The sequence below is a fragment of the Streptomyces sp. NPDC087906 genome, from assembly GCF_055584925.1.
The window spans coordinates 113637-227617 of sequence record NZ_JBVJLC010000011.1 but is presented as its reverse complement, the minus strand read 5'-3'; the positions used below and the strand labels follow the sequence as shown (position 1 = coordinate 227617).

102 protein-coding genes (2 of these 102 cut by a window edge) are annotated in these 113981 nt (G+C 71.2%); 57 read left to right on the top strand and 45 right to left on the bottom strand.

All coding sequences use genetic code 11. From position 1 onward, the window contains the following. Positions 1 to 595, top strand: the 3' portion of a protein-coding gene (locus ACZ63I_RS28040) for a class F sortase (protein WP_469341916.1). 89 nt of this gene lie to the left of the window's left edge; only the last 595 of its 684 coding nucleotides appear in the window; its start codon lies off the left edge, out of view; its stop codon occupies positions 593 to 595. 32 nt (positions 596 to 627) lie between these two features. Here ACZ63I_RS28040 and ACZ63I_RS28035 read toward each other — a convergent pair whose 3' ends face one another. The 3 genes from ACZ63I_RS28035 to ACZ63I_RS28025 all read right to left on the bottom strand — a co-directional run bounded on the left by ACZ63I_RS28035 (position 628) and on the right by ACZ63I_RS28025 (position 3044). Next, positions 628 to 1512: an alpha/beta fold hydrolase gene (locus tag ACZ63I_RS28035; RefSeq protein ID WP_469341915.1), complete on the bottom strand. Its 885-nt coding sequence runs from the start codon at positions 1510 to 1512 to the stop codon at positions 628 to 630. 264 nt (positions 1513 to 1776) lie between these two features. Next, positions 1777 to 2277 carry a CGNR zinc finger domain-containing protein gene (locus ACZ63I_RS28030; protein WP_469341967.1) on the bottom strand — a complete coding sequence of 167 codons (501 nt, stop codon included), beginning with the start codon at positions 2275 to 2277 and terminating at the stop codon, positions 1777 to 1779. A gap of 101 nt (positions 2278 to 2378) precedes the next feature. Beyond that, positions 2379 to 3044: a CGNR zinc finger domain-containing protein gene (locus ACZ63I_RS28025; protein WP_469341914.1), complete on the bottom strand. Its 666-nt coding sequence runs from the start codon at positions 3042 to 3044 to the stop codon at positions 2379 to 2381. Positions 3045 to 3212: 168 nt separating this feature from the next. Here ACZ63I_RS28025 and ACZ63I_RS28020 point away from each other — a divergent pair, with 168 nt between their 5' ends. The 12 genes from ACZ63I_RS28020 to ACZ63I_RS27965 all read left to right on the top strand — a co-directional run bounded on the left by ACZ63I_RS28020 (position 3213) and on the right by ACZ63I_RS27965 (position 20206). After that, positions 3213 to 7298: a discoidin domain-containing protein gene (locus ACZ63I_RS28020; protein WP_469341913.1), complete on the top strand. Its 4086-nt coding sequence runs from the start codon at positions 3213 to 3215 to the stop codon at positions 7296 to 7298. Positions 7299 to 7444: 146 nt separating this feature from the next. Then, a complete protein-coding gene (locus ACZ63I_RS28015; protein ID WP_469341912.1) occupies positions 7445 to 9604 on the top strand; it encodes a DUF8189 domain-containing protein in 2160 nt (719 codons plus the stop codon). 108 nt (positions 9605 to 9712) lie between these two features. Then, positions 9713 to 11005 (top strand): ABC transporter substrate-binding protein, encoded by a 1293-nt coding sequence (locus tag ACZ63I_RS28010; RefSeq protein WP_469341911.1) that lies wholly within the window; start codon positions 9713 to 9715, stop codon positions 11003 to 11005. A 1-nt stretch (position 11006) separates the two neighbouring features. Next, the gene (locus tag ACZ63I_RS28005) at positions 11007 to 11915 is read left to right on the top strand and encodes a carbohydrate ABC transporter permease (RefSeq protein WP_469341910.1); all 909 of its coding nucleotides are present in this window, start codon (positions 11007 to 11009) and stop codon (positions 11913 to 11915) included. Then, positions 11915 to 12829 (top strand): carbohydrate ABC transporter permease, encoded by a 915-nt coding sequence (locus ACZ63I_RS28000; RefSeq protein WP_469341908.1) that lies wholly within the window; start codon positions 11915 to 11917, stop codon positions 12827 to 12829. Before ACZ63I_RS28005 ends, ACZ63I_RS28000 begins: the two co-directional genes overlap by 1 nt. Further along, positions 12826 to 14928, top strand: coding sequence for an alpha-galactosidase (locus tag ACZ63I_RS27995; RefSeq protein WP_469341907.1), 2103 nt, complete (start codon positions 12826 to 12828; stop codon positions 14926 to 14928). Before ACZ63I_RS28000 ends, ACZ63I_RS27995 begins: the two co-directional genes overlap by 4 nt. A gap of 91 nt (positions 14929 to 15019) precedes the next feature. Beyond that, positions 15020 to 15778 (top strand): SDR family NAD(P)-dependent oxidoreductase, encoded by a 759-nt coding sequence (locus ACZ63I_RS27990; protein WP_469341906.1) that lies wholly within the window; start codon positions 15020 to 15022, stop codon positions 15776 to 15778. 44 nt (positions 15779 to 15822) lie between these two features. Beyond that, positions 15823 to 16566 carry a FadR/GntR family transcriptional regulator gene (locus ACZ63I_RS27985; protein ID WP_469341904.1) on the top strand — a complete coding sequence of 248 codons (744 nt, stop codon included), beginning with the start codon at positions 15823 to 15825 and terminating at the stop codon, positions 16564 to 16566. Continuing rightward, positions 16563 to 17708, top strand: a complete 1146-nt coding sequence (dgoD, locus tag ACZ63I_RS27980) for a galactonate dehydratase (protein WP_469341903.1) — start codon at positions 16563 to 16565, stop codon at positions 17706 to 17708. The genes ACZ63I_RS27985 and dgoD overlap by 4 nt, the downstream gene beginning before the upstream one ends. Continuing rightward, entirely contained in the window at positions 17702 to 18547 is an 846-nt protein-coding gene (locus ACZ63I_RS27975) for an aldose epimerase family protein (protein WP_469341902.1), read from the top strand. Before dgoD ends, ACZ63I_RS27975 begins: the two co-directional genes overlap by 7 nt. 13 nt (positions 18548 to 18560) lie before the next feature. Then, complete coding sequence (locus ACZ63I_RS27970; protein WP_469341901.1) at positions 18561 to 19211, top strand: bifunctional 4-hydroxy-2-oxoglutarate aldolase/2-dehydro-3-deoxy-phosphogluconate aldolase; 651 nt, start codon at positions 18561 to 18563, stop codon at positions 19209 to 19211. After that, complete coding sequence (locus ACZ63I_RS27965) at positions 19208 to 20206, top strand: sugar kinase (RefSeq protein WP_469341900.1); 999 nt, start codon at positions 19208 to 19210, stop codon at positions 20204 to 20206. Before ACZ63I_RS27970 ends, ACZ63I_RS27965 begins: the two co-directional genes overlap by 4 nt. On the opposite strand, the gene ACZ63I_RS27960 is transcribed toward ACZ63I_RS27965, so the two are convergent. The 3 genes from ACZ63I_RS27960 to ACZ63I_RS27950 form a co-directional block, all read right to left on the bottom strand. Beyond that, positions 20203 to 21000, bottom strand: a complete 798-nt coding sequence (locus tag ACZ63I_RS27960; protein ID WP_469341898.1) for a family 1 encapsulin nanocompartment shell protein — start codon at positions 20998 to 21000, stop codon at positions 20203 to 20205. The genes ACZ63I_RS27965 and ACZ63I_RS27960 overlap by 4 nt on opposite strands. Then, positions 20997 to 22034 (bottom strand): Dyp-type peroxidase, encoded by a 1038-nt coding sequence (locus ACZ63I_RS27955; RefSeq protein ID WP_469341897.1) that lies wholly within the window; start codon positions 22032 to 22034, stop codon positions 20997 to 20999. Before ACZ63I_RS27955 ends, ACZ63I_RS27960 begins: the two co-directional genes overlap by 4 nt. A 135-nt stretch (positions 22035 to 22169) precedes the next feature. Then, on the bottom strand, positions 22170 to 23867 hold the full coding sequence (locus ACZ63I_RS27950; RefSeq protein WP_469341896.1) for an alpha-keto acid decarboxylase family protein: 1698 nt from the start codon (positions 23865 to 23867) through the stop codon (positions 22170 to 22172). Positions 23868 to 24232: 365 nt separating this feature from the next. Here ACZ63I_RS27950 and ACZ63I_RS27945 point away from each other — a divergent pair, with 365 nt between their 5' ends. Both ACZ63I_RS27945 and ACZ63I_RS27940 read left to right on the top strand, forming a co-directional pair. After that, the gene (locus ACZ63I_RS27945; RefSeq protein WP_469341895.1) at positions 24233 to 24922 is read left to right on the top strand and encodes a DUF1275 family protein; all 690 of its coding nucleotides are present in this window, start codon (positions 24233 to 24235) and stop codon (positions 24920 to 24922) included. 261 nt (positions 24923 to 25183) lie between these two features. Beyond that, the gene (locus tag ACZ63I_RS27940; protein WP_469341893.1) at positions 25184 to 25963 is read left to right on the top strand and encodes an SDR family oxidoreductase; all 780 of its coding nucleotides are present in this window, start codon (positions 25184 to 25186) and stop codon (positions 25961 to 25963) included. Positions 25964 to 26074: 111 nt separating this feature from the next. On the opposite strand, the gene ACZ63I_RS27935 is transcribed toward ACZ63I_RS27940, so the two are convergent. Then, the gene (locus ACZ63I_RS27935; protein WP_469341891.1) at positions 26075 to 27010 is read right to left on the bottom strand and encodes an alpha/beta hydrolase family protein; all 936 of its coding nucleotides are present in this window, start codon (positions 27008 to 27010) and stop codon (positions 26075 to 26077) included. A 338-nt stretch (positions 27011 to 27348) separates the two neighbouring features. Here ACZ63I_RS27935 and ACZ63I_RS27930 point away from each other — a divergent pair, with 338 nt between their 5' ends. The 5 genes from ACZ63I_RS27930 to ACZ63I_RS27910 all read left to right on the top strand — a co-directional run bounded on the left by ACZ63I_RS27930 (position 27349) and on the right by ACZ63I_RS27910 (position 32844). Beyond that, entirely contained in the window at positions 27349 to 29010 is a 1662-nt protein-coding gene (locus ACZ63I_RS27930; RefSeq protein ID WP_469341889.1) for a DUF4331 domain-containing protein, read from the top strand. Next, positions 29007 to 29699 carry a class F sortase gene (locus ACZ63I_RS27925; RefSeq protein ID WP_469341887.1) on the top strand — a complete coding sequence of 231 codons (693 nt, stop codon included), beginning with the start codon at positions 29007 to 29009 and terminating at the stop codon, positions 29697 to 29699. The genes ACZ63I_RS27930 and ACZ63I_RS27925 overlap by 4 nt, the downstream gene beginning before the upstream one ends. Before the next feature lie 103 nt (positions 29700 to 29802). Beyond that, positions 29803 to 31119 (top strand): tetratricopeptide repeat protein, encoded by a 1317-nt coding sequence (locus tag ACZ63I_RS27920; protein WP_469341886.1) that lies wholly within the window; start codon positions 29803 to 29805, stop codon positions 31117 to 31119. 89 nt (positions 31120 to 31208) lie between these two features. Next, complete coding sequence (locus ACZ63I_RS27915; protein WP_469341885.1) at positions 31209 to 31520, top strand: chaplin family protein; 312 nt, start codon at positions 31209 to 31211, stop codon at positions 31518 to 31520. Next, positions 31513 to 32844 (top strand): tetratricopeptide repeat protein, encoded by a 1332-nt coding sequence (locus ACZ63I_RS27910; protein WP_469341884.1) that lies wholly within the window; start codon positions 31513 to 31515, stop codon positions 32842 to 32844. Before ACZ63I_RS27915 ends, ACZ63I_RS27910 begins: the two co-directional genes overlap by 8 nt. 54 nt (positions 32845 to 32898) lie before the next feature. Here ACZ63I_RS27910 and ACZ63I_RS27905 read toward each other — a convergent pair whose 3' ends face one another. Next, positions 32899 to 33606, bottom strand: a complete 708-nt coding sequence (locus ACZ63I_RS27905) for a hypothetical protein (protein WP_469341882.1) — start codon at positions 33604 to 33606, stop codon at positions 32899 to 32901. Between the two features lie 118 nt (positions 33607 to 33724). Here ACZ63I_RS27905 and ACZ63I_RS27900 point away from each other — a divergent pair, with 118 nt between their 5' ends. Next, positions 33725 to 34375 (top strand): TetR/AcrR family transcriptional regulator, encoded by a 651-nt coding sequence (locus tag ACZ63I_RS27900; RefSeq protein WP_469341881.1) that lies wholly within the window; start codon positions 33725 to 33727, stop codon positions 34373 to 34375. 8 nt (positions 34376 to 34383) lie between these two features. Here ACZ63I_RS27900 and ACZ63I_RS27895 read toward each other — a convergent pair whose 3' ends face one another. After that, the gene (locus tag ACZ63I_RS27895) at positions 34384 to 35397 is read right to left on the bottom strand and encodes an NAD(P)-dependent oxidoreductase (protein ID WP_469341880.1); all 1014 of its coding nucleotides are present in this window, start codon (positions 35395 to 35397) and stop codon (positions 34384 to 34386) included. An 80-nt stretch (positions 35398 to 35477) separates the two neighbouring features. Here ACZ63I_RS27895 and ACZ63I_RS27890 point away from each other — a divergent pair, with 80 nt between their 5' ends. Next, a complete protein-coding gene (locus ACZ63I_RS27890; RefSeq protein ID WP_469341879.1) occupies positions 35478 to 38090 on the top strand; it encodes a PA14 domain-containing protein in 2613 nt (870 codons plus the stop codon). Between the two features lie 99 nt (positions 38091 to 38189). Here ACZ63I_RS27890 and ACZ63I_RS27885 read toward each other — a convergent pair whose 3' ends face one another. Genes ACZ63I_RS27885 through ACZ63I_RS27875 form a run of 3 tightly spaced genes read right to left on the bottom strand, consistent with a single transcriptional unit; the run spans position 38190 to position 39956 of the window. Then, a complete protein-coding gene (locus tag ACZ63I_RS27885) occupies positions 38190 to 38486 on the bottom strand; it encodes a hypothetical protein (protein WP_469341877.1) in 297 nt (98 codons plus the stop codon). A gap of 23 nt (positions 38487 to 38509) precedes the next feature. After that, a complete protein-coding gene (locus ACZ63I_RS27880; protein ID WP_469341876.1) occupies positions 38510 to 39334 on the bottom strand; it encodes a M15 family metallopeptidase in 825 nt (274 codons plus the stop codon). A gap of 49 nt (positions 39335 to 39383) precedes the next feature. Then, a complete protein-coding gene (locus ACZ63I_RS27875) occupies positions 39384 to 39956 on the bottom strand; it encodes an SMI1/KNR4 family protein (protein WP_469341874.1) in 573 nt (190 codons plus the stop codon). A gap of 139 nt (positions 39957 to 40095) precedes the next feature. Here ACZ63I_RS27875 and ACZ63I_RS27870 point away from each other — a divergent pair, with 139 nt between their 5' ends. The 6 genes from ACZ63I_RS27870 to ACZ63I_RS27845 all read left to right on the top strand — a co-directional run bounded on the left by ACZ63I_RS27870 (position 40096) and on the right by ACZ63I_RS27845 (position 49016). Next, a complete protein-coding gene (locus tag ACZ63I_RS27870) occupies positions 40096 to 41934 on the top strand; it encodes a glycoside hydrolase family 97 protein (RefSeq protein ID WP_469341872.1) in 1839 nt (612 codons plus the stop codon). Between the two features lie 273 nt (positions 41935 to 42207). Further along, a complete protein-coding gene (locus ACZ63I_RS27865) occupies positions 42208 to 43797 on the top strand; it encodes an MDR family MFS transporter (RefSeq protein WP_469341871.1) in 1590 nt (529 codons plus the stop codon). A gap of 77 nt (positions 43798 to 43874) precedes the next feature. Next, positions 43875 to 44480: a response regulator transcription factor gene (locus ACZ63I_RS27860; RefSeq protein WP_469341870.1), complete on the top strand. Its 606-nt coding sequence runs from the start codon at positions 43875 to 43877 to the stop codon at positions 44478 to 44480. 138 nt (positions 44481 to 44618) lie between these two features. Beyond that, positions 44619 to 45845, top strand: coding sequence for a sensor histidine kinase (locus ACZ63I_RS27855; protein WP_469341869.1), 1227 nt, complete (start codon positions 44619 to 44621; stop codon positions 45843 to 45845). A 391-nt stretch (positions 45846 to 46236) separates the two neighbouring features. After that, a complete protein-coding gene (locus ACZ63I_RS27850; RefSeq protein WP_469341867.1) occupies positions 46237 to 47283 on the top strand; it encodes a sodium:calcium antiporter in 1047 nt (348 codons plus the stop codon). A 185-nt stretch (positions 47284 to 47468) separates the two neighbouring features. Further along, the gene (locus ACZ63I_RS27845; protein WP_469341866.1) at positions 47469 to 49016 is read left to right on the top strand and encodes an LCP family protein; all 1548 of its coding nucleotides are present in this window, start codon (positions 47469 to 47471) and stop codon (positions 49014 to 49016) included. Between the two features lie 11 nt (positions 49017 to 49027). On the opposite strand, the gene ACZ63I_RS27840 is transcribed toward ACZ63I_RS27845, so the two are convergent. Then, the gene (locus ACZ63I_RS27840; protein ID WP_469341865.1) at positions 49028 to 49504 is read right to left on the bottom strand and encodes a MarR family winged helix-turn-helix transcriptional regulator; all 477 of its coding nucleotides are present in this window, start codon (positions 49502 to 49504) and stop codon (positions 49028 to 49030) included. A 151-nt stretch (positions 49505 to 49655) separates the two neighbouring features. On the opposite strand from ACZ63I_RS27840, the gene ACZ63I_RS27835 reads away from it, so the two are divergent. The 4 genes from ACZ63I_RS27835 to ACZ63I_RS27820 all read left to right on the top strand — a co-directional run bounded on the left by ACZ63I_RS27835 (position 49656) and on the right by ACZ63I_RS27820 (position 53577). Then, on the top strand, positions 49656 to 49850 hold the full coding sequence (locus ACZ63I_RS27835; RefSeq protein WP_469341864.1) for a ferredoxin: 195 nt from the start codon (positions 49656 to 49658) through the stop codon (positions 49848 to 49850). Positions 49851 to 49916: 66 nt separating this feature from the next. Then, positions 49917 to 51149 carry a cytochrome P450 gene (locus ACZ63I_RS27830; protein ID WP_469341863.1) on the top strand — a complete coding sequence of 411 codons (1233 nt, stop codon included), beginning with the start codon at positions 49917 to 49919 and terminating at the stop codon, positions 51147 to 51149. Positions 51150 to 51214: 65 nt separating this feature from the next. Then, on the top strand, positions 51215 to 52417 hold the full coding sequence (locus tag ACZ63I_RS27825; RefSeq protein WP_469341861.1) for an NAD(P)/FAD-dependent oxidoreductase: 1203 nt from the start codon (positions 51215 to 51217) through the stop codon (positions 52415 to 52417). An 821-nt stretch (positions 52418 to 53238) separates the two neighbouring features. Beyond that, positions 53239 to 53577, top strand: coding sequence for a helix-turn-helix domain-containing protein (locus ACZ63I_RS27820; protein WP_469341859.1), 339 nt, complete (start codon positions 53239 to 53241; stop codon positions 53575 to 53577). A gap of 101 nt (positions 53578 to 53678) precedes the next feature. Here ACZ63I_RS27820 and ACZ63I_RS27815 read toward each other — a convergent pair whose 3' ends face one another. The 3 genes from ACZ63I_RS27815 to ACZ63I_RS27805 form a co-directional block, all read right to left on the bottom strand. Continuing rightward, positions 53679 to 53990: an SCO5918 family protein gene (locus tag ACZ63I_RS27815; RefSeq protein ID WP_469341857.1), complete on the bottom strand. Its 312-nt coding sequence runs from the start codon at positions 53988 to 53990 to the stop codon at positions 53679 to 53681. A gap of 53 nt (positions 53991 to 54043) precedes the next feature. Beyond that, positions 54044 to 54286, bottom strand: a complete 243-nt coding sequence (locus ACZ63I_RS27810; protein WP_469341856.1) for a hypothetical protein — start codon at positions 54284 to 54286, stop codon at positions 54044 to 54046. Positions 54287 to 54591: 305 nt separating this feature from the next. Next, positions 54592 to 54795, bottom strand: a complete 204-nt coding sequence (locus tag ACZ63I_RS27805; protein ID WP_469341855.1) for a cold-shock protein — start codon at positions 54793 to 54795, stop codon at positions 54592 to 54594. A 498-nt stretch (positions 54796 to 55293) separates the two neighbouring features. Here ACZ63I_RS27805 and ACZ63I_RS27800 point away from each other — a divergent pair, with 498 nt between their 5' ends. The 6 genes from ACZ63I_RS27800 to ACZ63I_RS27775 all read left to right on the top strand — a co-directional run bounded on the left by ACZ63I_RS27800 (position 55294) and on the right by ACZ63I_RS27775 (position 59634). Continuing rightward, entirely contained in the window at positions 55294 to 56109 is an 816-nt protein-coding gene (locus tag ACZ63I_RS27800) for a HipA family kinase (protein ID WP_469341966.1), read from the top strand. Next, positions 56106 to 56489 (top strand): DUF3037 domain-containing protein, encoded by a 384-nt coding sequence (locus tag ACZ63I_RS27795; RefSeq protein ID WP_469341854.1) that lies wholly within the window; start codon positions 56106 to 56108, stop codon positions 56487 to 56489. Before ACZ63I_RS27800 ends, ACZ63I_RS27795 begins: the two co-directional genes overlap by 4 nt. Positions 56490 to 56677: 188 nt before the next feature. Beyond that, the gene (gene fabG / locus ACZ63I_RS27790) at positions 56678 to 57439 is read left to right on the top strand and encodes a 3-oxoacyl-ACP reductase FabG (protein WP_041997789.1); all 762 of its coding nucleotides are present in this window, start codon (positions 56678 to 56680) and stop codon (positions 57437 to 57439) included. Between the two features lie 17 nt (positions 57440 to 57456). Further along, the gene (locus ACZ63I_RS27785) at positions 57457 to 58230 is read left to right on the top strand and encodes an SDR family oxidoreductase (protein ID WP_469341853.1); all 774 of its coding nucleotides are present in this window, start codon (positions 57457 to 57459) and stop codon (positions 58228 to 58230) included. Positions 58231 to 58382: 152 nt separating this feature from the next. Further along, complete coding sequence (locus tag ACZ63I_RS27780; protein WP_469341852.1) at positions 58383 to 59066, top strand: uracil-DNA glycosylase; 684 nt, start codon at positions 58383 to 58385, stop codon at positions 59064 to 59066. A gap of 109 nt (positions 59067 to 59175) precedes the next feature. Beyond that, positions 59176 to 59634 (top strand): hypothetical protein, encoded by a 459-nt coding sequence (locus ACZ63I_RS27775; RefSeq protein WP_469341851.1) that lies wholly within the window; start codon positions 59176 to 59178, stop codon positions 59632 to 59634. A 20-nt stretch (positions 59635 to 59654) separates the two neighbouring features. Here the strand turns inward: ACZ63I_RS27775 and ACZ63I_RS27770 are convergent, their stop codons facing one another. Together ACZ63I_RS27770 and ACZ63I_RS27765 are read right to left on the bottom strand one after the other, a co-directional pair. Then, the gene (locus tag ACZ63I_RS27770) at positions 59655 to 60155 is read right to left on the bottom strand and encodes a hypothetical protein (protein WP_469341849.1); all 501 of its coding nucleotides are present in this window, start codon (positions 60153 to 60155) and stop codon (positions 59655 to 59657) included. Positions 60156 to 60261: 106 nt separating this feature from the next. After that, complete coding sequence (locus ACZ63I_RS27765) at positions 60262 to 60783, bottom strand: DinB family protein (protein WP_469341848.1); 522 nt, start codon at positions 60781 to 60783, stop codon at positions 60262 to 60264. Positions 60784 to 60989: 206 nt separating this feature from the next. Between ACZ63I_RS27765 and ACZ63I_RS27760 the strand changes: the two genes are divergently transcribed. Then, positions 60990 to 61895 carry a Gfo/Idh/MocA family protein gene (locus tag ACZ63I_RS27760; RefSeq protein ID WP_469341847.1) on the top strand — a complete coding sequence of 302 codons (906 nt, stop codon included), beginning with the start codon at positions 60990 to 60992 and terminating at the stop codon, positions 61893 to 61895. Here ACZ63I_RS27760 and lnt read toward each other — a convergent pair. Together lnt and ACZ63I_RS27750 are read right to left on the bottom strand one after the other, a co-directional pair. Continuing rightward, positions 61819 to 63450, bottom strand: coding sequence for an apolipoprotein N-acyltransferase (gene lnt, locus ACZ63I_RS27755; RefSeq protein WP_469341845.1), 1632 nt, complete (start codon positions 63448 to 63450; stop codon positions 61819 to 61821). The two genes, ACZ63I_RS27760 and lnt, sit on opposite strands and share 77 nt — an antisense overlap. Positions 63451 to 63566: 116 nt before the next feature. After that, on the bottom strand, positions 63567 to 64007 hold the full coding sequence (locus tag ACZ63I_RS27750; RefSeq protein WP_469341844.1) for a nuclear transport factor 2 family protein: 441 nt from the start codon (positions 64005 to 64007) through the stop codon (positions 63567 to 63569). Positions 64008 to 64317: 310 nt separating this feature from the next. Between ACZ63I_RS27750 and ACZ63I_RS27745 the strand changes: the two genes are divergently transcribed. The 3 genes from ACZ63I_RS27745 to ACZ63I_RS27735 all read left to right on the top strand — a co-directional run bounded on the left by ACZ63I_RS27745 (position 64318) and on the right by ACZ63I_RS27735 (position 67367). Next, complete coding sequence (locus ACZ63I_RS27745) at positions 64318 to 65235, top strand: ATP-grasp domain-containing protein (protein ID WP_469341843.1); 918 nt, start codon at positions 64318 to 64320, stop codon at positions 65233 to 65235. Further along, positions 65232 to 66080, top strand: coding sequence for an ATP-grasp domain-containing protein (locus tag ACZ63I_RS27740; protein WP_469341841.1), 849 nt, complete (start codon positions 65232 to 65234; stop codon positions 66078 to 66080). The genes ACZ63I_RS27745 and ACZ63I_RS27740 overlap by 4 nt, the downstream gene beginning before the upstream one ends. Positions 66081 to 66170: 90 nt before the next feature. Then, positions 66171 to 67367: a GDSL-type esterase/lipase family protein gene (locus ACZ63I_RS27735; RefSeq protein ID WP_469341840.1), complete on the top strand. Its 1197-nt coding sequence runs from the start codon at positions 66171 to 66173 to the stop codon at positions 67365 to 67367. Positions 67368 to 67385: 18 nt separating this feature from the next. Here the strand turns inward: ACZ63I_RS27735 and ACZ63I_RS27730 are convergent, their stop codons facing one another. After that, positions 67386 to 68003 carry a histidine phosphatase family protein gene (locus ACZ63I_RS27730; protein ID WP_469341839.1) on the bottom strand — a complete coding sequence of 206 codons (618 nt, stop codon included), beginning with the start codon at positions 68001 to 68003 and terminating at the stop codon, positions 67386 to 67388. Then, positions 68000 to 69523 carry an FGGY-family carbohydrate kinase gene (locus ACZ63I_RS27725; RefSeq protein ID WP_469341837.1) on the bottom strand — a complete coding sequence of 508 codons (1524 nt, stop codon included), beginning with the start codon at positions 69521 to 69523 and terminating at the stop codon, positions 68000 to 68002. Before ACZ63I_RS27725 ends, ACZ63I_RS27730 begins: the two co-directional genes overlap by 4 nt. Before the next feature lie 290 nt (positions 69524 to 69813). Between ACZ63I_RS27725 and ACZ63I_RS27720 the strand changes: the two genes are divergently transcribed. Genes ACZ63I_RS27720 through ACZ63I_RS27710 form a run of 3 tightly spaced genes read left to right on the top strand, consistent with a single transcriptional unit; the run spans position 69814 to position 73164 of the window. Continuing rightward, complete coding sequence (locus ACZ63I_RS27720; protein ID WP_469341836.1) at positions 69814 to 70599, top strand: DeoR/GlpR family DNA-binding transcription regulator; 786 nt, start codon at positions 69814 to 69816, stop codon at positions 70597 to 70599. A gap of 51 nt (positions 70600 to 70650) precedes the next feature. Then, a complete protein-coding gene (locus tag ACZ63I_RS27715; RefSeq protein WP_469341834.1) occupies positions 70651 to 71667 on the top strand; it encodes a 2-hydroxyacid dehydrogenase in 1017 nt (338 codons plus the stop codon). 30 nt (positions 71668 to 71697) lie between these two features. Beyond that, the gene (locus tag ACZ63I_RS27710; RefSeq protein ID WP_469341833.1) at positions 71698 to 73164 is read left to right on the top strand and encodes an FGGY family carbohydrate kinase; all 1467 of its coding nucleotides are present in this window, start codon (positions 71698 to 71700) and stop codon (positions 73162 to 73164) included. 7 nt (positions 73165 to 73171) lie between these two features. On the opposite strand, the gene ACZ63I_RS27705 is transcribed toward ACZ63I_RS27710, so the two are convergent. From ACZ63I_RS27705 to ACZ63I_RS27680, 6 genes are all read right to left on the bottom strand, one after another. Then, complete coding sequence (locus tag ACZ63I_RS27705) at positions 73172 to 77311, bottom strand: hypothetical protein (protein WP_469341832.1); 4140 nt, start codon at positions 77309 to 77311, stop codon at positions 73172 to 73174. Continuing rightward, positions 77295 to 78182, bottom strand: a complete 888-nt coding sequence (locus ACZ63I_RS27700; protein WP_469341831.1) for a carbohydrate ABC transporter permease — start codon at positions 78180 to 78182, stop codon at positions 77295 to 77297. Before ACZ63I_RS27700 ends, ACZ63I_RS27705 begins: the two co-directional genes overlap by 17 nt. Continuing rightward, positions 78179 to 79153 (bottom strand): carbohydrate ABC transporter permease, encoded by a 975-nt coding sequence (locus ACZ63I_RS27695; protein ID WP_469341830.1) that lies wholly within the window; start codon positions 79151 to 79153, stop codon positions 78179 to 78181. The genes ACZ63I_RS27700 and ACZ63I_RS27695 overlap by 4 nt, the downstream gene beginning before the upstream one ends. Then, positions 79150 to 80457, bottom strand: coding sequence for an extracellular solute-binding protein (locus tag ACZ63I_RS27690; protein WP_469341829.1), 1308 nt, complete (start codon positions 80455 to 80457; stop codon positions 79150 to 79152). The genes ACZ63I_RS27695 and ACZ63I_RS27690 overlap by 4 nt, the downstream gene beginning before the upstream one ends. Beyond that, a complete protein-coding gene (locus ACZ63I_RS27685; RefSeq protein WP_469341828.1) occupies positions 80454 to 83264 on the bottom strand; it encodes an alpha-L-rhamnosidase in 2811 nt (936 codons plus the stop codon). Before ACZ63I_RS27685 ends, ACZ63I_RS27690 begins: the two co-directional genes overlap by 4 nt. 367 nt (positions 83265 to 83631) lie before the next feature. After that, positions 83632 to 84159: a hypothetical protein gene (locus ACZ63I_RS27680; protein WP_469341827.1), complete on the bottom strand. Its 528-nt coding sequence runs from the start codon at positions 84157 to 84159 to the stop codon at positions 83632 to 83634. Positions 84160 to 84316: 157 nt separating this feature from the next. Here ACZ63I_RS27680 and ACZ63I_RS27675 point away from each other — a divergent pair, with 157 nt between their 5' ends. Then, positions 84317 to 84757 carry an Asp23/Gls24 family envelope stress response protein gene (locus ACZ63I_RS27675; protein WP_469341826.1) on the top strand — a complete coding sequence of 147 codons (441 nt, stop codon included), beginning with the start codon at positions 84317 to 84319 and terminating at the stop codon, positions 84755 to 84757. A gap of 127 nt (positions 84758 to 84884) precedes the next feature. Here ACZ63I_RS27675 and pntB read toward each other — a convergent pair whose 3' ends face one another. From pntB to ACZ63I_RS27655, 4 genes are all read right to left on the bottom strand, one after another. Next, positions 84885 to 86291, bottom strand: coding sequence for a Re/Si-specific NAD(P)(+) transhydrogenase subunit beta (gene pntB / locus ACZ63I_RS27670; RefSeq protein ID WP_469341824.1), 1407 nt, complete (start codon positions 86289 to 86291; stop codon positions 84885 to 84887). Positions 86292 to 86297: 6 nt separating this feature from the next. Then, positions 86298 to 87839, bottom strand: a complete 1542-nt coding sequence (locus ACZ63I_RS27665) for a Re/Si-specific NAD(P)(+) transhydrogenase subunit alpha (RefSeq protein WP_469341823.1) — start codon at positions 87837 to 87839, stop codon at positions 86298 to 86300. Positions 87840 to 88059: 220 nt separating this feature from the next. Continuing rightward, positions 88060 to 88230: a hypothetical protein gene (locus ACZ63I_RS27660; RefSeq protein ID WP_469341822.1), complete on the bottom strand. Its 171-nt coding sequence runs from the start codon at positions 88228 to 88230 to the stop codon at positions 88060 to 88062. A gap of 95 nt (positions 88231 to 88325) precedes the next feature. Then, positions 88326 to 89198 (bottom strand): undecaprenyl-diphosphate phosphatase, encoded by an 873-nt coding sequence (locus ACZ63I_RS27655; protein ID WP_469341820.1) that lies wholly within the window; start codon positions 89196 to 89198, stop codon positions 88326 to 88328. 196 nt (positions 89199 to 89394) lie between these two features. Between ACZ63I_RS27655 and ACZ63I_RS27650 the strand changes: the two genes are divergently transcribed. Genes ACZ63I_RS27650 through ACZ63I_RS27635 form a run of 4 tightly spaced genes read left to right on the top strand, consistent with a single transcriptional unit; the run spans position 89395 to position 95614 of the window. After that, positions 89395 to 91272: a methylmalonyl-CoA mutase family protein gene (locus ACZ63I_RS27650; protein ID WP_469341819.1), complete on the top strand. Its 1878-nt coding sequence runs from the start codon at positions 89395 to 89397 to the stop codon at positions 91270 to 91272. Further along, positions 91272 to 93473 (top strand): methylmalonyl-CoA mutase, encoded by a 2202-nt coding sequence (gene scpA, locus ACZ63I_RS27645; protein WP_469341818.1) that lies wholly within the window; start codon positions 91272 to 91274, stop codon positions 93471 to 93473. Before ACZ63I_RS27650 ends, scpA begins: the two co-directional genes overlap by 1 nt. A 4-nt stretch (positions 93474 to 93477) precedes the next feature. Then, a complete protein-coding gene (gene meaB, locus ACZ63I_RS27640) occupies positions 93478 to 94491 on the top strand; it encodes a methylmalonyl Co-A mutase-associated GTPase MeaB (protein WP_469341817.1) in 1014 nt (337 codons plus the stop codon). Positions 94492 to 94546: 55 nt separating this feature from the next. Further along, positions 94547 to 95614, top strand: coding sequence for an enoyl-CoA hydratase/isomerase family protein (locus tag ACZ63I_RS27635; protein ID WP_469341816.1), 1068 nt, complete (start codon positions 94547 to 94549; stop codon positions 95612 to 95614). A 40-nt stretch (positions 95615 to 95654) separates the two neighbouring features. Here ACZ63I_RS27635 and ACZ63I_RS27630 read toward each other — a convergent pair whose 3' ends face one another. Further along, positions 95655 to 96359, bottom strand: coding sequence for a TVP38/TMEM64 family protein (locus ACZ63I_RS27630; protein WP_469341815.1), 705 nt, complete (start codon positions 96357 to 96359; stop codon positions 95655 to 95657). 349 nt (positions 96360 to 96708) lie between these two features. Here ACZ63I_RS27630 and tuf point away from each other — a divergent pair, with 349 nt between their 5' ends. Next, positions 96709 to 97893: an elongation factor Tu gene (gene tuf, locus ACZ63I_RS27625; protein ID WP_469341814.1), complete on the top strand. Its 1185-nt coding sequence runs from the start codon at positions 96709 to 96711 to the stop codon at positions 97891 to 97893. A gap of 74 nt (positions 97894 to 97967) precedes the next feature. Further along, positions 97968 to 98813: a spermidine synthase gene (locus ACZ63I_RS27620; protein ID WP_469341813.1), complete on the top strand. Its 846-nt coding sequence runs from the start codon at positions 97968 to 97970 to the stop codon at positions 98811 to 98813. Here ACZ63I_RS27620 and ACZ63I_RS27615 read toward each other — a convergent pair. Further along, entirely contained in the window at positions 98775 to 100118 is a 1344-nt protein-coding gene (locus tag ACZ63I_RS27615; RefSeq protein WP_469341812.1) for an MFS transporter, read from the bottom strand. The genes ACZ63I_RS27620 and ACZ63I_RS27615 overlap by 39 nt on opposite strands. Before the next feature lie 97 nt (positions 100119 to 100215). After that, entirely contained in the window at positions 100216 to 101292 is a 1077-nt protein-coding gene (locus ACZ63I_RS27610; protein ID WP_469341811.1) for a DUF8017 domain-containing protein, read from the bottom strand. 253 nt (positions 101293 to 101545) lie between these two features. Here ACZ63I_RS27610 and ACZ63I_RS27605 point away from each other — a divergent pair, with 253 nt between their 5' ends. Then, complete coding sequence (locus tag ACZ63I_RS27605) at positions 101546 to 102214, top strand: DedA family protein (RefSeq protein WP_469341810.1); 669 nt, start codon at positions 101546 to 101548, stop codon at positions 102212 to 102214. Positions 102215 to 102243: 29 nt separating this feature from the next. On the opposite strand, the gene ACZ63I_RS27600 is transcribed toward ACZ63I_RS27605, so the two are convergent. Then, a complete protein-coding gene (locus ACZ63I_RS27600; RefSeq protein ID WP_469341808.1) occupies positions 102244 to 102774 on the bottom strand; it encodes a gamma carbonic anhydrase family protein in 531 nt (176 codons plus the stop codon). 164 nt (positions 102775 to 102938) lie between these two features. On the opposite strand from ACZ63I_RS27600, the gene ACZ63I_RS27595 reads away from it, so the two are divergent. Further along, positions 102939 to 104174 carry a cytochrome P450 gene (locus tag ACZ63I_RS27595; protein WP_469341807.1) on the top strand — a complete coding sequence of 412 codons (1236 nt, stop codon included), beginning with the start codon at positions 102939 to 102941 and terminating at the stop codon, positions 104172 to 104174. On the opposite strand, the gene ACZ63I_RS27590 is transcribed toward ACZ63I_RS27595, so the two are convergent. Genes ACZ63I_RS27590 through ACZ63I_RS27570 form a run of 5 tightly spaced genes read right to left on the bottom strand, consistent with a single transcriptional unit; the run spans position 104155 to position 108473 of the window. Continuing rightward, on the bottom strand, positions 104155 to 105402 hold the full coding sequence (locus ACZ63I_RS27590) for a cytochrome P450 (RefSeq protein WP_469341806.1): 1248 nt from the start codon (positions 105400 to 105402) through the stop codon (positions 104155 to 104157). The two genes, ACZ63I_RS27595 and ACZ63I_RS27590, sit on opposite strands and share 20 nt — an antisense overlap. Next, on the bottom strand, positions 105399 to 106013 hold the full coding sequence (locus tag ACZ63I_RS27585) for a GTP-binding protein (protein WP_469341805.1): 615 nt from the start codon (positions 106011 to 106013) through the stop codon (positions 105399 to 105401). Before ACZ63I_RS27585 ends, ACZ63I_RS27590 begins: the two co-directional genes overlap by 4 nt. Then, positions 105994 to 106353: a DUF742 domain-containing protein gene (locus ACZ63I_RS27580; RefSeq protein ID WP_469341804.1), complete on the bottom strand. Its 360-nt coding sequence runs from the start codon at positions 106351 to 106353 to the stop codon at positions 105994 to 105996. Before ACZ63I_RS27580 ends, ACZ63I_RS27585 begins: the two co-directional genes overlap by 20 nt. Then, a complete protein-coding gene (locus ACZ63I_RS27575) occupies positions 106350 to 106769 on the bottom strand; it encodes a roadblock/LC7 domain-containing protein (protein ID WP_469341803.1) in 420 nt (139 codons plus the stop codon). Before ACZ63I_RS27575 ends, ACZ63I_RS27580 begins: the two co-directional genes overlap by 4 nt. Positions 106770 to 106805: 36 nt before the next feature. Continuing rightward, entirely contained in the window at positions 106806 to 108473 is a 1668-nt protein-coding gene (locus tag ACZ63I_RS27570; protein WP_469341801.1) for a sensor histidine kinase, read from the bottom strand. A 285-nt stretch (positions 108474 to 108758) separates the two neighbouring features. Between ACZ63I_RS27570 and ACZ63I_RS27565 the strand changes: the two genes are divergently transcribed. Next, positions 108759 to 109481 (top strand): acyltransferase, encoded by a 723-nt coding sequence (locus tag ACZ63I_RS27565; protein WP_469341965.1) that lies wholly within the window; start codon positions 108759 to 108761, stop codon positions 109479 to 109481. A gap of 78 nt (positions 109482 to 109559) precedes the next feature. On the opposite strand, the gene ACZ63I_RS27560 is transcribed toward ACZ63I_RS27565, so the two are convergent. Then, entirely contained in the window at positions 109560 to 110432 is an 873-nt protein-coding gene (locus ACZ63I_RS27560) for a DMT family transporter (protein WP_469341800.1), read from the bottom strand. A gap of 91 nt (positions 110433 to 110523) precedes the next feature. Between ACZ63I_RS27560 and ACZ63I_RS27555 the strand changes: the two genes are divergently transcribed. Then, entirely contained in the window at positions 110524 to 111096 is a 573-nt protein-coding gene (locus ACZ63I_RS27555; RefSeq protein WP_469341798.1) for a helix-turn-helix domain-containing protein, read from the top strand. Between the two features lie 46 nt (positions 111097 to 111142). Continuing rightward, positions 111143 to 111697, top strand: coding sequence for a YbaK/EbsC family protein (locus ACZ63I_RS27550; RefSeq protein WP_469341797.1), 555 nt, complete (start codon positions 111143 to 111145; stop codon positions 111695 to 111697). Between the two features lie 16 nt (positions 111698 to 111713). Here ACZ63I_RS27550 and ACZ63I_RS27545 read toward each other — a convergent pair whose 3' ends face one another. The 3 genes from ACZ63I_RS27545 to ACZ63I_RS27535 all read right to left on the bottom strand — a co-directional run. After that, entirely contained in the window at positions 111714 to 112481 is a 768-nt protein-coding gene (locus ACZ63I_RS27545; RefSeq protein WP_469341796.1) for an HpcH/HpaI aldolase family protein, read from the bottom strand. A gap of 77 nt (positions 112482 to 112558) precedes the next feature. Continuing rightward, complete coding sequence (locus ACZ63I_RS27540; RefSeq protein ID WP_469341795.1) at positions 112559 to 113560, bottom strand: aldo/keto reductase; 1002 nt, start codon at positions 113558 to 113560, stop codon at positions 112559 to 112561. After that, positions 113557 to 113981, bottom strand: the 3' portion of a protein-coding gene (locus ACZ63I_RS27535; RefSeq protein WP_469341794.1) for an ATP-binding cassette domain-containing protein. It continues 406 nt past the right edge of the window; only the last 425 of its 831 coding nucleotides appear in the window; its start codon lies beyond the right edge, outside the window; it ends in the stop codon at positions 113557 to 113559. The genes ACZ63I_RS27540 and ACZ63I_RS27535 overlap by 4 nt, the downstream gene beginning before the upstream one ends.

The following is a 113981-nucleotide window of genomic DNA, read 5'->3' as shown; positions in this document are numbered from 1 at the left end:
ACTCACCCGGCAGCAGCCCGCGCCGCCCCGGGCGGTCGACAGCGGGGGACCGCCGGTCTCCGTGCCGGCCGCTCCGCGGGCGGGCTCGCCGACCCCGTCCACCGGGGCGGGAGCGCACGCACAGCACGTCGCAGCGCTGCCCGCCTCCCGTCCCGTGCGGGTGAACATCCCCTCGATCAAGGTGTCTTCGACACTGGAGGAGTTGGGACTCGCGAAGGACAAGACCATGGAGACCCCGCGTGACCCGGCGAAGGCGGGCTGGTTCACCCCCGGTCCCACCCCCGGTGCGCAGGGCCCTTCGGTCATCGCGGGCCATGTCACGTGGAACGGTGTGCCGTCCGTCTTCTTCAAGCTGGGTGACCTCGCGCCCGGTGACCGGATCGACGTCCAGCGGCAGGACGGGCGCACCGCGCGGTTCACGGTGGACCGGATCGCGACGTACGCGAAGGACGACTTCCCGACGGTCGAGGTGTACCGCAACACCGACCAGGCCGCGCTCCGGCTCATCACGTGCGGCGGTACGTACTCCAAGGCGGACCACTACTACCCGGACAATGTCGTGGTCTACGCGACGCTGACGGGCAGCCACACCTAGGTCGTGTCCGCGAAGTCCCGTCAGGCCCGTGGTCAGCGGCTGACGTCGCCGTCGAGACCGGCCTCGTCGAGGAAGGAGCCGATGAGCCGGCTCGTCTCGTGGAGGGCGCTTTCGAGGAGGAAGTGGCCGCCGTCGAGCAGATGGACCTGGGCGTCGGGCAGGTCGTCGCGGAACGCCTGCGCCCCGGCAGGGGCGAAGATGGGGTCGTTCTTGCCCCAGACGGCCAGCAGCGGCGGCCGGTGCTCGCGGAAGTACGTGTGCACGGCGGGGTAGAGGGGCGAGTTGGTCGCGTAGTCGCGGAACAGCGCGAGCTGGATCTCGTCGTTGCCCGGACGCGCGACCAACTGGTGGTCGTGGTGCCAGGTGTCCGGGCTGACCACGGTCTCGTCGGGGACGCCTGTGACGTACTGCCACTTGATGGCGTCGAGGGTGAGCGCGGTGCGGATGGCGGCCTCGGTCTCGGGGGTCTGCTCGCGCTGGTAGTCCCACACGGTCGTCCAGAAGCTCTCGACGAATCCGCTGTCGTACGCGTTGCCGTTCTGGCTGACGACCGCGGTGACCGACGCGGGACTGCCGAGGGCCAGCCGCCAGCCGATGGGCGCACCGTAGTCCTGTACGTAGATGGCGTAGCGGCTGACACCGAGCTGGTCGAGCAGCCCCTTGGTGAGGTCGGTCAGCGCGTCGAAGGTGTAGTCGAACCGGTCGGCGGCCGGCGCGTCCGACAGGCCGAAGCCCAGGTGGTCGGGGGCGATGACGTGGTAGCGCTCGGCCAGTTGGGGGATCAGCTCGCGGAACATGAACGAGCTGGTCGGGAAGCCGTGCAGCAGAACGACCGCGGGGGCTTCGGCGGGTCCGGCCTCCCGGTAGAAGAGCCGCTGCCCGCGCACAGTCGCGTAGCGGTGGTGTACGACGCTCATGACTAACCCCTTTGGTTGCCTTTGATGGTTATAGCCAAGCAGCCGACACCTAACCCGTCAAACGGGCTGGCCGGGTTAGGCGATAAATGGACTCCCTGCGGTCGTGCACTGTTGCCGTGCTCGGCTAATGCCTTTAAAGTGAAGTGAGGCATTAGTCAGGGAAGCGGTCATGAGGACTACGTCGCAGGGCAGGACGGCCGGTCGGCGGCGGCGAACCGCTCGTGTGAAAGGGGCGCGGCGAACCGCTCGTCTGACGGGACCAGCTCAGCCCGCGCTCGTCGCGCCGCCGCCGTCCCGTACGCGCGTGTAGTGCCGACGCGCCTTCATCCGGTTTCCGCAGACCGTCATCGAGCACCAACGGGCCCTGTTCGCCTTGCTCCGGTCCAGCAGGAACAGCCGGCAGTCGGGGTTGTCACAGGGCCGCAGCCGGCCCGGTTTCTCCTGGTGGATACGGTTCCACGCCAGCACGGCCAGAGCCGCCGTTCTGCGGTCGGCGGGCGCGTCGAGCTGCCAGGTGATGCCCTCGCCGCCGACCACCGGCCGGTAGCTGACACCGGAGACGAACGCCGCCAGGGCGTCCGGCTCCGTCTCGCCGCGTACCAGTCTCTGGAGCGCGTCCCGCGCTTCGCGTACGGCCCGCTGCTCCTTGGCCGATCCACTGCCGCCGTGGTCCAGCAGCCATTGCCGGGCCGCTGCGGAGCCGGCGAGCTGGTCCTGCCGGCTGCCGTCCACCACCGGTGTGGTGTTGAGCAGTGACAGGAGCATGTCCTCGTGTGCCGTTCCGATGTCCGTCAGCACCTTCGCGCCCTCCCGTCCCGCCCGCCCGCAGCCCACCCGTACCCAACCGGTAAAATGAACTGTACAGGTTAGCCCTCGCCCGGCGCGCGGGCCGCGTGGCCTCGGGCGTAATGCCGCGCGACCCGGACCCGGTTTCCGCACATGTTGCTCGCGCACCACTTGCGGCGCTTGTTCTCCGCCAGGAAGAGCATCGAGCAGTCGGGGTTGGCGCAGCGCCGCAGCAAGGCCAACCGCGCCGGATCCGTGAGGAGTTCGATCGCGTCCGCAGCGACGGCCGCCAGCGCCGCGTTGCCGCCGTACTCGGTGTGCCAGCGCGCCTCGCCCCTCGGGCCCTCGCGGGTCACGACGAGCCTGCGGCTCACCGGCGCTGCCGCCGCTGCCGCGTTGATGTCCTCCACCGACACCGGCTCCGGACGCCGCTGCTCCAGCCGGGCGTCGAAGACGTCTCTGAGCGCCGCCCGGAGCCGGCGCGTGGCCGTGGGCTCCGGTGCAGGGCCAGGCGGGAGTCTGGGCTGCTCCAACTCCCACCAGGCGGCGTGCGCGTCGGCTGACTCGATCAGGTCGACCGGTGGTGCGGCCACGGTCATGAGGGTGTCGACGAGGTCCAGCGCGACCGCGGGTTCCCCGCCCATGGGGAACCCCGCCGCCTGCATCTCGTCGATGCTCGGATCCCTGCTCGGATCCCTGCTCGGCCCCGGGCCCCTGTGCGCATCCTTACCCGAGTCAATGGTCATCTACCGAGTTTACCCATTAGGTGTGACGCGGGCCAGCCGCCGTCTCGCGGTGTCATCGCGCCGACTCTTGACAGAATCTCCGGCGGAATACAGCCTATGGCAACGTTGTCAGGCGGCTTGTGCGGGCCGTCTGTTCTTGAGGGCCGCCTGGAATGGATCACGTTGCACATGCCGAACCAGTCATCTCACCCTTCCCGCAGATCCGTTGTCACAACGGGTTCCACCCTGCTCGCGAGCTTCGGGCTCGCGACCGCGTTCCCCGCCGCGAGCCATGCCGCAGGTGCTGCGCCGGCCTCCGGCGCGGGCGCTTCCCGAGCTGAACTCGCCGCCTACCGGCCGGTCCAGGTCTCGTCCGTCGACTACGCGCCCGCGCCTGCCGAGTTCGCCGTCGACAAGCTCACCTCCACCGGTGTCCGGGGCAGTGGGTGGCGGGCCGTCGCCGGCGATCCGCAGTGGATATCCGTCGACCTCCAGGCGCAGTGCCAGGTCGAGTCCGTACGGCTGACCTTCGAGGCCACCAAGGACGACCCGGTCTTCGTACCGTCCCCCAGCGGCAGTCCGCGCGACGGCACGACCGGTCAGGAGATCCTGTCGAGCTGCGCGGTGGCCTTCACCGTCGAGACGTCCCTGGACCAGCACAAGTGGACCACCGTGTACGAGACCACGTCAGGTGCGGGCGGGGTCGCCGAGATCAAGCTGGCCAAGCCCGCCGCGGCGCGCTGGGTGCGGATGACGGTCACGAAGCGGTCGAACGCCAACCCGCTGGGCCTCAACGGCTTCGAGGTGTTCGGTACGGCGAAGGGCCACCGGCCCGCCGCCACCGGCTGGACCGACTGGGGCACGCACCACCACGACGCGCCCGCGCTGAAGGTCGCCGACGACGGCACCGTACCGCTGGAGTCCGGCTGGACCCTGACGATGGACGACTGGGCCGGCGGCGGGGGAGCGGAGCTGTCCGCGGCCGACGTGGACACCAGCGGCTGGCTGCCCGCGACCGTGCCCGGCACGGTCCTCGGCTCGCTGGTCGACCAGGGCAAGCTGCCCGATCCCGTCGCCGGCATGAACAACCTCCATGTCCCCGAGGCCCTTTCCCGGCACGCGTGGTGGTACCGCCGCGGCTTCCGGCTGCCGCGCGGTCTGCGCACCGGCTCGGGACGGCATGTCTGGCTGGAGTTCGACGGCGTCAACCACAAGGCCGACATCTGGCTCAACGGCAAGCAGGTGGGCGGGCTGACGTATCCCTTCGCCCGCTCGGCCCACGACGTGACGTCCCTGCTGGCCTCCGGCGACCGCGAACAGGCCCTCGCCGTACGCATCACGCCGATGCCCTTCCCGGGCAGCCCCACGGACAAGAGCGTGGAGGGGCTGTCGTTCGTGGACGCCGGCGCCAACATGATGAACCGCAACTCGCCCACGTACCTCGCTGCTTCCGGCTGGGACTGGATGCCGGCCGTGCGCGACCGGGTCGCCGGCATCTGGAACCACGTACGGCTGCGCTCCACCGGCCACGCGGTCATCGGCGACCCGCGCGTGGACACCGCGCTGCCTTCGCTGCCCGACACCGGCACGGCCGAAGTGACGATCGTGGTGCCGGTCCGCAACGCCGACTCCGCCGAGCGCCGCGTGACCGTCACCGCGTCCTTCGACGACGTACGCGTCTCGCAGACCGTCACGCTGCCGGGCGGTGGCAGCGCCGATGTGACCTTCGCACCCGCCGACTTCGCCCGGCTCACGGTGCGCAACCCCAAGCTGTGGTGGCCCAACGGCTACGGCGAGCCCGCCCTGCACGACCTCACGCTCGTCGCCGCGATCGGCGGCGCGGAGAGCGACCGGCGCACCACCCGCTTCGGCATCCGGCAGTTCGGTTACGAGTACGACATCCCGCTGCCGTTCGGCAACGGCACCGACGCGTACACGCAGTCGGTGGACCTGGGCGCCAGGAAGGCGCGGTACATACGGGTCAAGTGCCTGACGCGCGCGACCGGTTGGGGTTCGTCGCTGTGGAGCCTCTCGGTCTTCGACAGCGCCTCGCCGGGCACCGACCTGGCCCTGCACAAGACCGCGACCGCCTCGTCCGAGGACGAGACGGACCACGGCGCCGCGAACGTCACCGACGGTGACGCGGACACGCGGTGGGCGTCCGCCTTCGAGGACGACCAGTGGATCCAGGTCGACCTCGGCGCTTCCGTCGACTTCGACCGGGTCGACCTGCTGTGGGAGCAGGCGTACGCGAAGACGTACGTGGTGCAGGTCTCCGCCGACGGCGACACCTGGACGGACGCCGCGTCCGTCGACAACTCGGCGGTGCCGCTGCCCTTCCAGAGCGCCGACGCGAGCCTGCAGAACCTCGACATCGGCGCCCGCAAGGCCCGTTACGTCCGGATCGAGGGCGGGGCGCGCGCGACGAGCTGGGGCAATTCCCTGTGGAGCCTGTCGGTGGTCGACAGCGCCAATGCCGGTACGGACCTCGCGCTGCACAAGACCGCCACCGCTTCCACCGAGGACGGCGACAACAAGGCGGCCAACGCCACCGACGGCAGCTCCAGCACCCGTTGGTCCTCCGCGTACCAGGACGACCAGTGGATCCAGGTCGACCTCGGCGCTTCCGTCGACTTCGACCGCGTGGTCGTCGTGTGGGAGGCCGCCTACCCGAAGACCTTCGTCGTGCGGATCTCGGACGACGGCCGGACGTGGACGGATGTGAAGTCCGTCGACAACACCCCGCAGCCGCTGAAGATCAGCGTCAACGGTGTGCGGGTGTTCTGCCGGGGCGGCAACTGGGGCTGGGACGAGCTGCTGCGCCGGATGCCCGCCGAGCGGATGGACACGGCGGTGCGGATGCACCGGGACATGAACTTCACCATGATCCGCAACTGGCTGGGCAGCAGCGACCGGGAGGAGTTCTTCGCCAGTTGCGACCGGTACGGCATCCTGGTGTGGAACGACTTCCCCAACGCCTGGGGCATGGACCCGCCGGACCACGACGCGTTCAACAGCCTGGCCAGGGACACCGTGCTGCGCTACCGCATCCACCCCAGTGTGGTGCTGTGGTGCGGTGCCAACGAGGGCAGCCCGCCCGCCGCGATCGACAGCGGCATGCGCGAGGCGGTCCAGTCAGGGGCGCCGGGGATCTTCTACCAGAACAACTCGGCGGGCGGCATCATCACCGGCGGCGGCCCGTACGGCTGGGTCGACCCGGACAGCTACTTCGCCCCGTCCACCTACGGCTCGGGCTCGTTCGGCTTCCACACCGAGATCGGTATGCCCGTGGTGTCCACGGCGGAGAGCATGCGCAGCCTCGTCGGCGACGAACCGGAGTGGCCGATCGGCGACGCCTGGTACTACCACGACTGGAGCACCCGGGGTAACCAGGCCCCGCAGAACTACCGCGCCGCCATCGAGGCCCGGCTGGACACGGCGAAGGACCTCGACGACTTCACCACCAAGGCCCAGTTCGTCAACTACGAGAACACCAGGGCCATGTTCGAGGCGTGGAACGCCAACCTGTGGGAGGACGCCAGCGGTTTGATGCTCTGGATGTCCCATCCGGCGTGGCACAGCACCGTCTGGCAGACCTACGACTACGACTTCGACGTCAACGGCACCTACTACGGGGCCCGCAAGGCGTGCGAGGCCGTGCATGTGCAGGCCGACCCGGTGAAGTGGGCGGTGGAGGCGGTCAACCACACGGCCCAGGCGCTGAAGGGGGCGACGGTCACCGCCCGGCTCTACGACCTGTCGGGCCGTCAGCTCGGCTCGACGCGCCGGACGAAGCTCGACATCGCCGCTTCCGCGAAGGGCGCCGCCTTCACCGTCGCCTTCGGGGCCGACCTGCCCGGACTGCACTTGCTGCGGCTGGGACTTGAGGACAGCAGGGGCAGGACGCTGTCGCAGAACACCTACTGGCGCTACCGCGACGCTGCCGACATGAAGGCGCTCAACAAGGCCAAGACGGTCAAGATCACCGCCGACCTCGGCCATGTCTCGCGTACGGAGTCGGGAGCGCGCCGCACGATGACGGTGACCTTGCGCAACCGAGGATCCGCCGTGGCCTCCATGGTGCGGCTGTCGCTGCTCGACGCCGGCAACGGCAAGCGCGTACTGCCGACGCTGTACGGCGACAACTACCTCTGGCTGCTGCCCGGTGAGTCGCGGACCGTCACGGTGTCCTGGCCGGCCGACGCGCTGCGCTCCGGGCGCCCGGCGCTGCGTACGGAGGGATACAACAGCCGGGCCACGGTGACCAAGGCGTAGGGAGCGACAGTGCACCCCGTGTTTAAGTTAATTAGTAATTATCATTGACATGATGTGGAGCTGAGGTCACAGTCTTCGTCGTGGCGCCGCCGCCCCCGCTTCCGGGGCCCGGTGGCGCCCGCGACCCCAACTCTCGGGAGACATCAGTGACTTCGCATCGTGCAGGGATGGTGCGTGCCCGGCGCGCCGCCGCGGCCGTGGTGGCGGCGGCGCTCGCAGGCGTGGCGGCGCCCGCGGCGCACGCCACCGACCGCCCGGCGGGACCCGGTCAGGACCAGGGGACACCGGCGTACTACGACAGCGGCCTCGCGCCCACGCCCTACATGGGCTGGAACACCTACTACGGCCTGGGCGCGCCCACCGAGGTCCAGGTCAAGAGCGTCGCCGACAAGCTGGTCAGCAGCGGGCTCAAGGACAGCGGCTACAGCATCGTCTGGCTGGACGGCGGTTGGCAGGCCGACACCCCGCGTGACGCAAAGGGGCGGCTCGCGGCGAACGAGGAGCGGTTCCCCTCCGGCATTCCCGCCCTGGTCAGCTATCTGCACAAGAGGGGCCTGAAGGCCGGGATCTACACCGACGCCGGCACCTACGACGGCGGCAAGAGCTGCGGACTCGGCAGCCGGGGCCACTACGCCGAGGACGCACGGCAGTTCGCGGACTGGAAGATCGACGCCGTGAAGGTCGACTTCCTCTGCGGGATCTCGGAGAAGCTCGACCCGGGGCCGGCCTACAAGGAGTTCAGCGACGCCGTCGCCAAGGCGGGCCGGCCGATGCTGCTCAACTTCTGCAACCCGCTCACCGACGACTGGGGTCTGCCGCACACCCCCGCCCAGGACGCGCACAACGCCTACACCTACGGTCCCACGACGGCCGACTCCTGGCGTACCGGCACCGACATCGCGTACGGCACGCCGACGGCGGGCGAATGGCCCAACGTCCTGCGCAACATGGACGCCAACGCCTGGCACCCGGAGGCCCAGAGCCCCGGGCATTACAACGACCCCGACTACCTCATCCCGATGCGGACGATGCCGGACGGCTCGTACGAACTCTCGCAGGAGGAGTCGACGACCCAGCTCGTGATGTGGGCGGAGATGGCCTCTCCGCTGATCATCGGCTCCGATCCGCGCACCCTGCCGCAGGCGATGATCGACACACTGACCAACCCGGAGATCGTCGCCGTCGACCAGGACCCGCTGGCCGTCCAGGGCGTACGGGTCGCCACCGACGCGACGGGTGACGTGTACAGCAAGGTCCTCCAGGGATCGGGCAAGCGCGCTGTCGTCCTGCTCAACCGGTCCGACACCGCGAGCGCCCGTACCGTGCGGTTCGCGGACGCCGGACTCACCGGCCGGGTGTCGGTACGTGACCTGCGGGCCAGGAAGAACGCGGGCGCGCACACCGGCTCGTACACCGTCACCGTGCCCGCGCACGGTACGGCCTTCCTCGGCCTGTCCGGTACCGACGACGCCCCCGGCGTCGCGCTCGGTACGCGCTCCACGGCGACCCCGGCGCTGGTGCGCGACGGTGACCGGCTGAGCGTGTACTCCCGTTCCTCCGACGGATCCCTGCGGCAGCAGACCGGTCGCAGCGGCCACTGGTCGTCCGACAGCACGGACCTCGGCGGCCCGACCCGCGGCCGGATCCTCGGCTCGCCCACCGCGTACAGCCCGGCCCCCGGCCGTACGGACGTCTTCGTGCGCGGCACGGACGACGCCGCGTACCGGCTCGTCGTCACCGGCGGACGTCCCGGCCGCTGGCAGAAGCTCGGCGGCACACTCGGCGACGCGCCGAGTGTCACCTTCGGGAACCAGAGCCAGGGCGAGGACCACTGGACGCTGTTCGCCCAAGGCGCCGACGGCAGTGTCATCTCCCGTACCGCACAAGGCGGTTGGACCTCGGTCGGAGCGCCGTCCGGTCTGACGGTGTACGGCGCGCCCTCGGCCGCCACCGACTCGGCCGGGCGTATCCATGTCGCCGTACGCACCAACGACGACGCGGTGTGGGAGCGGGTGCGGGACACGTCCGGCACCTGGTCCGACTGGACCTCGCTGGGCGGCACGGTGAGCGGCAGCCCGACGCTCGTCGCCTCGGGGGACACCGTCCACCTCTACGCCCGCGCCGGTGACTACACCCTCTGGCAGCGGGCGTTCTCGGCCGGCGACTGGAGCGGCTGGTCGCAGCAGGCGGGCTTCGCGAGCGCCGTCTTCGACGGTTCGCTCGGCGCGGCGGCGGGGGCGGACGGAAGTGTGCTGGCCGCGTTCCGCGGTGTCGCCGACCGGCTGCACCAAGCGGAAATAAATTAGTAATTAATCTTGACGCTGGCCCGATCCCGGGTCAGTCTGTATCCGCCGAACGAGAGCCCACCGTCAGGGGGTCGGGCTCCGTTCGGCGGGCGGATAGGGAGTTCTTCCATGATCAGCACACCAACCGGCCGTCGTGGCTTTCTCGCCGGGGCGGGCGCCGTCGGCGCCGCCGCACTGATGAGCGGCTGCGTCACCGCCAGCTCCTCCGGCGGCGGCAAGCAGTCCGGCGGCGGCCCGGTCACCCTGCAGTCCAACCTGTCCTCGCCGCTGGCCAAGTCCGCCATGCAGGACCTCGTCGCGGCGTTCAACAAGCGCGGGGGCACGAAGACCACCCTCAACACCGTCGCCTCGGAGACGTTCCGCACCCAGCTTCCGACGTACCTCACCTCGGCCAACCCGCCGGACCTGCTGACCTGGTACCCCGGCTCGGTGGCCGACTCGTACGCCAAGAAGGACCTGCTGCTCGACGTCAGCGACATCTGGACCAAGCCGGAGTTCGCCGGCTACAGCCAGGCGCAGCAGAAGCTCTGCACCTCGTCGGCGGGCAAGAAGGTCTTCGTGCCGGCCACGTACTACTGGTGGGGCGTCTTCTACCGGAAGTCGAACTTCGCCAAGTGGGGCGTCCAGGAGCCCACGACCTGGGACGAGTTCCTCGACCTGTGCGACAAGCTCAAGTCCAAGGGCGTCGCACCGATCGGGCTCGGCGCCGGCGGCAACACCGCCTGGGTGGCGTCCTCCTGGTTCGACTACCTCAACATCCGGATCAACGGCGCGCAGTACCACCGCGATCTGCTCGCCGGCAAGCACCGCTTCGACGACCCCGAGGTCCACAAGGTCTTCGACCGGTGGGGCGAGGCACTGCCCTACTTCGACAAGAACGGCACGGCGCTCGCCTTCCAGGACGCCACCACCGCGCTCCTCCAGGGCCGCACCGGCATGATGCTCATCGGTACGTTCTTCGCCGACTCGGCGCCCAAGGCCGAGCTGGACGACATCGACTTCTTCCGCTTCCCCGTCATCGACCCGAAGGTCCCGCTGGCCGAAGAGGGGCCCACCGACGGCTACTTCGCCAGTGCCCGCACCGGCCGCAAGGACGAGGTCAAGGAGCTGATGCGCTACCTGGCCACGGCCGAGGCGCAGGAGATCTACCTCAAGGGCTCGTCCGGCACCTCGCTGCCGACCAACCCCAAGGCCAAGGACACCGGCACCCCGCTGGTCAAGAAGGGCCGCGCGCTGATCGAAGGGGCCGCCGACGTCACGCAGTTCTTCAACCGCGACTCCAGCGACGCGCTCCAGCCGTCCGCCGACACCGCGCTCACCCGCTTCCTCGCCAAGCCCAAGGAGATCAACTCGATCCTCACCACCTGGCAGCGGGACGCGCAGAAGATCTGGGGCCAGTGAGATGGCGGTGCTCACTGCCGTACGAAAGCCGCGGCGGAAGCGGGGCGCCACCAGGGTCCCGCCCGTGGTGCTCGCCTTCGTGCTCGTCCCGCTGCTGGCCGAGGGCTTCTGGGTGTTCTGGCCGGCCATCCAGGGCTTCTATCTCTCGCTGACCAACTGGGACGGTGTCTCGACACCGCAGTTCGTCGGGCTCGGCAACTACCGGGAGATGTTCGGCGACAGTGTGTTCCGCACCGCCGTGCTCGACACGGTGCTGTGGCTGGTGCTGTTCGGCGGCCTCTCGGCGATCCTCGGACTCGGCGCTGCGCTGCTGCTCCAGCAGGAGCGCCGGGGGGTCGGCTTCTACCGGGCCGCGCTGTTCCTGCCCGTGGTGTTCTCGCTGACCGCCACGGCGCTGGTGTGGCAGGCGATGTACCAGCCGGACGGGCTGATCAACAAAACACTCGAAGCGGTCGGCCTCGGCAGCCTCACCCACGCCTGGCTCGCCGACCAGAACACCGCCCTGTACGCCGTGATCGTGCCCGCCCTGTGGCGGCAGATCGGGTATGTGATGGTGCTCTACCTGGCCGGCCTCAAGGGCATCGACCCGGTGCTCTACGAAGCGGCGAAGGTCGACGGAGCCTCCCGCCGGCAGCAGTTCCGGCACATCACCATCCCGCAGCTCAGCAGTGTCAACGCGGTGGTGCTGTCCGTCATCGTCATCGACTCGCTGCGCTCCTTCGACGTCGTCTGGGCGCTCACCCGAGGCGGCCCGTACCACTCGTCGGAACTGCTCAGCACCTACATGTACTCCACCGCGTTCCAGTCGCTGCGGCTGGGATACGGATCCGCCCTCGCCGTCGTGATCTTCGTGCTGGCCTTCGGGGTCATCGTGTCGTATCTCGTCCGCGCCTTCCGGGAGGCCGACTGATGGCCGTCACCCAAGCCTCCGCCACCGCGCCCGCGGGCCAGGAGCCGGACACCGCCGTGCGCGAGCGCCCGCCGGGCAACCGCCGCAGCCGGGGCCGCGCCTGGCGGACCGTCAGCTTTCATGTCAGCGCGAGCGCGCTGTCGCTGCTCTGGCTCGTGCCGATCGCGCTCGTGCTCGTCACCAGCACCCGCTCCTTCGACGACATCGCCGCCCACGGCCTCGGCAGCCTCCCGCACTCCTTCACCCTCAGCGGTTTCAGCCAGGCGTGGGTGGACGGCGGCCAGGGCCGCGCCCTGATCAACAGCCTGATCGTCACGATCCCCACCGTGCTGCTCTCGCTGGCGCTCGCCTCCACGGCCGCGTTCGCACTCAGCCGCTACGACCTGCCGCTGCGCCGCACCCTGCTGCTGCTGATGCTCGGCGGCAATCTGCTGCCGCCGCAGATCCTGCTCATCCCGGTCTCCAAGATCAGCGAGTCGCTGGGGCTCTACGACAGCCTCTACGCGCTGATCGGGGTGCAGGTCGGCTTCGGTGTCGGCTTCTACGTCTTCGTCCTGCACGGCTTCATGCGGTCCATACCGTCGGAGATCCAGCAGGCGGCGGTCATCGACGGTGCGGGGCCCTGGCAGATCTACCGGCGCATCATCATGCCGCTGACCACGCCCGCGCTCGCCGCGCTCAGCGCGCTGTCCTTCACCTGGATCTTCAACGACCTGCTCTGGGCCATCACCGTGCTGCGGACCGACACGAAGATGCCCATCACCGCGTCCCTGATCGGACTCCAGGGCCAGTACGTGTCGATGTGGAACGTCATCGCCGCCGGGTCAGTCATCGCCGCGGCGCCGACCGTGATCGTATTTCTCCGTTTCCAGCGCCACTTCGTCGCAGGACTCAATCTGGGAGCAGTCAAGTGACCGCGCGGGAAAGCTGGTTGTTGCGCACCGAGCACACCGTCTACGAGGTCGCCCTCGCGGACACCGGGCAGTGGGCCGAGCTGGTGGCCTGGGGCCCGCACGGCGTGGAGAGCGGCCCGTCGCCGCTCGACTGGTCGCGCCGTACGCACTTCATCACCCCCGCCGACCTGGCGCCCGCCGAGTACATCCCGTACGGGCTGCGGCCGTTCAACGGCGCCGACCTGGTCGCCCAGCGTCCCGGCGGGGAACGCGGCGTCTACTGGCGGTTCACCGAAGCGAGCGCCGACGCCGACCGTGCGCTGCGGCTCGTCTTCACCGACGACACACTCGGCCTGCGGGCCGCGCTCTGCTACGAGAGCGTCGCCGGCACCGACGTCCTCCTCCGCTGGACCGAGCTGACCTGCGTCGGGGACGACGAACTGCGGCTGGAACGCTTCGACTCGGCGGCCGTCAACATCCCGGCGGCCGACGGCGCCCGGCTCACCTACCTCAGCGGGCAGTGGTCGCGGGAGTTCCAGCGCACCCAGCTCGAACTGACCCGTGGCCGCTTCGAGATGGGCTCCACCCAGGCGGTCCCAGGACACGCGTACGCGCCGTGGCTCGCGGTACAGGACGCCGCCGCACCGGCCGAAGGCGCGACGCCCACCTACGGCATCGCGCTGGAGTGGTCGGGCAACTGGCACATCACCGCCGACGCCGAGCCCGGCGGCGCGCTCCGCGTCCGCGCCGGGCGGGTGCCGCACGAAGGGGCCGTCCGACTCGCCCCCGGCGCCACCCTCACCACCCCGCGCCTGGCCTGCGCTTTCAGCCCGGAGGGGCTCGAAGGGCTCGCCCGCGTCTGGCACCGCTACGAGCGCGGACTCACCGGCGAGCGGATGAACCGCCCCCGCAAGGTGCTCTACAACTCCTGGGAGGCCACCGGCTTCGGGGTGGAGGCGGCGAGCCAGCTCGAACTCGCCTCGCTCGCCGCCGACATGGGCGCCGAACTGTTCGTCGTCGACGACGGCTGGTTCCCCGGCCGTGCCGACGACACCGGCGGCCTCGGCGACTGGACCCCCGACCCGAAGGCGTTCCCCGAGGGATTCGACCACTTCATCGGCCAAGTGCGGGCCCTGGGCCTGGACTTCGGTCTCTGGGTCGAACCCGAGGCGATCAGCCCCGCGTCCGAGCTGTACGCGCGCCACCCCGAATGGGTCTACCGTGTCGAGGGCCGCCCCGCCACACTCGTCCGCAACCAGCTCCTCCTCGACCTCGGCCGCACCGACGTGCAGGACTTCGTCCTCGCCACCCTCGACCGGCTCCTCGGCGACCACCCGATCAGCTACCTCAAGTGGGACATGAACCGGCCGCCCACCGAGCGCGGCAGACCGGGCGGCGGCCCCGCCGAGCAGCAGGACCTCGACGCCGCCCATGTCGCCGGCTACCTGCGGGTCCTGGACCATCTGCGCGCCCACCACCCCGACGTCACCGTCGAAGGCTGCGCGGGTGGCGGCGCCCGGATCGAACACGCCACCATCGCCCGTACGGACGTCGTCTGGCCGAGCGACAACACCGCCCCGCTGGACCGGCTCTCGATCCAGTACGGCTACCTGCACGCGCACGCCCCGCACACCATGAGCTCGTGGGTCACCGACTCGCCCGGCGTCTTCGACCCGCGCCCGCGCACCCTCGGCTTCCGCTTCGTCAACGCGATGGCGGGCGTGCTCGGCATCGGCGCCGACATCCGCACCTGGACGCCCGAGCAACGCACCGAGGCCGCCGGGTGGGTGGCCCGCTACAAGGACATCAGGGACGTCATCCACCACGGCGAGATCCGGCTGCTCAACACACCGGCCGACGCCACCTGCGGTGTGCAGTACGACGAGCCCGGCGGCGCCCGCGTCGTCGTCACCGCGTGGAACACCGGCCGCCTCGACGGCGCGCCGCTCGTTCCGGGACGCGCGGCGCGGCTGCGGCTGCGCGGCCTCGACCCGCGGGCGCGGTACGCCGACACGGCGACCGGCACCGTCCTCAGCGGCGCCCATCTGCTGCACTCCGGGCTGCCGTTCGACTGGAGCGCGCACCACGACGCGGAACTGGTGGTCCTGACCAGGCAGTGACCCTGCGCTGTCCGTACCGCATCCCCGCAGTCACTAAAGTCGCCCAGGACGCCACGAAGCGTCCGCCAACACCGAGGAGTGGACCCGCCTCATGAACTCTGCCGCCCGCTTCACCGACCGCGTCGCCGTGGTCACCGGAGCCGCCTCGGGCATCGGCGCCGCGGCGGCGCGGCGCCTCGCGGCCGAAGGCGCAGCCGTCGTCCTCGCCGACCTCGCGGCCGAGCGCGGCGAGAGCACCGCCGCACGCATACGCGACGACGGCGGACGCGCCGTCTTCGTCCGGGCGGACGTCGCCGAACAGGACGGCTGGGACCGGATCGTGGCCGCCGCACACACGTACGGACCCGTCGGTGTGCTGGTCAGCAACGCCTACACCGTGGACGTCACCCCCGCCCACGAGATGTCCCTCGCCTCCTGGGAGCGGCAGCTCGCCGTCAACCTCACCGGCGGCTTCCTCGGCTTCAAAGCGTGCCTGCCCGATCTGCGCGAGAACGCGGGAGCCGTCGTCCTCGTCTCGTCCGTCCACGCCCACAAGGGCATCCCAGGCCACCCCGCGTACGCGGCGACCAAGGGCGCCCTGCTCTCCCTCTGCTCCCAACTCGCCGTCGAGTACGGGCCCGACGTGCGGGTCAACGCCGTACTGCCGGGCCCGATCCTCACCGCGGCCTGGGACCGGGTCGGGGAGGCCGACCGGGAGCGCAGCGTCGCCGAGACCGCGGCGCGCCGGTTCGGGACACCCGAGGAGGCGGCAGCCGCCATCACCTTCCTCGCCGCCGCCGAAGCCTCCTACATCACCGGAACGAGCCTGGTCGTCGACGGCGGCTGGAGCGTGCTCAAGGCATCCGCCTGACCGCCCGCCGTACCCCCTACCGACCAGCAGAAAGGCAGAACGACATGACGCCATACGCGCGCCGCGGAGTGCACGGCCAGACCGTGGAGACTCTCGCGCGCCGGGTGCTCAGCGGTGCGATCCCCGAGGGAGCGACACTCGATCTCCCGGCACTGCAGAGCGAGTTGGACGTCAGTCTGACCGCCCTGCGGGAATCGCTGAAGGTGCTGGCGGCCAAGGGCATGGTCGACGCGCGGCAGAAGCGCGGCACCTTCGTCAGGGCGCGCGCCGACTGGAACCTGCTCGACGCCGACGTGCTGCGCTGGCAGTTCGCCGAAGGCACCAGCTCCGGCGCCGACCTCGGACTGCTGCGCCACCTCGGCGAAGTGCGCGGCATCATCGAGCCGGCCGCCGTCAGGCTCGCCGCCGAACGCCGCACCGACGACGACCTCCAGGCACTGGAAGCGGCACTGACCGCCATGGCGACCGTCGAAGGAACCGGCGGTCCCGGGCACGCCGTCGAGGCCGACCTCGCCTTCCACCGTGCGCTGCTCGCCGCGACCCACAACGAACTCCTGGAGCGGATGGAGATGGTCATCGAGTCGGGCCTCGCCCACCGCGACGAGATCGTGCACAGCTCACCGCACGGCGAGGATCCCGTACCGAGCCACCGGGCCGTGCTCGACGCGGTACGCGCGCAGGACCAGGACGCCGCCGAACGCGCCATGCGCGCCCTGCTCGACCAGGCGGTACGCGACCTCGACAAGGTCCACGGCACCCCCCGTACGAAAGGCACCGAGCCGAAGTGAAGATCGTTCGCGTCGAGACGTTCCTGGTGGCGCCCCGCTGGCTGTTCTGCCGGATCGAGACCGACGACGGGGTGGTCGGCTGGGGCGAGCCGGTGGTCGAGGGCCGGGCCGAAGTGGTGCGCGCCGCCGTCGACGTACTCGCCGAACACCTCGTGGGCCAGGACCCGTTGCGGATCCAGGACCACTGGCAGGTGATGACCAAGGGCGGCTTCTACCGGGGCGGCCCTGTGCTCTCCAGCGCCGTCGCCGGCCTCGACCAGGCGCTGTGGGACATCGCGGGCAAGACGTACGGCGCGCCGGTGCACGCGCTGCTCGGCGGGCCGGTCAGGGATTCCGTACGGGTCTACGCCTGGGTCGGCGGCGACGAACCCGGCCAGCTCACCGAGGACGTCAACGAGCAGGTGGAGGCGGGCTTCACCGCCGTCAAGATGAACGCGGCGGGCCGTACGTCACCGCTGTCCACACCGGCCGAGACGGCGGCCGTGGTCGCGCGGGTGGCGGCCGTCAGGGAGGCGCTGGGCCCTGAGCGGGACGTGGCGGTGGACTTCCACGGCCGGTTCAGCCCGGCCGGCGCGCGCCGGGTGCTGCACGAAATCGCCCCGCTGCAACCGCTGTTCGCGGAGGAACCGCTGCTGCCCGAGCACGGCCATCTGCTGGCGGGGCTGGTGGCGGCGGTGAACGTGCCGATCGCGACCGGTGAACGGCTCTACGGGCGCTCCGAGTTCCTGCCCGCCCTGACCGCCGGGATAGCGGTGGCCCAGCCGGACCTCTCGCACGCCGGCGGGATATCCGAGGTGCACCGGATCGCGTCGCTGGCCGAGACGTACGGGGCGCTGCTGGCCCCGCACTGCCCGCTCGGCCCGATCGCCCTCGCGGCCAGTCTGCAAATCGCCTTCTGCACACCCAACTTCCTCATCCAGGAGCAGAGCCGCGGCATCCACTACAACAAGGAGGCCGATCTGCTGTCGTACCTCGTGGACACCGAGCCCTTCCGGTTCGTGGCGGGGCAGGCGCAGCGCACCGAGCTGCCGGGGCTCGGCATCACCGTGGACGAGGCGGCGGTCCGGGCCGCCGACCGGTCAGGACACGCCTGGCGCAACCCGGTCTGGCGGCACGAGGACGGATCGTTCGCCGAATGGTGAGCGACGCGGTCCATGCAGGGGCAAGCGACACGGTGACCGGACCGCGCGTCGTCACGGACCCGGAGCACGGCGGGCGTTGGACCTCCCTGCGTGCCGACGGCGGCCGGGAGTGGCTGTGGCACCGGGACGAGCCGCGCCGGGGCGGCGTACGTCCGGGTGACGCCTTCGCCGACGCCGGCGGCCTTGAGGAGTGTGTTCCGACGGTACGCGGCACCCCGGACCACGGCGCGGCCTGGAGCAGGCCCTGGACCCGCGTCGGCGCGGGCGAAGAGGCCGTGCACTGCCCGGATTTCCGGCTCGTCCGCCGTATCCGTACGCACCCGGGGCGCACGGTCGTCGACTACCGGCTGACCGCCGAGCCGGGCTACCGCTTCCTCTGGGCCGCCCACGCGCTGCTGGCTGTCTCCGAGGCTGCCACGGCCGAACTGCGCCACGGGGCCGGGCTCTTGCTGTACCCGGACGGCGGCTCGGACACCGTACGCGGGCAGTGGCCGCAGGCTGGCGGCGTACGGCTGGACCGGCTGGGACCCGACGACGGTACGGCGCTGGGAGCCGTGGTCGACACACCGGAGGCGGCCGTCCATGACGGGCCCGACACACTGACACTGGCCCTGGAGGCCCCGGGACAGCCCGTCTCGACCGCCCTCTGGCGCAACCTCGGCGGCTTCCCCGACGACGCGCCGTACCGGTCCGTCGGTGTGGAGCCCATGCTCGGCCGCGTCTTCGACCTGGCGGCGGCGGGGGAGGAGGACGCGGCCCGCGTCCCGGCGGCCGGCGAGGTGCGCTGGCGCCTGACCGTGACGACGGCCGTAACACCGACAACGACACACCGCAGGTGAAAGGAACCACCCCATGGATCTGCTCGGCGCGTTGCACGCGCACCGTCTGGTCGCCATCGTGCGCGGCGACGACCCGGACGCCGCGCTGAAGACCGTACTGACCCTGGTCGAGGAGGGCGTCACGCTGGTCGAGGTCTCGCTGAGCGGCCGGGACGCGCTCGCGGTCATCGAACGGGCCAGGGCCGCACTCGGACCCGACGCGCCCCTCGGCGCGGGTACGGTGCTGAGCGCCGACGACGCACGCGCCGCGCACGAGGCGGGCGCCGATTTCGTGGTGACGCCCGCCGTCGGCGACGGAGTCGCGGCGGCCAGGGAACTCGGACTGCCCGTGCTCGCCGGGGTGATGACGCCCACGGACATCCTGTCGGCGGTGCGGCTCGGCGCCGAGGCGCTCAAGATATTTCCGGCGGCGCAGGCGGGCGGCCCCGGCTATCTGCGCGCGCTGCGCGGCCCGTTCCCCGCGCTGCCGTTCGTACCGGTCGGGGGAGTGGACGCGACGGCCGCCGCCGCGTATCTGGCGGCCGGCGCGACGGCGGTGGGCGTCGGGTCCCCACTGATCGGCGACGCGGCGGACGGCGGAGACCTGGACGCGCTGCGCGCGCGTACGAGGACGTTCCTCGATGTCGTACGCACCGGCGCACCGGACGCCGAAGGCCCGGCATGAGCGCCACCGTGCCGGACCTGGGCAGCGGCCCTGTCGTCTGCGTCGGCGAGACGATGGCGGCCCTCGCGCCCGACCCGGTCACCCCGCTCGACGACGCCGACCTGCTGCGGATCGACATCGCGGGCGCCGAGTCGAATGTGGCGATGTATCTCGCCGACCACGGGGTGCCCGCCCGCTGGGTGTCGGCGCTGGGCGCGGATCCGTTCGGGCGCCGGATACGGGAGCGCGTCGCCGCGTCCGGCGTCGACGTCTCCGGCGTACGCACCGATCCGGAACGGCCCACCGGGCTGCTGATCAAGGACCCGGGGCGGGACGCCACCCGCGTCCACTACTACCGGCGTGGTTCGGCGGCGTCCGCGCTCGGGCCCGAACTCCTGGGCGAAGGCGTGCTGTTGAACGCCGGACTCGTCCATCTCACGGGCATCACCCCCGCGCTGTCGGCCAGTTGCCACGCACTGGTGGAGGCGGTCCTCGCCCCCGACCGGCCGTACCCGGTCAGCTTCGACGTCAACCACCGCCCCGCACTGTGGTCCGGCACCCCGGCAGGGACGGCCGCCACAACGCTCCGGGCCCTGGCCGACCGCGCGGATATCGTCTTCGTCGGTCTTGACGAGGCCCAGGCGCTGTGGGGCGCCCACCTCGAAGGCCCTGACGCGGTACGCGCGTTGCTGCCAGGACCGGGGACCCTGGTCGTCAAGGACGGCTCGCGCTCCGCCACCGCCTTCGTCGGCCCGGCGGCGTACACGGTGCCGGCGCTCACCACGGCGGTGGCCGAACCGGTGGGTGCGGGTGACGCGTTCGCGGCCGGCTTCCTGGCGGGCACGCGCCAGGGCGGCGACCCGGTCGCCGCCCTGCGGCTCGGCCATCTCACAGCGGTGTCGGCGCTCCGGGTGACCGCCGACCACGGCCCGCTGCTGCCGGCGGCGCGTACGGCCGAACTCCTCGCCGCCACCGGCGAGGAGTGGGCCACCACGACCCTCGGCCTGGACCGTTAGGACGTGAGCGCGACGACCGCCTCGCTGGTGTGCACGAGGAACGTCAGCGTCTCCTGGAAGTACAACCGCACACTCGTCGCGTCATGGCTGAGATAGCCGATGGACACGTCCTGCCCCAGGCGCAGTTCGAAGTCCCCGCCCCTGGCCGACAGCAGGAAGGCGCCGTCGATGGCCGGGGCCCAGATGATGTCGCCGTCGAGAAGGCGCGCGATGTGCTCGTGGATGGGATAGCCGTGGTCCGAGGTCTCGTTCACCGCGGTGTACGCGTCGGCGCTCAGCGCCAGGGTGTACGGGCCCTCGACACCGGCCAGCCGCAGCGCGGTGATGGCACGGCTGACGGCGTTGGGGTATTCGCGCACATCGGCGGGGAGCGGCACCGCCGGGTTGGACGAGCCGGCGCGGATGCCTTCGATACCCGCCTCCGGATACCCCTCGAAGACGGCCCGGTCCTCGGCGAAGGCCAGCCGCCGCGCTGCGTCCTTCACCGGCTGCCAGTCGGCGTCCTGGGCGCCCCGCTCCACGTCGTCCACCTGCTGCCGGTCCACGGTGAACGGCACCCGCAGCTCCACGACGGGCTGCGAGTGGCGGGTGTGCGCCAGGACGCCGGCGGCGGGCGACGCCACCGGGTCGAGATGCCCGGTCGCCACCGCGGCCAGCTCGGGACCCCCGGGCTCGGGCACGTCGACGATCCGGCGGGCCGCCACATTGCGCTTGAACGTACGCTGCGCCTCGGCCTCCAGATCGGCCCAGGCGGCCGCGGAGACGGGGGCGAGATCGCGGTGCAGATTGTTCACCTGGCGGTGCTCCTGTTCAGATCGCCGATCCCCAGGCTGCCGTCCGCGGGCGTCACCGCGGGGCTGTCAGCGGGCCGGGGTACGGAAGTGGTGGCCGAGGCCGAGTCGGGAAGGCCGTCGAGGAAGTCCACGGACGGCGCGAAGAAGAGAGTGCCGGTCACGGCGGTGGAGAAGTCCAGGATGCGGTCGTGGCTCGCGTTCGGCGCGCCGAGGAACATGTTGCGCAGCATCTGTTCCGTGACGTCGGGCGTGCGCGAGTAGCCGATGAAGTACGTACCGAACTCGCCGCGCCCCGGGCTGCCGAAGGGCATGTTGTCCCGCAGGATCTGCTGCTCCTCGCCGTCGGGACCCACGATGGTCGTCAGCGCGACGTGCGAGGCGTCCTCGTCCAGCTCGACGTTGTTGAGCTTCCTGCGGCCGATGATCTTCTCCTGCGCCTCGACGGGCAGGCTGTTCCAGGCGTCCAGGTCGTGCAGATACTTCTGCACGATGACATAGCTGCCACCCGTGTGCGCGGGGTCCTCGTCGCCGACCAGGACGGCCGTACGGGCCGCGCCGCCGACCGGATTCTCGGTGCCGTCGACGAAACCCATCAGGTCACGTGTGTCCAGGTACTTGAACCCCTGGACCTCGTCCCGCACGGTCACCGCGCCCCGCAGCCGGTCCATGATCTCGGTCGCCAGCGCGAAGCACAGGTCCGGGCGGCCGGCCCGGATGTGGAAGAGCAGGTCGCCCGGGGTGGCGACCGCGCGGTGCCGGGCACCGACCAGCTCCTTGAAGGGGTGCAGCCCGACAGGCCTGGGCAGCTCGAAGAGCCGGTCCCACAGGCCGGCGCCGATCCCGGCGACACAGCTCAGCGCGCCGTCGGGCGCCCCGAATCCGAAGGCGCGTTCGAGGCCGGACAGATCGGCCAGCAGGTCCCGTACCGTCTCCTCGCCCCCGGCGTCGACCGTGACCACCAGGAAGATCGCACCGGTGGTCAGCGGGCTGAGCACCGACTGCGGCTCGGGCCCCGGAAAAGATTCGACCGTCAACCGGCTCTCCAGTCTCGTGCGTACCGGCAGTCTCGTGCGTACCGGCAGTCTCGTACGTACCGGCGCCGGATGATCTCCGGCCCGTAGCCAGCCTACGACGTCGGCCGAACGCCGCCACGGAGAGATCCGGCGCGCTCAGATCTGGCTGTTGTCCCGGCGCTGCGGTCCCCGCGGGCCGAAGTCGATGTCGGCCGACGCGTGACCGCCCCTGATCAGATTCGGCGGGGCGTCCGTGGGATCCATCATCGACTCGATGAAGACCAGATGGTCGTGGGGCGAGTCGAGGACCTTGCTCAGCTCCTCGACGGTCTTGACCACGAACGACTCGGCGGTGGTGTCCGGCCGGAACACCTTCGGCAGTTCCGCGTACGACCAGTCCGCCACGTCGTTGTAGTGGGCGGTCTTGCCCAGAATGGTCCGCTCGATCGTGTAGCCGTGGTTGTTGACCAGGAAGATGTACGGCTTCAGGTCGTGCCGGAGGATCGTCGACAGTTCCTGGGCCGTGAGCTGGAACGAGCCGTCGCCGATGAAGAGGAGGTGCCGGCGCTCCGGCGCCGCGACGAGCGTGCCGAGCAGCGATCCCAGGCTGTACCCGATGGATCCCCAGACGGCCTGGGTGATGAAGGTGCAGTCGGGGGGCAGGGTGAGCGCGCCGGCGCCGGCACTCGACGTGCCGTCCTCGGCGATCAGTACGTCGCCCGGCCTGACGAAGCCCTGGACGGCGTCCCAGTACGCGGCCTGCGTCAGCTTCCCGGCAGTCGGCGGACGGATCCCGGTGGTGGCGGCCTGCCGTTTCGCCTTCCCGCCGACGGCGGGTACCTCCTCGATCACCCTGCGGAGTACGTCCTTGAGCGTGACGCCTTGGTAGTTCTCGGTGCCGATGTCCACGGAATAGGGGCGCGCGTGGATCGTGCCGGGCGGGAGGGAATCGGTGAAGAAGCCCGACGTGCTGTCGGTCCTCCGCACCCCTATCGCCAGCAGGCAGTCACTCTGCTCGACGGCCTCACGCACCGCCGGATCGCTGCCCGCGCCCGCGTAAGTGCCGCAGAAGCAGGGCGAGTTCTCGTTGATCACTGCCTTGGCCGTGTTCATCGCAGCGATGGGCATCTGGAGCTTCTCGGCGAGTCGCAGGATGTCGTCCGCCAGGCCGAACCGGTCGGCGTCGAGATCGAGGAGCGCCGCCGGCGCCTTCGCGTGCGAAAGGCGCTCGGCCATGGCTATGGCGCACGCCGTCAGGCGCTCCTCGTCGCTCGGCGGTGCCACGTACCTGAACGGTTCCTGCGGCGCGTCGACGGTGAGGTAGGCGATGTCGGAGGGCAGCTCCAGGTAGACGGGGAGTTTCTCCCGCAGGGCGGTCTGGATGAGCCGGTCGATCTCGGCTGCGGCGTTCTGCGGTGTGAGCCGGGCCTGGGCGGTGGTGACTTGGCTGAAGGCCCGGTAGAACCGGTCGTGGCTCTGGTCGGCGAAGGTGTGGTGCATCATGTGCTGCCGCTCGATCGACTTGTTCGGCAGCGAGCCGCAGACGCAGATCACAGGGACGTGTTCGCTGTAGGCACCGGCTATCCCGTTCATCGCGCTCAGCGCGCCCACCCCGTTGGTGACGACAAGCGCACCGAGGCCGGTCAACCGCGCGTATCCGTCGGCTGCGTACGACGCGTTGAGTTCGTTGCAGGCACCGATCCAGGTGGGCGATCCGGCGTCTTCCAGTTGCTGCATGAATTCCAGGTTGAAATCTCCCGGAACGCCGAAGATCTGCCCAACTCCGGCCTCGGAAAGCCGTTTCAGGAGAAATTCACCGATGGTCGTGGTGCTGCGGTCGGTGATCGTAGTCATGGGTCAGGACTCCCGTCTGACACTGGTCCGTCCGGCCCCCTGTCCAGCGTAGGACGTTCCTGTACGAGTGGCATCGCCTCAGCCCGGTACGCGGCGTAGCGTGGCACTCCTCGCCGCTGCCGCGGACACTCCACGCGGCGCGGGTGAGCGCGACGCGGGTGAGCGCGGTCCACGGACGGTCACTCGAACGCTCCGGTGGGTGTGAGACCGCCCGAGGTGCGGGGCATATAGGACGAACCGATCTCCGGAAGGGTTCCGCCATGTCCGCACCGTCGCCGCACCGGGTCTCGTTGACGCGCAGCACGGCCTGAGTCACGCCTGTGCCCTCCCTGTCCGCGCTCTCCGGGAGAGGGCGCCTGGCCACCGTGTCGGCCCTCATGTCGTACGCGGCGGGCGCCGGTGACGCCTTCGCCTTCGCGCAGCTCGGCGGGGTGTTCACGGCGAACATGACCGGCAGCCTCGTCCTGGCCGGGCTCACCGCCCAGCCGGCGTACGGGGACCTCGTGTCCGGTGCGGCCACCGCACTGGCCGCGTTTCTGCTCGCGGTGTACGCGGCCTCCCGGGCCACACCGGTACGGCCCGACGGGCAGTGGCGCGCGATCCGCCGGGTGCTGTGGGCGGTGGTGCTGCTCAATGCCGGTCTGCTCGCGGCGATCGCCGCCGACTCGGGCTCCGGCTCCGGTTCAGGACCCGGCCCCGGATCGGCGCTCCGGCTGGGGCTGCTCGCGGTGTCGGCGGCCGCCATGGGGGCGCAGACAGCGGCCGCCAAGCGGTACGAGCGCTCGTCCGGAGTGACCACGACGTTCGTCACCGGCACCCTGACCAGCCTCGCGCAGGACGCCGCCGACGGCAGCGGCAGGCACGCGCCCATCCGCGTCGTCGTGGTCGTCATGCTCGTCCTGGGCTCGCTGACGGCCTCCGGCGCCATGACCCTCGACCTGCGCCTCGGCCCCGCGGTGGCGGCAGTCGCGACAGCGGTCGCGGCCCTGGCCTTCCCTTCGGACCACGCCGTGGGCGCCCCACCGGACTCACCGGACGGAGACCAGCTCCCGTGACGCACGGGCCCGTACGGTCCCGGTCATGACCGGACTGGCCGTGCCGATCACAGCGGTCGTGCCACTCGATGTCGCCCTGCTCGCCGACCAGTTGAGCCGCTGAGAGTCCCTTGCGCATTGCTGGGCATGCGGGCCGCCCGAGCGCGGTATAGCGTCGATTTCCCCGCCGCTGTGGGTATGGCGCTCGGCGTTACGGCGTACCGGCGAGGCAGGTCGAGCGGATGTGCGCAGCCGCCGCACCACCCGAAGGAGGACACCGACATGACGTCCGTGCTCATCACCGGCGCCTCCAGAGGCATCGGCCGCGCCACCGCGATCGAACTCGCCGCCCGCGGCCACCGGGTCGTCGCCACCGCCCGCAGGACCGACGACCTCGACGACCTCCCTGTCGACCAGCGGCTACGGCTCGACGTCACCGACCAGAACAGTGTGGACGAGGCCGTCCGCGCCGCCGGAGAGGTCGACGTACTCGTCAGCAACGCCGGCGCGACGGTCCGCGCACCTCTGGAGAACGTCCCCGTGTCCGAGGTCGAAGCCCTCTTCCAGCTCAACACCTTCGGCCCGCTGCGGGTGGTGCAGGGCCTGCTGCCCGCGATGCGCGCACGCGGCGCGGGGCGGCTGCTCTTCGTCTCCAGCATCCAGGGCCGGCTGGTCGTGCCGATCATCGGCCCGTACGCCGCCACCAAGTGGGCCCTGGAGGCGTTCGCCGAGACACTGGCGGTCGAGGCGGGCCACTTCGGCGTCAAGGTGACCATCCTCCAGCCGGGCACGGTCTCCTCCGGCGGGGCCGAGCGCGCCAAGTCCTTCTTCAAGGAGAACGACCCGTACACGCCCCTGTTCGAACAATTCGGCCCATTGCGCGGCACGTCCATCTTCGAGGCGATCACCCCGGAGGCCGTGGCCACAGCGGTGGCAGACACGATCGAACACCCGGACCCCCCGCTGCGCGTCGCGGTGGGCGAGCCGGCGGAAACAGCTCTGAAGGCCCGCAAAACAGCCCCGGAGGACGCGCCGTTCGTACCGGTCGCACTGGACTGGTAGAGCGACGAGTGGGCCCCGGCGCGTCGCGGACGCGCCGGGGTGGTGACGGAACCCCCCCCGCACCGGATCCGACCCGGCCGCCCCGGGACCCCTCCCGGAGCGGAAGCCGAGCTACTTGGACTCGACCCGGCCGAGCGCTTCGGGCCCCGTGGTCAGCGCGGCGCGTGCGGCCTGCCAGGCGGGGTCTCCGGGGTACAGCTCGCTGCGGAGATACGCCCAGGTGAGACGGGCGACCGCAGCCACCCGCGCCGGGTTCTCGTCCGTGGTCTCGGCGACGTCGTAACCCGAGACACCGCCGAAGCCGTGTTCCGCTTCGAACACGGTGAGCAGGGACTTGGGGCCCGGGGCGAGGACGTACGGGTCGGCATGCCAGTCCGGGCCGTTGACCGTCAGGTGCGTCGAGGTGTCCTTGTCGCCGGCGACCACCAGGGTCGGCGTCGTCATCCGGGAGAAGTCCGTGGTCAGGAAGACGGGGTAGTGCGTCGCCGCGAACTCGCTGAGGGCGTCGCCGCCCCTGCCGGGCGCGCCGAGCAGGACCCCCGCCTTGATCCGTGGGTCGGCCATGTCCACCTCCGCGCCGTCGTCCGGATCGGTGAGCCGCGCGCCCAGCAGCAGGCTCGCGGTGTGGCCGCCCATGGAGTGCCCCGCCACGGCGACCCTGCTCCGGTCCAGGCGGCCGGCGAGCTGCGGTACGGCGGCCTCGACCGCGTCGAGCTGGTCGAGCACGCGCCGCATGTCCTCCGCGCGCGAGCGCCAGAACAGCGGCGCCCCTGGGGTGCCGGGATCCAGGCTCAGGGTCCTGGAACTCAGATGGGTGGGCTGGACGACGACGAAGCCGTGCGCCGCCCAGAAGGTGGCGAGAGGGGCGTAGCCGTTCAGCGAGGAGAGGTTGTTCGACATGCCCTGGCCGTGCGACAGCAGGATCACCGGCAGGTCGCCGCCGGTCACGGGTGCGGAGACCCGTAGCTCCAGATCCACGGCCCGGCCGGGAGCCGGCAGCACCACGGGGCTGACCGACAGGACGGGCGTGGCGGAAGGTCCACTCATGAGGGGGATCCATTCAGCGGTCAGTGGCGGCAGCTTCGGACGCCACTGGAATCGGAACATCGTTCCGTTTAATTTACGGAACCGTGTTCCGTTTTGTCAACGGCGGCACGGGAGGCGGCGGCGCCTGCCCGTTCGGCTCAGCCGCGTTGCGGGCACTCCGCACGCATGGTGACTTGGTCGTAGCTTTAAGTCACATTGCTGGCCTTTTACCGCATGGCTCACGCCGCGAAGGGCGAGGCCGTACAGGTCCGTGTGGGGCTTCGAGCATCCACCGCTCCCAGCCGCACCCCCGCCCGGTCCACGCGAGGCGCGGCGACCACACCGGAAATGGATGGCCCATGCAGTCCTCCCGCCCGTCACGCCGCAGAATTCCGGGACGCCCGGCAGAACGCGCGCTCGCCTCCCTCGGCACCCTCGCGCTGGTGGCCGCCGCCGCTGTTACCGGCCTCGCGCCGGGTACGAGCGCCGCCTCCAGCCACCGCGAGGCCCCGCTGACGGCAGGTGACCCGAAGGCCGACAACACGGACGTCTACGCGTTCACCAGCCCGGACAAGCCGGACACGGTCACCCTGGTGGCGAACTGGATCCCGTTCGAGGAGCCCAACGGCGGCCCGAACTTCTACCCGTTCGCCGACGACGCGCACTACAACATCAAGATCGACGCGAACGGCGACGGCAAGCCGGACACCACGTACACCTGGTCGTTCACCAGCCACGTCAGGGACGACGCCAACCAGTTCCTCTACAACACCGGCGTGGTGAAGTCCCTGGACGACGACACACTGAACTTCCGCCAGACGTACTCCCTGACGGCCACCGACGGCAGTGGCAACACCAAGACACTGCTCAAGGACGCCCCGGCAGCGCCGTCGAACGTCGGCAAGGCGTCGATGCCGGACTACGCGGCGCTGCGCGAGCAGGCCACTGTGTCCCTGCCGAACGGCGGTCAGACGTACGCGGGGCAGGCGTCCGACCCGTTCTTCCTGGATCTGCGGATCTTCGACCTGCTCTACGGGGGCAACCTCAAGGAGACCGGCCACAACACACTCGCCGGGTACAACGTCAACACCATCGCCATCCAGGTGCCCAAGAAGGACCTGGCACTGAACGGCGACGTCACCCGCAACCCCGTGGTCGGCGTGTGGTCCACCACCGACCGGCAGGGCGCGGTCGTCACCGGCAAGGGCAGCGAGAACGCGGAGCCGGCGGCTGACGGCAAGGGCGGTCCGGCTACGCCAGACAAGGGCGGCGAAGGCGGCTGGCGCCAGGTCTCGCGCCTCGGCAACCCGCTGGTCAACGAGGTGGTCGTGCCCCTCAAGTACAAGGACGCCTTCAACGCGCTGCCGCCGGTCGACGACCACACGGTCACCCCGGTCGTGAACGCGGTCAAGGACCCGATCGTGCCCAAGCTCATCCAGAACATCTACAAGGTCCCGGCGCCCGCCACACCCCGCAACGACCTGGTCGAGATCTTCCTGACCGGCATCTGCAAGGCGTGCGGCCCGGTCAAGGCGGACCTCAACTCGCAGTTGCTCAACGCGGACGTCGACAAGAAGGCGTTCCTGCCCGCCGAGGAACTGCGGCTCAACATGTCCGTGCCGGTCTCGGCCAACCCGAACCGGCTCGGTGTCATCGGCGGCGACCTGGGCGGCTTCCCCAACGGCCGCAGGCTCAACGACGACGTCGTCGACATCGAACTCCAGGCGCTCGAAGGCGCCGCGCAGACCGGCAAGATCGTGCCCGCGCTGGCCGCCGGAGACGCGGTCGACACCCCGTACCGCCAGCCCGGCGACACGTTCCCGTACGTGGCGCTGCCCAACACCGCAGCGGTCAACCAGGCCGACTCCCTGCACCCGGACGGCGGTGTCGGCGCCGGCTTCGGCGGCAGCGCCTTCGGCGGGGACTTCCCCGTCGCCTCCGCGGCCGCCATCGGCGGCGGCGCGCTCCTGGCCTGCGCCGGAGTCCTCGCTCTGCGCCGCCGGCGCGCAGGGCAGGCGTGAACGGCCCCGCCACTGACGGTCGCCCGCCCTCCGCACCGGAGGGCGGGCGACCGTCGCGCCACCGGAGGACAGCCGCTCTCGCCGCTCTCGCCGCAGGCGTCGGGCTGGCGGTCACCGGCACCGTCGCCCTCGTCACCGACGAGACCCCGGCGCCCGCGCAGGTCGACATAGGCGCGCTCCCGCTGCCGCAGGGCGCCGACGGCCGCACCGCCACGCAGCACCCGCGCGCCGCGCCGCCGATGCGCATACGAATACCGGCGATCGGCCTCGACCACGCGCTCATCGGCCTGCGGGTGCAGCAGGACGGCCACCTCGGCGTACCGGCGCGTCCCGACCAGATCGGCTGGTGGAGCGACGGCCCGCGGCCCGGCGATCCGGGCGCCGCCGTCATCGTCGGCCACGTCGACTCGGCCACCGGACCCGCCGCCTTCTACGGCCTGTCCACACTCCACCCGGGCGACACGATCAGTGTCGAACGCGGTGACCACACCAAGGCCGCCTTCACCGTCCGGGCCCTGCGCCAGTACGAGAAGGACGCCTTCCCCGACGACCAGGTGTACGTCACGGCAGGGCCTCCCGTGCTGCGGCTGATCACCTGCGGCGGCAGCTACGACCGTGAGCGCGGCGGCTACCGGGACAACGTCGTCGTCTACGCGACGCTCAAGGCCCCGGCGCCGAAGCACTCGTAGTCCGCCACTCCGCCCGTCCGCCCGTCCGCCCGTCCAACCACCCTCACCGGAGCGGGAATTGACGCACCACCTCCGCCGGCGCGCAGCGCGCCGGCGCCCCCTGTTGTCCGCCGCCCTGACCACGGCGCTCGGTGTGGGACTCTTCGCCGCCGGGGGCATCGGCCTGGCGCCCTGGCACAGCGACCAGCGGGCCCCCGCAGGTCCGCCCCGCACCCGGGCGGGCGGACCCGCGACCGGAGCCGACTCGCTGACGGCCGGCATCACCGCGCTCCAGATCCACCTGCGGCAGAACCCGAAGGACGCCGTCGCGCTGGGCACGCTCGGCCTCGACTACGTCCAGCAGGCGAAGACCACCGCCGACCCGACGTACTACCCCAAGGCCGAAGCCGCCCTCAAGCGCTCGCTGGCGCTCGACCCGGTGGACAACTTCACCGCGATGGGCGGCATGGGCGCGCTGGAGGCGGGCCGCCACCGCTTCACCCAGGCGCTCGGCTGGGCCCGGCGCGCCGTCGCCGTCAATCCGTACAACGCGTCGCTGTACGGCACGCTCGCCGACGCCTACACCCAGCTCGGCCGCTACGCCGAAGCGGCCGGCGCCGTACAGAAGATGGTCGACCTCAAACCCGGCACCCCGTCCTTGTCCCGCGCCTCCTACGTCGCCGAGTTGCGCGGCGACACGCGGACCGCCCGTACCGACATGCGGCGCGTGCTCCAGGACGCGGCCGGCCCCGCCGACCAGGCGTTCGCCCACTACTACCTCGGCGAACTCGCCTTCAACAACGGCGATCCCGCCACCGCGCTCACGGAGGCCGAGGCGGGGCTGCGGGTTGCTCCCTCCTACACCCCGCTGCTCCAGGCGAAGGCCAGGGCCGAGGCCGCGCTCGGGAAGATGACGGCGGCGGTCGCCGACCTCAGCCGCGCGGTGCAGCGCGTACCGCTTCCCGAATACGTGCTCCAGCTCGGCGAGTTGCACCAGTCGCTGGGCCATCGACGGGAAGCGGCCCAGCAGTTCCAGGTCTTCCGCGCCGAACAGCGACTCTTCACCGACAACGGTGTCGCCCTCGACGCGGACGCCGCGCTCTTCGAAGCCGACCACGGGGACCACGAACGCGCTCTGACCATCGCCCGACAGGGCCTCAAGAGCCGCCCGTTCCTGGACTCCCACGACGCCCTGGCCTGGGCGCTGCATGTCAACGGCCAGGACGACGAGGCGCTCGCCGAGTCCGACCGGGCGCTCGCCCTCGGCACCCGCAACGCCCTGTTCCACTACCACCGCGCGATGATCCAGCGGTCCCTCGGCGACACGGCCGCCGCACGGGACGGACTGAAGCGGGCCCTCGCCGTCAACCCGCACTTCAGCCCGCTCCACGCACCGAAGGCACGCGCGGCCCTGGCCGCCCTGCCATCCGACCGGGGGTGACCTCGGGGTATTCGCGTGTCGTGCGCCGGGTTCTCTCGTTGGGGGAGTGCGGACAGGGCCGGTCCGGTCCAGGACGAAGGAGGAACCTGATGGGTGTGGAGACGACGCGTGGCGCGGGCGGCAGTGCGGGGCGCGTGGGTGCGCGGGCCGCGATGCTGGGCGCGGTGGCCGGGGTGGCGCTGCTTCCGGCCGGGCCCGCTCAGGCGAATGTCGTCGGGGTCGGGAACGCGGCGCTCGGCAACACCTGCGCCGCCCACGACGACGCCAGGGCCGAGGGCGCCACGGTGACGGGCAGCGGACTCGCGAACGGCAACCAGACCGGCTTGCCGCTGAGTCTGCCGCGTAACCACTGCGGCAACAGCGGGATCATCTGCACGGCCGTGTTCATGTCCAGTGTGTGAGCAGGGCGCCGAGCAGCGGGTGACCGGCGGGACAGCGGTGAATGGGACGGCGCTGAGGGGGACGGCGGAAGACGCGCCGCTGGCCGAGCGGCCGTTGGCGGAGCGGGCCGTGGCGGCGCTGCTGGCCCTGAGCGGGCGGACGCTGCCGCTGCTGCGCGAGTGGGTCGGCTCGGAACCGGACTGCGGTGTGGCGCGGGCGCTGCTCGCGCTGGCGGCCGGCGGGCACTGGGACGACGCCGTACTGAAAGAGCAGTTGGTGATCGCGCACCGGGACGCGCGGGCCGCGGGCGAGCGGGAGGCGAGCCTGGTCTACGGGGTGTTCCTCCACACCCACCGGCAATACCGGCTCACGGCCGATCACTTGGCGGGGCACTTCGACCGCTGGCCCACCGACGAGCAGGCCGGCCTCATGCTGGGTGCGTTCTCCGCCTGCGAAGACGCCGACCACCGCGCGCAGGGCGATGCCCTGATGGAGCGTCAGGCCGAGCTGGCAGGGCCGGGAAACTGGCCGTGGGTGAGCTGGCTGGCCTCGACCAGGGCGGAGCAGGGCCGGGCGCGCGAGGCGCACGAACTGGCAGAGCGGGCCCTGGCCCTCAATCCCCGCGCCGGTGTGGCGGCGCACGCCCTCGCCCACGCCGAGCACGAGCTGGGCACCGGCCCGGCCGGCATCCGCTTCCTGGACGACTGGCTTGCCCCGGACCCGCACGCCGTCCAGGCACGGCACTTGAACTGGCACGCCGCACTGCACTCCATCGCCTGCGGTGACTTCGCCGACGCGCGCCGACGGGCCGACACGGCACTGGTGCGTACGGACGTCGGCATGCGGGCCGCCACGAACTGGCGCCTGCTCCTGGCAGGTCAGTCGCCGGCCGGCCGCAGCGACCCGGACCACATCCGGGAACTGCTCGCCGCGCCGGGCGGGACGGCGGAGATCTTCCACACCTTCAACCTCGCCCTGGCGCTGGCCGTGGAGAGCGCGACGGAGGACCTGCACCTGCTGTCCCGCCGGGCGTCGGCCGACGAACGTGCCGACTACCGCGATGTCCTGGCTCCGGTGGTCCAGGCACTGGCGGAGATCACAGCGGGACGCCCGCGCGCGGCGGCGGACCTGCTGAGCGGCCTGGGTGAGAAGGCCGAACGGATCGGGGGAGTTCGGGTGGAGCGCGAGATCATCCAGGACACCCGCGCCCGCGCCCTCGTCGACGCGGGCGAACACGCCCGCGCGGCCGAGCTGTTGCACCACCGCACCGGCACCCGCCGCCACCACACGTACGAAACCCTGCTCCTCACCGCACCGGCTCCGGCCCCCACCGGCTCCCGCTGATACATCGCCAACGTCGGCCTCGTCCGGCACGGTTCGCGAACGCGCCAAGCTCGCTCAAGCCGCCGCGGCGACGATCCAGTTCCTGAACTCGACCGCGTAGTGCCGCAGATGGTGCTCCAGGACCTCCTGCGGGCAGGACGTCGGCACGTAGACCGTCAGACTCGCGGTGAAGCCGTCCGGGGTGTCGCCGAACTGGGTCAGGGCCCGTCCGACGACCGTGCCGTCGGAGAGGAAGAGGTTCGACGACATCTTGTGCGGAAACTCTTCCTCCGGGAGGAGTTCGGGCGCGTCCGCCGCCCATGCCATCGCGTCCGTTCCCCAGCCGCCCATGAAGAACGAGCAGACGTGGGGGCCGATGTTCTCCACCACGTTGAACGAGCCGTCCGCCTCCGGGGCCATCACATAGTGCTCGGGGTGCGCAGCGAGGAGTGCCTTCTCGTCGCCCGCGAAGGCGCCGTCCATCCAGGCCAGGAACGCGCCCGCGGTGAGACCTCGTGTCGTGAGCACTGTCGTGCCCGCCGTGAAACCGCCGTCGGAGGCGCGGGCGCTGTCGCGCAGGAAGGCGTTGCCTTCCTCGATGTCGGCCGCCAGGAGGTCGAGCAGGCCCTGGCGCCCCAGCCGCGTCCTGAACCGGTCCAGGGCGCGGCGGGCGTAGAACAGCTCGAAGTCGTCGATGCTCCCGGCGCCGGTCGGCCCTGACGTGAGCGTCACGGTCACGGGCGCGGCGGGGGCGGGGGCGGGGGCGGTGCGGCTGTCGGTCATGGTCGGTCCCCTCGCTAGAATGCGAACATGAATTCACATTCGCATTTTGAGCGTACCCGGAGGTGTCCGCGACTTGTCTAGAACACCTGCCGATACCGCCGCCGATACGATGCGTGACATGACCGACGAGCCGAACAGCGCGGCGCCCTACCGGCAGCCCCGGCAGGCCCGCAGCGCCGCGACGCTCGCGCGCGTCCTGCGGGCGGCCGAGGACATCGCCTCCTCGTCCGGCCTGGAAGAGATGACGATGACCGGCGTCGCGGAGCGGGCCGGCGTCGCTGTCGGCTCGATCTACCGCCGCTTCGAGGGCAAGGAGCAGTTGATCGCCGCCCTCACGGAGCGGATGCTGGAGCGGCGCGAGGAGTACGTCGCGGAGCGACTGCGCACGGCCGAACCGTCACTCGCCGGCGTCATGGACGCCTATGCCCACGCGCTGCTGCGGTCCTTCGCCGACCACAGCAACCTCTTCCCCGAACTGCTGCGGGCGCGGGGAGCCGGTGCGCTGGACCGCGGAGCCCGCACGATCACCGAGATCCACCGCCTGCTGCTCGAAGCGGCGGCCCCGTACATCCACGAGATCCGCCGCTCCGACCCGGAAGCGGCCCTGGACACCGCCGCCCGCGCCGTCCTCGGCGCCTGCTTCCACAACTCCGTACGCCCCGATCCCGTCACCGGCGAGGCGGCCCTGAGCCAATACGCCGGCGAACTCGGCGACATGGCGCTGGCGTACCTCCGCACCCCCGGCCGCCGCCGCACCGCGCGCACCTGAACCGAAGCTCAACCCGCTCCACCGGCCTGCGGTTTCCTCGCGTGGTCGACGGCCGCGAGGTCGTCCTGGCCGTGCCCGGCCGCAGCGGTCGCGTCCAGACGGTCGCGGACGGCTTGGAGCAGCGGGCTGGGGGCGGCAGCCGCCGAGGCCAAGTCGAGGTCCTTGAGGGCGAGTCGGACCGCGAATCCGGGTGCGTACGACGCGTCGTCCATGGCGTCGATCTTCTGCAGCTCGTACGGCATCGCGAGCGGACCCGCCCCCAGGACCCGGACGAATGTCGCATGGTCGACGCCGAGCGCGTCGCACAACGCGAGGACGTCGCTCATGGCGACCGTGGACGCCGCCATCCACGCGTTGACCGCGAGCTTGACGGCGCTGCCTTCGACCCCCGTCCCCACGTGCTGCACGGACGAGCCGAGCGCGTCGAGGACGGGGCGCGCCCGCGCGAGGACGTCCTGCCGGCCGGCCACGAGCCAGACGAGCTTGCCCTGCCGAGCGGGAGCGGTGCTCCCCGAAACCGGTGCGTCGAGGTAGTCGGCGCCGTGATCGCGGGCTGTCCTGGCGAGGTCGGCGGCGCTCTGCGGCCCCACCGTGCTCGCCTGCACCCAGACGGTGCCGGCGCCCAGCAGAGGGAGCGCGTCCGACATGACCGCGGACACGGCGTCACCGTCACGGAGCACGGTGATGACGACGGCGGCGCCCGACACCGCGTCGCCCACGCCTGCCACCGCCGTGACGCCGACAGCGTGCTCGGCCGCCGCACGGGCCCGTTCCTCCGTACGGTTCCACAGCCGCACCTCATGGCCGCTCTCGCCGAGCCGCCGCGCCATCGCCGCGCCGAGCGCGCCCGCGCCGAGAACAGCGACGGTGCTGGTGTCCGACATGGCCGCTCCCTTGCTCCGCTCTCGCCTTCCCCCGTCCATCGTCCGCCGGGACTCCGAGTTTTTCCTGGCGGGGGAACGCGTGCGCGGCGTTCGCCCGGTCAAGGTCGGCACGACTCTGGACAGCCTGCCCGGTGGCATGTTGTCATGCAACGGCCACTGTTTCCAACGTTGTACTGACTGTTGGTAATCGAGAGCCGCATCTCAGTCAAGGAGAATTCGTGCGCACCAAACGACTCAGAGGCAAACTGGCCATGCTTCTGGCCGCAGGGCTCGGCCTCGCCGTACTGTCCGTGCCGCCGTCGGCCGGGGCCGCAGGAGCCGCCGAAGACCCCGCAGGAGCACACGGTCTCAAGGGCGAGTACTTCACCCAGTCCGCCCCGGGCGCCTTCGACTTCGGTGAGCTGAAGGCCACCGGATTCGACCCGAACATCGACTTCGGCAGCCTCGACTCCCGGCTGCAGACCGCCACCGGCCAGGCCGACAACGCCAGCGTGCGCTGGACGGGCGAGATCGTGCCCGAGGAGACCGGTGCGACGACCTTCTCCGTCATCGGCGACAACGGCTTCCGGCTCTGGGTCGACGGCAAGCTGGCCATCGACCACTGGGTGGACGACTGGGAGGTGGAACAGACCTCCCAGCCGGTCGAGTTGACGGCAGGGAAGGCCTACGACATCAAGGTCGAGTACTTCGAGCACACCGGCGGATCCAACCTCCATCTGCGCTGGACCGAACCCGGCCGGCAGAAGGAAGCGATCCCTTCCTCCGCGTTCCGCATCCCCGCCGACTGGGACTACGACGGAGCCATCTCCACCACCGTCCTCAAGGACGGCCGCAGCCTCAAACTCGACTTCGCACAGCCCCTCGCGGCCCCGCCGAACGGTCTCGTGGATCATCTGCAGGCCGTCATCGGCGGCGCCAAGTGGCCGCTCGGCACGGTCAAGGCCGACCCCGCGGACCCGCGCTCCCTCGTCGTCGGACTCAAGGAACCCGTCGTCGGCAAGAAGGGCGGCGGCGCCACCGGCCAGGCCGACCTCACGTATGACGGCAACGGCGGCCTGACCGGCTCGGACGGCGCCGCCGTCGGGCAGTTCTGGAGCAGCGGCCCGAACGGCTCCGAGTACGAGCTGCGCACCAAGTGGGCCGACGAGGTGGGGCCGAAGAACGCCCACCCCGAGTACCCGCGGCCCCAACTCACCCGCGACGACTGGCAGAACCTCAACGGCCAGTGGCAGTTCGCCGCCGCCCGGCCCGGCGACAAGCCCCCCGTCGGCAAGCAGCTCGCCGAGAAGATCCTCGTGCCGTACCCGGTCGAGTCCCAGCTCTCCGGCATCGAACGCCACGAGGACCGGATGTGGTACCGCCGCACCTTCACCGTGCCCAAGGACTGGAAGGTCGGCAAGGGCAAGCATCTCCAGCTCAACTTCGGAGCTGTCGACTGGCAGGCCGACGTGTACGTCAACGGCAAGGCCGTCGCCCAACACAAGGGCGGTTACGACAAGTTCAGCGCCGACATCACCAAAGCGCTGAAGCCGGGCCGTACCCAGGAGCTGATCGTCGGCGTCTACGACCCGACCGACGCCGCGGACGGCGAGAACCCGCCCGTCGGGAAGCAGCGCCTCGACCCCAGCGGCATCTGGTACACCCCGTCCTCCGGCATCTGGCAGACCGTGTGGCTGGAGCCGGTGGCCGCCACGCACGCCGCCGACCTCAAGATCACCCCGGACGTCCCGGCCGGCCGCGCGAGCGTCGAGGTCAAGGGCGTAGCGGACGGTGTGCCGGTCACGGCAACCGCCTATGACGGCAAGCGGAAGATCGCGACCGTCACCGGACGCACGGGCGCACCGGTCAGTCTGAAGATCAACAAGGCCCATCTCTGGTCCCCGGACGACCCGTTCCTCTACACGCTCAAGGTGCGCGTCGGGCAGGACCAGGTGGGCAGTTACTTCGGGATGCGCTCCATCGCCGTCGAAAACGTGAACGGCACCCCGCGTACCGTACTCAACGGCAAGCCCGTCTTCATGATGGCCACGCTCGACCAGGGCTTCTGGCCGGACGGCCTGCACACCGCGCCGACCGACGAGGCCCTGGCCTACGACCTCAAGGCGCACAAGCAGATGGGCTTCAACTCCGTCCGCAAGCACATCAAGGTGGAACCCGATCGCTGGTTCTACTGGGCGGACAAGCTGGGCCTGCTGGTCTGGCAGGACATGCCGGCCATGAGCGCCGAGCCGGACACGGCCGCGCGCGCCGAGTACGAGCGCGAGCTGAAGACCATGATCGACCAGCACAGCAGCCACCCCTCGGTGGTCATGTGGGTCACCTTCAACGAGGGCTGGGGCCAGTACGACGTGGGCCGCATCGCCGAACAGGCCAAGGCCTGGGACCCGACACGGCTGGTCAACAACATGTCGGGGCTCAACCTGGGCGCTGACGGCGGGACCGGCGACATCATGGACGAGCACGGCTATCCGAGTCCCGCCCTGCCGCCCCACCCCGACGGCAAGCGCGCCCTGGTGAGCGGTGAGTACGGCGGACTCGGACTCGCCGTCCCCGGGCACGCCTGGGCGGTGCAGCAGTCGTACGTGGACGTCGACCCCGCGGCCTACACGGACGACTACCTGGCGCGGCTCGCCGAGGTGCACCAGTTGGCGTGCCAGGGCAGCAACGGCGCTGTGTACACGCAGATCTCGGATGTGGAGGGCGAACTCAACGGCCTGGTGACCTACGACCGGAAGATCGTCAAGCCCGATGTGAAACGGCTGAAGGCGGCGCAGGACGCGCTGATCCACGACGCGTCGCAGGCGACCGTGGCCGGCTGCTCCGGCAGTTGACCAGGTAGGCGAACGGCCCCCTCCCCGGTCAGGACCATGGGGAGGGGGCCGTTGCCGTGCCCGGTCGGACGCCTGTCCCGGCCAGGGGCGCCGGGCCGGTCAGCAGCCGTCGTCCCCCATGACGCGCCGGCGGGCTTCGAGCCGGCCCGCGTAGCGGTCCGCGCGGTTGTGCGCCCTGTTCATCTGCCCCGACTCCCTTTTGGCCGCACGCCCGTTGGGCCCCGAGCAGCAGGTCTCGCCGAACCACGAATAGGCCCAGCGGCAGCGGGTTTCCGACTCCTCCCGCGTGGGGCGCGGCGGCAGATCACACGTGCCGTGGCGGTGGTCGTGGAGCGGACGGGGCTGGTGCTCGGCGCAGCGCACCCACAACGGCTTTGTCTTGTCCGTATGGGACATCTCGTTCCTTCCGGAACCAGGCTCTAGTCGGTCAGCGAATCCCGGGACACCGGGAAGTCGAAGTAGTCGGAGGGGAAAGTTTCCGGCGAATAGGTGAAGTGCCACCATTCCTCGGCGAGATTGACGAATCCGAGGGATTCCAGGGCGTTCTTCAGCCGCAGTCGGTTGGCCCGCTGGGTGCCGACGATGCGGGGATCAAGCGTATGGGCCAGGGTGTCGAAGCAATCGTAACCCGTCCCCATGTCGATGGAGTTGTCCGGGAATCGCTTCTTGGCCGGCGCGTAGCAGGGAACAAGGGGCTCACCCGGCACATAGGGGCGGGTGGTGGCCGCCGGCAGTTTCACCAGGGTGAGATCCACCGTACTTCCCCTGCTGTGCCCGGACTTGGCCGCGATGTATCCGTCGGTGAAGAGGTCGGTCTTCTCCACCCGTGGATAGAACTCGCCCTTCATCAGCTCGTCGTCCAGATCCTCGGCCCAGCTCACGAACCCGTCGACGGCCCGCTGCGGCCGGTAGCAGTCGTACACCTTCAGCGTGTAGCCCTGCGCGAGGAACGTCCGCTGCGCCTTCGCCAGAGCCTGCGCGGCCGGGGCGGTGAGGATGCACAGCGGCTCTTCGTAGCCGTTGATCCTCTTGCCGGTGAAGTTGTGCGGGGTGTTGTACCGGATTTCTTGCGGAATGGTCGGCGCCACGTCCCGCAGGGCAACGAATTCGGGCGGGGCGGTAACGTCCGCCGTGGCCGTGGCCACGGCCTGGGCCGTTACGGGTGCGCTCACCGCCGTGGTGAGCACGGCCGAGAGGATGGCTAACGCGGTCGTGAGGCGCCGGAAGGCGGTGTTGATGATCACGGCTGACCACTGAACCCCATGCCGTGCCGAAAGACAATGCCGGCCCTTGTCATATCTCGTCCTTGCTCTCGTGGAACAGCTCGGCAAAGCTCGGATACTCCTCGACCGTCCCGTACTTGGGCGCGAACTCGTGGGCGGTCCACTCGCCGTCCGCCCCGATCTCGGTGGGATCGAGCAGCCAGAGATCCTCGCCAGTGGCGATCAGCAGGGCGCGTCGGAACAAGTCGGCGAAGCTGACGAGATCCTCGTCCTCCTCGGACTCCTCACTGGCGGCATAGAGATGGATGAAACTGTCGCCCGGCCCGGTGTTCCGCATCCAGTCGATCTCGGCACACGGACTGATCTGGTCGATCCACCCCCCAACTCCCTGCCAGCCGTCGGTGACGGCCAGGAACGCCCGCAGGCTGGGCGGGAATTGGATGCCCAGACGCTGCTCCTGGGCCGCGATGGTCTGCTCGTCCGCCGGATCGGCACCGAGCCACTGGCTCTCGATCTGCTCGTCCGTCAAGCGCGAGTGGTCCTCGTCCTCGTGGGCCTCCACGTACTCCCTGCCGTACTCGGCCAGGTAGCTGCGCCATTCCTCGACGGTTCGCGGCGCGTTTTCCGTCGGCATGTCCGCCATGTCAATGCTCCTCTTCATCGGTGCCGGCGCGTGGACAGGGACCGGAGTTGTCATGCCCCTTGCAAGCGACCCGGAAGTGCGTGTGAAATCGTTTGGAAATGTTCGATGTTGCTGCTGGCTTCTGGAACCAAGGGGACTTATGCGTGCACGAACACCCGTACTGCTTGGTGCTGTGCTGACCGCCGCCATGGCGGGCAGCGTACTTGCTCCACCTGCGCAGGCCGACGACCAGTCCTGGACCGTCGCCCTGGACGGCGCGGATCCGACCGCCACCCTCAGCCTGGACGGCGAGGGGAAGCTCTCCCTCGGCGTGCAGCTCGACGGACGTACCGTGCTGGACCCGGGAGCCGTGGGGATCGTCACCGACGAAGGCGATCTCACCTCCGGACTCAGATTCGTGAGCAAGACGGACACGCCGGTGCACGAGGACTACACCACCACCGTCGGCAAACGCAGGCAACGGACCGTGGACCAGGCGGAGTCCCGGTTCACCTTCGAGAACGCGGACGGCGCCGCACTCGACGTGGTGGTGCGCGCCGCGGCCGACGGCGTCGCCTACCGCTATGTGGTGCCCGACACCGCGGGCGACGGTGTGAAGGTCACGAAGGAGGCGTCCGCCTTCGAGCTGCCCGACAACGCCTCGGCCTGGATCAATACGTGGTCGAACGGCAACTACGAGGCTGCCCACCAGTCGCTCTCGGCCGCCGGCGCCGCCGACGGCGACTACGCCTACCCGGCGCTGTTCCGCACGCAGGGGACGGGAGTTGACGGAGACTACGCGCTGCTGAGCGAGTCGGACGTGACCGGCAGCTACGACGGCAGCCACCTCGCGCACACCGCGGGCACGGGTGAGTACCGTGTCGCGCTCGCCGACGACGAGATCAACTCGCCCGGACCGCTGAGCACTCCGTGGCGGACCGTGACGACCGGCGATCTGGCAACCGTCACGGAATCCACCCTCAACGACGACGTCGCTCCGCCCTCGCGGGTCGACGACGTCTCCTGGATCAAGCCGGGCAAGGTGGCCTGGTCCTGGATGGACGGCGGCCAGGAGGCCCAACGCAGCCTGGCGAAGCAGAAGTCCATGGTGGACTACGCGGCCGAGCACCACTGGGAGTACACGCTCGTCGACGACGGCTGGAACACCACCGACTGGATGCCGGAGCTGACCGCGTACGCCGAGGAGCGCGGGGTCAAGATCCTGCTGTGGATGAACTACGCCGACGTGGACACCGCCGACGAGCAGAAGGCGGTGTTCGACCAACTCGCCGAGTGGGGCGTGGTCGGGGTGAAGATCGACTTCATGGACTCGGACCAGCAGGTCCGCTACCAGTGGTACGACGGCATCCTCCAGGAGACCGCCGCCCGCCACCTGCTCGTCGACTTCCACGGATCGACCATCCCGCACGGCATCCAGCGGACCTGGCCGCAGGTCATGTCGATGGAGGCCGTCCACGGCGCCGAGCAGTTGAACGTGACGGCGGCCAATGTCTCGGTGCTGCCCTACACCCGCAATGTGGTCGGGTCGATGGACTTCACCCCGATGGACTTCCAGACCGGCAAGATCCCGGTGTCCGACGCCGCCGAACTGGCGCTCTCGGTGGTCTACGAGTCCGGCTTCCAGAACTTCGCGGGCTCGCTCGACGAGTACCGCGAGCGCCCGGAGCTGGAGCGGTTCCTCGCGGACGTGCCCACGGCCTGGGACGAGACGCGGCTCGTGTCCGGCGACCCCGGCAAGGAGACCACGATCGCCCGCCGCGACGGCGACCGGTGGTTCCTGGGCAGTGTGACCGCCGGCGACGCCCGCACCGAACAGGTGCCGCTCACGTTCCTGGGCGACGGGACGTACACCCTCGACGTCGTGCGGGACGGCCCGGACGGACTGGTGCGGGAGAGCCACGAGGTGACGGCACAGGACACCCTGACGGTCGACGTCCCGGCCAACGGCGGCTTCGCCGCGGTCGCCGCCAAGGGCTGAGTCCTCCCGGGGCCTGGCCGCCACGGCGGCCAGGCCCCCTCCGGGGGCTTCGTCGCCGCCCCGCAGCCTGCCCGTGACACCCGTCGTGGCACCCGTCGTGGCACCCGTCGTGGCACCCGTCGGGGCACACCGGTGACAAACGTCGTGGGCGCGGCGGGAGCCCGGCGAGCAGGCTGAGAGCAAGCCCGCAGCGGTAGCGCGCCGCGGGTGCGGGAGGGCCGGCATGTCCGGTCGACGGGTCAGCCGGGCAGCACACTTGAAAAGGGACGGACCATGCCGGAGACGGGAACGGTGGAGTTGGGGCAGGGGCCGTCCGGTACGGGCGGCGAGGACGACGTCGTACTCGCGCGCTTCTTCTGGCTCGGCATCGGCGGGCTGATGCTCGGCATGTTCCTCGCCATGCTCGACAGCCTCATCATCGCCACCTCGCTGCCCACGATCGTCGGTGACCTGGGCGGCCTCGACCACCTCTCCTGGGTCGTCACCGCCTACCTGCTGGCGACGGCCGCGACCACGGCCGTCTGGGGAAAGCTCGGCGACCTCTACGGCCGCAAGCGCGTCTTCCTGCTGTCGATCGTCCTCTTCCTCGCAGGCTCGGTCCTGTCCGGGCTGGCCCAGGACATGGGCCGGCTCATCGGCTTCCGCGCGCTGCAAGGACTCGGCGGCGGCGGGCTGATGGTCGGCGCGCAGGCGATCATCGGCGAACTGGTGCCGCCGCGCAAGAGCGGAAAAATCCAGGCGATGACGGCCGTCATGATGCCGACCGCCTTCGTCGGCGGCCCGCTCGTCGGCGGCTTCCTCACCGACACCTTCGGCTGGCGCTGGGTGTTCTACGTCAACATCCCGATCGGCGCCCTGGCGCTGCTGACCACCGGTCTCTTCCTCCACACCGCCGCACCGACCGTCCGGGCGAAGATCGACTACCTGGGCACCGGACTCCTGACAGCCTGCATCGTCGCCCTCACCCTGCTGACGAGCTGGGCCGGTTCGGAGTACGGCTGGGCCTCGGTGCAGATCATCGGTCTCGCGGTCGTCTCCGTCGCCGCGCTGATCGCCTTCGGCTACGTCCAACGGCGGGTGGCGGAACCGCTCATGCCGCCGCGGATGTTCCGCGACCGGAACTTCGTCATCGCCCAGGCGCTCTCGTTCCTCGGCGGCGCCGCGATGTTCACCGCCACCAACTTCCTTCCCCAGTACACCCAGTACGCCCGCGGCGTCTCGTCCACCACCGGCGGTCTGCTGCTCGTCCCGATGATGCTGGGCATGGTCGACATGATGGTCGTCGCCGCCATCCTGGTCACCAGGACCGGCAAGTACCGGATCTACCCGATCATCGGCGGCGCGCTGGTCACCGTCGGCATGCTGCTCCTGCTGCTGCTCGACGCCGGCACCAACACCCTTGTCGGCTCACTGCTCACCGCGGTGATCGGCCTCGGTGTGGGCTGCCTCGTCCAGAACACCGTGGTGATCACCATGAACAGTGTGGAGATCCGCGACATGGGGGCGGGCACCGGCGCGAACACCCTCGCCCGCCTCATCGGCGGCTCGCTCGGCGTGGCGCTGCTGGGTTCCCTGTTCGGCAACTCCCTGGAGGACACCCTCGCCGACCGGCTCGGATCCGGCGGTACGGGTACGGACGGCGGCGCGTCCGGGGACCTGACGCCGGAGCTGCTGCGCAAGCTGCCGCAGACGGTCCAGGACGCCTTCGGCGACGCGGTGACCGACGGGCTGCACGTCGTCGCGATCGGCGGCGCGGTGGTGGGCGTACTGACCTTCGCGGTCGCGTGGTTCATCCGCGAGGTGCCGCTGCGCGACACCAACACGACGTCCGGGACGGCACCAACGTCCCGGGCAGTACGCTGAGTCCGCCCGTACTCCCCATACTCCCCGTAGCCGCGTACCCGTACAGCCCGTACAGCCCGTCGGAGGAGCACACACGCGTGATCAGGGTTCTGCTCGCCGACGATCAGGCGCTGGTGCGCGGTGCACTCGCCTCGATGCTCCGCCTGGAACCCGACATCGAGGTCGTCGCCGAGGTCGGCAGCGGGGACGACGTCGTGCCCGCAGCGCTGCGTACCCGACCCGACGTGGCGCTGATGGACGTCCAGATGCCGGGCAAGGACGGTCTGAGCGCGGCGGCCGACCTCGGCCGGCAGTTTCCGGCCTGCAAGGTCGTCATCTGCACGACGTTCGGCAGGCCCGGATATCTGACCCGGGCCATGGCGGCGGGCGCCGTCGGGTTCGTCGTCAAGGACGCGCCCCCCGAACACCTCGTCGACGCGGTACGGAGGGCTGCGGCCGGGCTGCGGGTCATAGACCCCGGCCTCGCGTCGGAAGCCCTTCACTCGGGCACCAGCCCCCTCACGGTGCGGGAGCGGCAGGTGCTCGCCCAGGCACTCGACGGGGGCACGGTCACCGACATCGCACGGGCGCTGCACCTGGCCGAGGGGACCGTGCGCAACCACGTCTCCTCGGCCATGGCCAAGACCACCGCCAGGACCCGCGCGGAGGCGGCTCGCATCGCGGAGGACCGAGGCTGGCTCTGACGTGCCCCCTCCGAGGCCACCGCCTCCCCGTACGACCGAGCGCCCCTGCACCGTCGGCGCTCAGGCCACGGGCGGGGGCACAATGACGCGTGACAGGCACCATGGGTATGAACTCCCGGAAAGCCGCGGTGGACGCGCGTGAACACTGATGCGACGCGCTTCGGGTCCTGGCAGTGGCCCGTCGAGGGCCAAGGCGAGGGAGGGCGGCCGCAGTCCCGGTTGGTGCGGCTGCGGGGCCACCTGGTGGTGGTGTTCCTCATCGTCGTACTGCCTCTGGCCACCGTGGACATGGACGGCGGGCCCACCGGGGTCCGCTGGGCTCTGCTGGCGCTGGATCTCGCGCTCTACGCGGCGAGTTTCCTCGTCATCACGCGGGTGGGGCAGCGCAGTTCGCGGTGGATCCGGTCCCTGCTGGTGGGCTGGCTCCTGCTGGTGGGCTCGTTCCTGCCGGTCATCACCGGAGACGTCACGACACTGGTGAATCTCGCCTACGCGATCGTGGCGGCTGTCGTACTGCTGCCGGCCCAGGCGAGCCGACTGGTCGGGCTGGGCGTTGCGTTGGCCCAGGTGGTGGCGACCCGGCTGGCCGTCGGCCGGGTGGACTGGAACGGTACGTGGCTGCTCGTGCTGCTGACGTTGTCGTTGTCGTCGCTGTTCCTGCTCACCCGTGTTGTCTCGCAGTTGAGCGCCGCCCGCGCGGTCATCGCCCACCAGTCGGTCATGGACGAGCGGAACCGGCTGGCCAGGGATCTGCACGATGTGCTGGGGCACACGGTCGCCACGATCGCGCTCAAGGGCGGTGTGGCACGCAGGATCCTGGAGGTCGCCGGGGACCGGGGGGCCGGGGAAAGCGACGTCAACGACTCGCTGCGGACCGAGGTCCGGGACATCGAGGAGCTGGCCCGCAAGGCGATGCAGGAGATCCGCAGCACGGTCCTCGACACGCGACTGGTCTCCCTGGACGACGAGTTGGCGAACGCTGCACTGGCACTGCGCGCCGCAGGGATCTCCGCCTCACTCCCCGAGACGGGTGACATCGTCCGTGTCGAGCTGCGTGACGTGTTCGCCCACGTACTCCGTGAAGGCGTGACCAATGTGCTCAAGCACAGCGGGGCGCGGAGTTGCGCCGTACGGTTCGGCGCGGCGTGGCTCGAAATCGAGGACGACGGCCGGGGGAAGCTCTTCGGCATGGAGACCTGGGCGGAAACGGGCGGCGGCTACGGCCTGTTGGGCCTCGCCGAGCGGTTGCGCGCTGTCGGGGGCAGCCTCACGTCGGGCCGGGCGCGCACGGGCGGCTTCCTGCTGCGTGCCGAGGCGCAGGACGAGGAGGCCGTCTCGACGGAAGCCCGCCGGACGGACGCCTGACGCCCCCGATATCTGCCGTCCGCCCCGACCCCGCCGACGTCAGGTGGGGGGCGAGTGTGCCGTGACGGTGCGGGCCGGTGCCGGGGCCGGGGCGCGGTCGAGGTCGTGCGTGGGTTGCCGGGGCTGCCGGGGTTGCCGGGGGTTGCTGGCGCGAGTCCGGACCTGTGTAGAGTGAGCGGCTGCGAAGGGGAGTAGCCCCGCAAACCGGTCGTCGACATGCTGGAACCCTTGCGGTTCCCGGTGGCCGGGCCCGTGCAGATTCTGCCGGGCGGGCGAGACCTTCGGTTCCTTGTCGATGACGTACGCGCATCGCTGGGGCCGAGGTCGAACGCCGGAACCCTCCCCGCGCGTCTTCCCAGCTCCCGCGGTGCGGGAAAGCTGGACAGTCAGCGTGATCCATTTCGTGTTGCTGCTCGTGTGCGCGGTGGCGATCTATCTCTCGTGCGAGTGGTTCGTCAACGCCGTCGAGTGGCTCGGGCAGCGGCTGAACGTCGGGAAGATGGCCGTCGGTACGATCCTGGCGGCTTTCGGTACCGCCCTGCCCGAGTCCGTGGTGACGCTGGTGGCCGTGACCACCGGCGGTACGGAGGAAGCCAAGAACATCGGTGTCGGCGCCGCCATGGGCGGGCCGCTCGCCCTGGCGACCGTCGCCTACGGCGTCACAGGCGCGATGCTGCTGCTCAAGCGCCGCAAGGAAAAGGCCGAAGTCCTCGCTCTCACCGGTATGCCGGAGAGCCGCCCCGCCGGTGAGGCGCTGGGCGACGCGAAGGACATGCGGCGGCTGGCCAAGGACCAGAAGTGGTTTCTGCCGATCTTCGTCGTCAAGGTCGCGCTCGGGCTGGTCGCCTTCGCCTTCAAGCCGGTCCTGGGGCTGCTGTTCTTCGCCGCTTACGGCGTCTACTTCTGGCGCGAGATCCGCGGCGGCGGTGACGGGGACGAGGACGACGAGGAACTGGAGCCGCTGAAGCTCCAACGCACGGCGGCCTCACCGGCGACCTGGGCCGTCGTGGCGCAGACCCTGGCCACCTTGGTGGTGATCTTCTTCGCCTCCCAGCTCTTCGTGAAGCAACTCGACGCGATCGGCCCGATGCTGGGCCTGTCCGCCGCGGTCACGGCCCTGCTGCTGTCGCCCGTCGCGACCGAGCTGCCGGAGATCATGAACGCGATCATCTGGGTGCGCCAGGGCAAGACGAAACTCGCCCTGGCCAACATCTCCGGCGCCATGATGATCCAGGCCACCGTCCCCAGCGGCCTCGGACTGCTCTTCACCACCTGGAAGTTCGACGGCGCCCTCATCTGGGCCGGTCTGATCACCATGGCCGCGATCGTCTACCTGCTGCTGACCATGCGCGCGCACCGGCTCACCCCGGCTCGTCTCACGGTGGCGGCCGGGTTCTACGTCGTCTTCGGCATCGGCCTCGTACCGATCCTCGGCTGACCCGCCCGCGCCCCGGCGGCAGCCTCCCGCACCTCCCGCCGGCCTCCCACCGGCCTCCCGCCGGCCTGCCGCCGGCACCCGGCCGTCCCCGCGCCGTCGTGTCCGGCACGGAGAGCGGCCCCGAGCATCAGCGGGACACGAGCACCGCGCCCGTACACCGGGGCGCCCGGACGATTGCGTGACTCATGACCGATCAGCACCCCACGCCTGACGCACCCCCGCCCGCCCCGACCGCCCCGCCCGCTCCCGGTGGCCGCGCGGCCCAGCGGCAGTCCCGTGACCGGGCCCGACGCCGCGGGCGCAGCCGGAAGAAGCTGTTCCTGGCGGTCGCCGCCTCGGTGATCGTCCTCGCCGTGGCCGCAGGGGGCGCGGTGTACCTGCGGCTGAACGGGAACATCGACACGTTCGACGGCAAGGGCCTCAGCCACCAGAGGCCCCAGGACACTCCTGGGGACGCCCAGAACATCCTGCTCATCGGCTCCGACAGCCGCTCCGGCGACAACGCGAAACTCGGCGGCGGCACCGACGCCGTCGGCCGCTCCGACACCACGATCCTGCTCCATGTCTACGCCGACCACCGCCACGCCGTGGGCGTCTCGATACCGCGCGACTCCCTCGTCGACATCCCGCCCTGCCGACTGCCCGACGGCACATGGACCGACACCCAGCACAACACCATGTTCAACGCCGCGTTCTCGCTGGGCAGCACGGCGGCGGGCAACCCGGCCTGCACCCAGAACGCCGTCGAAGCCCTCACCGGTCTGCGCGTCGACCACACCGTGGTCGTCAACTTCGCCGGTTTCGCCGCCATGACCGACGCGGTCGGCGGCGTACCGGTATGCCTGCCCAAGGACATCTACCAGAAAGACCTCAGCCCCAGCCGCCTCACCCAGGGCAAACTCCTGTACCACGAGGGCGAACAGGAGGTCTCGGGGAAAGCGGCCCTGGACTATGTGCGGCTGCGGCACGGCATCGGGGACGGCTCCGACATCGGCCGCACCAAACGCCAGCAGGCGTTCATCTCCAGCCTCATCACCCAGGTCAAGAAGAAGGGCTTCAGCCCCACCACACTGCTTCCGCTCGCGAACGCCGCCACCGAGTCCCTCACCGTCGACCCCGGCCTCGGCTCGGCGCAGAAGCTCCTGTCGTTCGCCATGTCGCTGAAGAACATCGACCTGGCCAACATCCAGTTCCTCACCGCCCCTTGGCGCTACGACGGGGCCCGCGTCGCCCTTGTCCATCCGGACGTCGACAACCTCTGGGCCACCCTCAAGGACGACCGCACCCTCGACGGCCGCACCACCGGCCAGAAGAAACCGGACTCGCCCGCAGCCACCGCAGGAACGGCCCCCGTGGACGGGGCGGGCATCTCCGTCGCCGTGTACAACGGCACCGCCACCAACGGCCTCGCCGGCCGCGCCACCACCCTGCTGCGCGACCACCACTTCACCGTCACCGGCACCGCCACCGCCCGCACCCAGGACCACGCCACCACCGTCGTCCAGTACGGCACCGGACTCGAAGCCCAGGCCCGGACCCTCGCCCGGCTGTTCCCGGGCGCCCAACTCCAGTCAGTCGCAGGCGTCCAACTCAACCTCGTCACCGGCCTGGACTACGCCGACGCCCCCGCCGCCTCCGCCCCACCCGCGACACCGGCGCCCTTGCCCACCCGCGTCTCCGGCCAGGCGCGCTCCGCCGACCACAACCTCTGCTCCGACCTCTCCTACGGATGACCGTCCGCCCGTCAGCCGTCCGGGTCGCTCCGCTCGCGGTGGCCGGTGATCCGGCGGAGCACGTTGGCCGCCGCGTCGATTTCCTCGGCGGACACATCCACGAAGCTCTCCTCCAGCAGCCGCTGGAAGGCGCTGTCGAAGCGCAGCAGGGTGTCCTCGCCCCGCCGGGTGGGCACCACCCGCTGCACCCTTCGGTCGCCCGTCTCCAGCACCCGTTCCACCAGGCCCTGCTCCGCCAACTCCTTGACCTGCCGGGTCACATGGGGATGGCGTACGTCCAGCCGGTCGGCCAGTTCACCCACCCGCAGCGGCCGCCCCTCCCGCACCAGGACGCGCAGCAGCGCGAGCCCCGGCCGGTCGATCGGCATGCCCGCCATGGCGACCAGCCGATCGTGGGCGCGCGTTCGCGTCAGGCTGTAGGCGAGCGCACTCAACACCGAACGCAACTCGGCGATGCTGCCGGCCCGGGATCCAGGGGTTTTCTCCACGCAGGCATCATGCCGAACCGGCACACGGTTTCAGCCAATCGCGGCCAGGAAACTCAAGGCCCGGTTGCACCGTACTTTCGCAGGATGTATCACGTACTTAAGTTACGTAACCTCTTGGCGATACCCCCACGAGTCGCACATGGAGCTCCGAATGCGTATCGAAATCGACGAAGACAAGTGCTGCGCCGCAGGTCAGTGCGTGCTGGCGGCTGACGATCTGTTCGATCAGCGGGACGAGGACGGCGTCGTCGTACTGCTCGACGCCGCTCCCGACGCCGGCGCGCTGGACCGGGCCCGCGAGGCGGCGGCGCTGTGTCCCGCGGCCGCCATCGAGGTCCGCACCTGATCCCGCTCGGAACGGCTGAACGCACCACTCAACGGCACACCCCCACCTCTGTCTGGAGTACGCGTCATGACCGAGACGGCCACCCCCGGGACCACCGTTCCCGACTTCCCCTTCGCCCGCGCCGCCGGCTGCCCCTTCGACCCGCCGCCGCAGTACGCGGCGCTGCGCGAGGCCGAGCCCGTCACCCCCGTACGGATCTGGAACGGACAGACCGCCTGGCTGGTCACCCGGTACGCGGACCAGCGGGCCATCCTCTCCGACCCCCGCTTCAGCGCCGACTCGACCCGGCCCGGACACCCCTCGCAGAGCGCGGGCATCAAGGTGCGGCGCGAGTCGGCCGAACTGCCCTTCATCGTCAAGGACGATCCCGAACACAACCAGATCCGCCGCATGTTCACCGCGCACTTCTCCGTCAAGCGCGTGGCGGCCATGGTGCCCAGGCTCCAGCAGATCATCGACGGGCTGCTGGACGACATGGCGGCGGCGGGCCCGCCGGCCGACCTGGTCGAGGACTTCGCGCTGCCGATGCCCTCCCTGGTCATCAGCGAACTGCTCGGCGTGCCGTCCGGGGACCGCGGCATCTTCCAGCGCACGGCCCGCCGGCTCATCAGGCTGCACGCCACCGCCGAAGAGGTGCTGGCGGCCAACGACGAACTCAGCGCCTACCTCGGCGATCTCATCGACACCAAGGAGAAGACCCCGGCCGACGACCTGCTCAGTACGCTGATCAAGGAGCGGGTACGCACCGGTGAACTCACCAAGGACCAACTGGTCCAGAACGCGATCCTGTTGCTCATCGCCGGCCACGAGACCACGGCGAACATGACGGCCCTCGGCACCCTGGCCCTGCTGCACAACCCGGAGCAGCTCGCCGCCGTACGCGACTCCGACGACCCCGCCCGTATCGCGGGCGCCGTCGAGGAGTTGCTGCGCTACCTCACCATCGTGCACACCGGACGCCGCCGCGTCGCGATCGAGGACGTGGACGTCGCGGGCACTCTCGTACGGGCGGGCGAGGGCGTCATCCTGGTGAACGACTCGGCCAACCGCGACCCGGAGTTGTTCGCCGATGCGGACCGCCTGGACATCGACCGGCCCGGCGTGCGGCGGCACATGGCCTTCGGCCACGGCACCCACCAGTGCCTGGGGCAGAACCTGGCCCGGATGGAGCTGCAACTCGCCTACCCGGCGCTGCTCAAGCGCTTCCCGAACCTCCACACGACGGTTCCCGATGAGGAGATCAGGTTCAAGGACGACATGCTCGTCTACGGCGTCCACGGACTGCCCGTAGCCTGGTAGCCCGAGGAGCCCGCCTCGCCGGCCCCACGACAACGCCGCTTCCCCCACAAGCCGGACAGGACACCATGAGCAACGTGGAACACCCTGAAAGCGTCGTCGTCGTGGGCGCCTCGGCCGCCGGACTCGGTACGGCCGAAGCGCTGCGCCGCGGGGGTTTCGCCGGCCCCCTCACCCTCGTCGGCGACGAGCTCCACCCGCCGTACGACCGGCCGCCCCTCTCCAAGCAACTCCTCGCAGGGGCCTGGGAGTCCGAGCGGCTGCATCTGCGCAGCGCCGACCATCTCACCGGCCTCGGGCTCGATCTGCGCCTGGGAGTACGGGCGAGCGCCCTGGACGCCGGCCGCCGCGAGGTGAAACTGAGCGACGGCACCGACCTCGGCTACCACGCCCTGGTGATCGCGACCGGCGTACGCGCGCGCCGGCTTCCCGGCACCGACGGTGTGTCCGGAGTCCACACACTGCGCACCATGGACGACGCGCTCGCACTGCGCACCTCGCTGCGCCCCGGCGCGCGCCTCGCCGTCGTCGGCGCCGGATTCATCGGCGCCGAGGCCGCTGCCGTGGCGAGCGAGGCGGGCAGCGACGTCACCTTGATCAGCGACATCCCCCAGCCGCTGTCCGACGTTCTCGGCCCTGAGCTGGGCGCGATGCTCACCCGCACCCACGCCGCCCACGGTGTGCGGGTCGAAACGGGGGTGAGCGTCAAGGCGGTCACCACCCGGGACGGGGCCGCCACCGGTGTCGAACTCTCCGACGGCAGAACCGTGGCCGCCGATGTGGTCCTGGTCGGGATCGGCACCCTGCCCAACACCGAGTGGCTGCGGGACAGCGGACTCCCGCTCGGCAACGGTGTCGAGTGCGACGCCCGCCTCAACGCGGCGGCCGGGATCTGGGCGGCGGGCGACGTGGCCTCCTGGCCGGACCCGGTGACGGGACTGCGGCGCCGTATCGAGCACCGTACCAACGCAGCGGAACAGGGACTGGCCGTGGCCCGCAACATCCTGGCGGGCGAGGCGGCCACCGACTTCAGCACCGTCCCGTACATCTGGTCCGACCAGTACGACCTCAAGATCCAGATGTACGGCATGACCCGCGGCGCCGAGCACGTACGCATAGTGGAGGGCAGCGTGGACGACAGGGCGCTCGTCGCGCTCTACGGCACGGCGGGCAGCGTCCGAGGTGTCGTGGCGATCAACATGGCCCGCGCCGCCCGCACCTACCGACGGCTCGTCGCCGAGGGCGCGCCCTGGCCGCAGACCGTGGCCTGACCGCTCCTGCCCGCCTGTGCGGCGGTCTTCCTCGGGCAGACCCTGTCCCACGGAGAGCGAGGCAGGTTACCTCAGCCTCGGACAACGAAAAATCTATCCCGGCTGGAGTAGACATTGATGGGGGGCGTGGTTATGGTTTCTCTCGTAGCCGAGATCAGCAAGGCCCGGCAGGGACGAACTGCCGGGCAGTAGTGCAGGTAGTTGCAGTACGCAGAGCGGTGCGGTGGTGGAGTTTCGAAGCCAGGTTTTTGCAGGACGGCGACGGGGCTGACGACCGGACCGGGTGGCCCGCAGTCATCAGGGGCCGCCGCGAGCGGTACCGCAACGGCGGTACCCGTAGGTGCAGTTCGCAGTACCCAGCAGTGCGGGTAAGTGAGCAGCACCCCGGTGAAGGCGCCGGCTGCGGGCGCGCGCACCGGGAAGTTCGGCAGTGGGGTTCTAAGCCGGAGCAGACGCAGGAGAGGCGACGGGGCTGGCTGCCGAAGAGTGACGCTTGTGCCAGGTCACCAGCAGTACGCAGTACGAGTAGTGCGAAGTATCAGCAGTACGAAGTGAGTTGATCCAGAGGGAAGAACGGAGGAGCCAGGCGCCATCAGGATCGCCCGGACGGAGTGTTGAGTCCGGGTACCGCAGGACATCGATAGTGAGGTGGTCTCCGGTCAAGCAACCGCGATCCCCGCAAGTCCCATCCTCTCCCGGGTGGGTGTGCGGACACAGAAGGCCGGCGAGGTAGTCGGCCGGCAGATGGTGTAGCAGTTCCTTCGGGGCCTTGGTGCCGTATGGCACCAAGGCCCCTCCAGCGTGTTCCACAGAGAGGCGAGATGACAGCAGACGATTCGTTCGGCCGTCTTGACGACGACGACTACCCCGCCTACACGATGGGCCGGGCCGCCGAGATGCTCAACACCACCCAGGGCTTCCTCCGCGCCATCGGCGAAGCCCGCCTCATCACACCCCTGCGCTCCGAGGGCGGACACCGCCGCTACTCCCGCTACCAACTGCGCATCGCGGCGCGCGCCCGGGAACTCGTCGACCAGGGCACCCCGATCGAAGCCGCGTGCCGCATCGTCATCCTCGAAGACCAGCTCGAAGAAGCGAAACGCATCAACGCCGAACACCACCGCACCGCCGAAGCGTCAAAGCCGGCGGCCGGGGCTTGAGAGAGCTGAGTTCTGCCGGTTCTCCGGGCAGCTTGGTCGCCGCCCCTCAGGCGCACGACCCTGTCCGGGCGACTCGCTGAATCACCGCGTCCGCCTGTCGGTCAGGCGGTCGCAGGGGCTCCGAGCATCGCGGAAGCCTGTTGGAACGGGCTGAGGAGCCGCGTGGGGGCGGCGGTCTGGGCCGGGGCGGGGCAGGTGAAGCCGAGTTGGGCCATGGCCCGGAGGACTTCCTGGGCGCTGAAGTCACGGCGGTCCTGGCGGGTGATGACCTGCCCGACCTGCTTGACGGGGTAGGTGCGGCGGCCGATGATCACGGACCTGCCAATGACCTGCTCGGGCTTGATGCCCTTCATGGATTCCAGGACGCCGCTCCTGGTGAGGTCGAACGGGAAGCGGGCGATGACGAAGCGCATGATGCCTCACAGAAGAAGAACGGAAGGGGGTGGTTGTGCCGGGGTACGGCGGTTCAGCGGGTGGGGACGAGGACGCCCGGCAGGTTGCCTTGCCCGGCGACGACAGGCTGGGCATCGACCGGGCGGTGCGCCGTCGCCTGCTCGGCTGCGGCCAGGGGGTCGGCCGCCGTCCTGTATGCGGGGGCGGCATTCGCCGAACGGGACTGCATCTGAACCAGCGTCAAGACGTGTCTCCTGCAGAGATGGGTCAGCTTCTTGATCATGAAGACCGGGCTGGCCTTGCGTGTGGGGTTCATGCGGAATCTTCCTTGATATGGCACGTATCAAGGAATTCTCGCAGCGGAAGCTCAGCGCGGGGAATCACAAGAACGGACCGAATGAAATCTATAAGTGAAGCTGACCGGCAGTGAATTCGGTGCGGGGCAGGCCAAGAAATAGTTGACGTCATGCACATATGAAATTCAGGGCACCGGCAGGTGTGGATTCGAAGCGGCCCGAATTACGTGAGTCGGGGGCCTGCGAGTGGTGGCCGGCCCCAGAAAACTTTGCGGGAAATGTCGTGGCTGGAGCCCGCGCCCCTGCCGCGAAGTGCGCGTCAGCGTCAGATGGGAACAATGTTCTCGGCTGTCGGGCCCTTCTGGCTCGGTGCGATGTCGAAGGTGACCTTCTGGCCTTCGAGCAGCTCGTTGAAGCCCTGGGCGGCGATGTTCGAGAAGTGGGCGAACACGTCGGCGCCCCCGCCGTCCTGCTCGATGAAGCCGAAACCTTTGGCTGCGTTGAACCACGTCACGGTGCCGGACGCCATGTCATATCTCCTTTGGGGCGGTACGCCGGGACCTGCAATGTGCGGATACCGGGTCGCCGCGATGATGCCCCGCCCGCAGAATGACCGGAAATACAAAAATGCTTCCAGTGGCTGAAAATACTGACGAAGGCGCTTGGAGTTTTGAGCATCAAGATTCCAAGTGAGTACGACAGTAGCATGCGGCAGTGCTCGGTGTGCGTCAAACAATTCCACTCTGCTCGTTGCGGTAGAAACGTTCCTCACAAGGCACGTTAAACTCTCACCTGGCGGTCATAGATACATGCCGTGGGCGCCGCACTGATCCCGGAGACGCGGCCGTACGCAGGTTGGATGTCGGAGGATGGGCCCTCGTCGCCCGCGATCACCCTCGGTTACTATGCTCACTTCATGCCAGAGGCAGGACGCAAGGGGCGCACCCTCTGACCGGAGATTCTGGCCGCGGCGTCCCGTCGATGCTGGGCATGGTTTGCAAGGTCGATGAGATGGGTGGCTTGGGAAGTGCTGAAAGAGGTCGTCGCGACCCGCTATGTGACCCCCTTGCGGGAGGGCGGTTCGCTGCCCGGGATTGTCGAGGGGGACGATCTCGGCACGTACGTCATGAAGTTCACCGGGGCCGGGCAGGGGCGTAAGACGCTGGTCGCCGAGGTCATCTGCGGGGAGCTGGGGCGGCGGCTCGGGTTGCGGGTGCCGGATCTTGTCACGCTGCATCTGGACCCGGTCATCGGGCTCTCCGAGCCCGACCAGGAGGTCCAGGAGCTGCTGAAGGCGAGCGGCGGGCTCAACCTCGGCATGGACTTCCTGCCGGGCTCGATCGGGTTCGACCCGCTCGCCTACGAGGTCGCCGCCGCCGAGGCGGGGCGGATCGTCTGGTTCGACGCGCTGATCAACAACGTCGACCGGTCCTGGCGCAACCCCAACATGCTGGTGTGGCACGGCGATCTGTGGCTCATCGACCATGGCGCGACGATGATCTGGCACCACAACTGGCCCACCGCCGCCGCGTCCGCCGCCAAGCCGTACAACGCCTCCGACCACGCGCTCGCGCCCTTCCGGCCCGACATCGTGTCGGCGGCGGCGGAACTCGCCCCACTGGTCACCGAGGAGCTGCTGACCGACGTCGTCGCGCAAGTGCCGGACGAATGGCTGGTCGACGAACCGGGGTTCGCGGCGACCGACGAGCTGCGCGCCGCCTATGTGGCGCCGCTGCTCGCGCGGGCCGGGACGATCCACGAACGGATCGTCCTCGAAGCGCCCAGCGCGCCACGGCCCTCCAGGGCGCCGGGCTGGCTCACGGGTCAGGGCGGTGCCAAGTGACCGCGCGCGACGTCTACGAGTACGCGCTGCTGCGCGTCGTGCCGCGCGTGGAGCGCGGTGAGTTCTTCAACGCCGGTGTCCTGGTGTACTGCCGCGCCGCCTCCTACGTCGCGGCCAGGACCCATCTCGACGAGGCCAAGCTGCGCTGCCTCGACCCGCATGCCGACGTGGTGGGCATCCGGGCCGCGCTGCGGGCCGTCGAGGGGATCTGCGACGGGGGTGAGGCCGCCGGGCAGGCGGGCGGTGACGATCCGGGGCGGCGGTTCCGGTGGCTGATCGCGCCGCGCTCGACCGTCGTACAGCCGGGCCCTGTGCACACAGGACTCACGGCCGACCCGAAGGCCGAGGCGGACCGGCTGCTCGACCTGCTGGTCCGCTGACCGCTGACCGCTGGCCCGTTGGCCGCCGGTCCGCCGGGTCCGACGGTGTGACTTCGGCTGCTCATCACCCCGCCCGTGCCGTGGGCCGTTGACACCGGGTGCCAGGGCTTCTAGCGTCTGTCTGCTGAACCTACTAAGCGGTTGCTCAGTGTCGAGTGCCGCGGCAGCCTAGGACGAGGAGATCAGGGATGTCCACCACCGAGCAGCGTGTCGCCGTCGTGACCGGGGCGGCGCGCGGCATTGGCGCGGCGACCGCGGTGCGGCTCGCGGCCGAGGGCCGCGCCGTCGCCGTACTCGACCTCGACGAGGCGGCGTGCGCCGAGACCGTCGGGAAGATCACGGCGGACGGCGGCACCGCGCTCGCCGTCGGCTGCGACGTCTCCGACAGCGCCCAGGTGGAGGCCGCCGTCGCACGCGTCGCCGCCGAGCTCGGCGCGCCGACCATCCTCGTCAACAACGCGGGTGTGCTCCGCGACAACCTGCTCTTCAAGATGACCGAGTCCGACTGGGACACCGTGGTGGGCGTGCACCTCAAGGGCGCGTTCCTGATGGCGAAGGCGTGCCAGAAGCACATGGTGGACGCGGGCTTCGGCCGTATCGTCAGCCTCTCCTCCAGCTCGGCGCTGGGCAACAGGGGCCAGGCCAACTACGCCTCGGTCAAGGCCGGTCTGCAGGGCTTCACCAAGACCCTCGCCAAGGAACTCGGCAAGTTCGGCATCACGGCCAACGCCGTCGCCCCCGGCTTCATCGTCACCGACATGACCGCGGCGACCGCCGAGCGCGTCGGCATGGGCTTCGAGGACTTCCAGACCGCCGCCGCCAGCCAGATCCCGGTCCAGCGCGTCGGCAGGCCCGAGGACGTCGCCAACGCCATCGCCTTCTTCGCATCCGACGACGCCGGCTTCGTCTCCGGACAGGTCATGTACGTCGCCGGCGGACCGCTCAACTGACGCAGGGGATGACGGACATGGCAGAGCAGACACAGGGCCGCGCGCCGGAGAGCGGAAAGGCCGCCCTGATCACCGGCGCGAGCCGCGGCATCGGGTACGGGGTCGCCGAGGCGCTCGTCGCCCGGGGCGACCGGGTGTGCATCACCGGGCGCAACGAGGACGCGCTCAAGGAAGCCGTCGAACGGCTCGGCTCCGACCGGGTGATCGGCGTCGCGGGCAAGGCACATGACGAGGCGCATCAGGCGATCGCCGTCGAGCGCACCATGGAGGCCTTCGGACGCGTCGACTTCCTCGTCAACAACGCGGGAACGAACCCGGTCTTCGGACCGATGGCCGAACTCGATCTCAATGTGGCCCGGAAGGTCTTCGAGATCAACGTCGTCTCCGCGCTCGGCTTCGCGCAGCTCACCTGGAAGGCGTGGCAGAAGGAGAACGGCGGCGCGATCGTGAACATCGCGTCCGTCGCCGGGGTTTCCGCCTCCCCGTTCATCGGTGCTTACGGTATGAGCAAGGCCGCCATGGTCAATCTGACGCTCCAGCTCGCGCACGAGTTCGCGCCGGGCGTACGGGTGAACGCCATCGCGCCCGCCGTCGTCAAGACCAAGTTCGCCGAGGCGCTCTACGAGGGCCGGGAGGCCGAGGCCGCCGCCGCGTACCCGCTGGGCAGGCTCGGCGTGCCCGAGGACATCGGCGGCGCCGCCGCCTTCCTCACCTCCGACCAGTCCGACTGGATCACCGGACAGACCCTCGTGGTCGACGGCGGGATCTTCCTGAACGCCGGGGTCGCCTGAGCACTGCCACCCCCGCGCGCCCGCAGAACGCCGATGCCCCGCTCCTTCGCCGCTCGCCGGCGGAGCGGGGCATCCCGCGCACTGCGGGCGTTGTCAGTGGTGCCCGGTAGGTTCAGTGCCGGACAAGTGATCACCCACCGGAGGTTGTTGACGTGACCGACACCGACATGCTGCCCGAGTCCTGGCGCGGCGTCCTCGGCGACGAGCTGCAGAAGCCCTACTTCAAGGAGCTCACCGAATTCGTCGAGAAGGAGCGGGCGAACGGGCCGGTCTACCCGCCGCGCGAAGAGGTGTTCGCCGCGCTCGACGCCACCCCGTACGACCAGGTCAAGGTGCTCGTGCTCGGCCAGGACCCGTACCACGGCGCGGGGCAGGGGCACGGGCTGTGCTTCTCGGTCCGGCCGGGGGTGCGGATTCCGCCGTCGCTGCGCAACATCTACAAGGAGATGAAGGAGGAGCTGGGGCACCCGGTGCCGGACAACGGCTATCTGATGCCGTGGGCCCAGCAGGGGGTGCTGCTGCTCAACGCCGTCCTGACGGTCCGCGAGGGCGAGGCCAACTCGCACAAGGGCAAGGGCTGGGAGAAGGTGACGGACGCGGTGATCAGCGCCGTCGCCGCGCGCCCCGACCCCGCGGTCTTCGTGCTGTGGGGTGCGTACGCGCAGAAGAAGCTGCCGCTCATCGACGAGACGCGCCATGTGGTGGTGAAGGGCGCCCACCCGTCGCCCCTCTCGGCGAAGAAGTTCTTCGGGTCCCGGCCCTTCACGAAGATCAACGAAGCGGTGGCGGCGCAGGGGCACGCGCCGATCGACTGGCGCATCCCGGACCTCGGCTGAGCCGCCGAGCCTGAAGGCGATTGTCGGTCACGGGAGCTAGCGTCAGAAGGACCGTCAGGAGGACGGCGGGGGCGGATGGCGCGGGCAGCGGACAGCGGAGGCGGCAGCGATGGAGCAGCAGCAGGCGTCGGACGACACCGTCATGACCAGGATCGGGCAGGCGGTCATGCTGCTCCACGGCGGCGACCGCGAAGAGGCCCGCAACCGCTTCGGGGCGATCTGGGCGGAGATCGGGGAGGCGGGCGACGCGCTCCACCGCTGCACGCTCGCCCACTACATGGCCGACACCCAGGACGACCCCGGCGACGAGCTGGCCTGGGACCTGCGCGCGCTCACGGCGGCGCGCGGCGACTCGTCGGCCGTGCGCGCCTTCTACCCCTCGCTGCATCTCAATCTCGCGGCCGACTACGTGAAGCTCCAGCGGCCGGAAGCGGCGCGCGTCCATCTGGACCGGGCGCGCTCCGCCGCCGACGCGCTGGGGGAGGGCCCGGTGGGCGACGGGCACGACGAGGGGGTGCGGACCGCCATCGACCGGCTGGAGCGACGGCTGGATCTGGCGGGGGAGTAGGTCCTGTCCGGGACGGCAGACTAGCCGTACGTCTGCGCGCAGATCCGCGCCTGCGGGCTGCCTGCCGGCCAGTGGCCGTACGTCGTGCCGAGCGCGCACAGCTCCGCGCCCGTTGCAGGCGCGGGCGGCCCCGCAGGCACGGCAGGAGAAGGCGCAGGCGTCCGCTGCTTCGGCGGGTGGGCCGGTCGCCGGGGCGGCGCGGGCGCGGCCGGGGTGGGCGCGCCACCACCGGTCTCTGCCGGAGGGGCAGGCGCCGCCCGTCGGACAGGGCCCGTCGGGGTGGGCGGCGGGGCCACCGCCTCCAGGGCCTCACGCGCCGGCGGCTGGACGATCTGTGGCTCCACCCGGGCCGGCGGGTGGTCGCCCGCCTCCGATCGGGGCGCCGGTACGGCAGCGGGCCGCGCGGCCACCGAAACGCAGCCCGAGACCGCCGTCATCGTCATCCCCAGCAGCAGCATCGCTGCGGTGCTTCTCGTCGCCGCCGTGCTTCGCGTCGCGGTCGCCGGTCTCGTACGGTCCATCCGGACAACTCTGCTGGCCGAACGGGCTCTTGACGGACGTACGGCCCGGATTGGGCTCGGACGGGTGATCCCGGCGGGCCCCATGTTGCCGGGGAGGGGCGAGCGGTCAGTCGCCGGTCACTCCGTCGATCGCCTCGCGGATGAGGTCGGCGTGGCCGTTGTGCCGCGCGTACTCCTCGATCATGTGGGTGTAGATCCAGCGCAGGCTGATCCCTGCGCCGGTGCCCGGCTCGCGTCGCCGTCCCGCGCCCAGGTCGTCGAGCGAGCGCGCCGCCGCCAGCTCGCGTGCGCGGGCGATCTCGGCCTGCCAGACGGCGTACGTCTCGGTCCAGGTGTCGTCGTGGCCGACGTGGAAGTCGCCGTCCTCGTCGGCGTCCGTGTAGTAGATCGGGCCCGCGTCCTCGTCCGCCAGCACCCGGCGGAACCAGCTCCGCTCGACCTCCGCCATATGGCGGACGAGGCCGAGCAGCGTCAGCTCGGACGGTGCGACGGCGGCCCGCCTGAGCTGCTTGTCGTCCAGCTCGGCGCACTTCCAGGCCAGGGTGGAGCGGTGGTACTCCAGCCAGCCTTCCAGCATCTCGCGCTCGCCGGCGACGGTGGAGGGTTCCCTGCGCTCGGATGTCGTCATGGCGCCATCCTCACGTACCGGACGGGGCCGCTGCCACGGGTTATCCGCCGGCGCCGTCCCGCGTGCCACGCCGTTTCGCCTGCTTCACCGGGATCGCGGGGATCGCCGACCGGCAGCCGCCGCAGCGCACGTATGCTGCCGGGACGGCATATCAGTAATCGAACGATCGTTCCGGGTGACCGTCCCGGCGCGCACAGGAGGTCCCCGTGAAGGTCGGCTGCATCGGGCTCGGCGACATCGCGCAGAAGGCGTATCTGCCGGTGCTCACCGCGCTGCCCGGGGTCGAGCTGCATCTGCAGACCCGCACCCCGGCGACCCTCACCCGGACGGCGGAGACCCACCGCATCCCCGCAGCGCAGTGCCACACCGACCTCGAAGCGCTGCTCGCCCAGGACCTCGACGCCGCCTTCGTGCACGCGCCGACCGCCGCACACGCCGACATCGCCACCCGGCTGATCGAAGCGGGCGTGCCGACCTACGTCGACAAGCCCATCGCCTACGCGTACGCGGACTCCGAGCGGGTCGTGCTGCTCGCGGAGGAGCGCGGTGTCAGTCTCGCCGTCGGCTTCAACCGCCGTACGGCGCCCGCGTACGTCCAGTGTGCCGACCATCCGCGCGAGCTGATCCTGCTGCAGAAGAACCGGGTGGGGCTGCCCGAGGACCCGCGCGTCTTCGTCCTCGACGACTTCATCCATGTCGCCGACACGCTGCGCTTCCTGGTCCCCGGGCCCGTCGAGCACACCGACATCCGGACGCGGGTCAGGGACGGGCTGCTCGAACACGTCGTCCTGCAACTGTCCGGCGACGGCTTCACCGCCATCGGCATGATGAACCGGATGAACGGCTCGACCGAGGAGATCCTCGAAGTGTCCGGGCAGGACACCAAGCGGGCCGTCCACGACCTCGCCACCGTCATCGACCACAAGGGCCAGCCGTCGCTGCGCCGCCGCGGCGACTGGGTGCCGGTGGCCCGCCAGCGCGGTATCGAACAGGGCGTCCTCGGCTTCCTCGACGCCGTACGGGCGGGGAAGGTGCTCAGCGCGCGGGACGCCCTGCGGACTCATGAGCTGTGCGAGCGGGTGGTACGAGCGGCGCTCGACGGGACCGCCTGAACGAGCGCGCGCTCTCGGCCGCGCAGAACGCCAGCACGACGAGCAGCGCCGCGTACACCGCCCAGTCGCCGAACCTGACGTACGGCGTCGTGCCGCCGGCCAGCGGTACGTCGAACACGGCGGCGGTACGGCGGTCCGTACCGAGCGGTTCGCCGATCCGCTCGCCCCCGGGGCCGAAGACCGCGCTGATGCCGGTCAGTGTGGCGTGCACCATCGGCCGGCCGGTCTCTGCGGCCCGCAACGCGGCCAGTGAGGCGTGCTGTTGGGGCGCCCAACTGTGCTGGAACGACGAGGTCGACGACTGCGCGACGATCAGCTCCGCGCCGTCCCGCACCACCTGCCTGCTCATGTCGGGGAACGCCGTCTCGAAGCAGATCAGCGGGCCGATCCGCAGCCCGCCGCCGCCCGTCCGGCCCGCGCCCTGGTGCCCCGGCAGGGTCATGACCACCTGGCGCGTGCCGCGCACCCGGTCCTCGCTCGCCGCCCTGCCCACCGACGTCGCCCAGCTCAGGGCCGAGCGGAAGGGGATGTACTCACCGAACGGGACGAGCCGCATCTTGTCGTACGTGTCGCCGGTGGGGCCCGTCGGTCCCACCAGGACACTGCGCTTGAAGATGCCGGTGCGGCCCGCCGCGTTCGTGCTGCGCGCGTCCACATTGACCAGCAGGTCCGCGCCGACCGTACGGGACAGCGCGGCCAGCCGTCTCGCATAGCCCGGGTGGGTACGCAGATCGGCGCCGACGCTGCTCTCGCCCCACACGACGAGGTCCAGATCCTGACCGGTCAGCTTGCGGGTCAGCGTCTCGCTGCGGGTGAAGCGGTTCTCGACGGCTGCGGCGCCCGCCGCGATCCCGCCCGTCTGGACGACCCCGATCCGCGCGACCCCCGACCGCTCGGGCGCCGGGGCCCAGGCCCAGGCCGAACCCACCGCCGTGACGCACAGCACGATGCCGACGGCCGCCGTGATCCGCGCGCCCGCCGTCGAGACGAGCATCGCGACGGCCGTGTTCACCGCGACGACCAGCAGGCTCAGCAGCCAGACACCGCCGACCGAGGCGAGCCGCAGGGCGGGGGAGACCTGCCACTGGCTGGCGCCGAGCAGACCCCACGGGCCGCCAAGACCCTCCCACGACCTGGCCAGCTCGATCAGCAGCCAGCCGGAGGGCACCACCGCCAGCGCGGCGGCCGTACGGGCCCGCGAAGGCGCCCCGCCGAGGGTCGCCCGCACCAGCACACCCCACGGCGCCCAGAACAGCCCGAGCAGCCCGGCCACCACCACGATGAACACGTTCAGGCTCGGCATCAGCCAGTGATGGACGGCGATCATGAATCCGGCGCCGCCCAGCCAGCCGTCGAGCGCCGCCCTGCGGGGTGTGGGCGCGCCGCGTACCAGCAGCAGCCAGGGGACCAGGGCCACATAGGCCAGCCACCACAGGGAGGGGGCGGGGAAGGCGAGCGCGGGGAGCGCGCCGGCCGCCACGCCGGCGGCGGCCCGCCGCCACGGCGGGGCGGACCGCTGCTCGACTCCGTCATGCCGTCCGGCCAGGACCTGCATACCGCGCCTCCTCGCCGAACCCGTGGGGGGTGTCTCCTTCCCTCGGGCGAGGGAACGAAGCGGCCGGAGGCACGGACCGCGACCAGGTCCGGGGGGTGCTCAGGTCCGGTGCGTGATCAGTTGACGCGCCGCCAGCTCTCCTGGACTACCACGGAGTGCGGCCGCCAGCCCGCGTCGCCACGCAGCAGACCGAAGTCGAAGCGGCCACCACTCGTACGGTCCTCGCCGCCCTCCTGGCGCAACGTGCTGAGGTAGTCGGCGCGCAGGTCGGCGCGGTCGCCCGGGTAGCCGCCCAGATCCTGGATGCGCAGCCGCCGGTTCACGATCAGATGCTGCCGGACGGCGAACGGCTCCAGCGCGCCGGTCAGCCAGTCGGCCACCTCGGCGACCGTCCCTTCGACGCCGCCCGCCGACGTGTAGTCGGCGCGCCCGTCGGGGGTGAACAGGGCCCGAAAATCGGCCCACTCGGCATCGTCCACCGCCACCGCGTAACCGGTGATCAGTTCATCGATGGCCAGTCGGTCCATCACGGTCGCCAGTTCCACGCGCTGCGTCATTGGCTCAGTCTCCGGTAGTACGGGCCCCAGACCAAGTGCCCTGCTCGGAGGGCGTGCACGGCTCTGCGGGGCGCCCCTCGCCCAAGATCACGCCGATGTCCGCCACGCCCCACAACTCACCATGTGCCAGGCCTTGTTCCCTGACGGGGTATCGTCCGCGCAACGAATGGAAGGCGAGCTGACCACCTCAGACCCAGCGCGTGGCCGGAGGGGCCGGTGGGTCCGGAGCAATGGAGAGGTGGATCATGACCTCCGAGGTGTCATGTCGCCGGGCAGGTCGCTCGGGCGTCCTGGGTTACGGGGAAGACCGATGAGACTCTGCTTTCTGGTGGAGGAGCAGTACCGGCACGACGGCATGCCCGTCGAGGTGATCCGGCAACTGACCTCCTGGGGGCACCGCGTCGACGTACTGCGCCCCGGCAGCTCGCTGCTGCCGGTGTCCGAGGCGGTACGGGCCGGCAGCCACGACGCCTGGGTGCTCAAGACGGTGTCCGGCGGCCCCGGCCTCACGCTGCTGGAGGCCGCTGCGGCGGTCGGGCTCACCACGGTCAACGACGCGCGGGCCGTCCGGTGGGTACGGGACAAGGCGCTGGCGTCGGTGATCGGCCGCGACCGGGGGCTGCCGGTCCCCGTGACCTACGCGGCCGCCCGGTGGGAATCACTGGCGGAGATACGCGCCGCCGAGTTCCCGCTGGTCGTCAAACCGGCCGACGGCAGCTCGGGGCGGGCCGTACGGCTCGTACCCTCGGCGGACCGGCTGGCCGACCTCGGCGCCGAACTGGCCGGTGAGGGACTGCTGATCGCCCAGTCGTACGTGCCGAACTCCGGCGTCGACCTCAAGGTCTACTGCGTCGGCGGCGAGTTCTTCGCGACGGAGCGGTCCTCGCCGCTCCACCCCGACCGGCCGAACCGCGAGCGCCGGGTGCCGCTCTCCCGTGAAGTGGCCGGCATAGCCGCCGACGTCGGCCGGGTCTACGGACTCGACTTGTACGGCGTGGACATCCTGCTGGGGCCCGAAGGACCCGTGGTGGTCGACGTGAACGACTTCCCGAGCTTCCGCCAGGTGCCGGACGCGCCCGCCCGCGTCGGCCGGGCCATCCTCGAACTGGCTCGCGAGGGACGTGCGTTGCCGGACCCGGCGCCGACCGCGCCCACCGCACTGCCGACCCTGCCGGACGTGCTGCGGGTGCCCGCCCAGATGGCCGTACCGGTCGGCGAGGACAGATGAGGGTCTGCCTCCTCACCCCGCGCCCCGACCATCCGCTGTTCGCCGCCACCACCGCGCTGCTGACGCCGGACCACCAGGTCGAGTGGCTCGACCCGGCAGCCCCCGTGCCCGACCCCGATGTGATTCAGGCCGACGTCTGTCTGCTGAAGGCCCGTTCGCCGCGCGCCCTCGCACTCGCCAGATCCTTCGAGAAGCGCGGTGTGCCGGTGCTCAACTCGGCGGCGTCCACCGAACTGTGCCAGGACCGCGTCCTGATGGCGGGTCTCGCCGGGCGTGCGGGGCTGCCGTTCGTCGCCACCAGGGCCGTACCGACGCTGCGCCAACTCGCCGCCGAGCCCGCGCTCCCGTACCCGCTGGTCGTCAAGAGCCGGCACAGCAGGCGCGGCGATCTCGTGGCCCGCGTCGCCGGCGCGGGGCAACTGCGGGACCTCTGCACCGGATGGGCGGAGGAGCCCGTCGTGGTGCAGCCGTTCACGGCCAACGACGGCTGGGACCACAAACTGTGGGTCATCGACGGACACGTCTTCGCCGCGCTGCGCCGCTCGGAACTCGCCGAGGGGGAGCAGGGCCCTACACTGCCGCTCGCACCCGGTGAACTCCCCGACGGCTGGGCCGACCTGGCGCGCCGGGTGGGCCCTCTCTTCGGCCTTGAGGTGTACGGCGTCGATGTCCTCGACACCGGCGGCGGGGTGCCGCAGATCGTGGACATCAACGCCTTCCCCGGCGCACGCGGCCAGGCGGGCGCCCCCGAGGCGCTGGCGGCGCTGACGCTGCGGGTGGCGCGTACCGGATCTGCGCGCACCTGCTCGGAGGGCGGCCCGGCGGGCGACGCTGCCGTCAAGTGACCGTCCGTCAGGGGGAGTTCAATCTGCGACCGACTGGGCAGGCGACCAGTCGGCCGCCCGGCCCGCTGCGCGTCGACGGAGGGAACCACCGTGAAACGAGCCCACCTGACCCTGGCCGCCGGGGTGGCGGTCGCCGCTCTGCTCGCCACCCAGCAGAGCGCCTCGGCGGGTCCGGCCGGTCCCGAGGGCCCGGCGGCTCCCGCGGCCGACACCTGGACCGGTACGTGGTCGGCGGCGCCGCAGAGCAGCGGTGACACCTTCGCCAACCAGACCCTGCGGCAGATCGTGCGCACCAGTATCTCCGGCACCTCCGTCCGGGTCCGGCTGTCGAACGCCTTCGGCAGTCAGCCGCTGACCGTCGACGACGTACATGTGGCGCAGCGGGCCTCGGGGTCGTCCGTCGTCCCGTCGAGCGACCGCGCGCTGACCTTCGGCGGGCAGAGCGGCACGGTCGTCGCGCCCGGCGGCTCCGCCGTCAGCGACCCGCTGTCCTTCACCGTCGGCGCGGGTACCGATCTGGCGGTCAGCCTCCATCTCCCCACCGCCACAGGCCCGGCGACGACGCATCAGACCGGTCTTCAGGACAACTACATCGCCACGGGCGACGTGAGCGGGAATGCGGACCTCACCGGCGCCCGCACGACGGGGAGTTACTACTTCCTTTCGGGTGTGGACGTGGTGAACCCGGCGGCGGAGGGCGCCGTGGTGGCCCTGGGCGCCTCGATCACCGACGGCATCGCCTCCGGCTCCAACAGCAACCGGCGCTGGCCCGACGACCTGGCGTCGAAGCTCACCGCGGCGGGCCGTACGGTCGGTGTGCTCAACCAGGGGATCAGCGGCAACCAACTGCTCAGGGACGGCGCGGGCCAGAGCGCGCTGAACCGCTTCGACCGGGACGTACTCGACCAGCCAGGGGTGCGGTGGGTCATCTTCTCCGACGACCCCATCAACGACCTGACCTCTGCGGCGCCGGGCTCCGACCAGCTCATCGACGGCCTGAAGCAGCTCATCTCTCGCGCGCACGCGCGCGGGATCACGTTCCTCTGCTCCACACTCACCCCGGTGGAGGGCACGAACGGCTGGAACGCCGATCTGGAGACCAAGCGGGCCGCCGTCAACGCCTTCATCCGCGGGGCCGACAGCGGTTGCGACGGTGTTGTCGACCAGGACACCGCGACCCACGATCCGGCACACCCCACGCGCTACCGCACCGACCTCGACAGCGGCGACCATCTGCACCCGAACGAGGCGGGCTTGCAGGCCATCGCCGACGCCGTGGACTTCTGACGGCCCGATTCCCGGCGCCTAGGTAGGCACGTTGTACGCCATCAGGGACACCTGCCCCGCCGCGACCCGCAGTTCGGTGATCGCGCAGTTGCGCAGCCCGGGGAAGATCCTGCGGTACTCGCTCTCCGGCAGGCCCAGCAGCCGGCACAGCACCAGCCGGTACAGGGTGTTGTGCGCGACGGCCAGGACACGTGTGCCCAACCGGCCGTCGGCCAGCCGCAGCAGGGCGGCGGCGCCGCGTGCCGCAGCCGCCATCGGATCCTCGCCGGCCGGCAGCGGGTACGCGGCCGGGTCCTTGAGGAACGCGGCCACCTCCTGCGGGTGGGACGCTTCGAGTTCGCCGAGGGTGCGGCCCTCGGCGATCCCGAAGTCCAGTTCCACCAGCTCCGGTTCGACGACGGGGACGAGTCCCGTCGCGCGTGCCGCGGGCTCGGCCGTACGCCGGGCGCGCGACAGCGGGGACGTCACGATCGCGTCGAGCCGGGCGCCCACCGCCCAAGCGCCGAGCGACTCCGCCTGCGCCAGGCCGAGCGGGGTCAGGCCGATGTCGCTGACCCCGGTGTAGCGGTTCTCCTCGTGCCACACGGTCTCGCCGTGCCGGCTGAGGAACAGCGTCGTGGTGGCGGTGGTCGTCATCCGTGCTCCCGTGCGTAGGCGGCCGTCTCCGCGGGGAGCCAGCCGCGTTGTTCCCAGATGTCCACGAGCGCGGCGAAGGGCTCGTCGAACCGCCGGCTCACCTCGGGCCGCGGCTCAAGTGCCGTACGGACGCGCACCATCGGGCGCAGTGCGGACAGCGGCGGCGCGGAACGCGCCGGGCCCGCTGCCGCGCTCTCCGCAGCGGTGACACCGTGGGCGGCGAGTACGGCCATGCCCAGCGCCGAGTCGGCCTGTTCCGGGACGGTGGCCGGACGGCCCAGCACATCGGCGCGCAACTGGTTCCAGTACGCGCTGCTCGTCGCGCCGCCGGTGAAGGCGACGGGCCCCTCGATCCAGGCGCCGAGGAGCTGTACGTACGCCAGACACAGCCGCTCCACGAAAGCGACCCCCTGCAGCAGCGAAGCGTGCAGGTCCCCTTCGTTTTTCGGGGTGCCCAGGGTGAACGCTTCGGCGTCCGGGGCGAGGAACGGGAAGCGCTCGCCGTGCGACACCAGGGGATACGAGAGCACACTCGCCGGTTCGTAGGGGGCCGCCGCGCGGTCCAGCCGCGCCAGGTCGGCCCCGGGGAACGCCCGGGTCAGCGCGCCCGCGCCGACGCTCGAAGCGCCGCCCGGCAGCCAGTTCCCGTCCGCCGAGCGGTGGTTGTAGAGCACCCCCGCCGGGTCGGCGAGCGGGCTCGCCGTGACGCCCTTGATGACGAGCGTGGTGCCGAGGACGGTGTTCCACTGTCCGACGTCCCAGGCCCCCGAGCCGAGTTGGGCCGCGCAGCCGTCCGTCATACCGGCGATCACCGGGGCCCCCTCGGCGAGACCGGTCACGGCCGCCGCTTCGGCGCAGACCGTGCCGAGCACCGCGCCGGGCGCCACCACCTCCGGGAAGTCCAGCCCGGACAGGCCCAGTTGCTCGTGGACCTCGCGCGGCCAGCGGCGGCCGTGCAGGTCGTAGCCGGTCTTCAGGGCATGGCTGGAGTCGGTGGGCACCGGCCGCCCGACGAGCCTGGTGGTGACGTAGTCCGCCTGATGGCAGACCCGGGCGCCGCGCAGCGCGGCGACATCTCCCGCACCCTGCCGGGTCAGCCACAGAATCTTCGCCAGGGCCCAGCTCGGCTGGATGCGGTAGCCGAGCGAGCGCCACACGTCGGCGCCGGTCTCCTGGGCGTACCGCGCCTCGCCGGCCGCCCTGCTGTCGTCATACATCAGGGCCGGTGTCAGGGGGGCGCCGGCGGAGTCGGTGAGCAGGACGGTGCCGGACGTGGCGCACACCGCGACGCCCCGCACCCGCGCGGAGCCGAGCGGCCGCAGCGTCTCGCGGACCGCCGCGCCGACGCCGTCCCACCAGTCCGAGGGGAGCTGTTCGTGCCGGTCGCCGTCCCTCAGGCCGGTGAGCGGGGAAGAGCCACGGCCGAGCACCCGGCCCGCACCGGTCACGGCGAGGGCACGTACGCTCTGCGTCCCGAGATCGATCCCCAGCCACAGCTCCTGGTCAGGTGTGTCCGGCACAGGGTCCCGTCCTCTCCTCGTCGTTCGGTCGCTCGGCCGTTCTGTCGTTCGGCCGTTCCTGGCCGCTTTTCACACCGCGACCACACGCCTGGGCGGAGGTCCGCCTGCCGGGCCCGGACGGGTCGGCATCGCCGCTCCCATCTGCTGAGAGGCCGCCCGCATCCGTACTCGACGGGTTGACCCGGCCACCGCGCGTGGTGAACACTGCCGAACGCTACCTCAGCCAGGAATGTTATATCCACAGCACAGAATGTTATTGTCGGCCCGACGGATCGGAACAGGACCGAGGAATGTCACAGGACAAGAACCGCCATGGGCCCTCGCAGCGCCGTCGCGAGCTCTCGGACCATGTGCTGGCCGAGGGGTCGGTCTCGGCCGCCGACCTGGCCGAGCGGTTCGGTGTGAGTCTGATGACCATCTACCGGGACATCGACGAGCTGGAGCGCGAGGGCATCCTGCGCAAGTTCCGCGGCGGTGTCACGGTCCAGCCGTCCGGTGTGTTCGAGAGCAATGTCGCCTTCCGCAAGAAGACGATGGTGGCCGAGAAAGAGGCCATCGCCGCCAAGGCGGTGACCCTGATCGAACCCGGCATGTCCGTCATGATCGACGACTCGACGACCGCGCTGGAACTGGCCAGGCTGCTGCCCGGCATCGAGCCGCTGACCGTGGTCACCAACTTCCTCGAAGCCCTCAACCTGCTCGCCGACGAGCGCGGACTGCATCTGATGGCGCTCGGCGGCGACTACGACCGCCACCACGACTCCTTCCTCGGCGTGCCCTGCGTGGAGGCCGTCGAGGCGCTGCGGGTCGATCTGTGCTTCGTCTCCACCTCGTCCGTCCTCGGGGACTTCGCCTTCCACCAGGAGCAGCGGATCGTCGCGGTCAAGCGGGCGATGCTCAAGGCCGCCAACCGCAACATCCTGATGATCGACCACTCCAAGCTGGGCCGCACCGCGCTGCACCGGCTGGCCCCGCTCACCACCTTCGACCTCATATTGGTCGACGACCGCACCCCGCCCGACGTCCTGCGCTCCCTCGACGAGAGCGGCGTCCCGTACGAGACCGCTCCGACCTGATACGAGACAGCTCCCACCTGAGCGTCTGAGCACCTGAAGGAGACCTCGCCCATGAGAATCCTCGCTGCGGGCGACCATTTCGTCGCCCCCGATCTGCTCACCAGGGAGCTGACGGCCGAGATCGGCACCGGTCACTCCGTCGAAGAACTGCGGCTGCCGTGGCCGCTGACCCCCTTCGGCCCTGTGGCCGAGGTCGACGAGGCGTCGGGGGACGAGGACACCATGCTCACCGCGCTGCGCGGGGTGCAGGTGTGTGTCACCCAAATGGCCCCGCTGACCAGGAAGATCCTCGACGGCGCTCCCGATCTGCGGCTGGTCGTCATCGGCAGGGGCGGTCCCGTCAACGTCAACCTCGAAGCGGCGAAGGAACACGGCGTCCAGGTCTGCAACACACCGGGGCGCAACGCGGCGGCCACCGCCGAGTACACGCTCGGACTGATGCTCGCCGCGATGCGCCGCATCCCCGAGACGTCAGCGGCGCTCGCCGCGGGCCGCTGGGCTGGGGAGTTCTACACGTACGAGAACTGCGGCCCGGGACTCGACGGAGCGACCGTCGGGCTGATCGGCTGCGGCGCCGTCGGCAGCCGGGTGGCGCGCGCCCTGACCGCGCTCGGCGCGCGGGTACGCCTCTACGACCCGTACGCCGACCCGGCGACGCTGCGCGAGTCCGGCGAGCCCGTCGCCGACCTGGACGACCTGCTGCGCGGCTCCGATGTCGTGTCGCTGCACGCGCGGCTGACCCCGGAGACCCGCGGGCTGCTCGGCGCCCGCGAACTGGCGCTGCTGCCCGAAGGGGCGGTCGTCGTGAACTGCGCGCGCGGCGCGCTGCTGGACGAGGAAGCCCTGTGCGACGCTCTGGAGTCGGGCCGGCTCGCCGCCGCCGGACTCGACGTCTTCGCGGTGGAGCCCCCGCTGCCCGACTCCCGGCTGCGCAGCGCCCCCCGGCTGGTCATGACGCCCCATCTGGCGGGCGCCAACACGTCCGTCGCGCACAACGCGGCCCGGATCGCCGCCGCTGAGGTGGGCAGGTTCCTGCGCGGCGAAGCCCTGGCCCATCGCGTCATCTGAAGGTCTTTCAGCCGAGGGAAGGAACGAACGGTGTTCGTCGGACTGGACATGGGAACCTCGGTCGCCAAGGCTGCGGCCTTCGCCGATGACGGCACGACCCTGCGGGTCGAATCGACGCCGATCGCGCTCGGCGGGCGCGGCGAGAACGTCGAGCAGGACGTCGAGGAGGTGGTGCGCGCCGCCACCGGCGTCATCGCGGCCGTCACCGAAGGCCAGGCACCCGCGCTGGTCGCCGTCACCGGACAGGGCGACGGCCTGTGGCTGGTCGACGCCGAGGGCCGGGCCGTACGACCCGCCATGTCCTGGATGGACGGCAGGGCCGGCGGCCTGGTCGCCGACTGGATGGCGGACGGTACGGCCGACCGGCTCTACCGGCGGACCGGCAACGTGCTGTTCCCGGGGTCTGCGGGGCCGCTACTCGCCTGGCTCGACCGCAACGAACCCGCGTCCCTCGACGCCGCCACGACCGCCGCCTGCTGCAAGGACGTCATCCATCTGCGGCTCACCGGCGAGCGCGGCACCGACCTCTCCGACGCGTCGGTGCCCTTCCTCGACCCGCGCACCCGCACCTACGCGCCCGAAGCGCTCGCCGCCCTCGGCATCGAACACCGCGCGGGACTGCTGCCGCCCATCGCGGAGACCCTGCCGTACGGGGAGGCGCTCGGGCGCGTCGAGGGCCTCACGCGCGGCACCCCCGTCACCTCGGGCCCCTACGACCTGCCGGCCTGCGCCACGGGCGCGGGGGTCACCGAGCCGGGCGACGGGCTGCTCACCGTCGGTACGACCCTGGCCTGCCAGGTCGTCGTGGAGCGCGTCGCCCTCGACGACGACCCGGTCGGCTTCCATCTCGCCACGGCCAGGGCGGACCGCCATATGCGGGCCCTGCCCGCGATGACCGGCACCGTCGCGCTGGACTGGGTGCTCGGCCTCACCGGCGCGACCCACGACCAGCTCTCCGAACTCCTCGACGCCTCACCGCGCGGCGCGCGCGGCGTGGCGGCGCTGCCCTACCTGTCGCCGTCCGGCGAGCGCTCGCCGTTCGTCGACCCCCTGGCGCGCGCCGAGTTCACCGGGCTGGACCTGCGGGCCACCCGCGCCGACCTGGTCCGCGCCATGTGCGAGGCCATCGCCTTCGCCGCCCGGCACTGCCTCGAAGCGGCAGGTCTGACGGGCCAGTTGGCGGTCTGCGGCGGCGGCGCCCGCAACCCCGCCTGGCTGCGGCTGTTCGCCGACGTACTGGGCCGTCCGCTGCGCGTCGCCCGCGGTCCCGAACCCGGCGCGCGTGGCGCGGTGCTGGCCGCCGTCGCGGCCCACGGCGACAGACTGGCGCGGCAGTTGGACATCGCGGAGTGGACCGCCCCCGAAGCGGTGGTCGATCCCGATCCGGCCGGTGTCACGTTCTACGACGAGGCGTACGTCGACTATCTGTTCCGGGTCGCGAGCGCGCGCGAACGCTGGCACGGACCCGCTGACACCCGGGGGACCGGCCGGTCCTGATGACTGGTCAGTCGCCCGTGCTCCGGTCGCTCTCCGCCCGCACCGGCGGCTCGGGCCGCTGGTGCGGTAGGCGGGCGGCCGGGGACGGTACGGCCGTGCCGGTGAGCAGCCGTACGGGCCCCAGCAGCCCGCTGACCCGCTGACCGGGGAAGACGAAATGCGTGGGGCTCGACGCGTCCAACTGGGGCGCGAGCGTGCCGAACACGGTGATCTCGACGGTGTTCGGCCCCTGCGTCGTCAGCCCGGTCAGGTCGAAGACGTACGGCGAGCACACCCGTACGCCCGCGGCGGCGCCGCCGACCGACACCTCGGCCGTCCCGCGCACCCGGCCGAGGTCGAGGGAGACCCGGCCGTCCGCCGCATCGGCCGGCAGGTGCACGACCTGGCTGTAGCGGACCCCGCCGCTGTACTCGGCGAGTCCGTTGGCCTCCCAGTCACCGGCCCTGATCCGCCCGGGGCCGACCTCGCAGCGCACCGGGCCCGCGAGGGCCGCGCCACCCTCATGGCCGGGGTCCGGCTCCAGCCGCAGCGCGGCCGACCGTACGCCGGTGGGGGCGCCGTCCTCCGTCAGCTCGACGGTCAGTGTGCCGTCCGCGTCTGCCGTCGTGCCGCGCGCCACGCCGTCCACGTACGCCGTGGCCCTGCCGTGCACCCGCACCGTCAACATCCGCGCACCGGGCGGCAGTTCGCACCACAGCCACTCCACCGCTGGCCGGGCGCCCGGTACGGCGAAGCCGACGGCGACCACGGTGCCGTCGTCGGCGTCGGGGTCCAGCCAGGCGGCGCCGGGCAGCGGGTGCGGTCTGCGGCGCAGATACAGCGCCGCCGGATCGCCCACCGGTTCGCGGCGTACCGCCACCGGCACCCGCTCGCCGTCGCGCTCCGCCCACCAGGTGGCATCGCTGTGTACGGTCGCGAGGACCGCCCGCTCGCTGTCGTGGACGACGGCGTCGACCAGCACGGCGGGGTCGCCGCCGGTGCTCTCCACCGACAGCTCGTTGTCACCCGCCCGCAGGGCGCCGGTGATGTCGTGCCGACGCACGCGCGGCACGGCGTGCTCGGCGTACGGGTCGAAGCCGCCCTGCCTGCCCACCACGTTTCCGTTGACCCGCAGCACGCACCGGCCACGGGCGGCCACTTGCACCACCGCGCCGGCCGGCGTCCCGGCCAGCGTCAGGACCGTACCGACACGTACGGCGGCCGATATCCACTCGGGCCGCCGGTAGCGGTCCGGATCGCGTACGAGCGCCACATGCGCGCGCAGTTCGACGTCCTGATCGGGTGTCAGCTCCAGTTCCAGCAACTGGCGGCCGGCACCCAACCGGACCGGTCCCAGGGCGAGATGACCGCCGTCGGCCAGGCCGACCGGCTGTCCGGCGAGCCGGACCGACTTCGCCGCGGCGGCGCCGATCGCGAGATGTCCGTCGAAGGCTTCGGACAGCAGCAGTTCGACCGCGACCCGCACGGTCGTCCCCGCAGGCGTCTGGCCGATGTGGATGAACTCCTCCGGCACATGGCCCTTGGGTCCCAGGACCGGCCGGTGCACCGGATCCTTGTGGACGCCGCGCGAGTTGGACCACTCCAGAACCCGGACCGTCTCCCCGTGTGTTTCGCGCAGCACCGCGTGCGGTCCGAACGTGGCGTGCACGGGGGGCAGTTCCCTGGCCGGACGCGCGGTGCCCCCCGACACCGCCCATCCGTCGCGTACGCCGTCGTCGCCGGGGCCTTCCGCCCGGTGGCGGAACGTACGCAGCTCGGTGTGGACCGGACCACCCTGCGGCGCGGCAGCGGGACGGCCGAAGTCGCCCCAGGTGTTGTCGGCCGTCGGCACAAGACACATGTCCCAGTCCCCTTCGACGGGGATCACGACAGAGGTGTCCGCGCCGACGGACTCGACGGCCTCCGGCTGCGGCGGCTCCTCGGAACCACCCGGGAACACCAGCACAGCGGCGGGGCCCGCGTCGAAGGGCACATCGACCTCGCGGCAGCCCGGCTCGTCCGGAGCCTCCCTGACCGGCAGACGCCGGGGCGCGCCGCCGAACGGGTCTACCAGCACGGCGGGTCCCGCCACGCCCCGTACCCGCACCCGCGCGGTGCGCGCGTAGCGGCCGGGGTCGAAGTCGTAGCGTGCGTCGAGCCAGCCGAGCGCGGCCCCCCGCTCGTCGGGCGCCGCGACGGCCGCCCGGGTCGCGCGAGGGGCGCCCGCCGTCAGAAACACCACGGTGGCGTCCCCCACCCGGCGGGCGAGCACGGGGACCGTCGCCTCGACAGCGCGGCGCTGCCCGGTGGGCACAGCGGACAGCGCATCCGCCAGCTCCTCCGCCGAGGGGACGAACACGGCGCGGCCGTCGGCGAAGCACGCCCGGAGCGCCGCGAGCGTGACGGCGTCAGCGTCGGCGTCGGCGTCCGTGCCCACGATCTGCTCAGGTACGGCGCCGAGCGCCACGAGACGCCCGCCGGCCGCTGCGAACTCCACCAACCGCCGCGCGCCGGCCGCTTCGAGGACCGTGCACGCGGGCAGCAGGACCGTCCCGTACCGCTCCTCCGCGACACAGAGCCGGGTCCCGTCGGCGCCTGCGCCGCGTACCGCCGCCCGCGCGAGCGAGGCGTCGTCGATCACGTCGGCATCCTGGCCGAGCCGGTCGAGCACCCCCGGCCTGGTGCGGAACCAGGCCATGTCACCGACGAGTTCGAGATACACCGCCTGGGCGCGCTCGGCTGCCGCCGACACACCGTCCAGTGCCGTGCCTGCCTGCGCCGTCGTGGTGGGCAGCAGCACCGCGACGTCGCACAGATGGCGGCCGAGGCTCAGGATCGCGCACAGCCGGGTCACGGCGTCGGCGAAGACCCGGTGGTGGCGCCAGTACGGCTGCCGCCAGTCGGTGCCCGGCGGCGCCCACTCCCACCAGCCGCCCTTGGTGGTGGAATACACCGCGTGCGGGTTGTAGAGCGTCGCGCCCGCGCGCAGCCACGGCAGCAGCCAGTCGAACGTCTCCTCCAGCGTGCCGCCCCAGCCGGTGGAGTGGAACGCCTCGATCCAGGTGCGCCGGCCCCCGTACAGATGCGCCAGCGAGGAGTGGATACGGGCGTCGCCGTGGTGGTCCGAGCCAGGCGCCGAGAACCAGCGGTGTGTTCTGGCGTAGTCGGCGTACAACTCGACGCCGCCGACGGGGTGTCCGGCGCGCGCCGGGTCCTGCTGGTCGCAGCCGACGAGCAGCCCATGCCGCTCGTGCCACTCCGCGAGCGGCCGGAAGAACGCCTCCTCGGCCAGCTCCGCCCGGGTGAGCTGGTAGTCGTGCCGTATCCGGCTCACGTCAGGGCGCGGGCCGGCGCCCGCGCCGTCGTCGTACAGCGCGTCGAGACACGGTACGAGGTCGTAGCCGCGCAGCCGCCGGAAGGCGGCGGCGAACCGGTCCGACCAGGTGGGCAGGGACGGCAGTTCGTCCTGGAACGAGCCCACGACGACGGTCCCGAGCCGGTCGCCGAGATGCCGCTCGAAGGCGCCGTGCACCCGGTCGAGCAGCGCGGCGCACGCCTCGGCGCCGAGGTAGTCGAAGCCCAGCGGCACCTGGTGATGGAGCGTCAGCCGCCAGCGCCCGGGGCCCGGCGCCCGTACGGTCCGCCCGTCGACGGCGAGCGCGACGGCGGGACCCGTCACCCGCCCCGCGCCGTCGAGGGGTTCGGCGTGGCCGCCGACCGGCTGCCCCTCGGGCGGGCAGCTCAGCTCGCCGGCGCCGTCCACGACGGCACGCACCCGCTCCAGCCTGCGCCCCGCGTACCGCGGCTGCTCGTCCACGAGACGCGCCTGGAGATCGGCGCCCGAGAAGCCCAACTGGTCGTAGAACCAGAGGAAGACGCCCAGCTCGGCCGCGTCCTCGCACACCCCGTCGAGCAGGGCCCACCAGGCGTCGCTCATGAACGGCGGATCGTCCGCGTCGGAGCCGAACAGCGGCCCTGACGGCGCCAGATTGAGGATGACGAGATGGCACACCCCGCCCGCCGCGAACCGTTCGAGCTGCGCCCGCAGCCGCGCCCGGTCCAGCCGCTCCCCGCTCCACCACCAGATGGCGGTGGGCGAGAAGGCCCTCGGTGGGTCGGCGAGGATCGCGGCTATCTCTCCCGGGAGGCCGTCAGCCCTTGAGCCCACCTGCGAACCCCTTGATCACGAACCGCTGGAGGAACAGGAAGATGACGAGGATCGGCAGCGCCGCGAGCACCAGCCCCGCGAAGACCAGGCCGTAGTCGGAGACGTACTGCCCGACGAACGAGAAGATCCCGACCGGCACGGTCTCCTTGCCGGAGCCGCCCAGGTACAGCAGCGGGGTGAAGAAGTCGTTCCAGACGAAGACCGCGTTCAGGATGATTACGGTGCCGGTGATCGGCCGCAGCAGCGGGAAGACGATCCGGGTGAACGCCTGCCGGTGGTTGCAGCCGTCGATCAGCGCCGCCTGCGCGTAGTCCGCGGGCAGCGCCCGGATGAATCCGGTGTACAGGAAGACGGTGAAGGGCAGTTGGATGCCGGTGTAGAACAGGATCATGCCCTGGTAGGTGCCGAGCCAGCCGAGGTTGTCGACCAGTTTGTACAGCGGGATCATGCCGAGCTGGAACGGCAGCACGATCCCCAGCAGGAACAGGACGTACAGACCGTAGCCGAGGCCCCGGACACACCGCGCCAGGTAGTAGGCGCCGGTCGAGCCGACCACGATGAGCAGCAGCAGACTGACGCCGGTGATGACCGCGCTGTTGACCAGGGCCGATCCGAGGGACGCGGACGACCAGGCGTTGCCGAAGTTGTCGAGGGTGGGCGAGGTCGGCGGCGACAGCGGCGAGTCGGCGATCTGCGACGGGGTCTTGAGCGCCAGCGTGAGCAGGGCGTACACCGGGAACAGGAAGACGACGGCGGCCGCGATCATCACCAGTTCGAGGGCGTAACGCCCGTACCCGGGCCGCCGCTTGCGGCGTGCCGCGGCTGGCCGCTCGGCGCCGGTGTTGACCCCGCCGGCCGTGAAGGTACTCACGCGGTGACCTCCCGGGCACGCAGATAACGGAGTTGGATCAGGGAGACGGCGGCCACGAACAGCGCGAGGACCAGGGCCACGGCCGTGCTGTAGCCGAACTTTCCGTACACGAACGCTTCCTTGTAGAGCACGGTCGACAGCGTCTCGCTCGATGTGCCGGGACCGCCGTTGGTCGCCGCGTACACCTGGTCGAAGAGTTTCAGACCACCGATGGTCGACAGCATCAGGTTGATGGTCAGCGCGGGCGCCAGCAGCGGCCAGGTGACATAGCGGAACCGCTGCCAGGTGCCGGCGCCGTCGATCCGCGCCGCCTCGTGGAGTTCGGCGGGCACGCCCTGCAGCCCGGCCAGGAAGATCACCATCGAGTAGCCGGCGTACTGCCACACGACCATCGCCGCCACCGACCACAGCGCGAGCGACGGGTTGCCCAGCCAGTCCTGGCGCAGACCGCCCAGACCGACGGCGCCGAGGATGCCGTTGAGCCCGGCCCCGTTGTCCGGGTTGTAGACGTACTTCCAGAGGAACGCCACCATCACCGGGCTGACCACGGCGGGCGCGAAGAAGATCACCCGCAGCAGCGCCCTGGACTTGATGTTGGCGTTCACGCCGAGCGCCAGCAGCAGCCCGATGCCGTTCTGCACGACGACAATGGCGACGGTCAGCAGCAGTGTGTTGGTGACGGACTGGATGGCGCGGTCGTCGCCGAGCAGCGTGTGGAAGTTGGCGAGGCCCACGAACGAGAACGAACCGATGCCGGACCAGTCGGTGAACGCGTAGACCACACCCGCGATGCTCGGGTACAGCACCACGATCGCGTACACGACGAGCGCGGGGACGACGAACATCCACGGCGGTACGGTGGGGTCGCGGCGGCCGGGCCGGGGTCCGGCGAAACGGAGCCGGAGCGGGACGGTACGGGGCCGGGGCTGGGTGATCCGGGGCTCGGGCCCGGCGGTGCGAGGTTCTTTCACGACTGCTTCCCGTAGGCCTTGTCCATCTCGCCCAGTGCGCCCTTCACATCGGTCTTGCCGGCGAGCAGGTCCTGTACGGCGGCGAAGTGGGCGGGCTGCACCTCGGCGTTGGGCCAGCGCTGGTCCATGAAGGGGACGGCGCGGTTGTCGTCGATGATGAGCAGGAACTCCGCGAGCGCCGGGTCGAGTCTGGTGGTGGAGTCCCGGGTGAACGGGATGGCGGAGACGGCCGTCGCCCAGGCGTTGAGGTTCTCCTGCTTGCCGAGGAATTCGATGAACTGCCGCCCCTTGGCGGCGTTCTTGGCGCGCGCCGACACGCCCAGACCGACGACGACACCCGCCGGGATCCACAGCTTCGCCGGATCGTCGCCGCCGGGGAAGGGGAACATGCTGATGTCGTCCGGGGTCTTCGCCGCCTGCCGGAAGTTGGTCAGCACGGACGACACCTGCACGGCCATGGCCGCCTTGCCCGTGGCGACCATCGACGTCTGCTGCTCGTACGTGGTGCCGTTGGGGTTGTCGTTGAAGAACCCGCGCTTCTGCAGGTTCTGGTACTTGCCCATGGCGTCGGCCCAGCCCGAGTCGGCGAACGTGGCGTGCCCTGCCGCCATGTCGTCGTCGAACGTGGCGTTCTCGGCGTAGACCGCGTTGGGCACCAGCGCGTACGTGATGAGCTGGGTGACCCACGGGGTCTGCGCCCCGAGCGCGATCGGCACCACGCCCTTGGCCTTCAACTTGCCGCACACGTCGAGGAGTTCGGACCACGTCTTGGGCGGCTCGACACCGGCGTCGGCGAACACCTTCTTGTTGTAGATGGCGCCGATGGTGCTGCTGCCCGCCGAGTACAGATAGGTCTTGCCGTCCCTGCGGTACGCGGCGTCGAAGCCCTTCGGGATCGTCTTGGTCCACGCCTGGTCGTCGAGGTCGGCCAGCAGCCCCGCCTTGGCCAGCTCGACCATGGACATCGCGCTGCCACTGCCCGGGTAGAGCACATGCACATCGGGGGCGTTGCCGCCGGCGAGCTGGGTCCGCACCACCGTCTGCACCTGGTCGGTCGGTGCGAACGACGTGCTGAAAGAGGTGTCCGGGTGGCTCTTGCGGTAGACGGCGAGCAGGTCGGTGATCGGCTTCTGCTCGTCGGCGACACCGACGATGCGTACCTTGCCCGATCCGCCGCTCGACCCCGAACACGCCGTGAGGACCGAGGGGAGCGCGGTGGCGGCCATGACCCCACCGCCGACGCGGAGGAATCCCCGGCGGCTCACCGTGCCCCGGCCGGGCAGACTTCGGGAACCCGTGCTCATGGTGTGTCCTCCTCGTGGAGACCGGCGGGCGGTCGCTCCGCCGGAGAGAATGCCGCGGTGAAGTGGTAGGCCCCCGAGGCCACTTGGTAGTGGGCGTGGCCGGGTCCCGCACCGATCAGGGTGGCGTGGCCGCCGTCGCCTGACGCCGGGTCCGCCTCGCGCACCGAGCCGGGATCGGTGGTGGGTACGAACACATCGGCGGTGGCACCCGGCGGCACCTGCACCCGCAGGCTGAGACGGTCGCCCCTGCGCCGCCAGCCGGCCGCGACGGTGCCGCGCGCCGACTCGTAGCGGGCGCTCGCGTAGGTGAGGGCGCCTGGCTCGGGCCGCACCCGCAGCCGCCGGTAGGCGACGGAGTCCTCGGCCTGGTCGACACCGGCGACACCCCGGTAGAGCCACTCGCCGATGGAGCCGAGCGCGTAGTGGTTGAAGGAGTTCATCGCCGGTGCGCGGAAGCCGCCCTCGGGCGTCCAGCCGTCCCACCGCTCCCAGATGGTGGTGGCGCCGTGCCGCAGCGGGAACAGCCACGACGGCACTTCCGTACGGCGCAGCAGCGCGTGGGCCAGATCGGCGCGCCCGTACGCGTCGAGCACGGGCGCCGCGAGCGCCACACCGACGAAGCCCGTCTGCAGGGCGGGTCCCGCCGCCTCGACCAGTTCGGCCAGGCGCTCGGCTGCGGCTTCGGTGAGGTGGTCGGGCAGCAGGCCGAAGGCGAGCGCGACCAGATAGCCGGTCTGGGTGTCGCCCGCCACCCGCAACCGCAGCGCGGAGCCCTCCGTGCCTTCCGGTTCTTCGACGGTGACGAAGCGCTCGACGAACGCCGACCTGATCGCCGCGGCCAGTTGGTGGTGGGCCTCCGCCACGTCGTGCCGCCCCAGCGCGTCCGCCGCCAGCGCCGTGAGCCGGGTGCTGTGCGCGAAGTAGGCGGTGGCGATGACCTCGCGCGGGGTGGGCGTGCCGGGGGCGAGCCAGTCGGAGAAGTGCGGGCCCACCCGGTAGCGCCAGATCAGATCGGGGTTGTGCCGGTGGATCAGGGCGACCCAGCCGCGCATGCCGTCCAGCGCGCGGGAGAGGAACCGCGGGTCACCGTAGGTCCGGTACAGATGCCACGGCACGATCACCCCCGCGTCGCCCCAGCCGGGCGCCCCTTCGTCGGCGACCCCTGCGAGGCGCGGCGCCACGTTCGGGAAGCCGCCCTCGGGTGTACGGGCGTCGGCCACGTCGCGCAGCCATTTGGTGAAGAAGGCCGCCACATCGGCGTTGAGGGCGGCGGTGGGGAGGAAGACCTGCGCGTCGGCCAGCCAGCCGAGCCGCTCGTCGCGCTGCGGGCAGTCGGTCGGCACACTGACGAAGTTCGAGCGCTGCCCCCACTCCACGCACGAGTGCAGCCGGCGGATGTCGGGATCCGAGCAGTCGAAGGAACCGGCCCAGGGGGTGTCGCTGTGCAGCGCGACGGCGACCACGTCGTCGCTGCTCAGCGCCGGTACGCCGGTGATCTCGGCGTACCGGAAGCCGTGGTACGTGAACCGCGGCTCGAAGTCGACGTGCCGGCGGCCGTCGCCGATCAGGACGTCCGTCGCAGCGGCCGTGCGCAGATTGGCCGTGTACAGGCGCTGGTCCTCGTCCAGCACCTCGGCGTGCCGGACGACCACCCGGGCGCCGGACGCGAGCCCGTCGACACCGAGCCGCACCCGCCCGGCGAGATTCTGGCCGAAGTCGACGACGTGCGTGTCCGGCGAGATCCGGGTGACCGAGACGGGCCGTACCTCGGCCGTCGCACGTACGGGCTCGTCGACGGAGGCCACGAGCAGCCGGTGCTCCGCGTCGGTGATCCGGGCGGGCGACCAGCCACTCGCGTCGAAGCCGGGCAGCTCCCAGCCGTCGACCGCGCGCCGCAGATCGTGGCACTCGCCCATCAGCAGATCGGCGTGCCGGATCGCGCCGGTGTGCGTGACCCAGCTTTCGTCGGTGCCGACCGTGCTGACACTGCCGTCGGCGTGGGTGAGTTGGAGTTCGGCGATGAACTGGGGGAACGTGCCGTAGTGCGCGCCGGCCCTGCGCGGTTCGAAGCCGACGAAGCCGCTCCACCAGCCGTCGGCGATCGTCGCCGCGAGGACGTTCTCCCCCTGGCCGACCAGTTCGGTCACGTCGTAGGTCTGGTACTGCACCCGGCGGGTGTAGTCGGTCCAGCCAGGGGCGAGTTCGGCGTCACCGACCCGGGCGCCGTTGAGCCGTACCTCGTACAGCCCGCGCGCGCTGACATAGAGCCGGGCCAGGACGAGCGGGGAGACGGCCGATCCGGAGAAGACCCGGCGCAGCAGCGGGCACGGGGCGAGCCCGTGGTCGTCCAGGGCGCGCTCGCCCTCGGTCGGCGCGTCCACCACGTCGATCGGGTCGGGGTTGTGGGTGATCCAGGAGGCCCGCCACACGGACGTGCCCGACTGGCCCGCGGCGCCCGACGGCATGGCGAGACCCGTCTCGAACCAGGACACGGCGTCCGCGGGTGCGTCGGCCGAGGCGGACCAGACCTCGACGCGCCAGTGGTAGCGGGTGCGCGCCCGCAGGGCGGGTCCGGCGTATCCGGCGCCGATCGCCGAGGTGTCCTCGACCCGGCCGCTGTCCCAGTGGGGCTGCCCGCCGTCCGCCAGTGCCTCGGGCCGCTCGGCGACCCGCAGCCGGTATGCGACGGGATCGTCGCCGCGCCGGTCGGAGGCGAGCCGCCAGGAGAGGAGCGGAGCGGAGTCGTCGATTCCGAGCGGGGTGGTGCGGTGATCGCACCGCAGGGCATAGGGCCGCAGTGCGGACACAGGCAGGTCCTCCCTTCGCACCGGACCGGCGTGAAGATGATCATCCTTCTATGTGAAAACTAACGTCAATTCTGTGGCGTGGAGACTATGAGCCCCTCGCGAGCAGTGTCAAGGGTCGTGGCGGAGCGCCGATCCGCTGCCCTCATCGTGCCGGAACTCCCGCTGGGCGCGGCCTCGACCGGCCTTGCGGCGCAGCGGTACGACCCTTGTGGCGGATGATTTGTCCGTGATATTCACTGCGTGATTACAACACGATCAAACGTGAAAATGCCCCGCGACCGAGGTGCGACGCGCCGGGCGGGGGACCGGCCGGCCGTCGTCGGAGGCGGGGCTGAAGTGGGTACGGGGACGGGCTGGTTGGCGCTGATCAGCGCCCGGCGCGGCCGGTGTTCCAAGCGGCGACGAGCCATTCGGTCAGCGCGAGCGCGGCTCCCGGGTCGGCGCGGGCGATCAGCCGCACCACCCTCTCGTCGTCGGGACCCACGGAGTCCAGCGCGCCGGTACGGATCAGCGCCGAGCGCAGCGCGTTCTCGGCGTCGACCGTCTCGCTGTCGGCCTTGGCCGGGGCCGCCTTCGCCGGGGCCGCTTCGACCGGGTCCACCGGGGCGCGGTCCGCCGCGTCCCGGGACTCCGCGGCCTGCCTGCCGGCCCGCGCGGTCAGCTCACCCTGGACGAAGGGATCGCTGTCCGGGTCGTACGTCCCGTCGTGATCGGCGAGCATCTCCTCGATCCGCTCCCACTCGGCAATCTCGGCCGAGCCCTGCTCGTCGTCCGCCGGTCCTGCGGTGTCCCTCGCGTCCTTGGCCTCGTCGAGCGCCGCCGCGACCTGATGGTGCGTCATACCCTGTGCGCGCTGCCGGACCGAGGCCCGCCCGGCCTTCTGTGAGCTGCTCATTCGGCACAGCCTACGCGGGCGCCCGGCGCGCCGGCACGGGGATATCGGGGTGACGCAGAGGCACCGGACGATCACGCTCGCTCACCCGAATGGCGGCCCCGGGGCAACGCGCGCATGGTGGGAAGGGGGGAGTCCGCTTCGAGAGGGAGAAATCCTCATGGCATCCGACGGATCCACAATGACCGTCTCCAGCAACAAGAACAGCACGGTCAAGGGCAAGACCACGATCGCCGACTCGGTCGTCTCGACCATCGCCGGCATAGCGACACGTGAGACCTCCGGTGTCTACGCCATGGGCGGCGGCGCTTCCCGCGCGCTGGGCGCCGTACGCGGGCGCATGGGCTCCGACGACCTGACGCGGGGCGTCAAGGTCGAGGTGGGTGAGAAGCAGACGGCGATCGACCTCACCGTGGTGGTCGAGTACGGCACGCCCATCGCGAAGGCGGCGGAGGACATCCAGTCCGGTGTGTCCGACGCCGTGGAGAGCATGACGGGGCTCGAAGTGGCCGAGGTCAACATCAGTGTGCTGGACGTGCACGTACCGGGCGAGGACGACAACGACGACGGCAGCGACAACGACGGCTCGCGTCTGCGCTGAGCGGCCGGCCCGAGCGGACACGGCTGGGCGGCCGGGCTGAGCGGACAGGGCTGAGCGGGCGGGCTGAGCGGACAGGGCTGAGCGGGCGGGGACCGGCGGGGTGACGGCCGCCGGTCCCCGTCCGCTCTCACAGCGTGCGCAGGATGTCCTCCACCCGCTCCTTCGCGTCACCGAACAGCATCTGGCTGTTCTCACGGAAGAACAGCGGGTTCTGGACGCCCGCGTACCCCGGGTTCATGGACCGCTTGAAGACGATCACGTTCTCCGCCTCCCACACCCGCAGCACCGGCATGCCGGCGATCGGACTGCCCGGGTCCTCCATGGCGGCCGGGTTGACCGTGTCGTTCGCGCCGATCACCAGCACCACCGCCGTGCCGGCGAAATCGTCGTTGATCTCGTCCATCTCCAGCACGATGTCGTACGGCACCTTGGCCTCGGCCAGCAGCACGTTCATATGGCCGGGCAGCCGCCCCGCCACCGGATGGATCGCGAACCGCACGTCGACACCCCGCTCCCTGAGCTTGCGGGTCAGCTCGGCGACGGGGAACTGCGCCTGCGCCACCGCCATGCCGTAGCCCGGCGCGATCACCACCGACGTGGCGTTCTTCAGCAGGTCGACGGTGTCGGCGACGCTGATCTCGCGGTGCTCGCCGTAGTCGGTGTCGTCACCGCCCGTCGCCTCGGCGCCGAAACCGCCCGCGATGACCGACAGGAACGACCGGTTCATCGCCTGGCACATGATGTACGACAGATAGGCACCGGACGAGCCGACCAGCGCGCCCGTGACGATCAGCAGATTGTTGTTCAGCAGGAAACCGGAAGCGGCGGCCGCCCAGCCCGAGTAGCTGTTGAGCATCGACACGACCACCGGCATGTCGCCGCCGCCGATCGAGGCGACCAGATGCCAGCCGAGCGCGAGCGCGACCGCCGTGACGGCGATGAGCAGCCCCAGACTCGGGTGGATCACGAACGCGACGGTCAGCCCCACGAAGGCCGCCAGCGCGCCGATGTTGAGCAGGTTCTTGCCGGGCAGCATCAGCGGCCGTGAGTTGACGCGCGCCGACAGCTTGAGGAAGGCGACGACGGACCCGGTGAGGGTGACGGCGCCGATGAACACACCGATGAACACCTCGGCATGGTGGATACGCAGCAGGTCGTGGGCGATCTCGACCTCGCGCGAGCCCTTCGACTCGACGCCGAAGTAGCCGTCCCAGCCGACGAGTACGGCGGCGGCGCCGACGAAACTGTGCAGCAGCGCGATGAGTTCGGGCATGCCGGTCATCTCGACACTGCGCGCCCGCAGGATCCCGATGACCGCGCCGATGACCATGGCGACGACGATCAGCACGACGCCGGTGGCGGCGATGGACCGGGACGCGAGACCGATGGTGGCGGCCAGCGCGATGGCCATGCCGGAGATCCCGAAGACCACACCGGAGCGGGACGTCTCGTGCTTCGACAGCCCGGCGAGGCTCAGGACGAACAGCAGGGCGGCGACGATGTAGGCCGCTTGCGCGGCGGTTGCGGCAGTCATGGCGGCTCAGTCCTTCGAGAACATGCTGAGCATGCGTCGGGTCACGGCGAAACCGCCGAAGATATTGATACTGGCCAGCAGGATCGCGGCGAAGGACAGCACGGTGATGACCGTGTCCGCGCGCCCGATCTGCAGCAGCGCGCCCACCACGATGATCCCGGAGATCGCGTTCGTCACCGACATCAGCGGGGTGTGCAGGGCGTGGTGCACATGGCCGATGACGTAGTAGCCGATCACGATGGCCAGCACGAACACCGTGAAGTTCCCGATGAGCTGCGCGGGCGCGAACGCGGTGAGCAGGAACAGCAGCACCACGGCAACACCGGTGAGGGTGTACTTGCGGCGCGCCGTGAGCGGCTGCTTCTCCTCCCGTACGGCGGGCGGCGCGGCCGGCGCGGCGACGGCGGGCGCCGCCGACACGGGCACCGGCGGTGGCGGCCAGGTCTTCGTACCGTCCCGTACGACGGTCACCGCGCGCTGCACGACGTCGTCGAAGTCGAGGACGGCCTCGCCGTCCTTGCCGGGGGTCAGCAGTTTCAGCAGGTTGACCAGGTTGGTGCCGTAGAGCTGGGAGGCCTGCGCGGGCAGCCGGCCCGCGAGGTCCGTGTAGCCGATGATCGTCACACCGTTGTCGGTGACCACCGCCTCACCCGCCACCGACCCCGCCACGTTGCCGCCCTGCGCAGCCGCCATGTCGACCACGACACTGCCGGGCCGCATGCTCGCGATGTCCCGCTCGGTGAGCAGCCGCGGCGCCGGCCGGCCCGGGATCAGGGCGGTGGTGATGACGATGTCGACATCGGCCGCCTGCTCGGCGTAGATCTCCGCCGCGCGCCGGTCGTAGTCCTCGGAGGTCGCCCTGGCGTACCCGTCGGTGCTCTGCTGCTGCTCGGCGACCTCCACAGCGAGGAACTCGCCGCCCAGGGATCTGACCTGGTCGGCGACCTCGGGCCGGGGGTCCGTCGCGCGGACGATCGCACCGAGGCTGCCTGCGGCGCCGATCGCGGCGAGCCCCGCGACTCCGGCGCCCGCCACCAGCACCTTGGCCGGCGGCACCTTGCCCGCGGCCGTGACCTGACCGGTGAAGAAGCGGCCGAAGACGTGCGCCGCCTCGATCACCGCGCGGTAGCCGGCGATGTTGGCCATCGAGCTGAGCACGTCGAGCGACTGGGCGCGGGAGATACGCGGGACCGCGTCCATGGCCAGGGCGGTGATCGGGCGCAGCGCCAGCGTCTCGACGAGTTCCGGGTCGAGGGCAGGGGCCAGCAGGCCGACCAGTACGGCCCCGTCGCGCAGCCGCCCGATCTCGTCCGGGTTCGGCGCGTTGACCTTCAGGACGAGGTCGCTGCCCCACGCCTCGCCCGTCGGTACGACGGCGGCGCCGGCTTCTTCGTACGCCTCGTCGGTGAAGCTCGACCGCTCCCCGGCGCCTGCCTCGACGGCGACCGCGTAACCGAGCGACAACAACTGCCGAACCGTGGTGGGTGTCGCCGACACCCGGGATTCGCCGGGCGATGATTCCTTCACCACTCCGATGCGCGATGCCATACGGAGGTCTCCTCTACCGGTCTCGTGGTGCCGATGTGATGCGTGTCTCGATCGGAGCCAGCATGCGGTAAAGGATGTTCGCCCGGTCGAACCGGGGTGCCCTGTGCGCGAGCCGCGGCCGCCCCGCACAACGAAGTGCGGGCCGCCTGTCCTCAGGACAGGCGGCCCGCAGGGGCGTTGTGGTGCGCGGAGAAGTGGCGCGCGGGTCGGGCGGCGTGGCTCAGGCGGCTTCGTCGACCCCGTTGTGGAGGGCGGCTGCCCATTCCAGCAACAGGACCTCGTACGCCTCGGCCGGCCACGTCCCGTCGGCTGCGTCCACGAGCGCGCGGATCCGTTCGTTGGCCACGACAGCGTCGGAGACCGAAGGAACGGAAGCGGAAGGAGAGGACATACGACAAACCCTATGGGCAGAGGCCGCCGCCACGTGACCATTTCGTTAGCGGCCTTGCTCACATTCGGGGTTTGAAGGATCGGGAATATGGGTTACTAGGCCGCCGACTCGCCCGCGTGCGGGCTCAGCGTGTCGGTACTGACGAGGAAGAACAGCGCGATGCCGAGCAGGATCCGATAGATCACGAACGGCATGAAGCTCTTGGATGTGATGAACTTCATAAACCATGCAATTACGGCATATCCGACAACGAACGCGATGATCGTGGCGAAGATCGTCGGCCCCCAGGCCACATGCCCCTCGCCCGCGTCCTTCAGCTCGAACACGCCCGAGGCCAGGACCGCGGGGACGGCGAGCAGGAACGAGTAGCGCGCCGCCGACTCGCGGGTGTAGCCCATCAGCAGCCCGCCGCTGATGGTGGCGCCCGACCGGGAGACACCAGGCACCAGGGCCATCGCCTGGCAGAAGCCGAAGATCAGCCCGTCCTTGACGCCCAGGTCCTGCAGTCCCTTGCGCTGCTTGAACGCACGGTGCTTGCCGCCCGTCTCGTCGCGGGCCGCGAGCCGGTCCGCCACGCCGAGGACGATGCCCATCACGATCAGCGTGACGGCGATCAGCCGCAGATCGCGGAACGGACCCTCGATCTGGTCCTTGAAGGTCACCCCCAGCACACCGATCGGGATCGAGCCGACGATGACGAGCCAGCCCATCTGCGCGTCGTGGTCGGAGCGCATCGCCTTGCTGCCGAGCGAGCGGAACCAGGCGGAGACGATCCGGGCGATGTCCTTGCGGAAGTAGATCAGGACCGCCGCCTCCGTACCGATCTGGGTGATCGCGGTGAACGCGGCCCCCGGGTCGTGCCAGCCGGCGAACGCGGCGGTCAGCCGCAGATGCGCGCTGGACGAGATGGGCAGGAACTCGGTCAGCCCCTGGACAAGCCCGAGGATGAAGGATTCGAACCAAGACATGGAGTACAGAGCCGCCCAGGAAGTGATCACGGTCGATGCGCGAAGAGGCCGAGTGGGCAGCCTAGCGTCTGCGATCAACGACCCGGCCGGGAGGTACCGGATCTGCCGTTAAACATGGAAGCGGCATCCGAAGTCGAGGGATGTTTGTGGGGTTGCACACTGCTACGGCCCGACCTCGCTGGCCTAGCATCGACGCATGACGGTCCTGCCTGATGACGGGCTTTCGCTGGCAGCCGAGTTCCCTGACGCGACCCACGAGCAGTGGCAGGACCTGGTAGCAGGGGTCCTGCGCAAATCGGGTCGGGACGTGTCGGGCGCTGCGGCCGAGGCAGCCCTTTCCACCGCCCTGCAGGACGGGATCACCACCCGTCCTCTCTACACCGCTGCCGACACCGCCGCCGACGGCGGGTTCCCCGGCTTCGCCCCCTTCACCAGGGGCGGCCGCCCCGAAGGCGGCGCTGTCTCCGGCTGGGACCTCAGGCAGCGGCACGGCCGGCCCGACCCCGTACAGCTCAACGAGGCCGTGCTGGCCGATCTGGAGAACGGGGTCACCTCGCTCTGGCTCGCCGTCGGAGCGGGCGGCGCGCCCGTCTCCGCCCTGGCGACGGCACTTGACGGTGTCTATCTCGACCTCGCGCCGATCGCCCTCGAAGCGGGCGACGAATTCGGCCCGGCGGCGCGGGAGTTGCTGAAGCTGTACGAGCAGCGCGGCGTACCGCGCACGGCTGCGGCCGGCAACCTCGGCGCCGACCCGGTCGGCCAACTCGCCCGCACCGGACGGGAGACGGCCGGACACACCGAAGAGGCGGCGCGCCTCGCCGAGCTGTGCCACCAGGAGTACCCGGGCCTGCGGGCCGTCGTCGTGGACGCGCTGCCGTACCACGAGGCGGGCGGCTCGGACGCCCAGGAGCTGGGCTGCTCCCTGGCGACCGGGGTCGGCTGGCTGCGCGACCTCACCGAGGCGGGACTCAGCGTCGAAGCGGCCTGCGGGCAGTTGGAGTTCCGCTACGCGGCCGGCGCCGACCAGTTCCTGACGATCGCGAAGTTCCGCGCCGCTCGCCGGCTGTGGGCCCGGGTGGCCGAGGTCAGCGGCGCCGGCCGGGAGGCGGCTGCCCAGCGGCAGCACGCCGTGACCTCGCGGGTGATGATGACCCGCCGGGACCCCTGGGTGAACATGCTGCGCACCACCGTCGCCGCACTGGCGGCGGGACTCGGCGGCGCCGACGCGGTGACCGTACTGCCGTTCGACCAGGAGTTCGGCCTCTCCGACGCCTTCGCGCGCCGGATCGCCCGCAACACCTCCACCATCCTGCTGGAGGAGTCGCACCTCGGCCGGGTCATCGACCCGGCGGGCGGCTCCTGGTACGTCGAGCGGCTGACCGACGACCTGGCGAAGGCGGCCTGGGCGTGGTTCCAGGAGATCGAACGGGCCGGGGGACAGCGGGCCGCGCTGCGCTCCGGGCTCGTCGGCGAACGGATCGCCGACACCTGGCGGGAGCGCTCGCAGCGGCTGGCCAAGCGCCGCGAACCCGTCACCGGAGTCAGTGAGTTCCCCCAGCTCGCCGAGGTCGCCGTGGCCCGCGACCCCGCGCCGGCGCCGCCCGGCGGCGGGCTGCCGACCGTACGGCGCGACGAGGCGTTCGAGGCCCTGCGGGCCCGCTCCGACGCGCACCTCGCCGCCACCGGGGCGCGCCCGCGCGCCTTCCTGGCCGCCCTCGGCCCCGCGGCGGCCCACACGGCGCGCGCCGGGTTCGCCTCGGGCCTCTTCCAGGCCGGCGGCATCGAACCCGTGCACGACCCGGTGACGGTGGACGCTGCCACCGCGGGCGACGCCTTCGCCCGCAGCGGCGCCACCGTCGCCTGCGTCTGCTCCAGCGACGCGCTCTACGCGGAGCAGGCAGTGCCCGTCGCCGAGGCGCTGAAGGCGGCGGGCGCCGACCGGGTGCTGCTCGCCGGGCGGCCCGGCGAACAGCGCGAGACCTATGAACGGGCCGGGATCGACGAGTTCGTCGTCGCGGGCGGCGACGCCGTCGCCGTCCTGACCGCCCTGCTCGACCGGATGGGAGTGGCGTGATGCGGATCCCGGACTTCTCCGAGATCGGACTCGGCGACGGGGAACCCGCCGCCGTCAGCGACGGCCAGTGGCGTGCCGCCGTCAAGGAGGCCACCGGCAGGTCGGACGCCGACCTGTACTGGGAGACCCCCGAAGGCATCGCCGTCAAACCGCTGTACACCGCGGCGGACACGGCGGGGCTCGACTTCCTCGCCACCTACCCGGGGATCGCGCCGTACCTGCGCGGGCCCTACCCGACGATGTACGTCAACCAGCCCTGGACGATCAGGCAGTACGCCGGGTTCTCCACCGCCGAGGAGTCGAACGCCTTCTACCGGCGCAACCTCGCGGCCGGCCAGAAGGGCCTGTCGGTCGCCTTCGACCTGCCGACCCACCGGGGCTACGACAGCGACCACCCGAGGGTCACCGGCGACGTCGGCATGGCGGGCGTCGCGATCGACTCGATCTACGACATGCGCCAGCTCTTCGACGGCATCCCGCTCGACAAGATGAGCGTGTCGATGACGATGAACGGCGCCGTCCTGCCCGTACTGGCCCTGTACATCGTCGCGGCCGAGGAGCAGGGCGTACCGCCGGAGAAGCTGGCGGGGACCATCCAGAACGACATCCTCAAAGAGTTCATGGTCCGCAACACCTACATCTACCCGCCCACGCCCTCGATGCGGATCATCTCCGACATCTTCAGCTACACCTCGCAGAAGATGCCGCGCTACAACTCCATCTCCATCTCCGGCTACCACATCCAGGAAGCCGGCGCGACGGCCGACCTGGAGCTGGCCTACACCCTCGCCGACGGTGTCGAGTACCTGCGCGCCGGGCTCGGCGCCGGGCTCGGTGTGGACGCCTTCGCGCCCCGGCTGTCGTTCTTCTGGGCCATCGGCATGAACTTCTTCATGGAGATCGCCAAACTGCGCGCCGCCCGGCTGCTGTGGGCCAAGCTCGTCAAGAAGTTCGACCCGCAGAACCCCAAGTCGCTCTCGCTGCGCACCCATTCGCAGACCTCCGGCTGGTCGCTCACCGCGCAGGACGTCTTCAACAACGTCACCCGCACCTGCGTCGAGGCGATGGCGGCCACCCAGGGCCACACCCAGTCCCTGCACACCAACGCCCTCGACGAGGCGCTGGCGCTGCCCACCGACTTCTCCGCCCGGATCGCCCGCAACACCCAGTTGCTGCTCCAGCAGGAGTCCGGCACCACCCGGGTCACCGACCCGTGGGGCGGCAGCGCGTACGTCGAGAAGCTCACGTACGACCTCGCCCGGCGCGCCTGGCAGCACATCGAGGAGGTCGAGGAGGCCGGCGGCATGGCGAAGGCCATCGACGCGGGCATCCCCAAGCTCCGGGTCGAGGAGGCCGCCGCCAGGACCCAGGCGCGGATCGACTCCGGACGCCAGCCCGTCATCGGGGTGAACAAGTACCGGGTGGAGACCGACGAGAAGATCGACGTGCTCAAGGTCGACAACTCGTCCGTACGCGAGCAGCAGATCGAGAAACTGCGCAGGCTGCGCGCCGAGCGTGACGAGAACGGCTGCCAGGACGCCCTGCGCGCCCTCACCGCCGCCGCCGAGTCGGGACCGGGGGCGGGGCTCGAAGGCAACCTGCTGGCGCTCGCCGTGAACGCCGCACGCGCCAAGGCGACCGTCGGCGAGATCTCGGACGCGCTGGAGAAGGTGTACGGGCGGCACGCCGGCCAGATCCGTACGATCTCCGGTGTGTACCGCAACGAGGCAGGAACGTCCCCCGCCGTCGAGCGCACCCGCGCCGCCGTCGAGGAGTTCGAGCGCGCCGAGGGGCGCAGGCCGCGCATCCTGGTCGCCAAGATGGGCCAGGACGGCCACGACCGCGGTCAGAAGGTCATCGCGACGGCCTTCGCCGACCTCGGCTTCGACGTCGACGTCGGCGCGCTGTTCCAGACGCCCGGCGAGGTGGCGCGGCAGGCCGTCGAGGCCGACGTGCACATCGTCGGGGTCTCCTCGCTCGCGGCCGGGCACCTCACGCTCGTACCCGCGCTGCGCGAGGAGCTGGCGGCCGAGGGGCGCGAAGACATCATGATCGTCGTCGGCGGGGTGATCCCCCCGCAGGACATCGAGGAGCTGCACAAGGCCGGTGCGGCCGCCGTCTTCCCGCCCGGGACCGTCATCCCGGACGCGGCGGCCGACCTGCTGACGGCGCTCGCCGCCTCGCTCGGCCACGAGCGGTGAGCTGATGCCCCGACGGATCGACATCGACAGCTACGCCAAGGGTGTCCTCGACGGTTCGCGCTCGTCCATCGCCCGCGCGGTCACCCTGGTCGAATCGACCAGGCCCGACCACCGGGCGCTGGCCCAGCAGTTGCTGACCCAACTGCTGCCGCACGCGGGCAACGCCCGGCGCATCGGGATCAGCGGGGTGCCCGGTGTCGGCAAGTCGACCTTCATCGACGCGCTCGGCACGCTGCTCACCGGCCTCGGCCACCGGGTCGCCGTGCTGGCCGTCGACCCGTCGTCCAGCAGGACCGGCGGCTCCATCCTGGGGGACAAGACCCGGATGGAGCGCCTCGCCGTCGACCCGCACGCCTTCGTACGGCCCTCGCCGACGGCCGGCACGCTCGGCGGCGTCGCGAAGGCGACCCGCGAGACCATCGTCGTGATGGAGGCCGCCGGGTACGACGTGGTGCTCGTCGAGACCGTCGGGGTCGGCCAGTCCGAGACGGCCGTCGCCAACATGGTCGACTCCTTCCTGCTGCTCAGCCTCGCCCGCACCGGCGACCAGCTCCAGGGCATCAAGAAGGGCGTGCTGGAGCTGGCCGACGTCATCGCCGTCAACAAGGCCGACGGACCGCACGAGCGCGACGCCCGCTCCGCCGCCCGTGAACTGGCTGGCGCGCTGCGGCTGATGAACCCGGTGGACGCCGCCTGGACCCCGCCGGTGCTCAGTTGCAGCGCCCGCGAGGGCACCGGGCTCGACGCGGTCTGGGAGAAGCTGGAACAGCACCGCGCCGTCCTGGCCTCCGAGGGCCGGCTGGCGCGCAAACGGCGCGACCAGCAGGTCGACTGGACCTGGGCCATGGTCCGCGACCACCTGCTCGACCGGCTGCGCGACGACCCCGGCGTACGGGAACTCACCCCCGGACTCGAACAGCGGGTACGCGACGGCACGCTGACGGCGACCCTCGCGGCCGAGCGGATCATCGAGGCGCTGGCCCTGCCCGGCGACGGCCGCGATCCCGGCGGCACCTAGAGTCTGACCGGATACGGGAACGACGCGTCCGAACAGCGAACGGAACGGTGGCGGCATGGCAGCCGAAGGACCCCAGGAGCCGGTGCTGACCGGCCGGACAGGACGGCTGGCCCAGCTCACCCTGAACCGCCCCCGGGCGCTCAACGCGCTGACCCGCCCGATGGTGCGGATCATCGACGCGGCGCTCGCGCGCTGGGAGCACGACGAGGACGTCGCCGCCGTCGTCATCACCGGCGCGGGCGAGCGCGGGCTGTGCGCGGGCGGCGACATCCGGGCCGTGTACGAGGACGCCCGCAGCGGCGGCGCCGGGTCCCCGGGTTTCTGGCGCGACGAGTACCTGCTCAACGCCCGGATCGCCCGCTACCCCAAGCCGTACGCCGCGATCATGGACGGCATCGTGATGGGCGGCGGGGTCGGCGTCTCGGCGCACGGCAGCGTACGCATCGTCACCGAACGCTCCGCCGTCGCCATGCCGGAGACCGGCATCGGGCTCGTGCCCGACGTGGGCGGCACCTACCTGCTGTCCCGGGCGCCTGGCGAGCTGGGCACCCATCTCGCCCTCACCGGACGGGTGGTGCGCGCCGCCGACGCCGTACTGTGCGGCCTCGCCGACCACTTCGTCCCGTCGGAACTGCTGCCCGAGCTGCACACCGCCTTCGCCGCCACCACGACGGGCGACCTGCGGGCAGCCGTACGGCCCTACGAGCAGCCGGCGCCCGAGGGCGACCTGGCGGCCGACCGGCACTGGATCGACGCGTGTTACTCGGCCGACACGGTCGAGGAGATCGTCGGCCGGCTCCTCGACCACGGCGACCCGGTGGCCAAGGAAGCCGCCGCGACCGTCCTGACCCGCTCGCCCACCGCACTCAAGGCGACCCTGGCCGGGCTGCGTACGGCCCGCCGACTGGGCACCCTGGAACAGGTGCTGGAGCAGGAGTACCGGGCGTCCTGCGCCGCGCTGGCCACCCACGACCTCGTGGAGGGAATCCGCGCCCAGGTCATCGACAAGGACCGCAGCCCGCGTTGGTCACCCGCCGAGCTGGCGGGCGTCACCGAGGCGGACGTGGCGCGGTTCTCCGCGACACCGCCCGGCGGCGCACTCGGCGTGGCCGACCGGAGCTGACAGCGCCGGAGCTGACGACGGCACCGGATCTGCCGGTGGCTCAACTGCCGCCGAGGCGGTGCCGCTTGCGCCAGGCGACCACGGCGGCCGCGAGACCCGAGAGCACGATAAAGCCCATCGCCGCCAGAAAGGCCGGCGACATGGGCGAGGCCGCCTGGCTGCCCGCGACGACATAGGCAGCCGTGTTCGGGATCGAACCGAGCCCCGTCGCCAGCAGGAACGGCACCCAGCCCATCCGCGAGACGGCGGCGCAGTAGTTGGCGGCGGCGAACGGCACCCCGGGGAACAGCCGGATGGCCAGCATCGAACGGAAGCCGTGCCGGCTGAGCTGCCCGTCGGCCGCCGTCAGCCAACGGCCCCTCACCAGCGGGCGCAGCGCGCTCTGGCCGAGGAACCTGCCGAGCCCGAAGGCGATCCCGGCGCCGAGCACCGTACCCGCCAGCGCCGCCGGCAGCCCGAGCGCCGTACCGAAAAGCGCCCCGGCCGCGAGATTCAGCAGCGGACGCGGCACGAAGGCGACCGCGCACAGCCCGTACGCGACGGCGAACAGCACCACGGCAGCGCCACCGCCCACGTGGGGCGGCCAGCCGGCCGAGAGGAATCTCTGTGGCTCGTAGAGCAGCACGGCCGTGGCCGCACCGCCCAGCACCACCAGGAGCATCGAGAATCGGGACCAGGGCGAGAGCAGCACCCTGGAACAGCGGACAACGAGGCCGGAAGACGGCCGGGGACCGGTGTCGAGCATCAGTGGAGACTAACCGACTCGCCGGTGTGATCGCCGTAATGTGACGACCGCGACCCCCGCACACCGCCGGACGACCGCCGCTGAAAAACCGTTCGACGCCGGGCGTCCGGTCGGCGAAGATCAGTGGCATGTTCCGGTACGCCTTCCTCGACGCACGGTCCGCGGCAGCGGCCGCGCCGAAGGCTGCCGCATTCCTCGCAGCGCAGGCGGCACACGCGGCAGCAGCCGCGGCAGCGCCCCTCGGCGGCGCTCGAAGCTGACCCTTCCCGGATCGTCCGGCGGACCCCGCAGGGGGAGGGTCGGCAAGGCACCGGGGTCCCGCTCACGCTTCGAGCTCCAGGCAGGAATCATGCCCAAGACGGCATACGTGCGCACCAAGCCGCACCTCAACATCGGCACCATGGGCCATGTCGACCACGGCAAGACCACGTTGACGGCGGCCATCACCAAAGTCCTCAGCGACCGCGCGGACAGCGGCACCACCTACACGTCGTTCGACCGGATCGACCGCGCCCCGGAGGAGGCGGCGCGCGGCATCACCATCAACATCGCGCACGTCGAGTACGAGACCGACACCCGGCACTACGCGCACGTCGACATGCCCGGCCACGCCGACTACATCAAGAACATGGTCACCGGGGCCGCCCAGCTCGACGGGGCGATCCTCGTCGTCTCCGCGCTCGACGGGATCATGCCGCAGACCGCCGAGCACGTCCTGCTCGCCCGCCAGGTCGGCGTCGACCACATCGTCGTCGCCCTCAACAAGGCCGACGCGAGCGACGACGAGCTGACCGACCTCGTCGAACTGGAGGTGCGCGAACTGCTCAGCGAGCACGGCTACGGCGGCGACAGCGCCCCCGTCGTACGGGTGTCGGGACTGCGCGCCCTGGCCGGCGACCCGCGCTGGACCGCCGCCGTCGAGGCGCTGCTCGACGCGGTCGACACGTACGTGCCCGTGCCCGAGCGCTACACGGACGCGCCGTTCCTGCTCCCGGTGGAGAACGTCCTCACCATCACAGGACGCGGCACGGTCGTCACCGGGGCGATCGAGCGCGGCACGGTACGGGTCGGCGACCGGATGGAGGTCATCGGCGCCGAGTCCGGGCCGCAGACCACCACCGTCACCGGACTTGAGACCTTCGGGAAGCCGATGGAGTCCGCCGAGGCCGGCGACAACGTGGCGCTGCTGCTGCGCGGCATGCCACGCGACGCGGTCCGCCGCGGCGACGTCGTCGCGGCGCCCGGCAGCGTCGAGCCGCGCAGGCGCTTCACCGCGCAGGTGTACGTCCTGTCGGCGCGCGAGGGCGGCAGGACCACGGCGGTGGGCAGCGGCTACCGGCCGCAGTTCTACATCCGTACCGGCGACGTGGTCGGCGACATCGACCTCGGCGAGCGCGGTGTGGCGCGCCCCGGCGAGACGGTCACCCTGACCGTCGAACTGGGCCGCGACGTACCGCTGGAGCCGGGGCTCGGCTTCGCGATCCGCGAGGGCGGCCGCACCGTCGGCGCCGGCACGGTCACCACGGTGCTCTGAGCCGGAGCGCCCCCTCGGGGCCCGCCCACCCGGGCAGGCCCCGAGGGCCGCGCTCGCGGGCGCACAATGGGGAGGTGAACGAGCCCATTCCTGTCATCCGCGCCGTCGACTGCGGCACGGCGAAGCTGCTGCCCGACGTGGACAGGGAGCGGGCCTGGCTGCTGACGGTCGACGGCGCACCCCAGTCCTACGTCGACCTGGACGACCCGGCCCATCTGGAGTTCGAGTACATCCGCAGGCTCGGCCATGTCCTCGACTGCGCGGCCCCCGAGGGCGAGCCGCTGGCGGTGCTGCACCTCGGCGGCGGAGCCCTCACGCTGCCCCGCTACGTGGCGGCGACCCGCCCCGGCTCCCGGCAGACGGTCGTCGACTCGGACGCACCCCTGCTCGACCTCGTCGCCGAACTGCTCCCGATACCCGAGGGCGTGGGCATCGACGTGCACGCCGCCGACGCCAGAGCCTGGCTCGAACAGGCGCCGGACCGCTCCGCCGACGTGCTCGTCGCGGACGTCTTCGGCGGCTCACGCGTCCCCGCGCACCTCACCTCCGTCGAGTACGCACGCGAGGCCGAGCGGGTGCTGCGCACCGGCGGGATCTACGCCGCCAACCTCGCCGACGCCGCGCCCTTCGCCTTCCTCAGCTCCCAACTGGCCACCTTCGCCGCGGTCTTCGAGGAACTGGCGGTCATCGCCGAACCGGCCGTGCTGCGCGGCCGCCGCTTCGGCAACGCCGTACTCCTCGCCTCGCACACCCCGCTCGACACGGCGGCACTGGCCCGCAGGACCGCGGGCGACGCCTTCCCCGCACGGGTCGAGCACGGCGCGTCGCTGCGCCGCCTCGTCGGTGACGCCACGGCCGTACGGGACACGGGGGCCGTACCGTCACCGCTCCCGCCCGACGGCGCCTTCAGCATCGGCTGAGACGGTGGCGGAACCCGAGACGGCAGGTCCGGGTACCGGAAGCGCGCCCGCCGCACCCGCTTCGAGCACCGAGCCCTCTCCCTGGACCGAGCTGTGCACCGGTACGTCGGACAGGCGCCGCGTCAGCCGCCGTACGTCGGGCACGCACAGCACGGCGACCGTCAGCAGCAGGACCAGCCCCGAACAGCCCCACAGCGCCGCCGAGCGCCCGAAGGCGCTCTCGGCGGGACCCGCGAGCGCGGCGGCGACCGGCACCATGCCGACCGAGCCGAACCAGTCGTAGGCGGCGACCCGGGACAGCTTCTCCTCCGGGATCTCCTGGTGCAGCGCGGTCATCCACGACACACCGAAGATCTCGACCGAGACCCCCGTCAGGAACATCACCACCGTCAGCGCCACGATCGGCAGCGGCAGCGCCAGACCCGCCGAGGGCAGCGCGAGCGGCAGGATGCCCAGCGAGCCCGCCAGCAGCAGCCTGCGCGGCTTCCACCGGGTCATCAGCAGACCGCCGCCGACGGTCCCGGCCCCGAAAGCGGCCAGCGCCAGACCCCACGGCCCCGCGCCGCCCAGCGAGTCCCTGGCCACCAGCGGCCCGTACACCGACTCGGCCGCCGCGATGACCGCGTTGACCACGGAGAACTGGATCACGATCGCCCAGAGCCAGGGCCTGCCGACGACCTCGCGCCAGCCGTCCCGCAGATCCGCGAGCACCCCGTCACCCTTGCCGCGCGCCGGGACATGGCTGACGTCGAGGAAGGCCCGCAGCGTCCCCGCCACCAGGAAAGCGCCCGCGTCGACGGCGAGCACCCAGCCGGGGCCGAGCACACCGATCAGCGCGCCGCCCAGGGCGGCCCCGCCGATCCCCGCGCCGTTCATCGCCATCCGGTACACGGCGAAGGCGCTGCCCGCCTGCTCACCGCTGACGCTGGACATCACCATGCCCTCGGAAGCGGGGCTGAAGAACGCCTGGCCCGTGCCGCCGAGCCCGGCGAGCACCATCATCTGCCAGAGCTGGGCGTGGCCCGCCAGCACGAGCGCGGCGAACGCCGCCTGCGAGAGGCAGTTGAGCGCGTTCGCCGCGACCATCACGTGGTGCCGGGGCAGCCGGTCGGCCACCGCGCCGCCCACCAGCAGGAACAACACCAGCGGCACGGTGCGGGCGGCGGCCACCAGACCGACGTCACCGCTGTCGCCGCCCGCGTCGAGGACGGCGAACGCCGAGGCGATCAGCGCGCCCGAACTGCCCAGGTTGGTGATGATCGCCGCAGCGGTCAGCAGTCGGTAGTTGCGGCGTGGAGAGGTCACCCCGGGACTATCCCGGACCGGCACCCGCCTATCAAATCGTTTACCACCGGCCCGCGCCCGGCCGGGTCGGAGCCGGGCGCCGCCGTGCGGACACGACCTAGGAAGCCGACTCCGGCAGCCGGACCGTGTCGAGGATCTTCATCACCGTGGCGTCCGGCACCTCACCGGTCACCCCGGTGTTGGCGTACAGCACCCACGTGGTGAAGTCCCCCTTGGCGTTGCTGAAGGTGAAGGCGACCGACTTGCCGTCCGTGTCGCACTTCGACTTCTTGGTGAGGCCCTTGCTCGACGCCGTGGCGTAGCTCCCGGTCAGACCGGACTTGGTGGTGTACGGCTTGGCCTTGCTGACCGTGATCTTGTCCTTGCCCTTGGGGTCCTCCTGCGCGTAAGCGCCGAAGACCCAGGCCCCCGCCTCGTTGCGCGCCGCCGTCTGCGTGTCCTTCGCCCCCTGGCCGCCCTTGGTGCCGGTGCCGGCCAGGCTGGTGTCGGACGACTGGCCGTCCTGGTCCGGGTCCGACGAGCACCACTTGGACTTCAGATACGCCGGTGCGGAGAAGGAGATGTACGGGGTGCCGTCCCCCTTCTTCGAGTCCTCGAAGCCCGCGATGATGCCCGCCTTCTGCACCTCCCACTCCGGCGGGACGTCGAAGACCGTCCCGTGCTGCGGGTTGGTCACCACCTTCCACCCCGCGACCTGCGGCTTGGCACCGGCCGAGCCGTCACGCGGGTTGGGCTGCGAACCGGTGGGAGCCGGCTCCTCGGAACCGGAACCGGTGGGGGACGGCGACGAGGTGGAATCGGCCACCGGCTTCTTGTCGTCGTCCTTGCCGAGCACCAGGAAACCGGTGACCCCGGCCGCCACCAGGACAGCGAGCACGGCGACGATCGCGGTGATCTTCGTCTTCCTGCGGTCGTCACCCGGCGGCTTCGGCGGCCCCGGCTGCCCGCCCTGGCCGTACATCGGCACGGTCGGCTGCTGGTACGGATTGGGCTGCGGATACCCCGGCTGCTGCTGCGGATAGCCGGGCTGCTGCTGTCCGTACCCCGGTTGCTGGTACGGGTTGGGAGCCGGATTCGGCTGCTGTCCGTACCCCGGCTGCTGATACGGGTTCGGATTCTGATTCGGGTCCTGCGGGTTCTGCTCGCCCCCGGGCGGCTGCTGTCCTGGCCACATGGCGAGTAACCATAGAGGGGGCATGCAACAGTTGGCACCCCGCCCCGTACGCGGACCCCGGAAACCCCCGGTGTGCGGCTGTCAAGACGGAAACCGGCTGGATGCGCGTTCCCCGGCCGGGCGCCGCCCGCACGGCACCCGCCGGGCCCCTGGACCACCGCGCCCAGCGGGTAGGGTGAACAGGTGTGCTTCCGGACGGGGCAGGCCGGTCGGCTGCGCGGGGCGCACCAGGGGACAGCGGGAGGAACAGGCGTTGCACGTCCAGGAGTGGCTAGAGTCCGTACCGGCGGTCAGCGTCTACATCCTGGTGGCCGTGGTCATCGGGGTGGAGAGCCTGGGCATCCCGCTGCCCGGCGAACTCGTCCTGGTGGCAGCCGCGCTGCTCGCCTCCCAGCACGGCGACATCAACCCGTACATCCTCGCCGCCTGCGCGTCGACCGGAGCCGTCGCCGGCGACTCGACGGGGTACGCGATCGGCCGCAAGGGCGGCAGGCCCCTGCTCGCCTGGCTCGCCAGGAAATTCCCCAAGCACTTCGGTGAACCGCAGATCGCCATGGCGGAGCGGTCGTTCGAGAAGTGGGGCATGTGGGCGGTCTTCTTCGGCCGCTTCATCGCCCTGCTGCGGATCTTCGCGGGCCCGCTCGCGGGCGTCCTGCACATGCCGTACTGGAAGTTCCTGACCGCGAACCTGCTCGGCGGGATCGTCTGGGCCGGCGGTACGACCATCGTCGTCTACGAGGTCGGCGTCGTCGCCGAGGACTGGCTCAAGCGGTTCTCGTACGTGGGCCTGGCCGCCGCCGTGGTGGTCGGCGCCGGCTCGATGCTCCTGGTGCGCAACCGCGCTAAGAAGGCGCACGACCGGATGGAGGCCGAGCGGGCGACGGGCGACCAGGACTCCGTGACGGCGGCCACCACCGACTGACCGGCGGCTGCCGGTGCGGCCGGCGGCTGTCAGATCTCCCGCGCCTCGCGGTGCGCCTTCGCCAGATCCAGATAGACCGCCGCGTTGAGCTTGATCCCTTCGCGCTCCTCGTCGGTCAGCAGGCGCCGCACCTTGGCCGGCACCCCCGCGACCATCGATCCCGGTTCCACCCGCATGCCCTGCGGCACGAGTGTCTGTGCCGCGACCAGGGAACCGGCCCCGATATGGGCCCCGTTGAGCACCGTCGCCCCCATCCCGATCAGTACGTCGTCCTCGACGGTGCAGCCGTGCAGCACCGCGTTGTGCCCGACCGAGACCCGCTCGCCCACGGTCAGCGGCATGCCCGGGTCGGAGTGCAGGGTGCAGTTGTCCTGGATGTTGCAGTCGGCGCCGAGCCGGATCGCACCGCAGTCGGCCCGCAGCACCGTGTGGTACCAGACGCTGGCGCCGGCCGCCACGGAGACCTCACCGACCACCACGGACGTCGGTGCCAGAAAGGCGGCGGGGTCGATCTCGGGGCTCTTGCCGCCGACGCCCGCCACCCATGCCCGCTGTGTCATCCGTGCTCTCCTTCGTCACCGGTCGTCACAGGAACCGTAGGCGACCGGCCGCCGCGTGCCGACGCCAGGTCGGCCAGGAGTTGGCTGTTTCCGTCGGCCGACGATCAATAGCCTTGGTGGTACTGCCAGTTATCGACCGGCCCGGTCCCGACCGAGGGAGTTCCATGGCCACCGCACAGCAGATACCCGACATCCTGTCGGCCGAGTTCGCCGCCGACCCCTACCCGGCGTACCGGGTGATGCGCGAGAGCGCGCCCCTCATCTGGCACGAGGCCACCCGGAGTTACATCATCTCGCGCTACGACGACGTCGAACGCGTCTTCAAGGACCGGGAGTCGGTCTTCACCACCGACAACTACGACTGGCAGATCGAACCCGTGCACGGCAAGACCATCCTGCAGCTCAGCGGCCGTGAGCACGCGGTGCGCAGGGCGCTGGTCGCCCCCGCCTTCCGGGGCGCCGACCTGCGGGAGAAGTTCCTGCCGGTCATCGACCGCAACGCGCGCGAGCTGATCGACGCCTTCCGGGACACCGGCTCCGTCGATCTGGTCGGCGGCTTCGCGACCCGCTTCCCCGTCAATGTCATCGCCGACATGCTCGGGCTCGACCGGGCCGACCACGACAAGTTCCACGGCTGGTACACCGCCGTCATCGCCTTCCTCGGCAATCTGTCCGGCGACGCCGCCGTCACCGCGGCCGGCGAGCGCACCCGGATCGAGTTCGCCGAGTACATGATCCCGATCATCAGGGACCGCAGGGAGAACCTGGGCGACGATCTGCTGTCCACGCTCTGCGCCGCCGAGGTCGACGGCGTACGGATGAGTGACGAGGACATCAAGGCGTTCTGCAGCCTGCTCCTCGCGGCCGGCGGCGAGACCACCGACAAGGCCATCGCCTCGATCTTCGCGAACCTGCTGCTCCACCCGGAACAGCTCGCCGCCGTACGGGCCGACCGCGCGCTGATACCGCGCGCCTTCGCCGAGACACTGCGGTTCACCCCGCCGGTGCACATGATCATGCGGCAGACCGCGACGGAGGTCGAACTGAGCGGTGGCACGATCCCGCCGGGCGCCACGGTCACCTGTCTGATCGGGGCCGCCAACCGGGACGGCTCCCACTACCGGGACCCCGACACCTTCGACATCTTCCGGGACGACCTGACCGCCACCACCGCCTTCTCCGCCGCCGCCGACCATCTGGCCTTCGCGCTCGGGCGGCACTTCTGCGTCGGGGCGCTGCTCGCGAAGGCCGAGATCGAGACCGGTGTCGACCAACTGCTCGACGCCATGCCCGACGTACGGCTCGACGACGGCTTCGACCCCGTCGAACAAGGGGTGTTCACCCGGGGACCCGCCTCGCTCCCGGTGCGCTTCACCCCCGTCACTGCACGACAGGGGTGAACCGGACCGGCAGCGACATCAGCCCCCGCATCCAGATCGAGGGACGCCAGGTCAGCTCGGAGGGATCCACCGAGAGCACCACGTCAGGCAGGCGTTCGAGCAGGGTCTCCACGGCCGTACGCGCGATCACGTCGGCCAGCAGCGGCGCCGGATAGGGGCAGCGGTGCTCGCCGTTGCTGAACGACAGATGGGAGGAGTTCTCGGCGCCGACATGGCCCTCGGGCCAGATCTGCGGATCGGTGTTGGCGGCGGCGAGACCGAGCACCACGCAGTCGCCCGCCTTGATCTGCCGGCCGCCCAACTGGGTGTCGCGCACCGCCCATCGGCCGATGAAGTTCTGCGTCGGGGTGTCCAGCCACAGCACCTCGTTGAGCGCCTGCCCGACGCTGAGCCGCCCGCCGGACACATTCAGCGCGAACCGGTCGTCGGTCAGCAGCAGCCGGAGCGTGTTGCAGATCCAGTTGGCGGTCGGCTGCTGGGCAGCGGCGATCACGGTGATCAGATCCTGGACCACCTCGTCGTCGGCGAGCGCCGCCGGATGGGTCAGCATCCGCGAGGTCACGTCGGAGCCGGGGCTGTTGCGCTTGTCCTTGACCAACTGCTCGATACGCGTCTGCACCCGCAGATACGCGGCCACCGGATCGTCGCCCTCGGCCGCGTCCAGCGAGATCCGCAGATCCCGTACCAGCTCCTCGGTGTCCCCGCCGCCCGCCGGCATACCGCAGAGCCGTACGACAGCACGCATCGGCAGCGCGTGCGCGTACCCGGACATCAGCTCGGCCTGCCCGCTCCCGGCGAACGAGTCGATCAGGCCGTCGCTGATCTCCCGGCACATCAGGGCCAGTTCGAACTGGTCGACGGCCTCCAGCGCCTCGGTGATCACCCCGGCCCGCCGCTGGTGCTCGGCCGCCTCGGTGAACAGCACCGAGGGCTGATACCCGACGTACGGCATCAGCGGCCAGTCGGCCGGGATGGCCGGCCACTGGTTCCAGCGCCGGGAGTCGCGGGCGAACAGCTCGTCGTGCCCGGTGACGTAGGAGACCTCGTTGTAGCCGAGGACCAGCCAGGCCGGGATGTCGCCGTCGAGCAGCACCGGGGCGACGGCGCCGTGCTCCCTGCGCAGTTCGCGGTAGATCTGCGAAGGGGTCTGCTGATAGGCCAGGCCGCTCAGCGGCACGGCGTCCACCTGCCGGGTATCCGGCGGCCGGGGTTCGGACGGATCGGTCATGGGGTCATCTCCCGTGCCATGGCCAGTTCGTAGAGGTGGTCCACGAGGGTGATCAGGACGTTCTTCCCCGACGAGCGCACCCGTGCGTCGCAGTCGATCATCGGGACATGCTCGGGCAGCGACAGCGCCTGGCGGATCTCCGCCAGCGAGAACGCCGAGGCGTCCGAGTCGAACCGGTTGACCGCGACCACGAACGGCGTCTTGTGGTGTTCGAGCCGGTCGACCGCGTACCAGGACTCGCTCATCCGCCGGGTGTCCACGAGCACGACGGCGCCGAGCGTCCCGGAGAACAGCCGGTCCCACAGGAACCAGAACCGCTCCTGCCCGGGAGCCCCGAACAGGTACAGCACCATCCGCTTGTTGAGGCTGATCCGGCCGAAGTCGAAGGCCACGGTCGTGGTGGTCTTGGTCGCCACGCCGGCGGCGTCGTCGACACCGACCCCCGCCTGGGTCATGACCTCTTCGGTGTTGAGCGGTCTGATCTCGCTGACGGAGCGGACCAGGGTGGTCTTGCCCACCCCGAAACCGCCCACGATGACGATCTTCAGCCCGGTCTCGGCCGCATCGGTCAGCGGTATACGAGCGGACTGCTCAGAGGTTGCGGAGTCCATGGAGCACCTCCTTCAGAAGGACGGAGTCGGGCAGTGCGGCGGCGGACCGCGGGCCGGGCGGGCGGCGCGCGGTGATCCGGCCTGTCACCAGGAGGTCGCCGAGGAGGATCCTGACCACCGTCACCGGCAGCCGCAGCTCGGCGGAGACCTCCACCACCGCCGTGGGATGCCGGCACAGCTCCAGGATCCTGATGTGCTCCGACTGGGTGCCCGGTGTCGGCTCGCACTCGCTGACGATCAGCGTGACCAGGTCGAACGTGTCGTCGTCGACCCGGCTGCGGCCGCCGGTCACGGTGTACAGCCGGTCGGGGTCCCCGAGGTCGACGGGCCTGCGGGTCACGACGAGGAGCCTCCCTGCGCCGGGGTGCGCGGCTCGGCCCGCAGATGCTCACCGATCTGCTCGACCAGCTCGGTCATCTGATGACCGACCACGCCCGGGTCGGCGCCGTCCTCGGCGACGACGGCCAGATGGGCACCGTCGCCCGCGGCGACGATGAACAGCAGCCCGCCGTGGAACTCGGTCATCGAGTGCCGTACGCCCCCGGCGCCGTTGCCGAACTCCACCGAAGCCCCCTGCGCCAGCGCCTGGATCCCCGAGCAGATAGCGGCCAGTTGGTCGGCCTGGTCGAGGGTGAGATGGCGGCTCCAGCAGAGCTTGAGCCCGTCGCGGGAGAGGACCACGGCGTGCCGGGTGGCCGGGGTGCGTTCCAGCAGGCTTTCGAGGAGCCAGGTCAGGCTGGTGTCAGTGGTCTGCATGGGGTGCCTCGCTTTCCGGTGGGGGGTGCGCCCGGCCTAACTGGCGGGGCCTTCGGCGTCGGGGCGCAGCGGCGCGCGGCGGGACCGGTGGAAGGCCCCGAACTGCGCTCCCGCGTCACGCGCGGGCGGTACGGCGGCGGGCCCCGACTCGTCCGGGTGCCGGTCGCGGTCGGCGGCGGCCATGGTGCGGCCCGGCGGCCGTACCGGCAGTCCGCCCGGTGTCGCCACCCGCGGCCCGCCGACCGCTGCGGGCGGCGGCACGGGCGCCGGGTCCTGCGGCGCTGCGGGCGCCGGTACTTCGGCCGCCGGGCGGCGCGGATACTGCTCGGCGACGCCGCGCTGCTCGGCGACGCCGCCGCGCTGCTGGGCGAGGAGTTGCGGCGGGATCAGCACGACCACGCCCGTACCGCCGCGCGAGGACGGCCGGAAGCTCACGTTCGTGCGGTACTTGGCCGCCAGCCTGCCGACCACGGCGAGCCCGAGCCGGGTCCCGCGCAGCGTCGCCAGGTCGTTGGAGCGGCCCGAAACGGACTCCTCGGCCCTGCGCATCGCCGCGTCGGCCATCTTCAGACCGCTGTCCTCGATCGTCACCACGATTCCGGCGGTGCGCTCCTCGACGTAGACATGCACCTCGTCGATGGGCGGGGAGAAGTTGGCCGCGTTGTCCATGAGTTCGGCCAGCAGGTGCATCACGCCCTCGGCGGCGAACCCGACGATCGCCGCGTCGCTGGAGCAGTGCAGCCGCACCCGCCGGTACGCGGCGATCCGGCCGACGGCGCCGCGCAGGATGGACTCCATCCCGATCGGCTTGTTCCAGGCGCGCGAGGCCCGGCCGCCCATCAGCAGCGCGAGCCGGTCGGTGAGCAGCCCGAGCTGCGAGGTGTTGTGATCGAGCTTCAGCAGATCACCGAACACCTCTTCGCCGTAACGGTCCTGCATCTCGCGCAGATCGGCGAGCATGCTGACCGCCTTCGCCTGGACCCGGCTGAGCGCCTTGGCGCTGGCCGCCTGCGCCGCCATCGCGCGCCGCTCACTGACGGCGAACTCCCTGACCAGCGTCTCCAGCAGCACCCGCAGCCGCGGGTCGGCCGGCGCTTCGAGCCTGCCGAGCACCGTGTCGGCCGAACTGCCCTGGCGCAGACCGTCGAACGCGTCGGGGAGCGTCTTCGTCATCAGCCGGTCCAGGCCGTCGGCGGCCTCGACCAGCCGGCCGACGGCCGTCTCGTTGGCGGCGACGGCCTTCTCGGCGCGCTGTTCGTCGGCCGCGATCTCCGCCGCGAACAGCCGCAGCACCTCGCGCAGCCGGGGATCGGTCGGCCGCGGCGCCGTGGCAAGGGCGTCGTCGGCGCTCGCGCCGTCCCGCAGCCGCTTCAGCACGGCGGGCAGTGTCACGTTCACCAACTGGGCCGACTCGGCGGTGAGCGCGGCCAGTCGGGCGCCCGCCCCCTGCGCGTCGCCCTCGGCAGCGCCCGCCGCGCGCCTGCTGCGCCGTACCAGCAGCGCGGCCGTGAGGACCGTGAGCGCCAGGCACGTCCAGGCGGTGACGACCGTGGCGAGCACCCAGGCCCGCGCGCCGCCGGGGGCGGCGGCGGCCACCGCACCGCCCGTACCGGCCGCCACCGCCAGCAGGGCGAGAGGTACGGCGACGGGGAACGGGCTCACCTTCCGTATGCGGTGCGGGCTGGGGGCGACAGGCACTGTCATTCCGCGGTCCCTCGGTGCTCGAGTGCGGGGGGAAAGACCGGCCGGCCAGCGCGCAACCGGCCGGGGGACTCCATATGTGGCGCTCATGCTAACCACGCGCAGTCGCGTGATTACGCGTACAACGTGCGCGGGCCACACGTCCGGGGGAGTCCGCCCTGAAGACACCCGCGGCGGCCGGGGACCGTGGTACACAAGGGGACCGTGTGCCGTATCGGAGTACCGGCGGCGCGCTAGCGTGGCGGTGTGCTGAAGAGTCCCGAGAGCCGTACCACCGCCTTCGCCGCGTTGACCGGCGCGCTGACGCGCGGGTGGCGCCGTCTCGCCACGCGGGCCGTCCAGGGCGGCTGGCGCTGGATCCAGCGCGCGGGCGCCGTCACCGCCGAGCATCCGGGGCGGCTGCGGTTCGCCCGGATCGGCCCCGGCACCCGGCTCGCCTTTCCGCAGGGCACCGTCTTCGGCGAGCCGTGGATCGAGCTGGGCCACCACTGCGTCATCGGTGAACAGGTCACCCTCACCGCCGGGATGATGCCAGGACTCGACCTCGGCCCCGACCCGATCCTCCTGGTCGGCGACGGGGTGGTGCTGGGGCGGGGCAGCCATGTCATCGCCGACACCAAGGTCACCATCGGGCCCGAGACGTACTGCGGTCCGTACGTCTACATCACGACCACGAACCACAGTTACGACGATCCGCACGTCCCCGTCGGCAAGCAGTGGCCCCGGATGTCACCCGTGGTCATCGGGGCGGGCTGCTGGCTGGGCACAGGCGCGGTGATCCTGCCGGGCGCCAGGCTCGGCCGCAACGTGGTCGTCGCCGCGGGCGCCGTCGTACGGGGCGAGGTGCCCGACCACGCGGTGGTGGCGGGCGCGCCCGCCAAGGTCGTACGGAGTTGGCATCCGGAGCGCGGCTGGCAGCCGCCGCTGCGCACCCCGGCTCCGGTGCCGATCCCAGAGGGCATCACCCCGCAGCAACTGCTGGCGCTCGCCGAACTGGAGCAGGAATCCTGAGCGTTGACTCCCGAGCCATGACTCCCGAGCCATGACTCCTACGCGTTGAGTCCTGGGCGTTGACTCCTTGAGCCGCGGTCAGCCGGCGGCGAGCAGCACCGTGCCCACCAGGGCGAGTCCGGCGCCCGCCGCCTGCACGGTGCGCAGCCGTTCCCCCAGCACCCCGCGCGCGGCGACCGCCGTCACGACCGGGTAGAGCGAGGCCAGTACGGCGGCGACGGTGACCGGGCCGTGCTGGGCCGCGATCGAGTACGTCCCGTTGGCGGCCACATCGGCGAGGCCCACGAAGGCCAGCGCGGGCAGTGCCGCCCGTACGAGCCGGAGCCGGCCGTCCTCGGCGGGCGGCAGCGCGGGGGCGCCGCGCCGCGTCGAGACGTACAGCGCGCCGCCGCCGACGGCGACATTGGTGACGCGCTGGACGAAGAGCGCGAGGAACAGCCCGGTGAGGGTGGTGGACGCGTGGGAGATCAGCGTCATCACCGTGCCGAACCCGACGGCGGCGACGAGGGTGAGCAGGATCGCCCGGCGGTGCACCGGGGCGCCGCGCAACTGCGGGCCGCCCGCCAGCACGATGCCGGCGACGGCCACGGCGATGCCGGCGAACTGGAGCAGCCCCGGCCGCTCGCCGACGAGCAGTCCCACGCCGACCGGTACGGCCACGCCGATGGAGCCGAGCGGCGAGACGACGCCCATCGGGCCGAGCGCGAGCGCCTTGTAGAAGCAGAGCATCGCCACCGGGCCGACGGCGCCCGCCCCCACCGCGTACCAGAGCCGCGGATCCGCCTCCGACCAGCCGCCGGTCGCCGCGACGACACAGCCGAGCACCACCACCGCGACGGTCTGCGAGAGCACCACGACCGTCAGCGCCGGCATCCGGCGCGTCAGCAGTCCGCCGCCGAAGTCGGCCATGCCCCAGAGCAGGCTGGTGGCCAGGGCGAACAGTGCGGTCATGGGGCCCTCGCAGTACAGTTCGGTGCACGATTGGTGCATCACACCGTAGTGCAGTCTGTTGAACTCCTCAATTAATTATATTGGACGGAATGTGTCGGACCTCGACCAGCTCACCCAGTCGCTCGCCCGGAACCTCAAACGCTGGCGCGGTGAGCGGGGCTTCACGCTCGACGCGCTGGCGGCGCGGGCCGGGGTCAGCCGGGGGATGATCATCCAGATCGAGCAGGCCCGCACCAACCCCAGCGTCGGCACGACGGTCAAGCTCGCCGACGCGCTGGGCGTCAGCATCACCACACTCCTCGACTACGAACAGGGCCCGCAGGTCAGGGTGGTGCCGGGGGACCAGACCGTACGGATGTGGTCGACCCCGGCCGGCAGCAGCTCCACCCTGCTCGTCGGCACCGAGTCCGGCGGTCCGCTGGAACTGTGGTCGTGGGTCCTGATGCCCGGCGACTCCAGCGCTTCCGACCCGCACCCCGACGGCACGACCGAACTGCTCCATGTGACGGCCGGCGAGCTGACGCTCGTCGTGGACGGCGAGACGCACCCCGTCCCCGCGGGCTCGTCGGCGACCTTCGAGGCGAACGTCGCGCACGGCTACCGCAACGACGGCGCCGCACCGGTGGAGCTGATCATGTCCGTCTCCATCCCGCCCGTGCGCTGACCAGGGTCTGCCGTGACCCCGGCCCGCCCCTGTTAGCGTGCGGCGTATGCGCGCTCCCATCGGAAACTTCGCCGACGCCACACCGGCCCCCGACTGCCTCGACCTGCTCACCGCGCCGGTCGCCGACGCCGTACGCGGCTGGCAGGGCGATGTGCCCGCCGAGCACTTGGTGTTCGTGGACAGCGACCCGGAAGTCGCCGACACCGCCGCGTTCGTGGAGCACTACGGCGCCGAGCTGTTCGACGTGTCGGCCAACTGCGTCGTCGTCGCCGGCAAGCGCGGCGGTGAGACGACGCTGGCCGCGTGTGTCGTCCTGTCCCGTACCCGGGTCGACGTCAACGGCGTGGTGCGCAAGCAACTCGGCTCCCGCAAGGCGTCGTTCGCGCCGATGGACACGGCAGTCCAGGAGACCGGCATGGAGTACGGCGGCATCACGCCGATCGGGCTGCCGGCCGGCTGGCCGCTGCTCGTGGACCCCGCGGTCGTCGACACCGAATGGGTCCTGATCGGCAGCGGCCGCCGCCGCGGCAAGCTGATCGTGCCGGGGAAGGTCTTCACCGGCCTGCCGGGCGCCGTCGTCGTACCCGGCCTCGGCGGCTGAACAGGCCGTCCGGCGGCTACTTGGCGCGGGCGGCGGCGAGATGACCGCTCGCCGCCTGCTCCAGATGGACCAGGTCGCTGGCGACCGTGGCGAAGGTGAACCCCTCGGCGAGCCGGCGTGCCGCGCTCGCGCCGTCCGGGTTGTGGATGCCGGCCGCGATCCCCGCCGCTGCCGCCGCCTCCCTGATCGTCACCAGCGCCGCCTCGAACTCCCCGTCCAGCGCCGGGTCGTTCGGGGTGGCGCCGCCGAGGCCGATCCGCAGGTCCGAAGGACCGACATAGATGCCGTCGAGCCCCGGGGTCGCGCAGATCGCCGCCACCTCGCCGAGCCCTTCGGCCGTCTCGATCATCGCGATGACGACCGTCTGCTCGTGCGCCTCCGCCGGCGTCGGGCCGATCCGCAGGGCCGAGCGCATCGGCCCGTACGAGCGCCGCCCGAGCGGCGGGTAGCGTACGGCGGCGACGGCGTCCGCAGCGTCGGCGGCCGAGTCGACCAGCGGCACGATCACCCCGGCGGCCCCCGCGTCCAGCGCGTGCCCGATCGCCGCCGCCTCGTTGGCCTCCACCCGCACCAGACCGACCGCCGTACTGCCCTTGGTGTCGACGGCCGTCAGCGAGGCGAGCAGACCGCGGTACTCGATCAGCCCGTGCTGGGCGTCCAGCGCCACATAGTCGTACCCGAGTCTGGCGACGCGCTCGGTGGAGACGGGCGAGTCCAGGACCGACCAGTAGCCGATGAGCTGCTGACGGGCGCGCAGGGCGGTGGCGAACGCGGCGGGGTTCATGGGAAGTTGCTCTCCTTCATGCGGGGTGCGGTGCGGGGGGTTCGGTGCCGGCGGCGCCGTCTCGGCCGTCGGGGGTCTCAGCGGTGGTACGCGGGCATCGGTCCGCGCAGGGCCTGGCCCACCTCGTCGCAGGCGGCCGTCACATCGGCGGGCAGCGGCCCAGCGGCGGCCGCCGCGATGTTGGCGGTGAGCTGCGCGGTGCTGGAACCGCCCAGCAGCAGGGCGTCGGTCGACGGACGCCCCAGCAGCCAGCGCAGGGCCAGCTCGGTGAGCGGCAGGCCCGCCGCTTCGGCGATGGTGGTGAGCTGCCCGACGGCGTCGAACAGCCGCTCGTCCCAGTAGCGTTGCCGGTACATCCCGGCGAGCTTGGAGTCACCGAACCGCCCCGCCGAAGGCGTCTCGGCGAACCGGTGTCTGCCGGTGAGCAGCCCGCCGCCGAGCGGGTTGTAGACCATCGTGCGCAGCCCGCTGTCCGCCGCGTACTCGACGTACTCCTCCTCGATCCTGCGGGCCAGCAGGTTGTGGAGCTGCTGCGCGACGACCGGCCGTGGCGCGCCCACCTCGTCGGCGGTGCGCACCAGTTCGGCGATCCGCCAGGCGGCGAAGTTGGAGACGCCGAGCGCGAGCACCTTCCCCTCGGCGACGAACTCCGCGATCGTGCCCAGGGTTTCGGCGAGCGGTGTGGCCCGGTCGGGCTGGTGCAGATAGAACAGGTCGACCCGGTCGGTGCCGAGCCGCTTGAGGCTCCCGTCCAGCGCGGCCCGCAACCCGGCTGCCGACAGCGGCGCGTGGTCGCCCTGGTCCGGGTGCGGGATGCCGGCCTTCGTGGCGAGCACGATCCGCTCACGCCGCCCCGGCAGCAGCCCGCCGAGGATGCTTTCGCTCGCGCCGCCCGCGTAGCCGTTGGCGGTGTCGACGCCGGTGAGCCCCGCGTCCAGCGCCGTGTCCAGCATCGCGGCCGCACCCGCCGCGTCGACGGTGTCGCCGAAGGTCATCGTGCCGAGCACGAGCCGGGACAGCGGGACGGGCACCTGCGGCAGTGCGACGGATCCGACGGTGGAGTCGGTGCCGGTGGTCACTTCGTGATTCCTTCCGGTACGGCGGTGAGCAGGGCGCGCGGCTTGCGGCCCTTGATCGCCACGGGGTCGAGGGAGGCGCGGCGCAGCGCCCGGGTGTACGGGTCGGCGGGCGCTGCGAGCACATCGGCGGTCGCTCCCGTCTCGACGACCCGCCCCGCGCGCAGCACCACGACATCGGTGCTGATCTCCCGTACGACCCCGAGGTTGTGTGCGATGACGAGATACGCGATCCCGGTCTCGGCCTGCAACTCCCGCAGCAGCTCCAGCACTTGGGCCTGGACCGACACGTCGAGGGCCGAGGTCGCCTCGTCGCACACCAGCAGTTCGGGGCTGGAGGCGAGCGCCCTGGCGATACCGATGCGCTGGCGCTGGCCGCCGGAGAACTCCGGCGGGCGGCGGTGCAGCGCGGCGGACGGCAGGC

Excerpts from the sequence above, each read along its gene's own strand:
- ACZ63I_RS27900 (WP_469341881.1), top strand. The coding sequence starts at position 33,725 with ATGACCGACGAGCCGAACAGCGCGGCGCCCTACCGGCAGCCCCGGCAG.
- ACZ63I_RS27690 (WP_469341829.1), bottom strand. The coding sequence starts at position 80,457 with ATGAGCACGGGTTCCCGAAGTCTGCCCGGCCGGGGCACGGTGAGCCGC.
- ACZ63I_RS27870 (WP_469341872.1), top strand. The coding sequence starts at position 40,096 with ATGCGTGCACGAACACCCGTACTGCTTGGTGCTGTGCTGACCGCCGCC.
- ACZ63I_RS27985 (WP_469341904.1), top strand. The coding sequence starts at position 15,823 with ATGACGCCATACGCGCGCCGCGGAGTGCACGGCCAGACCGTGGAGACT.
- pntB (WP_469341824.1), bottom strand. The coding sequence starts at position 86,291 with ATGACTGCCGCAACCGCCGCGCAAGCGGCCTACATCGTCGCCGCCCTG.
- ACZ63I_RS27820 (WP_469341859.1), top strand. The coding sequence starts at position 53,239 with ATGACAGCAGACGATTCGTTCGGCCGTCTTGACGACGACGACTACCCC.
- ACZ63I_RS27720 (WP_469341836.1), top strand. The coding sequence starts at position 69,814 with ATGTCACAGGACAAGAACCGCCATGGGCCCTCGCAGCGCCGTCGCGAG.
- ACZ63I_RS27770 (WP_469341849.1), bottom strand. The coding sequence starts at position 60,155 with ATGGACCGTACGAGACCGGCGACCGCGACGCGAAGCACGGCGGCGACG.
- ACZ63I_RS28030 (WP_469341967.1), bottom strand. The coding sequence starts at position 2,277 with ATGCTCCTGTCACTGCTCAACACCACACCGGTGGTGGACGGCAGCCGG.
- ACZ63I_RS27610 (WP_469341811.1), bottom strand. The coding sequence starts at position 101,292 with ATGTGGCCAGGACAGCAGCCGCCCGGGGGCGAGCAGAACCCGCAGGAC.
- ACZ63I_RS27715 (WP_469341834.1), top strand. The coding sequence starts at position 70,651 with ATGAGAATCCTCGCTGCGGGCGACCATTTCGTCGCCCCCGATCTGCTC.
- ACZ63I_RS27600 (WP_469341808.1), bottom strand. The coding sequence starts at position 102,774 with ATGACACAGCGGGCATGGGTGGCGGGCGTCGGCGGCAAGAGCCCCGAG.
- ACZ63I_RS27675 (WP_469341826.1), top strand. The coding sequence starts at position 84,317 with ATGGCATCCGACGGATCCACAATGACCGTCTCCAGCAACAAGAACAGC.
- ACZ63I_RS27830 (WP_469341863.1), top strand. The coding sequence starts at position 49,917 with ATGACCGAGACGGCCACCCCCGGGACCACCGTTCCCGACTTCCCCTTC.
- ACZ63I_RS27930 (WP_469341889.1), top strand. The coding sequence starts at position 27,349 with ATGCAGTCCTCCCGCCCGTCACGCCGCAGAATTCCGGGACGCCCGGCA.
- ACZ63I_RS27940 (WP_469341893.1), top strand. The coding sequence starts at position 25,184 with ATGACGTCCGTGCTCATCACCGGCGCCTCCAGAGGCATCGGCCGCGCC.
- ACZ63I_RS27575 (WP_469341803.1), bottom strand. The coding sequence starts at position 106,769 with ATGCAGACCACTGACACCAGCCTGACCTGGCTCCTCGAAAGCCTGCTG.
- ACZ63I_RS27635 (WP_469341816.1), top strand. The coding sequence starts at position 94,547 with ATGGCAGCCGAAGGACCCCAGGAGCCGGTGCTGACCGGCCGGACAGGA.
- ACZ63I_RS27835 (WP_469341864.1), top strand. The coding sequence starts at position 49,656 with ATGCGTATCGAAATCGACGAAGACAAGTGCTGCGCCGCAGGTCAGTGC.
- ACZ63I_RS27970 (WP_469341901.1), top strand. The coding sequence starts at position 18,561 with ATGGATCTGCTCGGCGCGTTGCACGCGCACCGTCTGGTCGCCATCGTG.
- ACZ63I_RS27765 (WP_469341848.1), bottom strand. The coding sequence starts at position 60,783 with ATGACGACATCCGAGCGCAGGGAACCCTCCACCGTCGCCGGCGAGCGC.
- ACZ63I_RS27745 (WP_469341843.1), top strand. The coding sequence starts at position 64,318 with ATGAGACTCTGCTTTCTGGTGGAGGAGCAGTACCGGCACGACGGCATG.
- tuf (WP_469341814.1), top strand. The coding sequence starts at position 96,709 with ATGCCCAAGACGGCATACGTGCGCACCAAGCCGCACCTCAACATCGGC.
- ACZ63I_RS27595 (WP_469341807.1), top strand. The coding sequence starts at position 102,939 with ATGGCCACCGCACAGCAGATACCCGACATCCTGTCGGCCGAGTTCGCC.
- ACZ63I_RS27655 (WP_469341820.1), bottom strand. The coding sequence starts at position 89,198 with ATGTCTTGGTTCGAATCCTTCATCCTCGGGCTTGTCCAGGGGCTGACC.
- ACZ63I_RS27650 (WP_469341819.1), top strand. The coding sequence starts at position 89,395 with ATGACGGTCCTGCCTGATGACGGGCTTTCGCTGGCAGCCGAGTTCCCT.
- ACZ63I_RS27560 (WP_469341800.1), bottom strand. The coding sequence starts at position 110,432 with ATGACCGCACTGTTCGCCCTGGCCACCAGCCTGCTCTGGGGCATGGCC.
- ACZ63I_RS27545 (WP_469341796.1), bottom strand. The coding sequence starts at position 112,481 with ATGAACCCCGCCGCGTTCGCCACCGCCCTGCGCGCCCGTCAGCAGCTC.
- ACZ63I_RS27630 (WP_469341815.1), bottom strand. The coding sequence starts at position 96,359 with ATGCTCGACACCGGTCCCCGGCCGTCTTCCGGCCTCGTTGTCCGCTGT.
- ACZ63I_RS28020 (WP_469341913.1), top strand. The coding sequence starts at position 3,213 with ATGCCGAACCAGTCATCTCACCCTTCCCGCAGATCCGTTGTCACAACG.
- ACZ63I_RS27815 (WP_469341857.1), bottom strand. The coding sequence starts at position 53,990 with ATGCGCTTCGTCATCGCCCGCTTCCCGTTCGACCTCACCAGGAGCGGC.
- lnt (WP_469341845.1), bottom strand. The coding sequence starts at position 63,450 with ATGCAGGTCCTGGCCGGACGGCATGACGGAGTCGAGCAGCGGTCCGCC.
- ACZ63I_RS27875 (WP_469341874.1), bottom strand. The coding sequence starts at position 39,956 with ATGGCGGACATGCCGACGGAAAACGCGCCGCGAACCGTCGAGGAATGG.
- ACZ63I_RS27825 (WP_469341861.1), top strand. The coding sequence starts at position 51,215 with ATGAGCAACGTGGAACACCCTGAAAGCGTCGTCGTCGTGGGCGCCTCG.
- ACZ63I_RS28035 (WP_469341915.1), bottom strand. The coding sequence starts at position 1,512 with ATGAGCGTCGTACACCACCGCTACGCGACTGTGCGCGGGCAGCGGCTC.
- ACZ63I_RS28010 (WP_469341911.1), top strand. The coding sequence starts at position 9,713 with ATGATCAGCACACCAACCGGCCGTCGTGGCTTTCTCGCCGGGGCGGGC.
- ACZ63I_RS27660 (WP_469341822.1), bottom strand. The coding sequence starts at position 88,230 with ATGTCCTCTCCTTCCGCTTCCGTTCCTTCGGTCTCCGACGCTGTCGTG.
- ACZ63I_RS27785 (WP_469341853.1), top strand. The coding sequence starts at position 57,457 with ATGGCAGAGCAGACACAGGGCCGCGCGCCGGAGAGCGGAAAGGCCGCC.
- ACZ63I_RS27845 (WP_469341866.1), top strand. The coding sequence starts at position 47,469 with ATGACCGATCAGCACCCCACGCCTGACGCACCCCCGCCCGCCCCGACC.
- ACZ63I_RS27570 (WP_469341801.1), bottom strand. The coding sequence starts at position 108,473 with ATGACAGTGCCTGTCGCCCCCAGCCCGCACCGCATACGGAAGGTGAGC.
- ACZ63I_RS27905 (WP_469341882.1), bottom strand. The coding sequence starts at position 33,606 with ATGACCGACAGCCGCACCGCCCCCGCCCCCGCCCCCGCCGCGCCCGTG.
- ACZ63I_RS27935 (WP_469341891.1), bottom strand. The coding sequence starts at position 27,010 with ATGAGTGGACCTTCCGCCACGCCCGTCCTGTCGGTCAGCCCCGTGGTG.
- ACZ63I_RS28005 (WP_469341910.1), top strand. The coding sequence starts at position 11,007 with ATGGCGGTGCTCACTGCCGTACGAAAGCCGCGGCGGAAGCGGGGCGCC.
- ACZ63I_RS27950 (WP_469341896.1), bottom strand. The coding sequence starts at position 23,867 with ATGACTACGATCACCGACCGCAGCACCACGACCATCGGTGAATTTCTC.
- ACZ63I_RS27740 (WP_469341841.1), top strand. The coding sequence starts at position 65,232 with ATGAGGGTCTGCCTCCTCACCCCGCGCCCCGACCATCCGCTGTTCGCC.
- ACZ63I_RS27975 (WP_469341902.1), top strand. The coding sequence starts at position 17,702 with ATGGTGAGCGACGCGGTCCATGCAGGGGCAAGCGACACGGTGACCGGA.
- ACZ63I_RS27750 (WP_469341844.1), bottom strand. The coding sequence starts at position 64,007 with ATGACGCAGCGCGTGGAACTGGCGACCGTGATGGACCGACTGGCCATC.
- ACZ63I_RS27805 (WP_469341855.1), bottom strand. The coding sequence starts at position 54,795 with ATGGCGTCCGGCACCGTGACGTGGTTCAACGCAGCCAAAGGTTTCGGC.
- ACZ63I_RS28025 (WP_469341914.1), bottom strand. The coding sequence starts at position 3,044 with ATGACCATTGACTCGGGTAAGGATGCGCACAGGGGCCCGGGGCCGAGC.
- ACZ63I_RS27915 (WP_469341885.1), top strand. The coding sequence starts at position 31,209 with ATGGGTGTGGAGACGACGCGTGGCGCGGGCGGCAGTGCGGGGCGCGTG.
- ACZ63I_RS27730 (WP_469341839.1), bottom strand. The coding sequence starts at position 68,003 with ATGACGACCACCGCCACCACGACGCTGTTCCTCAGCCGGCACGGCGAG.
- ACZ63I_RS27775 (WP_469341851.1), top strand. The coding sequence starts at position 59,176 with ATGGAGCAGCAGCAGGCGTCGGACGACACCGTCATGACCAGGATCGGG.
- fabG (WP_041997789.1), top strand. The coding sequence starts at position 56,678 with ATGTCCACCACCGAGCAGCGTGTCGCCGTCGTGACCGGGGCGGCGCGC.
- ACZ63I_RS27990 (WP_469341906.1), top strand. The coding sequence starts at position 15,020 with ATGAACTCTGCCGCCCGCTTCACCGACCGCGTCGCCGTGGTCACCGGA.
- ACZ63I_RS27550 (WP_469341797.1), top strand. The coding sequence starts at position 111,143 with ATGCGCGCTCCCATCGGAAACTTCGCCGACGCCACACCGGCCCCCGAC.
- ACZ63I_RS27865 (WP_469341871.1), top strand. The coding sequence starts at position 42,208 with ATGCCGGAGACGGGAACGGTGGAGTTGGGGCAGGGGCCGTCCGGTACG.
- meaB (WP_469341817.1), top strand. The coding sequence starts at position 93,478 with ATGCCCCGACGGATCGACATCGACAGCTACGCCAAGGGTGTCCTCGAC.
- ACZ63I_RS27895 (WP_469341880.1), bottom strand. The coding sequence starts at position 35,397 with ATGCCACCGGGCAGGCTGTCCAGAGTCGTGCCGACCTTGACCGGGCGA.
- ACZ63I_RS27665 (WP_469341823.1), bottom strand. The coding sequence starts at position 87,839 with ATGGCATCGCGCATCGGAGTGGTGAAGGAATCATCGCCCGGCGAATCC.
- ACZ63I_RS27885 (WP_469341877.1), bottom strand. The coding sequence starts at position 38,486 with ATGTCCCATACGGACAAGACAAAGCCGTTGTGGGTGCGCTGCGCCGAG.
- ACZ63I_RS28000 (WP_469341908.1), top strand. The coding sequence starts at position 11,915 with ATGGCCGTCACCCAAGCCTCCGCCACCGCGCCCGCGGGCCAGGAGCCG.
- ACZ63I_RS27680 (WP_469341827.1), bottom strand. The coding sequence starts at position 84,159 with ATGAGCAGCTCACAGAAGGCCGGGCGGGCCTCGGTCCGGCAGCGCGCA.
- ACZ63I_RS27590 (WP_469341806.1), bottom strand. The coding sequence starts at position 105,402 with ATGACCGATCCGTCCGAACCCCGGCCGCCGGATACCCGGCAGGTGGAC.
- scpA (WP_469341818.1), top strand. The coding sequence starts at position 91,272 with ATGCGGATCCCGGACTTCTCCGAGATCGGACTCGGCGACGGGGAACCC.
- ACZ63I_RS27810 (WP_469341856.1), bottom strand. The coding sequence starts at position 54,286 with ATGAACCCCACACGCAAGGCCAGCCCGGTCTTCATGATCAAGAAGCTG.
- ACZ63I_RS27965 (WP_469341900.1), top strand. The coding sequence starts at position 19,208 with ATGAGCGCCACCGTGCCGGACCTGGGCAGCGGCCCTGTCGTCTGCGTC.
- ACZ63I_RS27585 (WP_469341805.1), bottom strand. The coding sequence starts at position 106,013 with ATGGACTCCGCAACCTCTGAGCAGTCCGCTCGTATACCGCTGACCGAT.